This is a genomic window from Streptomyces sp. YIM 130001 (genome assembly GCF_003574445.1).
Lineage (GTDB): Bacteria > Actinomycetota > Actinomycetes > Streptomycetales > Streptomycetaceae > Streptomyces.
In genome coordinates, this window is the sequence record NZ_KZ984573.1 from 1 (window position 1) to 86,457 (window position 86,457).

Sequence of the window (86,457 nt, forward strand, 5' to 3'; positions counted from 1 at the left end):
TAAGCGGACGGTCCTTTTCGGAGCGATCCGGGCTCACGAATCTTGGGTGATCGTTTCAAGCCTGAGGGACGGTTCGTCCCGGTCGGGCTGGGTGGGGCTATTACGACCTTGATCGTGGAGTGGAACGACCTCGCGCAGGGCCACACGACAGAGGGGCTCCGGTCGATCCAACCGGGGCCCCTCGCCGCGTGCTGTGCGGTCTCCCGCCGCCCACGTCACTTCTTGACGCGGACCTCCTTGCGGACCTTCGCCGTGGTCTCGGCAACGTCCGCCGGGTCGGCGATCTTCTCGGCGGCCAGGTCGGCGAAGTCGAGCGGGAGGACGAGGCCCACGGTGCTCTTGTCGCCCCAGGCGCAGAAGCTCATCGTCATCGACTTCGGTTCACCCGTGGAAGCCTGGGGGTTTTCCATCTTTGCCTGCTGGCACTTGAGTACGGCTCCATCGAGAGAAGCAGGCTCGTATGCCTTGGGCTCACCGACCAGATTGATGTCCTGCCCCGTAGTGCTCTTCTGCGACTCCGACTTCATGCTGGCGAACAGCGCGTCGACCGTCTTCTCCGGGTTATCGACCTTGCCGTAGACACCGCCGACGCTCAGCAGGCGCTGTGTCATCGGATTGTTCTTGTCGCCAGCCTTGTAGGTGGCGCTGACACTTGTGGGGTCGGTGACGCCCCACTCGTCAGCCTTCCTCATGTCGTTCGTGTCCGCCGGGCCGCCACTGCTGTTCCCCGATTCGTCCTTCTTGTACTCGCCGAGCAGGGTCGTAGGCATCGTCAACTTGTGCGGGCCGTCGTCCTTGATGCCGCCGCCGTCGCCACCGCTGCCGCTGCTGACGTTCTTGCCGTCGTCGTCACCGCCGGACGTCGCGAAGTAGACGCCGCCGCCGATCAGGGCGACGGCGACCACCGCGGCCGCCACGATGAGGCCGGTCTTCTTGCCGCCGCCACCGCCCTGCGGGGGCGGCTGGACCTGGCCGTAGGGGTCTTGGCCGTAGGGCTGCTGGGGCTGTTGGCCGTACGGACCAGGCTGCTGAGGCTGGGCGTAGCCGCCCTGCTGCGGGGCACCCTGCGGCGGCTGCTGCGGGTAACCGTAGCCGGGCTGGGGTGCCTGCGGCTGCTGGCCGTAGGGGCCCGGCTGGCCGTAGGGGCCGGGCTGCTGGGGCTGGCCGCCGTACGGGCCCGGCTGGTTGTAACTCATTGCGTGGGTTCCCCTCCGAACGCTTATGTCGTCCGAACATCCTGGCGGAAGAAGACGCGGCACGGAGCAGCGGGGGTCACACCGTTACCGAAGAATCTGGTTTCGGTACGGGACCGTGACGCCTCTAAACTGTCCTGCGTGACCGAGAACTCAGCGTTTCAGCCAGCGTCCGACCCCGAACTGCCGAAGACTTATGCTCCGGCCGATGTAGAGGGGCCGCTCTACGAGCGCTGGGTAGAACGCGGGTACTTCGAGGCCGACGCGAAGAGCGACAAGCCGCCGTACACCATCGTCATTCCGCCGCCGAACGTCACCGGCAGCCTGCACCTGGGCCACGCCTTCGAGCACACGCTGATCGACGCCCTGACCCGCCGCAAGCGCATGCAGGGCTACGAGACGCTGTGGCAGCCGGGCATGGACCACGCGGGCATCGCCACGCAGAACGTCGTGGAGCGCGAGCTCGCCAAGGAGGGCAAGTCCCGCCACGACCTCGGCCGTGAGGCTTTCGTCGAGCGTGTGTGGCAGTGGAAGGCCGAGTCCGGTGGCCAGATCGCCGGCCAGATGCGGCGCCTGGGTACCGGCGTCGCCTGGAGCCGTGACCGGTTCACGATGGACGAGGGCCTGTCCAGGGCGGTCCAGACCGTCTTCAAGAGGATGTTCGACGACGGTCTGATCTACCAGGCCGAGCGCATCATCAACTGGTGCCCGCGCTGCCTGACCGCGATCTCGGACATCGAGGTCGACTACCAGGACGACGACGGCGAGCTCGTCTCGATCAAGTACGGCGAGGGTGACGAGACGCTCGTCGTCGCGACCACGCGAGCCGAGACGATGCTCGGTGACACCGCCGTCGCCGTCCACCCGGACGACGAGCGGTACGCCCACCTCCTCGGCAAGCGGATCAAGCTGCCGCTCACCGGCCGCACGATCCCGGTCGTCGCGGACAAGCACGTCGACCCGGAGTTCGGCACGGGCGCGGTCAAGGTGACGCCTGCGCACGACCCGAACGACTTCGCGATCGGCCGGCGCCACGACCTGGAATCGATCGAGGTGCTCGACGAGCGCGGCGTCATCACGGTCCACGGCCCCTTCGAGGGACTCGACCGTTTCGAGGCCCGGTCCGCGATCGTCGCCGCCCTGCGCGCGGACGGCCGGATCGTCGCCGAGAAGCGGCCGTACGTCCACTCCGTCGGCCACTGCTCCCGCTGCAAGACCACGCTGGAGCCGCGTCTGTCCCTGCAGTGGTGGGTCAAGGTCGAGACCGTCGCCAAGGCCGCCGGTGACGCGGTCCGCGACGGCCGCGTCGAGATCCACCCCGGCGACATGGCGCAGCGGTACTTCGACTGGGTCGACAACCTCAACGACTGGTGCATCTCGCGTCAGCTCTGGTGGGGCCACCGCATCCCGGTCTGGCACGGGCCGAACGGCGAGAAGGTGTGCGTCGGCCCGGACGAGCAGCCGCCGAGTGGCGAGGGCTGGTCGCAGGACACCGACGTCCTCGACACCTGGTTCTCCTCCGGCCTGTGGCCGTTCTCCACGCTCGGCTGGCCCGAGCGGACCGAGAGCCTCGAGAAGTTCTATCCGAACTCCGTCCTCGTCACCGGCTACGACCTGATGTTCTTCTGGATCGCCCGGATGATGATGTTCGGCCTGTACGCGATGGACGATGCCCCGCCGTTCCGCACCATCGTCCTGCACGGCATGGTGCGCGACGAGCACGGCAAGAAGATGTCCAAGACCTTCGGGAACGTGATCAACCCGCTGGACTGGATGGACAAGTACGGCTCCGACGCCCTGCGCTTCACCCTCGCGCGCGGCGCCAACCCGGGCACCGACGTCCCGGTCGGCGAGGACTGGGTCCAGGCCTCGCGCAACTTCGCCAACAAGATCTGGAACGCCACCCGCTTCGCCCTGATGAACGGCGCCACGGCCGAGGGTGAACTCCCGCCCGCCGAGCGCCTGTCGGCGACGAACCGGTGGATCCTGTCCCGGCTCGGCGAGGTCGTCGAGGAGGTCGACCGGCTCTACGAGGACTACCAGTTCGCGAAGCTCAGCGAGGCGCTGTACCACTTCGCCTGGGACGAGGTCTTCGACTGGTACGTCGAACTGACCAAGACGACGTTCCAGGCGGGCGGTCAGGAGGCCGAGGACACCAAGCGCGTCCTCGGCGAGGTCCTGGACGTCACGCTCAAGCTCCTGCACCCGATCGTCCCGTTCGTCACCGAGACACTGTGGACGACGCTCACCGGCAACGAATCCTTGGTCGTCGCCGAGTGGCCGAAGGACAGCGGCTTCCGCGACGAAGCGGCCGAGCGCGAGATCGAGACGCTGCAGCAGGTCATCACCGAGGTCCGGCGGTTCCGCTCCGACCAGGGCCTGCAGCCCGGCCAGAAGGTCCCGGCCCGACTCGACCTGAGTGGCACCGCGCTCGCCGCGCACGAGGCCGCCATCCGCCAGCTGCTGCGGCTGCAGCCCGAGGGCGAGGGCTTCCACGCCACGGCCACCCTGCCCGTCTCGGGCGCCACGGTCTCCCTCGACCTGTCCGGCACGATCGACGTGGACGCCGAGCGCAAGCGTCTGACGAAGGACCTGGGCGCCGCCGAGAAGGAGAAGGCGCAGGCCACCGCGAAGCTGGGGAACGAGGCCTTCCTGGCCAAGGCCCCCGACCACGTCGTCGACAAGATCAAGGGCCGCCTCGCAAAGGCCGACGAGGACATCGAGCGGATCGCCCGCCAGCTGGAGAGTCTCCCGGGAGCCTGACCGCACACCGGCACGACGATCGGGCGCCCTGCCGTCTCCACCGGGAGACGGCAGGGCGCCCGATCTTGTCCGCTCAGGTCCGGGCGGGTGCGGGTGCGGGGGTGATCGGGCCGGACGGCGCGGGCACCTGGGTCAGCGGACTCCCGGGCGCCACCGGCCGCAGGTCGAGCCCGAGCCGCGCCAACTCCGCCTCGGCGAGCGCGTCCAGGGTGTCCGGATCGCCCTCCCGCCAGCCCTCGGCGAGGCTGCCCGGCGTGCTGTCGGGCAGCGCGGTGGCGGCACGGGCCACCTCGTCGAGCGGGCGCATCAGGGAGCGCAGGGCGAGCAGTTCACGTCCGTCCTCGCAGCCGGCCAGCTCGTACGCGGCCGCCGCCTGACGGATCCAGCGCAGCCGCCTCGGCAGCCAGACGGCGAGCAGGAGCCCGGCCGGCACGAGGAACACGAGCCCGGCACTCGCCGCCGCCGCGACATCGACGAGGAGCCCGTCGCCGCGTCCCACGAGCCGTCCGCCCGCCGCGGCCGCGCCGCGCAGCGCGTCCTGGAGCCGCTCACCGAAGAACGGCACGTTCGACGCCGCCTCCACGGCCCGGCCCGGCCACGAGTCGCCGACGGCCGCACCTCCGCCCGGCCGGGCGAGCAGATGGACGAGACGGTGGGCGCCGACCGCGAGTGCGGCCCACAGGGCCACCCACAGCAGCATGGAGGTGTCGCCGACGAGCTGCCGCGTGCGTCGGCCGGGGTGCTGGGCGTACCACATGCCCGCATTGGACCGCCGGGAGAGGCCTGTTCACCGGCCTGCCTCGCCGACAAGGGCCGTTGATCACTCAAGAATCACTCAATAAGGTCAGATACTCCGGTCCCTCTGCCTGACCGGCGGCGAGGGAGGCGGGCGGGCAGCGGGAGATCGGACGCCGTACGTCCGTAGACTGGCCGACGTGAGTGACCTCCCCCCGCACGACAGCCCGCACGACGGCGGATCCGACGACCACGACGGCCCCGGCGGCGCGTCTCCCGACGAGTTCGACGAGATCGTCGGCGAGGCCACCGACCGCGACCCCGACCTTGCGGTGATCGAGGCAGGCAGCCGCACCCTGCGCACCCAGGGCGGCCGGCCCTCCGGGGACATCCCGGCCCGCCCCGAGGACCCGGAGGTGGACGCGGCCCTGCGCGCCGTGGAGGCCGACCTCGCCACCCGCTGGGGCGAGACCAAGCTCGAGCCCTCGGTGACCCGTATCGCCGCGTTGATGGACGTCCTCGGCGACCCCCAGCGCACGTACCCGTCGATCCACATCACCGGGACCAACGGCAAGACGAGCACGGCCCGCATGATCGAGGCGCTGCTCGGCGCCTTCGAGCTGCGCACCGGCCGGTACACCTCGCCGCACGTCCAGTCGATCACCGAGCGGATCAGCCTGGACGGCGAACCGATCAGCGCCGAGCGCTTCATCGAGGCGTACGAGGACATCAGGCCGTACGTGGAGATGGTGGACGGACAGCAGCCGTACCGTCTGTCGTTCTTCGAGGTCCTCACGGGCATGGCGTACGCGGCCTTCGCCGACGCCCCGGCCGATGTGGCGGTCGTCGAGGTCGGCATGGGCGGCAGCTGGGACGCGACCAATGTGATCGACGGCGACGTCGCCGTGGTCACCCCCATCGACCTCGACCACACCGACCGGCTCGGCGACACCCCCGCCGCGATCGCCGAGGAGAAGGGCGGTGTCATCAAGCAGGACGCCACGGTGATCCTGGCCCAGCAGCCGGTCGACGCGGCCCAGGTCCTGCTCAAGAAGGCCGTCGAGGTCAACGCCACGGTGGCCCGCGAGGGCATGGAGTTCGGCGTCGTCTCCCGACAGGTCGCCGTCGGCGGCCAGTTGATGACGCTGCGCGGACTCGGCGGAGAGTACGAAGGCGTCTTCCTCCCCCTGCACGGCGCCTACCAGGCGCACAACGCGGCGGTGGCGCTCGCCGCCGTCGAGGCGTTCTTCGGCGTCGGGGAGCAGCGCCCCGAGCCGCTCGACATCGACACCGTCCGGCAGGCCTTCGCGGCGGTCGTCTCACCAGGCCGCCTCGAGGTGGTGCGCCGCTCGCCGACCGTGGTCCTGGACGCCGCGCACAACCCGGCCGGCGCACGCGCCACCGCGGCGGCCATCGGCGAGGTCTTCGACTTCAGCCGGCTCATCGGCGTGGTGGGTGCCAGTGACGGCAAGGACGTACGCGGACTGCTCGAGGCGTTCGAGCCGATCCTCACGGAGGTCGTCGTCACGCAGAACTCGAGCGGCCGCGCGATGGACGTGGACGCCTTGGCCGCACTCGCCGTCGAGGTGTTCGGCGACGACCGGGTACAGGTCGAGCCGAGGCTCGACGACGCTCTCGAGGCTGCCGTTACCCTGTCCGAGGAAGAAGGCGAATACGCGGGCGGCGGCGTACTGGTCACCGGTTCCGTCATCACGGTCGGCGAGGCCCGGCTGCTCCTGGGGAGGGGCTGAATTTCATGCGTACGCTCTGTGCGGCCACCCTGATCGGCGAATTCTTCGTGATCGGGTTCGCGGGTCTTGTGGCCATGAAGGATCCGGACCTCTCCATGGCCACGGTGTGGACGGTCTCCGGCGTAGCGATGTTCCTCTGCATCCTGCTCTGCGGAATGATCACCCGGCCCGGCGGGATTCATCTCGGCTGGGCACTGCAGGCCGGACTCGTGGTCAGTGGATTCGTGGTGCCGACGATGTTCTTCCTGGGCGCCTGCTTTGCCGCCCTGTGGTGGGCCTCGGTGTATTTCGGCCGCAAGGTGGACGAGGCCAAGGCCCGCTTCGCGGAGCGGGCGGAGGCGGCGGCGGAACCCGAAGGTAACGCGGCGTAGCCGTCCCGGGTATCGTCACAGGGCGTGTCTCCGGGGGAGACACGCCCTGTTCCCACGAGTCCCACGCACCACGCTTTGGAGTCGCACATGAGCCAGCGCACCCTCGTCCTGCTGAAGCCCGATGCCGTACGCCGCGGTCTGATCGGCGAGATCGTCGGCCGTATCGAGCGCAAGGCCGAATGGACGATTCAAGCGCTGGAACTGCGCACCCTGAGCCAGGAGACCCTGGAGCAGCACTACGGCGAGCACCAGGGCAAGCCGTTCTACGAGCCGCTCATGGAGTTCATGGCCTCCGGTCCGGTCGTCGCACTCGTCGTCGACGGCGAGCGGGTCATCGAGGGTGTCCGCGCGCTCGCCGGTCCGACCGACCCGATCGCCGCCGCGCCCGGTTCGATCCGCGGTGACTTCGGCACCATCGTGCGGGAGAACCTGATCCACGCCTCGGACTCCGAGGAGTCCGCCGCGCGCGAGCTGAAGATTTTCTTCCCCGGGCTTTCCTGATCTCCGGCGAACTGTCGTGCAGGCGCGAGCTCTCCGCTGAGCCGCCTTCTTGAGGCATCGTCAGAAATGCCTGGCCCGTGACCTGGGGTGGCCGTGGACTCCGCGGCACCCCCAGGCCACGCGCATATGCAGGCCGATCGGGGGAACGCATCCTTCCGTCGGCTCGTCCCCATTAGCGGGGCGGCGAATCATCTGCTGACAATGGCGGAGACCCTCGCGCCGTGTCCGTGCAGGCGAGACTACGATGTACACCTCACGCCACTGTGCTCGAACTCGCCGACCTAACCAGCCATCAAACGCTCCACTTGGGAAGGCCAGACGCTCCTGATGGGAACCAACATGTCGTTCATCGGCCGTGACATGGCTGTCGACCTCGGGACCGCGAACACGCTCGTGTACGTCAGAGGGCGAGGCATCGTACTCAACGAGCCGTCGGTCGTGGCAGTGAACACGAACACGGGTGGGATCCTCGCGGTCGGCGCCGAGGCCAAGAAGATGATCGGCCGCACCCCTGGCAACATCGTGGCGGTCCGCCCGCTGAAGGACGGCGTCATCGCCGACTTCGAGATCACCGAGCGGATGCTCCGCTACTTCATCCTCAAGGTCCACAAGCGCCGTTACCTCGCGCGCCCCCGCGTCGTCGTCTGCGTACCGTCCGGCATCACGGGTGTCGAGCGCCGCGCGGTCATCGAGGCCACCACGCAGGCAGGCGCCCGCCAGGTCCACATCATCGAGGAGCCCATGGCGGCCGCCATCGGTTCCGGTCTCCCGGTCCACGAGGCCACCGGCAACATGGTCGTGGACATCGGCGGCGGTACCACCGAGGTCGCCGTGATCTCCCTCGGAGGAATCGTCACGGCACAGTCGATCCGCGTCGCCGGCGACGAGCTGGACAACGCGATCATCCAGCACATCAAGAAGGAGTACTCGCTCCTCCTCGGCGAGCGCACCTCCGAGCAGATCAAGATCACCATCGGTTCCGCTTACGACATGGACGCCGACGAGCACACCGAGATCCGCGGCCGCGACCTGGTCAGCGGACTGCCCAAGACCGTGGTCATCTCCGCCGCCGAGGTGCGCAAGGCCATCGAGGAGCCGGTCAACGCGATCGTCGATGCGGTCAAGACCACCCTCGACAAGTGCCCGCCCGAGCTCTCCGGTGACGTGATGGACCGCGGCATCGTTCTCACGGGTGGCGGCGCCCTGTTGCGCGGCCTCGACGAGCGGCTGCGCCGCGAGACCGGCATGCCGATCCACATCGCCGAGGACCCGCTCGACTCCGTGGCGCTCGGATCAGGCAAGTGCGTGGAGGAGTTCGAGGCGCTGCAGCAGGTGCTCGACGCCTCGCCGCGCAGATGACGGGGGACCGTCCCGGGTCCGCCGTACGGATGCCTTTCCCCGCTTCGGCGGCCCTCGGGCCGCGGACCGGGGCGGAGGCTGCACCTCCGTACGGCGGATCGTTGATATAGAGACAACTCAACTGCAACACAGGCAAGAACACCATTCCGACGAGGAAGGCACGGCCGCCGCACGTGAGGGACACACGAGAGAGCCGGCTGCTCCTGGTGCTGCTGGTCGCCATCGCGTTCGCACTGATCACGGTGGACATCCGGGGCGGCGAGGAGTCTCCGGTCGACGGTGCCCGACAGGCCGCCGCCACCGTCTTCGGCCCCGTGGAGAACGGCGTCTCCGCCGCGGTGGACCCGATCGGCAACGCCATCTCCGCCGTACGTGACTCCGGCGACCGGCACGACCGCATCGCCGAACTCGAGCGGGACAACGCCTCGCTCAAGGCGAAGCTCGGCAGCGACGACCGCAACCGCAGCAAGGTCCGGCAGCTCGACAAGATGCTCAAGACCGCCGGAGCCGGCCAGTACGGCATCAAGGGCGCCCAGGTCATCGCGATAGGAGCAGCCCAGGGCTTCTCCTGGACCGTCACCATCGACGCCGGTGCCAACGACGGCCTCGAGCGCGACATGACGGTACTCAACGGCGACGGCCTGGTCGGCCGCGTCACGACCGTCGGCCCCAACACCTCGACCGTCCTGCTCGCCAACGACCCCGACTTCACCGTCGGCACGCGTATGGAGGGCAGCGACGAGCTGGGCTTCGCCACCGGTCAGGGCGACCGCAACATCTCGGTGCAGCTGCTCAACGGCAAGGCGAAGGTCAAGAAGGGCGAACGGCTCGTCACCTTCGGCTCCCAGGCCGACAAGCCGTTCGTGCCCGGCGTGCCCGTGGGCACGATCGCCCGGGTCGATCCGTCCGGGGGCGACCTGACCCGCACCGTCTCCGTGAAGCCGTACGTCGCCTTCAGCAAGCTCGACATCGTCGGCGTCGTCGTCCAGGCCCCCCGCACCGACCCGCGCGACAAGGTCCTGCCCGAGCCCACGAAGCCGAAGCCCACGCCAACCGTGACCGTCACCGTCACCCCGGGCGCGAAGCCGCCCGGCGACGGGGAAGCGCCCGAGGACGGCGCGGACGCCCAGCCGCAGGACGGGGCCGGCGTCCAGCAGCAGGACGGTGCGGACGCACAACCGCAGGACGAAGCCGGCGCACCGCCGCAGGACGACCAGGAGTGACCTGATGCGCTTGAACCGGATGCTCCTGTCCACCGTCCTGGTGATCGTCTCCCTGGTGATCCAGGTCAGCGTGCTCTCCCGGCTCCATCTGCCCGGCGCCACACCCGACTTGATGCTGCTGACCGTGCTCGGTCTCGCGATGGTCTACGGCCACGTCGGCGGCGCGTTCATCGGCTTCGGCGCCGGACTGCTCGCCGACCTGGCCCCGCCCGCCGACCACGCGGCCGGCCGCTACGCGCTGGTCCTGTGCGTCATCGGCTACGTCGCCGGACTCGTCAAGCCGGAGTCCGGGCAGGTGCGTACCGCCACCGGCCCGATGGCCGTGGTCGTCGGCGCGGCGATCGGCTCGACCCTGCTCTACGCGGGCGTGGGCGCCCTCGTCGGCGACACCGCCGCACGCCATGTCGGCCTCGGCAGCCTGCTGTTCACCGCCACTTTGTACGACCTGCTGCTCGCGCCCTTCGTCGTACCCGCCGTGATGGCCCTGGCCAGACGCGTGGAGAACGATCCGCTCGGCGAGACCAGCGGTGGCGGCTCCAAGGCCGGCGGCGTCTCCAGCAGCTGGCTCACGGCCGGCTCCTCGCTGCGGATCGGCAGCCAGCGCGGCGGCGGCCTGCGCGGCAGCGCCCTGCGCTCCGGCGGCGGGCTCCGCGGTGGCGGACTGCGCGGCAAGACGGTCAAGGCCCGCATGGCCCGCGCCGGACGCATCAAGGGGGTCAAGCGCCTGTGAACGCCCCGACCGACACCCACGCCTGAGGGGGCGGACGTGACCAACTCCCACCCGGCGTCGCCTGCGACGAATGGGCCGCGCCCATGACCAATATCCCTGAGACCGGGCGCACCCCGCGGGTCCAGATCCGGCTCATCATTCTGCAGATCCTCGTCCTGTCCCTGCTGCTCACCCTCGGCGGCCGCCTCTGGTACCTCCAGGTGCGCAACGGCGACGAGTACGCCGACGAGGCGAACGGCAACCACGTGCAGCGCGTCGTCGAACCCGCCGTACGCGGCTCGATCCTCGACGCCCGCGGCGTCCCGCTCGCCGACAACCAGACCCGCCTCGTCGTCTCCGCCTCCCGCACCGAGCTGATGAAGATGAAGGACGACGGCGACGCCGTCCTCACCCGGCTCGCCGACGTCCTCGGCATGAAGCCGAAGGAGGTCGGCGACAAGGTCCGGCTCTGCGACGCCAAGACCCCGCAGCCGTGCTGGAACGGTTCGCCCTACCAGCCCATCCCGATCACGGACGAGGCCACGCCCAAGCAGGCGCTGCAGATCCGCGAGCGGGCCGAGGACTTCCCCGGCATCACCGCCGAGCCCACCGCCGTCCGCCGCTACACCGCGCCCGGCAAGGCCAACACCGCCCAGGTCCTCGGCTACCTCTCGCCCGTCACCGACGAGGAGATCACCGCCGCCCAGGACAGTTCGTCGCCCTACCTGCGCTCCGACCAGGTCGGCCGCTCCGGACTCGAGCGGACCTACGACAAGCAGCTCCGCGGCAAGGCCGGCGTCACCGCGTACGAGGTCGACAAGCTGGGGCGCGTGATGGGCAAGACGCAGAGCGACCAGTCGCGGCCCGGCTCCAACGTGGTCACCAGCGTCGACGCCGAGGTCCAGCGGGTCGCCGAGTTCGAGCTCAACGAGGCGATGAAGAACGCGCGCAAGGAGTTCGACGACAACACCGGCGAGAACTACAAGGCGGACGCCGGGTCCGTCGTCGTCATGGAGTCGAAGACCGGCCGCGTCGTCGCGATGGCCTCCAACCCGGACTACGACCCGAACGCCTGGGTCGGCGGCATCTCCGGCAAGGACTACGACAAGCTCACCGGCAAGGGCTCCAACAACCCGCTCCTGAACCGCGCCATCCAGGCCCAGGCGGCCCCCGGCTCGATCTTCAAGGTCATCCCGACCACCGCCGCGGTCAACGCGGGGTACGAGTTCAACGGCCGCTACCCGTGCCCGAGTTCGTACTCCATCGGCGGGCAGACCTTCAAGAACTTCGAGTCCGAGGGCCACGGCAGCATCACCCTCGGCCAGGCCCTCGAGGTCTCCTGCGACACCGTCTACTACCGCCTCTCGCACGACCAGTGGAAGAAGGACGGCGGCAACACCCCGAAGAAGGGCGCCCAGGACTGGTTCTACAAGACGGCCCACCAGTTCGGCCTCGGCAAGGAGACGGGCATCGACCTGCCCAACGAGGTCAAGGGCCGCGTCCCCGACCGCCAGTGGAAGAAGGACTACTGGGAGGCCAACAAGGACTCCTGGTGCAAGCAGGGCAAGAAGGGCGGCGACTACGTCGAGCAGATCGCCTACGAGAACTGCCTCGAGGGCATGAAGATGCGCGCCGGTGACTCCGTCAACTACTCCATCGGCCAGGGCGACACCCTCGTCACGCCGATCCAGATGGCCACCATCTACGCCGCCATCGCCAACGGCGGCACCATGCACGACCCCAGCATCGGCAAGGCGATCGTCAGCCCCGACGGCAAGTCCGTCGAGGAGATCAAGCCCAAGTCCCACGGCAAGCTGCCGATGAACGCCAAGACCCGCGACTTGATAGACGGTGCGCTCGAAGGCGTCGCCACCCGCGGTACCGCCGCCTGGCGCTTCGGCGGCTGGCCCCAGGACAAGATCCCGATGCACGCGAAGACCGGTACCGCCGAGGTCTACGGCAAGCAGACCACCTCGTGGTTCGCCACGTACACCAAGGACTTCACCGTCATCATGACCATCGCCCAGGGTGGTACGGGCTCCGGCGCCTCCGGCCCCGCCGTGCGCAAGATCTACGACGCCATGTACGGCCTCGACGAGAACGGCAAGCAGGACCCGAAGAAGGCCCTCCTGCCCAAGCCCGAGTCCGCGCTGCCGAAGATCCAGTCCGACGGCTCGATCGATCCGCCGAAGGTCAAGCCGTACGAACCGACCGAGGAGGAAGCGCCCCCCGAGGAGGGCGTGGCGGCCGGTCCTCCGGCCACGGCAGCGGGAAGGCGGGACTGATGGGCGGCTTCTCCGTCTCGGGCTACGGACCCGAACGCGGCACCTGGGCCAAGCTCCTGGCCCGCGACTCCCTGGCCCGGCGCCTCGACTGGCCGATACTGCTCGCCGGGATCGCCCTGTCCACGATCGGTACCGCCCTGATCTACTCGGCCACGCGCAACCGCAGCGAGCTGAACCAGGGCGACCCGTACTACTTCCTGCTGCGCCACATCATGAACACCGGCATCGGGCTCGCCCTGATGATCGGCACCATCTGGCTCGGCCATCGCACCCTGCGGACCGTCGTACCGATCCTCTACGGGGTGTCCGTCTTCCTGATTCTGCTGGTGCTGACACCGCTCGGCACCACGATCAACGGCGCCCACGCATGGATCAAGCTGCCCGGCGGATTCTCGCTGCAGCCCTCCGAGTTCGTGAAGATCACGATCATTCTGGGCATGGCGATGCTGCTCGCCGCACGGGTCGACGCCGGCGACCGTGCCCATCCCGACCACCGCACCGTGATGCAGGCACTCGGCCTCGCCGTCGTCCCGATACTGGTCGTGCTGCTCATGCCCGACCTGGGGTCGGTCATGGTCATGGCCGTCATCGTGCTCGGCGTGCTGCTCGCCTCCGGAGCCTCCAACCGTTGGGTGTTCGGCCTGCTCGGCGCGGGCACCGCCGGCGCGCTCGCGGTCTGGCAGCTCGGGCTGCTCGACGACTACCAGATCGCCCGGTTCGCGGCCTTCGCCAACCCCGCGCTCGACCCCGCCGGCGTCGGCTACAACACGAACCAGGCCCGTATCGCCATCGGCTCCGGCGGTCTCACCGGTACCGGGCTCTTCGAGGGCAGTCAGACCACCGGCCAGTTCGTGCCCGAGCAGCAGACCGACTTCGTCTTCACCGTGGCCGGCGAGGAACTGGGCTTCGTCGGCGCCGCGTTGATCCTCGTCCTGCTCGGTGTGGTGCTGTGGCGCGCGTGCAGCATCGCGCGGCACACCACCGAGCTCTACGGCACGATCGTCGCCGCCGGCATCATCGCCTGGTTCGCCTTCCAGACCTTCGAGAACATCGGCATGACGCTCGGCATCATGCCCGTCGCCGGTCTGCCGTTGCCCTTCGTCAGCTACGGAGGCACCTCGATGTTCGCGGTGTGGATCGCCGTGGGACTGCTGCAGTCGATCAAGGTGCAACGGCCGATGTCGGCCTGACGCGGTTCCCGGCGTCCGCCAGGGGCGGCGATCGGGGCCCGCAGCAGGGCTCCCACCGGCGGCGATTCGCGACTAAATTCACTTCATGGCGGAGACGAAGCGCGAGATCGAGCGGAAGTACGAAGCCGGGGCGGACGTCGGCCTGCCCGACCTGACCAGAATCGCCGCGGTGGCGGCGGTCGTCGACCGTGGTGTCGTCGAACTCGACGCCACCTACTACGACACCGCGGACCTGCGCCTCGCGCGCTCGGCCCGCACCCTGCGCCGGCGTACCGGCGGCGACGACGAGGGCTGGCACCTCAAACTCCCCGTCGCCGAGGGCGTACGCGACGAGATCCAGGCACCCTTGTCCGCCACCGTGCCGCGCGCACTCGCCGGTCTCGTACGGTCCCGGATCCGCACCGCCGAACTGCTGCCCGTCGTCGCGATGCGCTCCTCGCGCGACGTCCGGCATCTCGTGGACGGGGACGGCGCGCTGCTCGCCGAGGTCGCGGTGGACACCGTGCACGCCGAACGCCTCGCTCCGCAGGGAGCCGGCACGGCCACCTGGACCGAGATCGAGGTGGAGCTGGCCGACGGAGGTGATCCGGCCTTCCTGGACCGGGTCGACAAGCGGCTGCGCAAGGCCGGGATCGCACCGGCCGGTTCGGCGTCCAAGCTGGCCCGGGCGCTGGCGGAGACCGGGGGAGGGGCCGAGGACGGGACCGGGCCCGGGGCCACGAGCAAGGCGAACGGCGAGAAGCGGGCCGGCGGACACGAGACAGACACCGCCGCCGCCCCCGTCCTCGCCTACCTCCGCACCCAACGCGACGCCCTCGTCGCCCTCGACCCCGACGCACGCCGCGACCTGCCCGACGCCGTGCACCAGATGCGCGTAGCCACCCGCCGCCTGCGCAGCACCTTCCGCAGCTACGGCAGGATCCTCGACCGCCGGATCACGGACCCCATCGGCGACGAACTCAAGTGGCTGGCCGGCGAACTCGGCATCGACCGCGACCGCGAAGTCCTCACCGACCGCATCCGCGAGGGCCTCGCCGGCCTCCCGCGCGCCCTCGCCACCGGTCCCGTACGACGGCGTCTGCGCACCTGGTCCGCGGCCCGCCGGCACGGCTCCCGCCGCCACCTCATAGGCGTACTCGACTCCCGCAGGCACCTCGAACTGCTCGACACCCTCGACGCCCTGCTCGCCGACCCGCCGCTCACGGACGCATGGGCGCGGCCCGCCGTTCCGGCGCTCACCCGGGCCGTACGACGCGACTACCGGCGCCTGGCCGGCTTCGTCGAGGAAGCACTGGCGGCGACGCCCGCCACTGAGGAACGCGACATCGCCCTGCACGAGGCCCGCAAGAAGGCCAAACGCGCGCGCTACGCAGCGGAGGCCGCCGCCCCCGCACTCGGCAAACCGGCCCGCCGCCTGGTCCGCGACCTCAAATCCCTGCAGACCCTGCTCGGCGAGCACCAGGACAGCGTGATGAGCCGCCAGGCACTGCGCGAGCTGGCCGCCCAGGCGCACGCGGAAGGCGAGAGCTCGTTCGCCTACGGCGTCCTGTACGGGCGCGAAGAGCGGGCCGCCGCTGTCGCAGAGGCCGCACTGCCGCAGAAGTGGGCCGGAATCGGACGCTCGCTCGTGGTCTGACGGTCACCGAAGCCGGTAAGGGGAGGTCCCTCGGCCACGTTAGGCTTGAGGGTCACCCCAGCCCGCTGACGAAGGTTCGAGATGTCTGTCGAGTCGGTCTTCCCACAGCTAGAGGCTCTGCTCCCGCATGTGCAGAAGCCGATCCAGTACGTCGGGGGAGAACTCAACTCCACCGTCAAGCCGTGGGACGAGTGCGACGTGCACTGGGCTCTCATGTACCCGGACGCGTACGAGGTCGGACTGCCCAACCAGGGCGTCATGATCCTCTACGAGGTGCTCAACGAGCGCGAGGGCGTCCTCGCCGAGCGCACCTACAGCGTCTGGCCGGACCTCGAGGAACTGATGCGCGAGCACCGGGTCCCGCAGTTCACCGTGGACAGCCACCGCCCGGTCAAGGCCTTCGACGTGTTCGGCCTGAGCTTCTCCACCGAGCTCGGCTACACCAACATGCTCGCCGCCCTCGAGCTGGCCGACATCCCGCTCGAGTCGAAGGACCGCACGCTCGACGACCCGATCGTCCTCGCCGGCGGCCACGCGGCCTTCAACCCCGAGCCGATCGCCGACTTCATCGACGCCGCGGTCATCGGCGACGGCGAGCAGGCCGTCCTCGACATGACGGAGATCATCCGCACCTGGAAGGCGGAGGGCCGGCCCGGCGGACGCGACGAGGTCCTCTTCCGCCTCGCGAGGACCGGGAACGTCTACATCCCGCGCTTCTACGACGTCGAGTACCTGCCCGACGGCCGCATCGGCCGAGTCGTGCCCAACAGGTCCGGCGTCCCGTGGCGCGTCTCCAAGCACACCGTCATGGACCTCGACGAGTGGCCGTACCCCAAGCAGCCGCTCGTCCCGCTCGCCGAGACCGTGCACGAGCGGATGTCCGTGGAGATCTTCCGCGGCTGCACCCGGGGCTGCCGTTTCTGCCAGGCCGGCATGATCACGCGCCCCGTGCGGGAGCGCAGCATCACCGGCATCGGTGACATGGTCGACAAGGGACTCAAGGCCACCGGCTTCGAAGAGGTCGGCCTGCTGTCGCTGTCCTCCGCGGACCACAGCGAGATCGGCGACATCGCCAAGGGCCTCGCCGACCGGTACGAAGAGGACAAGGTCGGCCTCTCCCTGCCGTCCACGCGCGTCGACGCCTTCAACGTCGACCTGGCCAACGAACTCACCCGCAACGGCCGCCGCTCCGGCCTCACCTTCGCCCCCGAAGGCGGCTCGGAGCGCATGCGCAAGGTCATCAACAAGATGGTCTCCGAAGAGGACCTGATCCGGACCGTCGCGACCGCCTACGGCAACGGCTGGCGCCAGGTGAAGCTCTACTTCATGTGCGGCCTGCCCACCGAGACCGACGAGGACGTCCTGCAGATCGCCGACATGGCGACCAGCGTCATCGCCAAGGGCCGCGAGGTCTCCGGCAAGAGCGACATCCGCGCCACGGTCTCCATCGGCGGCTTCGTGCCCAAGCCGCACACGCCGTTCCAGTGGGCCCCGCAGCTCTCCGCCGAGGACACCGACATCCGCCTCGGCAAGCTCCGCGACAAGATCCGCGGCGACAAGAAGTACGGCCGTTCCATCGGCTTCCGCTACCACGACGGCAAGCCCGGCATCGTCGAAGGCCTGCTCTCCCGCGGCGACCGCCGTATCGGCGCGGTCATCCGGGCCGTGTACGAGGACGGCGGCCGCTTCGACGGCTGGCGCGAGCACTTCAGCTACGACCGCTGGATGGCCTGTGCCGACAAGGCGCTGCCGTCCTACGGCGTCGACGTCGACTGGTACACGACCCGCGAGCGCACCTACGAGGAGGTCCTGCCCTGGGACCACCTCGACTCGGGCCTCGACAAGGACTGGCTCTGGGAGGACTGGCAGGACTCCCTCGACGAGACCGAGGTCGAGGACTGCCGCTGGACCCCGTGCTTCGACTGCGGGGTCTGCCCGCAGATGGACACCAGCATCCAGATCGGCCCCACGGGCAAGAAGCTGCTCCCGCTGACCGTGGTCAAGTAGCCCCGGCCGCCGGGGCGTTGACCCGCCCCGGCACCATGGGCCGATGCCTCGTCTCGTCGCCCCGGACACCCGCTTCCGCCACTCCTTCGTCGAAGCGATGGGGGAGTTCGCCGCCGAGGGCGAGTTCTTCGGTGACACCCTGCGGCGCGAGCTGGCGCTGTACGGCGACGACTGGCACACCCCGTCCGGCTTCGCGCGCTATGTGGCGGCGATCGGAAACGAGTCCCGTGAAGAGGGCGTCCGCCCGGAGGGCTTCGTGCCCGCCACTTGGTACTGGTACGTCGACGGCCCGACGTTCCTCGGCCGTATCCAGATCCGGCACCGCCTCACGCCCCTTCTGCGCGACTACGGCGGGCACGTCGGCTACGGAGTGCGTCCCACTGCCCGCCGCCTCGGCCACGCCCGGGCCATGCTGCGCGAGGTCCTGTCGTACGCGCAGGCGCTCGGGCTCGACGAGGTCCTGCTGACCTGCGAGGTCACCAACACCGGCTCCCGCAAGGTGATCGAGGGCTGCGGCGGCGTTCTGGAGGACGTGCGCGGCAGTAAGGCGCGGTACTGGGTGAGCGCCGGGCGCATCCAGGCCGAGGTGTGAAGCGTCCTCGTACGTATGGCACTTGAGGGGAGCGCAGCCGGGGAGCAGGCCGACCGGGGTGAAGGATGCCTGCTGGTGGCCGTCCGGCTGCCGGTGCGGATCATCGTCCTCGTGCTCGTCGTGCCGGTCCGGATGGTCTGGGACCTGGTGGTGTCCGGTGGGCGGTTCGTGGGGCGTGCGGTGCTGCTGCCGTTCGGACGGGGGCTCGCGTGGCTGGGGCGGGTGCTGTTCGCGCTGCCCGCGGTGTTTCTGTGGCAGCGGGCACTGAAGCCCTTCGGCCAGGGCTTCGCGTGGCTGGCCCGGGCGGTCGCGAGCGGCTTCGCGTGGCTGTGCCGGGCGTTGTTCGTTCGGCCGTGGGTGTGGTTGTGGCGGTGTGTGGTGGTGCCGGTGGGGTGTGGTTTCGCCTGGCTGGGGCGGGTGTTGATCGTGGTGCCGGTGGTGTGGGTCCACGCGCGCGTGCTCACCCCGTTCGGGCACGTACTGGGCTGGTTCGGAGGTCACTTGGCGAGAGGGGCGGGCCTGGCACTCCGAGGGCTCGGTACCGGCCTCTCGTACCTGGGCATGGCGTTGTTCGTCTGCCCGTGGGTGTGGTTGTGGCGGTGTGTGGTGGTGCCGGTGGGGTGTGGTTTCGCCTGGCTGGGGCGGGTGTTGATCGTGGTGCCGGTGGTGTGGGTCCACGCGCGCGTGCTCACCCCGTTCGGGCACGGTTGCCGGTGGCTCGGCACGGGGGCGCTCGCGGTGGTGGGGGCGGTCCTGTACTGGACGCTCCGGATTCTTATCGTGCTGCCCGCCCTCTTCCTGTGGCGCTGGATTCTCGTACCGCTCGGCAGGGCGCTGGCGGTCGTGGCGCGGGAGACCGGTGACGCGCTGGGACATGCCTGGCGCGCCGCCGGCCGGGTTTCTCGCGCGGTGGGCAGGTTCTTCGCGCGCCTGCTGCGCCGGACGTTCGTCGAACCCGCCCGATGGGTCTACCGGGCCGTGCTCACCCCGGTCGGGCACCTGGTCAGGGATGCCGTCTGGCGTCCGGCCGCCCGGGCGGCGCGGAGCGTCGGCCGTGCCGCACGGCAGGCCGCGGCCACCGCCGCCGAGCACGCGCGGCAGGCACGGGCCGAGGTGCGGCGCATGCTCTTCGGCAAACCGGTACCTGCGCAGGTGCCGATCGCCGGCTCCGAGCCCCGGCGGGAACCTGGGGACGGCGAGCCGCGTACTCTGGAAAAGAGGTCCGCGCCCGTACCTTCCCCGTCCGTGCGGGGGTGACCGGGCCCGGCCGTGGAAAGCCCCGCCGACGCGGGGGGCGGTCCCCGGACCGCCGTACACAAGGAGACTTGACCCTGGGCAAGCGACAGCCCGAAGGCCCGCCGCCCGCACCCGCGGTGCAGCGCATCCGACTGCGATACACCAAGCGCGGCCGCCTCCGGTTCACCAGCCACCGCGACTTCCAGCGCGCCTTCGAGCGCGCCCTGCGTCGTGCCGAGGTGCCGATGGCGTACTCGGCAGGTTTCACACCGCACCCCAAGGTGTCGTACGCCAATGCCGCCCCCACCGGCACGGGCAGTGAGGCCGAGTACCTGGAGGTCGCGCTCACCGAGCACCGCGACCCGGACCCGCTGAGGCACCTGCTCGACGCCTCGCTGCCGGACGGGATCGACATCACCGACGCGGTCGAGGCCCGGACCTCGGGCCTGGCGGACCGCCTGCAGGCCTCCGTGTGGGAGCTCCGGCTCGACGGGGTCGGCGACGAGGAGGCGGAGCGTGCTGCCACCGCCTTCCTGGCCGCCGAGACCGTCGAGGTGGAGCGCCGCACGAAGAACGGCATGCGGAGCTTCGACGCGCGCGCCGCCGTCGCGGAACTCGAGGTGGTTCGTCCGGATCCGGACGGTGGTGCTGGTGAGGCCGGTGATGCGGCAGCCGTTGACGCCGGGCGTATCAATAGGCCGGGGCACGGACGCTGTGCGATACTGCGCCTGGTTGTTCGGCACGTGACGCCTGCCGTTCGACCCGACGACGTCCTGTCCGGTCTCCGAGCTGTGGCCGACCTGGCGCCGCCAGTCGCCGCAGCGGTGACCAGGCTGGCGCAGGGGCTTTTCGATGAGGAGTCCGGCACGGTGACCGACCCGCTCGCGCCCGACCGCGAGGCAGTCAAGACCGATCCACCCGGTGACCGGGCGGACGGCGAGCTGACCGCCGCGGCGGCGCAGGTGCCGGAAGGCTCCGCGTAGGGACGTACGTCGTAGCGCAGCCCTTGTACTCGGGAGCCACCAGGGTCGGGCAGCGCACTGACCACAAGACTTTCGCCAGGCCGTACGTACATCGCGTGGGGAACCGGCGAGACTAGACAACTGAGAGCTTCCGTGCGGCGCCCACGCCCATCGGACGGCGGCCCCGCGCAATCCGCGGCGGCCGCGGACGTCACCCGACAGGGCGCGGCGCCCGGGAGCCTGACGGGAGAACCGCCCGCATGCTCGAGTCCAACGACCCCGGACTGACCGGGGACGCCGAAGAACAGAACGACGCTCCTGGCGACAAGCTGCCGCCGCGCCGCAGGCGCCGCGCCGCTTCCCGCCCCGCGGGCCCGCCCGTGGCGGCCGATACCGGCACCGCAGCCGCACCGCAGGCCGACGAGGAGCTTCAGGAGACCCCGGAAGAGACCGAGGACGTCTCCACCGACGGCGGCGACTCCGCCCCGGCCGCCGCCGAACCCGTGGTGGAGCCCGCGCGTACGCGCCGCCGTGCCACCCGCAGGGCCAGCGCCCCGGCCGGTGCGCCGCGCGCGGCGGACAACGCGCCCGCCGAGCCCGTCCCGTCCGTACCGGACGAGCCCGTGGCCGTGGCGAGCGCCCCCCAGGACACCGAACCCGCGGACGACGCGGCGCCTAAGCGCAGCCGTCGCCGTGCCACCCGGAAGGTGACGGCGCCCGCCGGTACGCCGACCGCTTCCGGCGAGGACGAAAACGCGCCGAGTGCCGCCGAGCCGGTCCGCGCCGAGGCCCCGACCGCGCCCGCCGAGCCGGCGTCGGCCGCCGCCGACGAGGACCCCGCCCCCCGAGGCCGTTCGCGCCGCCGTTCCGGCCGTCGGGCCGAATCGCCCGCCGGAGCGCCGGAGGCCGTCGAGACCGCCGCTGAGCCCGAGGCTGCCGCCAAGTCCGAGACCGCCGCCCAGGCAGAAGCGCCCGCCGCCGAGCAGGACGCGGAGGCCGAGACCGGTGGCCGCCGCGGCCGCCGCCGTTCGTCCCGCAAGTCCGCGTCGATGTTCACCGCGCCCGAGCCGGGCAGCCGCGCGGCCGAGACCGGCGGCAACGGCGAGACCGCCGAGGCCGAGGAGAAGTCCGGGGGCCGCGGCAAGCAGAAGCGGCCCGCCGTGGCCGTGTTCCAGGCGCCCGTGTTCACCGAGCCGATGTTCCAGACCCCCGAGCGCGCGGCCGCTGCCGCTGCCGCCGAGGCCGCTCAGGAACCGGCCGAGGAGCCCGCCGAGGAGGAGACGACCCCGCGCCGTCGCCGCCGTCGCCGCGCCGAGCAGGCCGAGAGCCCCGCGCCGAGCCGGCCGGAGCCGCAGGAGACCACGGAAGAGCGCGCCGACGAGGCGCAGGCCGAGGACGAGCCCGAGGCCGCCGAGCAGCACGACGGCGAGGACGGCGACGAGCAGGGCGGCCGACAGGGCCGTCGCCGTCGCCGCGGTGGCCGTCGCCGTCGTCGTGGTGAGGCAGGGGACGGCGAGGGCGGAGAGGCGCAGGACGAGAGCGACGACGCCGAGGCCTCCGACGAGCAGACCGAGTCCGAGGATGACGCCAAGGGGCAGTCCGAGGCCGGGGACGAGGACCGTTCCGAGTCGAGCGGCTCCAGCAGCAGCCGTCGTCGCAGGCGGCGTCGCCGCCGGGCCGGCGACTCGGGTCAGGACAGCGAGCCGGGCGACGGCGACCCCGAGCGTACGGTCGTCAAGGTCCGTGAGCCGCGGCCCAAGTCCGAGGCGTCCGACGAGGTGCAGTCCATCAAGGGCTCGACCCGCCTCGAGGCCAAGAAGCAGCGTCGCCGCGAAGGCCGCGAGCAGGGCCGCCGCAGGGTGCCGATCATCACCGAGGCCGAGTTCCTGGCCCGCCGCGAGGCCGTCGAGCGCGTGATGGTCGTGCGCGAGAACGGCGAGCGCACCCAGATCGGTGTCCTCGAGGACGACGTCCTGGTCGAGCACTACGTCAACAAGGAGCAGTCGACCTCGTACGTCGGCAACGTCTACCTGGGCAAGGTGCAGAACGTCCTGCCGTCGATGGAGGCCGCCTTCATCGACATCGGCAAGGGCCGCAACGCCGTGCTCTACGCCGGCGAGGTCAACTTCGAGGCGCTCGGCATGGCCAACGGGCCGCGCCGCATCGAGACCGCCCTCAAGTCCGGCCAGTCCGTGCTGGTGCAGGTCACCAAGGACCCGATCGGCCACAAGGGCGCCCGCCTGACCAGTCAGGTCTCGCTGCCCGGCCGGTACCTGGTCTACGTGCCCGAGGGCTCGATGACCGGCATCAGCCGCAAGCTGCCGGACACCGAGCGGGCGCGCCTGAAGACCATCCTCAAGAAGATCGTCCCCGAGGACGCGGGTGTCATCGTGCGCACCGCCGCCGAGGGTGCGAGCGAGGACGAGCTGCGCCGCGACGTCGAGCGACTGCAGGCGCAGTGGGAGGAGATCCGGAAGAAGTCGAAGACCGGCAACGCGCCGACTCTGCTGTACGGCGAGCCGGACATGACGGTCCGCGTCGTACGCGACATCTTCAACGAGGACTTCACCAAGGTCATCGTCAGCGGCGAGACCGCCTGGGAGACCATCCACGGATACGTCTCGCACGTGGCACCGGACCTGGTGGACCGGCTGCAGAAGTGGACCTCCGAGGTCGACGTCTTCGCCACGTACCGCATCGACGAGCAGCTGATGAAGGCGCTGGACCGCAAGGTCTGGCTGCCGAGCGGTGGCTCTCTGGTCATCGACAAGACCGAAGCGATGATCGTGATCGACGTCAACACCGGCAAGTTCACCGGTCAGGGCGGCAACCTCGAGGAGACCGTCACCAGGAACAACCTGGAGGCGGCCGAGGAGATCGTCAGGCAGCTGCGTCTGCGCGACCTCGGCGGCATCGTCGTCATCGACTTCATCGACATGGTCCTGGAGTCGAACCGGGACCTGGTGATGCGGCGGCTGCTCGAGTGCCTGGGCCGCGACCGGACCAAGCACCAGGTCGCCGAGGTGACCTCGCTCGGTCTGATCCAGATGACCCGTAAGCGGGTCGGCCAGGGTCTGCTCGAGTCGTTCTCCGAGACCTGCGTGCACTGCAACGGCCGCGGCGTCATCGTGCACATGGAGCAGCCGACCTCTTCCGGGAACGGGAGCGGGAACGGCGGCAAGCGGTCCAAGAAGCGCGGCCGCGGCGGCGACCAGGCGCAGGAGCACACGCACGAGCACACCAAGGACGACGCCGCGAAGTCCAAGGCCGAGCCCGAGCCGGAGACCGAGGCGGAGGTCGCGGCCGAGGCCGCGGCGCCGGTGAAGCTCGCCGAGCCGGACTTCAAGCCGGACGAGGAGCTGTACGGCAGTGCCGCCGAGGCGGAGGCCGCAGCCGGCCGGGGCGGTCGTTCGCGCCGTCGTGCCTCGCGGAAGGCCTCGGCTCCGGCCGGGTCCCCGAAGCAGGCGGAGGAAGCGCCTGCCGCGGTGGTCGAGGCGCCGGCCGATGAGCCGGAGGCGGTCCAGGAAGCGGCGCCTGCCGTCCCGGAGACCGTCGAGGCCGCGCCGGCGCCCCGTACGCGGCGTCGTGCCTCGCGGAAGGCCTCGGCTCCCGCCGGGTCCCCGAAGGCGGCAGACGAGGCCCCCGCGACCGTGACCGTCGAGGCGCCCGCGCCCGAGGCTCCGGTGGCCGAGCCCGCGGCCGCAGCTCCGGTGGAGGCCCCCGTGGCCGAGCCCGCCGCTGTGAAGGAGCCCGCCGCGCGTCCGCGTCGCCGTGCCGTACGCAAGGCCGCCGCGCCCACCTCGGCGGAGGACGCGGCCGTGGTGGTCGTCGCCTCCGGTCCGGGCGACGAGGCGGAAGGCGACGCTGCCGACGAGGCCGCTCCGGCCAAGAAGGCGGCCCGCAAGACCGTCAAGAAGGCCACCGCCAAGAAGGCCGCGACAAAGAAGACCGCGGCCAAGAAGACGACGACGGCAGCCAAGAAGACGACGACGGCGAAGAAGGCGACCAAGGCGAAGAAGACCGCTGCGGCCGAGCAGCCGCCGGCGTCGGGCGTTTCCGCCCCGGCCGAGAACGCCTGACCCGTACGTCACGAGGACGCCCTCCGCCCGGCGATGCCGCCGGGCGGAGGGCGTCCTGGTGTGCGGGGCCCGTCCCCCGCGGACGAGCCCGCGGGGGCTGGTTTGACCCTTTCGGCCGAGGCCCCGTAATCTTGGGCGTCGGTGTGTGATTACGCCGCGCCCCTGAGCACCTCCCTCCCGCTCCGCCGGGAGAGGCCGCTCGTCCAATCCGGATCGTCGGTTCCCCCGGGGACCGCGTGAGCGGCTGGCATCAGGGGTTCCGTTCCGAGCGAAAGAGAGTCCGCGTGTACGCCATCGTGCGCAGCGGTGGTCGCCAGCACAAGGTAGCTGTCGGCGACATCGTTGAGGTTGACAAGATTTCCACCGCCCAGGTTGGCGACACGGTAGAGCTCTCTACCCTGCTCGTTGTCGACGGCGAGTCCGTGACCAGCGACCCGTGGGTGCTGGCCGGCATCAAGGTCGCGGCCGAGGTCGTCGACCACCACAAGGGCGCGAAGATCGACATCCTTCGCTACAAGAACAAGACCGGCTACCGCCGTCGTCAGGGCCACCGCCAGCAGTACACGGCGATCAAGGTCACTGAGATCCCCACGGCTGCGAAGTAAGGGACTGAGGAGACATGGCACACAAGAAGGGCGCATCGTCCACTCGGAACGGTCGCGATTCCAATGCTCAGCGGCTCGGAGTGAAGCGCTTCGGCGGTCAGCTCGTCAACGCCGGTGAGATCATCGTCCGCCAGCGTGGCACCCACTTCCACCCGGGCGACGCCGTCGGCCGTGGCAAGGACGACACGCTGTTCGCGCTTGCCGCCGGCGCCGTGGAGTTCGGTACCCACCGCGGCCGCAAGGTCGTCAACATCGTTCCGGTCGCCGAATAATCTCGGTCCCGTAGAGCGGTTCTCTCCGAGGGCGGACCTCGCTTCCCGTACGGACTCCGTACGGGAAGCGGGTCCGCCCTCGGCGTGTTACGAGTAAGACCATTCCGTACACCTCGGGCCGTCGGCCGGAGGGACCCCCAGGAGGCACCCCACCATGACCACCTTCGTGGACCGCGTCGAGCTGCATATCGCCGCGGGTAACGGAGGCCACGGCTGTGCCTCCGTACACCGGGAGAAGTTCAAGCCGCTCGGCGGCCCGGACGGCGGGAACGGCGGCCGTGGCGGTGACGTCATGCTGGTCGTCGACCAGTCCGTGACGACTCTGCTCGACTATCACCACAGCCCGCACCGCAAGGCCACCAACGGCAAGCCGGGCGAGGGCGGCAACCGCTCGGGCAAGGACGGCGAGGACCTCGTCCTCGCGGTCCCTGACGGCACCGTCGTCCTGGACAAGGACGGGAACGTCCTCGCGGACCTGATCGGCGAGGGCACCAGCTACGTCGCCGCCCAGGGAGGCCGCGGCGGGCTCGGCAACGCCGCGCTCGCCTCGGCCCGCCGCAAGGCCCCCGGCTTCGCGCTGCTCGGTGAGCCCGGCCGAGGCGGGGACGTGGTCCTCGAGCTGAAGACCGTCGCCGACGTGGCACTGGTGGGATACCCGAGCGCGGGCAAGTCCTCGCTGATCTCGGTGCTCAGTGCAGCCAAGCCGAAGATCGCCGACTATCCCTTCACGACGCTGGTGCCCAACCTCGGTGTGGTGACGGGCGGTTCGACCGTCTTCACCGTTGCCGACGTGCCCGGTCTCATCCCCGGCGCCAGCCAGGGCAGGGGGCTCGGCCTCGAGTTCCTGCGGCACGTCGAGCGCTGCAGTGTCCTCGTGCACGTCCTGGACACCGCGACGCTGGAGTCCGACCGCGACCCGCTGTCCGACCTCGACGCGATCGAGGACGAGCTGAACGAGTACGGCGGTCTCGGCGACCGCCCGCGTCTGGTCGTCCTCAACAAGATCGACGTACCCGACGGCAAGGACCTCGCCGAGATGGTCCGGCCGGACCTGGAGGCCCGGGGGTACAAGGTGTTCGCGGCGTCCGCCGTGGCGCACACCGGTCTCAAGGAACTCTCCTTCGCACTCGCGGAGTTGGTCGCCAAGGCGCGGGCCGCCAAGCCCAAGGAGGAGGCGACCCGCATCGTCATCCGCCCGAAGGCCGTGGACGACGCCGGATACACGGTGACCCGCGAGGAGGACGGCCTCTACCGCGTGCGCGGTGAGAAGCCGGAGCGCTGGGTCCACCAGACCGACTTCAACAACGACGAGGCCGTCGGCTACCTCGCCGACCGTCTGAGCCGCCTCGGCGTCGAGGACGACCTGCTGAAGGCGGGCGCCCGCTCCGGCGACGGCGTCGCCATCGGCCCCGAGGACAACGCGGTGGTCTTCGACTGGGAGCCCACCGTGCTCGCCGGCGCCGAGATGCTCGGCCGCCGCGGCGAGGACCACCGCCTCGAGGCCCCGCGGCCGGCCGCCACGCGCCGCCGCGACAAGCAGGCGGAGCGGGACGAGGCGGACCAGGAGTACGACGGCTTCGAGCCGTTCTGAGCGGTGGCGGCGCCGCGCTGACACACGTCGGGGCGGGCGTCGCCCGGCAGCGACAGCAAAGCGCTGGGTCCCGAGGAGAATCTCCCCGGGACCCAGCGCTTTGTCGTGCGGAGCGTTCTAGACGTTGACCGAGTCCTCCGCCGGGTCCGTGCGCTCGCCGTCGAGATCCGCGGCCGCGTCGTCGGCCTCCGCCTCGCGCTGCGTCGGAATGCCCGCCGCGGCCTTGGACTCCATCCGTGCCCGGCGTTCGTCCGCCCGCGCGCACAGGGCGCGTACGGCGTCGTTGAAGCGGACCAGGGACGGCGGGTCCGCGGGGCCGAGGAGGTGTTCCTTCAGCTCGGCGCGGGCCGCCGCGTGGCGGTCCTTCTCCGGGTTGCGCACGGTGTCGAGCAGTCCGGGCATCTCGGTGGCGGCCGGGCTCAGGATCGTCGCGGCGCTCACCGTCGGGAAACTGCTGCGGAACTCGGCCTCGGTCATGCCCGAGGTGTTTGCGACCGCGTACGGCTTCTCGCTGGTCAGGTAGTCCGAGACCACGCTCGACACATCGCTGATCAGCAGGTCCGCCTGGTTGAAGCAGGTGAAGATGCCGGGCCGGGCGTCGGTGATGATCTGGTGCTCCCACTCGGGGAACGACGCCCAGTACGCGGCCTCCCAGGCCTCGGTGGCGACGGCCACGGCGGCCTCCCGGCTGCCGTCCGGAACGCCCTGGAGCAGCATCCGCTCCATCTCGTCCGCGCCGGTACGGAAGTTCGTGGAGGTCAGACTGTCGAGCTCGGCGGCGCGCCGGACGAGCTCCTGCGCGGCCGCGGGACCCGGGCGCTCACCGGACCGCTTCGCGGCCGCCTCACGGATCATGGCCCGGATGCGCTCGTCGGCCTCGCCCGCGCGGGGGTCGACCGAGCCGGTCATCGGGTGCGGCTTGTACAGCAGCCGGACGTGGTCGTCGGCGAGCAGGTGGCGGACGATGTTCTCGCCGGCGAGAACGACCGAGGTGTTGCCCGGGTTCCCGTCCCAGCCCTCCCAGGTGGGGGCGTAGAGCACGGTCGTGTACGTGCTCTTCGGGGCGCCCGTGTACGGCAGGATCGGCGACAACTGGGGGCGGCCGACCTCGACCACGTCCCGGTCGTCGACGCCGATGTCGGCCTGCTGGTAGCGGTCGCGCGCCGCGGGGCCCGCCACCCAGACCTCGTCGTAGGCCTTGGCGTACGGGTTGCAGGAGGAGAGCTTGTCGCTCTCGCCGTGGTTGGTGAACGCGTGCTTGATGGACGGTATGCGCAGGACCTGCGAGGTCTTACCCGAGTTGGCCGGGTGCAGCATCATCTTCAGCGTCGAGTTCTCGAGCGCGAACATGTTGGCGACCTTGGGGATGCAGACGATCGGCACGTCGGTGGCGTCGATCTTCTGCACCATGAACCGCTCACGGAGCACGATCAGCGGCTTGCCGTCCAGCTGGGAGAGCGTGGAGAGCCACATGTTGGCCTGGTACGCGGAGGTGGTGCCGCCGGAGAAGTACATGGCGACCGTCGGGCGGTACTCGGCCAGCCACTGGTCGAACCACTCCATGACCACCTTGTCGCTCGCCGCGCGCTTGCCGGGGAGCAGCCAGGTGGCCAGGTGGACGGTGCCGACCAGCATCGCGGCGAGCGAGATGCCGACGCCGACCGCACCGCCGTGCACGGTCTTGGTGAGCGCCGAGACGAGCAGACCGACGGTCGCGGGCGCCGAGAACAGCAGCAGCCGGTGCGCCTGGCGGCGGGCCAGGATGCGCGGCGGTGACTGGGTGAGGTGCAGCTCGGATGCGTCGATGTTCCGCGTCACGAGCGGCAGCTGGCGGCTGCGGCGGACGAGGACCGCCAGCGCCTGGCAGATGAAGTGCAGCAGGAAGAAGGCGAGCAGCGAGATGGTGAGCGGCGCCTGCTCGTGCAGCGGATTGATGCCGGGCAGTCGCAGCAGGCCGACCAGAATCAGCATGTCGCGCAGGAGCTGGCGGACCGTGACGTCGAAACGGATCTTGCCCAGGAGTGCGAGCAGACCGGGCTGCCGGTACTGCAGGTAGGTGTCGAGGGCGAGCCCGCCGGCGGAGGCGATCACGAAGACCGGCAGATTCGGCAGCAGGGCGCCTGCGAGCTGTGCCGTGAAGAGCACGAACATCGAGAACAGGGCAAGCAGCTGCACGATGCGGCGGGGGGCGAGTCCGGCTGAGGGCACGGGCTGGGCTCCTGGCAAGTTGGCTGGGGGGCGGGTCTTACTCGGGGGTGCTGCGGGGGCCGACGGCGTGGGGGCGCGGTCGGGACCTTCGAAACATCCTCGGGCCTTGGTGGGGAAGGCCGACCCCTGACCGTATGGCTATCGCGGTCTCTGTAGCAATCTTCAGTCAGCGGAATCATGAGATAAAGGGGCAAACGCTATGAACCTCAACACGTCCTGGCCGACGGCTGGTTGATGCGTGAGGTGTGCCACATTCCGGATCGTACGCCGGGGAGCCTCCGACCTGCGCACCCGCGCGCTGCGGCCCTGGCGTTCCGCCCCTCGGAATGCGGGAGCGGTCGCGCGCGGTGCTCGCGTAGATTGCTGACACCGCTCCGCAAGCGGACATCGCTGCGGATTCCAGCAGGTCGTGACCATGGGGGACGTACGTGTCGGGCGCAGGGCAGAACGAGGCAGTCATCGGATCGGACGCGGTCGAGGCCGCCCGACCGTGCGACCGCCAGGCCGTGCGCGAGGCCCGTCGCATCGTCGTCAAGGTCGGCTCCTCGTCGCTGACCACCGCCGCGGGCGGCCTGGACGCGGACCGCGTGGACGCCCTGGTCGACGTCCTCGCCAAGGCGCGCGATCGGACCGCGGCAGGGGCGCCCGACGACGGCAGCCGGGAGATCCTGCTCGTCTCCTCCGGGGCCATCGCCGCCGGACTCGCGCCGCTCGGGCTGATCCGGCGCCCCCGCGACCTGGCCCGCCAGCAGGCCGCGGCCAGCGTCGGCCAGGGGCTGCTCGTCGCCCGCTACACCGCCTCCTTCGCGCGGTACGGCGTACGGGTCGGCCAGGTCCTGCTCACCAGCGACGACATGGCCAGACGCGCCCACCACCGCAACGCCTCGCGCACCTTCGACCAGCTCCTGGCCATGGGCGCCCTGCCGGTGGTCAACGAGAACGACACCGTGGCCACCGACGAGATCCGCTTCGGCGACAACGACCGGCTCGCCGCCCTCGTCGCCCACCTGGTCCGCGCCGACCTCCTGGTGCTCCTGTCCGATGTGGACGGTCTCTACGACGGAGACCCCTCGCTGCCGGGCAGCAGCCGAATCGAGGAGGTGCGCAGCCCGGCCGACCTGGACGGCGTGCAGATCGGCAGCTCGGGGCGGGCCGGTGTCGGCACCGGCGGCATGGTGACCAAGGTCGAGGCGGCCGGGATCGCGGCCGCGGCAGGCATCTCCGTGGTGCTGACCTCGGCCGTGCACGCCGCGGACGCGCTCGCGGGCCGCGCCACCGGTACGCACTTCCACCCCACCGGGCGCCGCTCCGCCGACCGGCTGCTCTGGCTGCAGCACGCCTCGACCCCGCAGGGCGCGCTCACGCTCGACGACGGCGCGGTGCACGCGGTCACCGAGCGCCGCACCTCGCTGCTGCCCGCCGGGATCAGGGCGGTGGAGGGCGAGTTCTCCGCCGGGGATCCCGTGGAGCTGCGGGATCTGGCCGGGCGGGCGGTCGCGCGGGGGCTCGTCAACTTCGACGCCAAGGAGATCCCCCAGCTGATCGGCCGTTCCACGCGCGATCTGGCCCGGGAGCTGGGTCCCGCGTACGAGCGTGAGGTCGTGCACCGGGACGATCTGGTCGTCCTGACGAAGTGAAGGCGATGTGACGGCGACGGCGGTGGTCGGGGCCCCCGCGAGCCGCTGGTCGCCGCGCGCCGTCGGCCTCACGGTTTCCGGAATGAGCCGATCCGCAAGAAGCGTCCGCGGGTTGCCCCGACCGTGTCGTAAAGCGGCCGAAACAACAGCCCCCGGCGAGGGACCTTCCGCAAAACCGTCACGCGCGCCCTCGTCGCCTGGTCAACTTTGTCTCGGGGGTAACTTTCGCACGACCAGAGCTTGACAGGAGGCCGCCGTGAGACGAGTGCGCCCTGGGGCGGCAGCCCGAGGTGTGCCCGCCGAACGAGCGCTGACCAGCGTGACGGCGGGCCAGGAGTTCGCGGACGACGAGCGGCTCGAGCCGGTGGACCTGCCCCGGCTCTGGCACGTCACGCTGAGCGTCTCGGGTCCCGCCGCGCCGCTGCCCGACATCCGGCGCGGCCTCGAGCAGCTGGCGCATGACCACCCGTTCCTGCTGACCAGCCGTTACGCGGCCGACCACGCGGAGATCCGCTACTGGGAAGAGGCCAGGGACCTGCACGACGCGGCGGCCGTCGCGCTGCGCCTGTGGGGCGAGCACCGGCTCAGCGCCGGGCTCCCGCCCTGGGAGATCGTCGGCCTCGAGGTCATCGACCGCGACACGTATCACCAGCGCATCGCGGAAGGCTACGGTCCGCCGCCGGCGGCCCCGGTCGGCGTGCACCCCTTTTGAGCCGAGTCGCCCACCACATGGCCTCCGTACACCCCGGGCCCGTGCCGATGTCTCGGAGTGCGGAACACCCTCTGGACGCCCCCGGCAGCCCGGCTACCCTGCGGTCATGACGTCGCCCATCCCGGTCTCCCCGTACGACAACATGACGCCGGTCGCCCAGGCCGCCTACCGGGCCAGGTCCGCCGCCGCCGACCTCGCCCCGATGCCGCGGTCCGTCAAGGACGACGCGCTCCTGGCCATCGCCGACGCCCTCGAGGTGCGGACCAGGGAGATCGTCGAGGCCAATGCGAAAGACGTGGCCAGGGCCAAGGAGGCCGGCACCAGCGACACCGTCGTCGACCGCCTCACGCTCACCCCCGAGCGGGTCCGCGCCATCGCCGCCGACGTACGCGACGTCGTCGCCCTGCCCGACCCCGTCGGCGAGGTGGTCCGCGGCTCGACCCTGCCCAACGGCATCGACCTGCGCCAGGTCCGGGTCCCGCTCGGTGTGGTCGGCATCATCTACGAGGCCCGGCCCAACGTCACGGTGGACGCCGCCGCCCTGTGCCTGAAGTCGGGCAACGCGGTGCTGCTGCGCGGCTCGTCCTCCGCCTACGACTCGAACACCGCCCTGGTCCGCGTGGTCCGCGACGCGGTGGGCGGCGCGGGCCTGCCCGCCGACGTCGTGCAACTGGTGCCGGGGGAGTCCCGCGACTCCGTGACCGAGCTGATGCGCGCCCGCGGCCTCGTGGACGTCCTCATCCCGCGCGGCGGCGCCTCCCTGATCCGCACTGTCGTCGAGCAGTCGACCGTGCCGGTGATCGAGACCGGCACCGGCAACTGCCACGTGTACGTCGACGCCCAGGCCGACCTCGACATGGCCGTCGAGATCCTCGTCAACTCCAAGGCCCAGCGGCCCAGCGTGTGCAACGCGGCCGAGACCCTCCTCGTCCACCAGGACATCGCCGACGCCTTCCTGCCGCGCGCCCTCGAGGCGCTCGCCGAGGCCGGCGTCACCGTGCACGGCGACGAGCGGGTCGTCGCGGCCGCGGAGGGGAGCAAGGCCACCGTGGTCCCGGCGACTCCCGACGACTGGGAGACCGAGTACCTCTCGTACGACATCGCGGCCGGGGTCGTCGACTCGCTCGACCGGGCCGTGGAGCACATCCGGCTGTGGACCTCCGGTCACACCGAGGCGATCGTGACGACCTCGCAGCAGGCGGCCCGCCGCTTCACCCAGCTCGTCGACTCCACCACGGTCGCCGTGAACGCCTCGACGCGGTTCACCGACGGCGGCCAGTTCGGCTTCGGCGCCGAGATCGGGATCTCCACGCAGAAGCTGCACGCCCGCGGACCGATGGGACTGCCCGAACTCACTTCCACGAAGTACATCGTCACCGGCGACGGACACGTGCGCTGACCCGCACACCGCGCCGCCTGCCACCGTCTCCACGAACCGGCGGCGCGGAACCGTTCCGGGGTGAATTCCCATACGGTCTGCCCAAATTGCCCCATCCGGTCTAGGCTGGAGCCGTGCCGGAGGACGTGGGGGGCACGCCGTTTCCGGACGGCCGGGAGCCCGACGACGACCACGACCGCGGAGGTGCGGACGACGCGTTCGCCTCCGTGGTCTTCGACGAGGCCTTCGTCCGCTCGGCCGCCTTCCACGAACCCACCGCGGTGGAGCGACTGCTCGCCGCTGCCGAGGCCCGCAGGGCCCGCCGTCACGGCTCTCCGGGGGACGACGACCCGGAGGCGTACGACGGTCCGGCGGCCTACGGAGACCGGGCCGGATACGGCACGCGCTACGTCTTCGGCACCGGAGCCTTCGGCCGGTCCGCTCCCGGCCGCGACGAGGTGGACGAGCCGGAGTACCCCGAGGAGAACCACGCCCGCCGCGGCAGTTCCCGCTGGCACCGCCCCGTGGCCTGGCTCCTCGCCCTCGCGATGGGCATCGGCATGGTCGCCCTCGCCTTCGCCGCCGTCTACCGGGGCAGCAGCTCAGGCCGCCAGGACCCCACGCCGCCGCCCGCCACCACAGGCGTCGACCTGGGACCCTCCGTATCGGCCGACTACTCGCAGCAACCGATCCCGGTCGAGCCCGGACTGCCCTGACGCCACCGATCGGCCACCCGCTCGTACGCAGTGGGAATCCGGCACAACTTGTCGCCCACCGAGGCGTTTACGCATGGCCGTGACGACCTACTCTGAAAGTATGGCCGGGTCTGGAGAGCCACCTGAGGGCGCACCCGATTCAGTCCCGGGTGGCGAGGAGGAGTACCGCTCCGTCGTCTTCGACGAATCCTTCGTCCGTGCTGCCAAGATCCAGGAATTCTCCGCCCACGAGCGCGTCGACGAGCACACGCCGGCCGTGCGCAGCAGCCCGCCGGTGCCGGCCGTGGTCAAGAACTTCTCGCGGCAGGCCCTGATCCTCATGGTCCTCATCGCGATCGCCTTCGGCACCGCCATCTACATGGGCGTCCGCCACCCCTACGAGCAGCCGTCCGCGGGGCGCCCCGCGGAGCCGCTGCGGACGACCGTCATCCCGCTCGTGCCCGGCGGCGCCGTGCCGGGCGCGAAGGACCCCGAGAAGCTCTTCGCGAACAGCCCGGCCGCCCAGTTCAAGCAGGGCGCGGCGGGTATCTCGCTGCCCGCGGTCAGAGCCACCTCGCACTTCTCCGAGAGCCAGGTCCTGACCGCCCTGACCACGGCCAAGGACTACCTCGTCGAGTCGTCGCTCGATCCCGACGTGCTGACCGGCCACACGGTGCGACCGGTGCGGATACTGATCGACCCGGACCAGCTCGACCAGTTCGACGACAGCTTCGCCCGGCCGGTGGCGGACGGACGGCACGCTGCCACCGGCTGGCTGGTGCGCTTCGACCCCGGGCAGTCCGCGCTCGCCGACAGCGGGATCCGGGTCCGCGGTTCGATGCACGTCGGCGAGGCGAACGACCGGACGCTCGAGGTCAGTTCGGAGCACACCTTCGTCTACGCGCTGCGCGAGCCCGGCGTCGAGGACGGCCGCACCTCCCTCTTCACGGTCCGTCGGGAGCTGCACTTCCGCTTCGACCAGACCGACCTGCGGATGCACCGCACCGAGCTGCTCGTCTCGTATCTGCAGGCCGGACCGCTGGCCTGTGCCACGGACTCGGTGGGGCGGCTCAGGCCGCTGCTCGCCGGCCAGAAGGCCGAGGTGGGCGGGCCCGCCGGCACCGACCCGTACGCGCCGGACAGCGCCACGGCTCTGTGCGGGGCGCTCGACCCCTCGGCGCAGCCCAAGCCGCCCCGTTCGTCGTAGGCCCGGGCTCAGGCCTTGTCGTCCGGGCCCTCGCCGTTCTCCGTCGACGTGCCTGCGTCCTTGCCGGTGCCCGTGCCGGCGCTGCCCGAACTGCCGCCCTGGCTGCCGGTGAAGCGGTCGCGCAGCTTGCCGCCCAGATCGCCGGCGCCGCCCGCCAGATCCGAGACCAGCTTCATCAGCGGGTCCTTGCTGCCGCGCACGTCCTGTGCGTACGCGCCCGCGGACTGGCGGAACGAGTCGGTGACCGAGGCTTCCTTGTCCTCGTCGCGCTGCGGGTAGTGGCCGTCCATGATCCGCTGGAAGTCGCGGGACTCGGCCCAGCGCTTCAGCTCGGCGGCCCGCACGGTGGTGAAGGGGTGCGTGCGCGGCAGGACGTTCATGATCTTCAGGACGGAGTCGCGCAGGTCGCCGCCCGCCTCGTACTCCTCGGCCTGGGCCAGGAACGCGTCGACGTTCATCTCGTGCAGGTGATTGCCGCCCGCGATCTTCATCAGACCGCGCATCGAGGCCTGAAGGTCCTGGCCCACCAGGAGGCCGGCGCGGTCGGCCGACAGCTCCGACTTGCGGAACCACTCGCGCAGGGCGGTGATGATCGCCATGATCGCGACGTTCCCCAGCGGGATCCAGGCGACCTTGAGGGCCAGATTCGTCAGGAACAGCAGAATCGTCCGGTACACCGAGTGGCCCGACAGTGCGTGGCCCACCTCGTGCCCGACGACCGCCCGCATCTCCTCCTCGTCGAGCAGCTCCACCAGGCCCGTGGTGACCACGATGATCGGCTCGTCCAGACCGATGCACATCGCGTTCGGCTTCGGGTCCTGGGAGACGTACATCGGCGGGACCTTCTCCAGGTCCAGGATGTAACAGGCGTCCCGCAGCATGGTGTTGAGGTGGCTGAACTGGGTGTCGCCGACCCGCACCGAGTCCGACAGGAACAGCAGCCGCAGGCTCCGCTCGGGCAGCAGACCGCTCAGTGCCTTGAATACGGTGTCGAAACCGCTCAGCTTGCGCAGGGCCACCAAGGCCGAGCGGTCCGCCGGATGCTCGTAGGCCCGGGTCGAGATCCCCGGAAAGCGCCGGCGGTTCCGCTCCGGCAGCTGGTCGTGGCTTTCGGTCATTTCACGGCCCCCAAAGATCTGCGAGTGGTCTCGCCCCCCGTACGGGAATCCAGCCTACGGGCTCGGCCCGCGCTACGAGAGGGACGAGCCGGTGCTTTCCGGGCCCACGGCGGAGCGCGGGACGGGGCGGGTGCCGGCCGGGGCCGAGTCCCCGTGAGCGCTGCGGAGCGTCCCGATTACGATGTGGCAGAACCCGCTCCCACCCGGATAGGTCCACTCCACGATGAGTCTGCACAGCACCGCGACCCAGCTGGTCACCCTCGCCGCCGAAGGCGAGCACAGCGGCAACCACCAGAGCCTCAATCCCTACTTCGTCGGCGGCATGGCGTTTTTCGCGCTCATGCTGCTTCTGTGGATCACCACGCGGTTCAACCGCGACCGCTGACACCGGCGGCCACTGAGCAGTCCTCGGGGACGGGCGCGACCGTCGTCACCCGAACGGGCCGGTAGGGTCTGCACGCATGGGAGAGCAGGACACGCCTACCGGCCCGAAGACGGAGCCCGGCGCCACCAAACGTCGTCTCGGCGTCATGGGTGGCACGTTCGACCCGATCCACCACGGACACCTGGTGGCCGCCAGTGAGGTCGCCGCGCGGTTCCAGTTGGACGAGGTCATGTTCGTCCCGACCGGGCAGCCCTGGCAGAAGAGCCACAGGAAGGTCTCGCCGGCCGAGGACCGCTATCTGATGACGGTCATCGCCACCGCCGAGAACCCGCAGTTCTCGGTCAGCCGTATCGACATCGACCGCGGCGGCAAGACCTACACGATCCACACCCTGCGCGATCTGCGCGGCATGCACCCCGACGCGGATCTGTTCTTCATCACCGGGGCGGACGCCCTCGGCCAGATCCTCACCTGGCGGGATGCCGAGGAACTGTTCTCTCTCGCCCATTTCATCGGCGTGACGCGCCCCGGGCACACGCTGGCGGACCCCGGCCTTCCGGAAGGTGGGGTCTCCCTGGTGGAGGTCCCGGCGTTGGCCATCTCCTCGACGGACTGCCGTGCGAGGGTCGGGTCCGGTGACCCCGTCTGGTACCTGGTGCCGGACGGCGTGGTGCGTTATATCGACAAGCGCGAGCTGTACCGCGGCGAGTGAGCCGAGAGGGGCACCCGGTGAACGACCGACAGTACGACCCGTACGCGGGCGGGCAGGACCCGTACGCGGAGCCCGTCTACGACATCGTCGGCTACGACGAGTACGGCCGGCCGGTGTACCAGCAGGTCCCGCAGCAGCCGCCCGGGGCGCCCCAGCAGCCAGGACAGAGCGGGCACACCCAGCAGTTCGACCCGTACGCCTCGGATCAGGGCTACGGCTACGACCCGTACGGTGCCGCGGCGAACACCGGCCCGCAGGCGCCCGTACCGGACCAGGGATACGGCGGTCAGGGATACGGCGCGCAGGGCTACGACCAGCAGCACACCGGGCAGAACCCGCAGTACACCGGACACAGCCCCCAGTACACCGGTCAGCACCCGCAGCAGTCCGGCTACGACCCCTACGGCCAGGCCGGCGGCACCGGACAGCAGCCCAGGGTCGACGACCGGACCGCCTGGGTCCCGCAGCAGCACCATCCCGAGGCGCCGGGGCAGCAGCCGGGACTCCCGCCGCAGCGCGGTCCGCAGCAAGGCCCCGACGGCGGCGCCGAACGTGACTACCGCACCGAGCAGTTCTCGTTCATCGAGGAGCCGGACGAGGAGTCCGAGGACGTCATCGACTGGCTCAAGTTCACCGAGAGCCGCACCGAACGCCGCGAGGAGGCCAAGCGCCGCGGCCGCAATCGCCTCGTCGCCCTCGTCGTCGTCCTGGCCCTCGCCCTCACCGGCGGCGTCGGCTACCTCTGGTACGCGGGCAAACTGCCCGGCGTCTCCGAGCCGGACGGTGACAAGGCCGCCGCCTCCGGACCGCAGAAGCGCGACGTGATCGTCGTCCATCTGCACAACACCAAGAAGGGCGGCACCTCCACGGCGCTGCTCGTCGACAACTCCACCACCGGCCGCGGCAGCACCGTCCTGCTGCCCAACTCGCTGTCGGTGACCGACGACGACGGCGCGGCGACCACGCTCGGCAAGTCCGTCGATGACGACGGCACGGGCGGCACCCGGGACTCCATCAACTCGCTGCTCGGCACCAGGGTCGAGGGCACCTGGCGCCTGGACACCCCCTACCTCGAGAACCTCGTCGAACTGGTCGGCAACATCGACATCGACACCGACGCCGACGTCCCGGACCCGTCCGCGAAGAAGAAGGGCCAGGCTCCGCTGGTCGAGAAGGGCGAGCAGCAGACCCTCAGCGGAGCGATGGCCGTCGCGTACGCCACCCACCGGGCGAAGGGCGAGCCGGAGTCGGCGCAGCTCAAGCGGTTCGGTCAGGTCATGCAGGGCGTACTGCGCAAGATGTCGACCGATCCGCAGGCCGCGACCACGACCGTGGAGACGCTCACCCTGATCCTCGACCCGCCGCTCGACGAGAAGGGCCTCGGCGCCTTCCTCGCCAAACTCGCCGGCCGCGCCAAGGGCGGCGACTACCAGTCCACGGTGCTGCCCGTGCAGCGCGACGGAACCCTGACCCGGGCGACCTCGCAGAGCGTCGTCAAGGACCTGCTCGGCGGCAAGGTCAAGTCGCCCGAGCAGGGCGAGGCGGTCCGGGTCAGCCTGTCCGGCGGCAAGAAGGCCGTGCAGCGGGCCAGGGTCGACCTGGTCAACGGCGGCTGGTCGATCGTCGCCGGCAGCTCGTCCGGGGGCTCCGCCTCCCGGGTCACCTACGGCGACACCGCGCAGCAGAAGGAGGCGTCCGAGGTCGCCAAGACCCTGGGCCTGCCCTCCGGTGCCGTACGCAAGGGCAAGACCGCGGCCAACGCGGACATCACCGTGGTCCTCGGCTCCGACTACAGCGGTTCCTGAGCGGTCGCGCGGCCCGTCCTCCCGGGAGCCGAGGGGGCGGGCCCGATATCGGCTCGGGGGCCCCTGCGGTCCGTGAGACCCTGGAGGTCCACCCGATATCGACGGAAAGCCTTGCAGTGACCGCGACAGACCGCTCCATCGAGCTCATCGAAGCCGCCGCGCAGGCAGCCGCCGACAAGCTCGCGCACGACATCATCGCCTACGACGTCAGCGACGTGCTGTCGATCACGGACGCCTTCCTCCTCGCCTCCGCGCCGAACGACCGGCAGGTCAAGTCGATCGTCGACGGGATCGAGGAGCGACTGTCCAAGGAACTCGGCGCCAAGCCCGTCCGCCGCGAGGGCGACCGCGAGGCCCGCTGGGTACTGCTCGACTACGTCGACATCGTGGTGCACGTCCAGCACAGCGAGGAGCGCGTCTTCTACGCGCTCGAGCGGCTCTGGAAGGACTGCCCCGAGCTCGACCTGCCCGAGGAAGCCAAGGCGACCCGTGGCAAGGGGGCGGAGCACGCCGAGCAGACGGACCGGGACGCCGACCTGTCGGCGGGTGACGCCTGGTGACGTCTGGCTCCTTCTCGAACGCCTCGTCCGGCCGTGGCCGCCGCGTCATCCTGTGGCGGCACGGCCAGACTGCCTGGAACCTGGAGCGCCGCTTCCAGGGCACCACGGACATCCCGTTGACCGACGAGGGTCTCGCCCAGGCTCGCCGGGCGGCCCGGCTGCTCGCCTCCCTGAAGCCGGATGCGATCGTCGCCTCCGACTTGGCGAGGGCGGCCGCGACCGCCACTGAGCTCGCCACCCTGACCGGGCTCGATGTCACCCACGACGAAGGCCTGCGCGAGACCTACGCCGGGGCCTGGCAGGGACTGACGCACGACGAGATCATGGCGTCGTACGGCGAGCAGTACGCGGCGTGGAAGCGCGGCGAGGCCGTCCGCAGGGGCGGTGGCGAACTGGAGACCGAGGTCGCCGACCGCGCCGCCCCGGTCGTCCTGCGGCATGCCGACAAGCTGCCCGACGGAGGCACCCTCGTGGTCACCAGTCACGGAGGCACCATCCGCACCACCATCGGGCGGCTGCTCGGCCTGGAGTCGCGCAACTGGGAGGGGCTCGGCGGCCTTTCCAACTGCTGCTGGTCGGTCCTCGGCGAAGGCGCCCGCGGCTGGCGGCTCCTCGAGCACAACGCGGGTACGTTGCCCGAGCCGGTGCTCGGCGACGACGACTGAACGGCGCCGGGCGGCGGTCTGGCAAGGCCTTCCGTCCGGTCGGGCCTGGGACCGAACCCGGATTTCACTTTCCGGCTTGTCCCGGGCTAAAGTTCTTCTTGTTCGCCCGCCGAGCGGGGGGAACGCAAGGGGCTATAGCTCAGTTGGTAGAGCGCCTGCATGGCATGCAGGAGGTCAGGAGTTCGATTCTCCTTAGCTCCACACACAGTACGTTCGTCCCGTCCCCGTCAGGGGGCGGGATTTTTGCTGTCTCCGGCTCCGTGTCGGTCTCCGGTTCCGTGTTGGTCTCCGACTTGGTGTCGGTCTCCGATAACGGGCCCGGGCATCTCGCGGGGCCTGCGCGCCCGTAGGACGTCCAGGCGCCGGCGGCTCTCCTCGTCCTCCGGGGTGTAGGCCACGATCCGGCATTCCGGCATGCCGTTGATCGCGAGCGAGACCGACGTCATGCGCAGCTCGCCGACCAGGCCGTGCCGGAAGTGCTTCACGCGGGGCCCCGGTGGCACCACATCGCCACCCGCCCACAGTTCGGCGAAGTGGTCACTGGCCTTGGACAGGCCCGAGATGAAGCACTCCCAGGCGGGCTCGCCGACATGAGTGCCGTAGTTGCCACGCAACTGGGCGACCATCACCGGCAGTTCGGCGTCCCGGAAGACCAGCGGGCAGGCGTCGTCCGGGATCGTGAACAGCGCCCACAGGACATTGGCCATCGCGGTGTCGGCCATCAGCGGGACGAAGAACAGGGCGCGGTAGGCGGAGTTGGTGGCGAGGATGTCGTAACGGGCGTTGTAGACCACCGCCGGGCGCGGGTCGAGAGCGTCCAGGATGCCTTGGATCTCGGGGCCGACCTCCTGCGCGAGTGCGGTGCCGGGCATCTCGGGGGTGAACGGCACCTCGGCCAGGTGGTACAGATGCTCGCGTCCTGAGCGGTCGAGGCGCAGGGTGCGGGCGACCGCGTCGAGCACCTGCGGCGAGGCGTTGATCGGGCGGCCCTGCTCCAGCCAGGTGTACCAGGTCACGCCGACACCGGAGAGCTGGGCGACCTCCTCGCGCCGCAACCCCGGAGTGCGCCGTCGCAGGCCCGGCGGCATGCCGACGTCCGCCGGGGTCACCCGGGCCCGGCGGCCACGCAGGAAGGCCGCGAGCTCCGTCCTGCGGCGCTGTGTGGTGCCCATCGTCGTCACGTCCCCCATCGTCCTGCTGCCGCCGATGCCTTGCCAGGTGCTGTCACTACCCGTATCGGCGGGCTCTCGGTACTGGCACCGCGGCGAGGTCAGGCTCGGCGCATGACCACCACCGTCGTCACCAGTAGAACTCGCGGCACTGACAATGCCCGCGGATCCCGGCCCGTCCGGGTGCTCGCGCTCGTACTCGCCGCCCAATTCATGGCCCTGCTCGACGCGTTCATCGTGAACGTCGCCGCTCCCACCATCCAGCGCGACCTGTCCGCCTCGGGCGGCGGCCTGCAGCTCGTGGTCGCCGGATACACCATCGCGTACGCCGTCCTCCTCATCGCCGGAGCGCGGCTCGGTGAACGCTTCGGGCACCGGCGCATGTACCTCGTCGGACTGCTCGTCTTCACCGGCGCCTCGCTCGCCTGCGGGCTCAGCACGGACACCGGTCAACTGATCGGCTTCCGCCTGCTGCAGGGTGCGGGCGCGGCCGTACTGATCCCGCAGGTGCTGAGCCTGATCCAGCGGACGTACCAGGGGGAGGCGCGGGTGCGGGCCCTCGGGGCGTACTCCGCGGTGCTCGCCACCGGGGCGGCGGCCGGGCAGGTGCTGGGCGGAGTGCTGGTCAGTGCCGATCTGTTCGGCGCGGGCTGGCGGCCGGTCTTCCTGGTGAACGTCCCGATCGGAGTGGTCCTGCTGATCCTCGGTGCGCGACTGCTGCCGCCGGACGACGCCGTCGGGCCCGACCGACGGCGCGGGCTCGATCTGCCCGGTCTGATCCTGCTGGCCGCGGCGGTGTCCCTGTTCACCGTGCCGCTGGTCCTCGGCCAGGAGCAGGACTGGCCGCTGTGGTCCTGGCTGTCGATCGGCTCAAGTGCTCTGCTGCTCGGGGTCTTTGTGGTCCTCGAGTCACGGCTCGCGGCGCGCGGGGGTGCCCCGATCATCGCTCCGCGGGTGCTGCGACTGCCCGGCATGCGCCTGGCGGTCGCGCGCATCCTGCTGGTGATGGCGGTCAACTCCGGTTTCCTGTTCGTACTTGCCCTGCATTTCCAGGGTGGGCTCGGACACAGCGCGCTGCGCGCGGGGCTGACGTTCGCGCCGGCCGCGATCGTCTTCGGTGCGGTGGGGCTCACCTGGCGGAAGCTGCCGGCATCGCTCCAGGGGATGCTGGTTCCCGCCGGATGCACGCTGGTCGCCGTATGCACCCTCGCGTTCGGAATGCTGCTGCGGGGCGGCGGTGACGGCGGGCCGCTGCTGTACGTGGCGTTCACGGGCGTCGGTGCGGGGCTCTCGCTCGGATTCAGTCCGGCGCTCACGGGTGCGCTCGCACGGGTCGGCTCGGCCGATGTCGCGGACGCCAGCGGGATCCTGGCGACCGTGACGCAGCTGGGGCAGCTGATCGGGGTGGCCGTTTTCGGGGCCCTGTTCCTCAACCGGGTGGAGGCCGCGGCGGCGGGTGGGGCGGACCGGGCGCAGGCTTCCGCCGACGGGCTCCTGGTGTGCGCGATCGCACTGGCCGCGGCCGCCCTCGTCGGCGCTTTGTCCGCACTGGTACGCGCACGTCGCTGACCCATGAGTGCGGCCGTGGCAGAATCGGGCGGGGCTGGAAGGGGGCCGCCTCACCACGCGAGGAAGCCGGGTCGACGGGAGGGAGAGGCGATGCCTGCGAGCATCCTCGAGGAGGTCAACGACCTGCTCGAAGTCGCAGAGGCCCAGGGCTACGACTGGCTCCCGGAATACGCCCTCCGGTTCACCTGTCCCGCGTGCGAGGACCCCGTCGACTCCGCCGACCTCAACTGTCCGTCCTGCGGTTCCGGCCATGTCGCCCAAGTACTCGGCGACAACGGCGGAACCTCCTTCGTGTGCACGGCCTGCGGCCACTCCTGGAGCTGATGGATGGGAGCGCACAGGAGGAAATGCGACTGGTGCGGCAGTGGTACGCCGATCGTCCGTGACATGGAGCCGCTGAACGCCGAGTTCCAGTACTGGTGCGAAGAATGTGCGCGCGCGCTGATCATAAAAGGCGACCCCATCGAGACCTACCGGGAGCTCGAGGGGGAGCCCATCTACGGCCGCCTCCTGGACGAGCACTGCACCCTCAAGCGCTTCTATTCGTTCGCCACCGCCTGACCGGCGCTCTTTGCCTCCGTGACGTCCGATTCCGCCCGGTCGGGCCGTGCCGATCGGGGCCGGACAAACGATTTGGTGATCGGCCGGGGGGACCGTGTAATGTTGTCGACGTCGCCGCGGCCGGGGGTCGCAAGGCAGACAGCGAGGGGCTATAGCTCAGTTGGTAGAGCGCCTGCATGGCATGCAGGAGGTCAGGAGTTCGATTCTCCTTAGCTCCACAGTGACGCCGATCGGCGATCGTCCTTCGGGACGGTCGCCGATCGGTTTTTGTGTGCGTGATCCGAACCTGTAGGGCGCGTTTCGGAGCCTTTGGGCGGGCGAGTTTCGGTGTCCGCGCCGTGCACCGGTGTGTGTGCTCGACCTGGGTGTCCGTGCTCGACCGGGGCTCGGGTGATGCTCAACTCCGGCCGCTGTCCAGGGCCTTGCGGCCGGGCAGGCCCGGTAGCGCGGGGCGGGTTGGCTGTGCGGGCGGCGCCGCTGAGCGCTCCAGGCGCAGCGCGAGCGCGGGGCACCGGCGTACCGCCCGCTGCGCATGCCCTCGCAGAGCCAGCGGAACGGCAGCGTCCGCCACGGCTGGGAACCCGTCGGGTCCGAGCCTGATCAGTTCCGGAACGATGTCCGCGCACAGCCCGTGGCCCTGGCACAGCGTCCAGTCCACCGCCAGCTTCTCGCCGCTGCTGCTGCCGAGCGATTGCTCGCCGGTGGCAGGCAGCGGCAGTACGGCACTCGTCGCGCGCCCGCAGCCCCCACCGAGCACATGCGCCGCCAGATCGTCGGGGAACGCCGACAGGGTCGAGGCGAGGAAGCGTGCGGAACCGTCCGGATGCTTGCAGGCACCGCGTCCCTTCACCGCCTGGGTGACCTCGCGCAGTGCCGCGAGTGCGGCAGGTCCGCCGCCGTTCAGGAGGTCGGCGAGTCCGCCGGCCGCCGCGGGCAGTCCGAGGCGGCACGGGCCGCACTGACCGGAGCTCTCGTCGGCCAGCCACTGGGCGACCCGTAGTGCCTCACCGAGCGGACAGGTCTCCGGGCCGATCGGCAGGATCGCGCCCGCACCGAGCGTGCCGCCGAGCCCTTCGAGCGAGGCACGGGAGACCACCGCGTCGTGCGCCGAGAGGCCGTCCAGCCAACTGCCGTGGTAGCCGCCGGTGAGCACGCCCTGCGGCAGCGGAGGGGCTCCCGCGAGCTGCAGTACGTAGCGCAGCGGTACGCCGGTCGGCGCCTCCACGACCATCGGCCGGGCCACGGCTCCGGAGAGGGTGAGCAGAACGGTGCCCGGCTCGTCGAAGAGGCCGGTGTTGCGGTAGCGGGCCGGACCGATCCGGGCGGCGACGGCCAGCTGGGCGAACGTCTCCGCGTTCGACAGCAGGGTCGGGGCCCCGCCGACACCGGATTCGGCCGCCCGGACCCGGCGTCCCGGCGGAAGGGCGGGGCCGCCGTCCGCGGACCGAACCAGCGCCGAGGCCTCGCCGGTCACCATCCGCTGGGGATTGCGCTGCACGCGCGCGCGTAGAGCCGCTCCTCGCCGGTTGGTGAGGCCCCGTTCGGCGAGTGCTGCCGTCATCGATGCCTCGGTGGAGTCACGGGTGACACCGACCACCAGACTGCGGGCACCGAGCGCCTCGGCGGCGAGTAGAGCGCCGTCCAGGATGAGGTGCGGTGAGCGGTTGATCAGGACGGTGTCCTTGCGGCACGCGGGTTCGTCCTCGCTGCCGTTGATGACGACCACGGGGCGTACGCCGCGCTCGATGGCCGACTGCGCCACGGCCCTGAGCTTTCTGGCGAACGGGAAACCGGCGCCGCCGCGGCCGCGCAGGGTGATCTCGTCGGCGAGGGCGGCGAGGCGCTCGCCCACCACCGGTTCGAGCGGGCCGTGCACCTTGAGGTGCATCGACAGGTCGAGCCGTTCGACCAGGTCGAAGCCGGAGGTCAGTTGGGGCAGTCCGACGACCCGTACTTCGGGGACGTCGGGCAGGGGGGCGTTCAACGCAGGCCTCCGGTGGGGGCGTTCCAGGGTTCGCCGGCGGCGGGCGGCTGGAAGGGGGCGGTCGGTGGTGCGGTGATCGGGCCGGTGTCGTACGCGTCACGTGCGGGGTCGCCGGCGGGCTCTGGTGGTGTGCCGGCGTGCGGGGCAGGCCCGTGGTGTGCGGGGAAGACCTCGGTCGGTGGGGGTGGCGACGGGGAGGGCCAGCGGGTGGCCGGGTCCGGTGCCGGGGCGGGCTCCGGGGCCTGCAGCGGCGGCAGGATCTCGGTGACGGTCGCGTCCGGCGCCAAGGGGCGGTGCGGTGGCGGGGGGCGGTGCGCGGTCTGTGGGCCGGGCTCGAAGCCGTACGGGGCTCCGGGGGTGTCGAGGTCGGCCCAGGCGGTGTCCGACCGAGGAACTCGCTCCGCAGTGGAGGACATCGCACGGTAGGCGGCTGCCATGCCACCGGGCGCGTACGGCTCTGGAGCGGGGTCCGGCAGGGCGTACGGGGCCTCGTACAGCTGCGGGGCGGGCGGGGCCATCCGCGGGCGTGGCGGCGGCAGTTGGGCGTCGGTGAAGCCGCGGGAGGCGCGTCGGGCAGTGAAGTCCTCGGGGGCGGCGCGCTCGGCAAAGCCGTCCGGGGTGGTGGGGCGTACTTCGGTGTCCATGCCCGGCAGCGGCGCGGCGCGGTGAGCCCGCTCCTCGCCGGGCATCCGGGCGGCGCGTGCTTCCGGGTCGATGACTGCCAGGACACGGTCGGCGACCTTGCGTTTGACCGGCAGCGGGGCGGCCCGCAGCGCGATCGCCCCGGCCACGCCCGCCAGGCTCACGGCGTACAGGACCACGGTCCAGGGCTGCGGTGCACGCCCCGCGTAGAGACCGTGCAGCAGGCCCGCGCACCAGGCCGGATAGGCCAGCATGTGCAGCGACCGCCAGCGGGTGGCGATCCCGGCGGGCGCCGCGAACGAACTGCGCATCGCGCCCGTGATTCCGGCGGTCACCATCAGCAGGCCGGCCAGTGAACCCAGGCCGATCAGGCCGTTGGTACCGGTCACACCGAGGCTGAAGGGGAGCAGGGCGCCCACGGCGGACACATGCTCCAGGGCGACCTTCACGGCGCCGTGAAGCAGCAGGAAGCCGAGGGAAGCGACTGCGGTCACCCGGTGCACGGCCTGGGCGAGCAGCCGCTGACGCGACCTGAGGAACAACCGGTCGGATGCGACCAGGCCCCAGGCGACGCTTGCGGTCAGGGAGACGAGGCAGAGGACTCCCGTCGTGAAGTCCAGCATTTCCCGGAAGCCGTCGCTGCCGGCGAACACGGTCACCGGTATGAGCAGCAGAGCAGCGAGGCTCAGCAATCCCCGGACGGAACGGCTCAGTTCGGGGACGGAACGAATCTTGCGATGAGGGGTCGAGTGAGGGTTCATGGGGGCATCTCCGAATGGTTTCGGCGCAGCGGTCCCGCAGCCGCAGCCTAGGTCGAGCCATACCGGCCAGTACGAGGTTTGAGTTATTGCGTTGTTATCAACTGGCAATGCGGTCTTGGCCTTGCCCCGATAGGGGCCGGTACGCCGAGTAACTCGTCGTGTAAATGCACCTCCACGCGCGCGTGCCACTCACTACGGCGCCGGAGACCGGATCTCTCACGCGCGCGTGGAGACCGCCGACCGGGCCCCGCGCCCACCCCGTGGAAGCTCGATGCGGCCCGTGGGACGGCTGCGGTACTCTGACGCCATGCGTGCCGTACGCCTTCTGCTTAGCGAGCCGCGCTGATCAGTCCCCGCCACTGAGGACTCGTGGCGGGAATCAGCGCGGCGTCCCCTCCTGTGCGAGGGGTTTTTTCGTTTCGGCTGAACTGTCGCGGCCGAATCCGCAGGCAGAGACATCGATGGAGCCTTAAGGATCATGAGCGAGACGAATTCCGCCCCCACGGCCGCGCCCGCGGGCAATGCCCCCACCGAGGTGGCAGCGCCGCACCGCTACACGGCGGCCATGGCTGCCGACATCGAGGCGCGCTGGCAGGACTTCTGGGACGCCGACGGCACGTACGAAGCACCCAACCCCAGCGGTGACCTGGCAGGCGACGAGGCGATCGCCGAACTGCCCAAGAAGTTCATCATGGACATGTTCCCGTACCCCTCGGGTTCGGGACTGCACGTCGGCCACCCCCTCGGGTACATCGCCACCGACGTGTTCGCCCGCTATCACCGCATGACCGGACACAACGTCCTGCACACGCTCGGCTTCGACGCCTTCGGCCTGCCGGCCGAGCAGCACGCGGTGCAGACCGGCCAGCACCCGCGGATCACCACCGAAGCAGCCATGACCAACATGACGTCGCAGCTGCGCCGACTGGGCCTGGGCCACGACAAGCGCCGCTCGTTCGCGACGATCGACCCGTCGTACTACCGCTGGACGCAGTGGATCTTCCTGCAGATCTTCAACTCCTGGTACGACGAAGAGGCGAAGAAGGCACGCCCCATCGCCGAACTGGTCGCCCAGTTCGAGAGCGGCGAGCGTCAAACGTCCTCCACGCGCGCGTGGAGCGAGCTCACCCCGCTGGAGCGCTCCGAGGTCCTGTCGGACTACCGGCTGGCCTACGCGTCCGACGCCCCGGTCAACTGGTGCCCCGGACTGGGCACCGTCCTCGCGAACGAGGAAGTGACCGCCGACGGCCGCTCCGAGCGCGGCAACTTCCCGGTCTTCAAGTCCAAGCTCCGCCAGTGGAACATGCGCATCACGGCCTACGCGGACCGGCTGATCGACGACCTGGAGCCGCTGGCGTGGCCCGAGGCGATCAAGCTGCAGCAGCGCAACTGGATCGGCCGCAGTGAGGGCGCGCGCGTGCACTTCGCCGTGGACGGCCACGGCGGCGGAGCGAGCGAACCGATCACTGTCTTCACCACACGCCCGGACACCGTGTTCGGCGCCACCTACATGGTCCTGGCGCCCGAGCACGGCCTGGTCGACTCGATCCTGCCCGCCGCCTGGCCCGAGGGCGTCAAGGAGGCCTGGACCGGCGGCGCCGCGAATCCGGCCGACGCCGTCGCCGCGTACCGCAAGCAGGCGCAGAGCAAGAGCGACGTCGAGCGCCAGACCGAGCACAAGGACAAGACCGGCGTCTTCACCGGCGCCTACGCGCTGAACCCGGTCACCGGCGCCCGTATCCCGGTCTTCGTCGCCGACTACGTCCTGATGGGCTACGGCACCGGCGCGATCATGGCCGTGCCCGGACAGGACGAGCGCGACTGGGAGTTCGCGGAGGCCTTCGAACTGCCCATCGTGCGCACCGTGCAGCCGCCCGAGGGCTGGGAGGGCGAGGCGTTCACCGGTCAGGGCCCGGCGATCAACTCCGCCAACGACGGGATCTCGCTGAACGGCCTGGAGATCGACGAGGCCAAGAGCCGCATCATCGAGTGGCTGGTCGGCAAGGGGCTGGGCGAGAGCACCATCAACTTCCGCCTGCGCGACTGGCTGTTCAGCCGTCAGCGCTACTGGGGCGAGCCCTTCCCGATCGTCTACGACCAGGACGGCGTCGCTCACGCGCTGCCCGACTCGATGCTGCCCCTGGAGCTGCCCGAGGTCGACGACTACTCGCCTCGCACCTTCGAACCGGACGACGCCGACACTCAGCCCGAGACGCCGCTGTCGCGCAACGCGGACTGGGTCGACGTCACCCTGGACCTGGGCGACGGACCCCAGCAATATCGCCGCGAGACCAACACCATGCCGAACTGGGCCGGTTCGTGCTGGTACGAACTGCGCTATCTGGACCCGCACAACAGCGAGCAACTGGTCGCCCCCGACATCGAGCGCTACTGGATGGGGCCGCGCGAGGGGCAGCCGCACGGCGGCGTCGACCTGTATGTGGGCGGTCAGGAGCACGCCGTCCTGCACCTGCTGTACGCCCGCTTCTGGTCCAAGGTGCTGTTCGACCTGGGGCACATCGCGTCGTCCGAGCCGTTCCACAAGCTGTACAACCAGGGCATGATCCAGGCCTATGTGTACCGCGACAGCCGCGGATTCCCGGTGCCGGCCGCCGAGGTCGAGGAGCGGGACGGCAAGTACTTCTTCGCCGGCGAGCAGGTCAAGCGCGAGCTGGGCAAGATGGGCAAGTCCCTGAAGAACGCGGTCACTCCGGACGAGATCTGCGCGGAGTACGGCGCCGACACGCTGCGCCTGTACGAGATGGCGATGGGCCCCCTGGACGTCTCGCGCCCGTGGGACACGCGCGCGGTGGTGGGTCAGTACCGGCTGCTGCAGCGCCTGTGGCGCAACGTCGTGGACGAGGCCTCCGGCGAGGTGACCGTCTCGGACGCCGAACCCGGCGAGGACACGCTGCGTGCCCTGCACAAGGCCATCGACGGCGTGCGCCAGGACCTGGCCGGTCTGCGGTTCAACACCGCCATCGCCAAGATCACCGAGCTGAACAACCACCTGACCAAGGCGGGCGGCGCCGTACCGCGTCCGGTCGCCGAGGGCCTGGTCCTGATGGTCGCGCCGCTCGCCCCGCACATCGCCGAGGAGCTGTGGCGCAAGCTCGGCCACACGACGTCCGTCGTGCACGCGGACTTCCCCGTCGCCGACCCGCAGTACGCGGTGGACGAGGCGGTGACCTGCGTCGTCCAGATCAAGGGCAAGGTCAAGGCGCGCCTGGAGGTGTCGCCGTCGATCTCCGGCGAGGAACTGGAGCGGATCGCCCTCGGTGACGAGAAGGTGGTCGCCGCACTGGACGGCGCCGGGATCCGGAAGGTCATCGTCCGGGAACCCAAGCTGGTGAACATCGTGACGACCTGAGGGTTTTCCCTTACGGGCAGGTTGGGGGTTCTGCGGAACCTTCTGCCTGCCCGTTTGCGTTTACGGTGGGAGTACGCCCGGGCAGCATCCGGCCCGGGAGCGCCGGAGCGTGGCATCGTGCGCCACGGGCCGGGGCGATGCGCACGAACCGGACACCCGGCCGGATACAGGAAGAGGGGCCCTCCATGGACGCGGGCGAGGTGATTCTGACCGTCGTGGCGCTGATCATGGTGCTGCTTTTCACGCTGGGCGTCGTGGTGACGGTCAAGGCCGTCAGAGCGGCCAAGCGCAGCGTGGACCGCACGGTGCACCAGGCTCGGCGGACGTTCGAGGACACCAGCCTGCGGGCGAAGTCGCTGGCGCAGCCCGGCCCTCAGGGCGAGGCGGCGCAGTTGCGGCTGAAGCTGCGTACCTCCATGCGAGCCACGCAGGACGCCCTCGAGGCCGGAGTCGGCGAGGACGCCTCTCTCCAGGAATCCCTCGTCCTCTTCGAGCGGCTCAGCCGGCACGGTCACGAGCTGGAGGCCGAACTCCAGCGCGTCCAGCGCGACCCGGACCGCACCCGCCTCGCCGCGCACATCCCCGAACTCACCGAGCGCACCGACCGGATCACCGAGGCGGCCGACTCGTTGCGCTGGGCGGCGCACGACCGTGCCAGCAGGTTCGCCCACGACGAGCTGGCCCGCCTCGACGAGGAGATCCGGATGGAGTCCGGGGCCCTGCGGCACTGGACCGCGGCCGAGCCCGCGGAGGGGCAGCCGGGGGCGGCGTCGGCCGCGCCCGGGTCCACGTCCAGCCCTACGCCTCCACCCGTCTCGTGGCCGGAACCCACGCTGGTCGACGGGCCCGGCACCGCGGAGCAGAGCTGGCCGCAGCCGACTGCGGCCGAACAGGCGGCCCAGCAGGCGGCCGAGGGCGAGGAGCCCAAGGCCATCGCGCCGAGCCGGCCGCCCGTGCAGTACCCGTGGCAGAAGAGCCCTCGGCCGGAGAGCACGACCTGATACGTCCTGCACGCTGCGACAGCGCCGCGCCGGCCCTGGTCGGGCAGAAGGCGTGAAGGTCGCGGTGACGGCGGATGAATTCAGGTTGGTCGGGCAGCAGCGCCCGAGTGCCGAGGAGAACAGGGCCGGGCTGCCGCCATGCGGACCCGGCGGGTAATGTCCAGCTCATGTCCCGCCATGTCGCGATCGTCACGGATTCAACGGCCTACCTGCCGCAACGGGCGACTGAGCAGCACGGCATCCACTCCGTCCCGCTGACCGTCGTACTCGGGGACCGGGCGCTGGAGGAAGGCACCGAGATCTCGGCGCGTTCCCTCGCACTCGCCCTGCAGAAACGGCAGCCGGTGACGACTTCGCGCCCGGGACCGGAGACGTTCGCCGAGACCTACCGGGCGGCGGCTCGCGACGGCGCCACGGCCATCGTGTCGCTCCATCTGTCCTCGGAGTTCTCCGGGACCTACGACGCGGCGGTCCTCGCGGCGAAGGCCGCGCCGATTCCGGTGCGGGTGGTCGACACCGGGATGGTCGCGATGGCACTCGGGTTCTGCGCCCTGTCCGCGGCGGAGACCGCCGAAGCGGGCGGGAGCGTGGACGAGGCGGTCGCGGCCGCGGAGAAGCGAGCCGCGTCGACCTCCGCCTATTTCTATGTCGACACTCTCGACTACCTGCGCCGCGGCGGCAGGATCGGCGCCGCCCAGGCGCTGCTGGGTTCGGCGCTTGCCGTGAAGCCGCTGCTGCAGCTCGACGGCGGACGGATCGAACTGCTCGAGAAGGTACGCACAGCTTCCCGCGCCATCGCCCGCCTCGAGGAGATGGTCGTCGAACGGGCCGGTGCCGTGTCCGTCGACATCGCCGTGCACCATCTTGCCGCGCCCGAGCGGGCCGACGCTCTGGCCGAGCGCCTGCGGGACAAGATGCCGGGTCTCGCCGAGCTCCACGTCAGCGAGGTGGGTGCGGTGATCGGCGCACACACCGGGCCGGGGTTGCTCGGTGCGGTGGTCTCGCCGCGCTGATCGTCCGGCCGACGCTGCGCGCGGCCGGAATTCACTCGACAGGGTGGCGGAGTTATCCACAACTGCCGAGTAATCCACGGAAATTGAGCAAGATCAGCAAGCTGTGCTCGAGGCGTCTAGCTTCGCCCGCATGGCGATTCGATCTTCTACTCGTTCCTCTGTCCCTTCATCCGAGCGGCCCGCTCCGCGGTCCTCCGCACGGCCTCTTGCGCGATCCTCGGGCCGGTCCTTGGCGGCGGGCCGTGAGGCGGGAGGCGGCGCGGGGTCGGACGGGCCGGCCGAGCACCGGAATCACTGGCTGCGGGACCGTACACGGCACCGCCGGTCTGTGGACCGGGAGACCGTACGCCTGCGCGCGGAGGCTCTGTTCGACCAGGCGCCGCGCGGGCCCGCGGGCGATGGGGCGGGTCGAGTCAGCGGGTCGGATCAGGGCGACCGGTCGCGTACGGGGCGGACGGAGGAGCCGGGGCGGCCGCAGGTCAGGGTGCGGCCGCTGTGGGCTGCGGACGTGGATCTTCAGAGTGTGCGCGGTGACGGTACGCGGAGTGGCTCGGCGGGAGGCGGACGAGGAGAGCGGATGCGGCCGGGGGAGCCGGGGCCCGACGGTGGGGCCACCGATGTCCGGAGGGGCCGGCGGCCCTCGTGGGCGTACGCGGTGTCGGTTCGGGGTGGTGCTGCGCCGTCGCCCTCACAGGCTCGGGTGGCGCGGGGAGACGGCCCGGGCGAGGCAGAATCCTCCGCCGGGGCCGGTCGGTTGGCCGATGCGGGCACGGTCAAACTCCGGGCGGGCAGGCGGCGCCGTCCGGCGGCTGACGGGGCGCGTGGAGAACGTCGTACGGCAGCGGCGGACGGCGGCCCGGCCGGCGCGGGGAGCCGCCCGAGGGCGGTTGCGCGGCCGGACCTCGAGGCCCTGCGGCAACGGGCGTTGGAAGGTGGAGGCCCCCCGAGCGGAGTTCGTGGCGACGGGGATGTGCGCTCGAACGACACCGTTCGGCTTCGACCGCGACGGCTGAAGGCTGGTGCGGCGGTGGACCTGGGGGTGAGCCGGAGCCGGGTGGAGGGCGTGGGGCCGCACGGCACGTTGGCCATGTCTCGGGGGGTGCGGCGGCCGGGGGAGCGGGTGGGTCCGGACGAGGCGCGGGCTGCTTCGGGACGCGCACCAGCTTCGGGACACGCACCCGACCGCCCGTGGTCCGCCGTGCCGGAGCGTCGTCGTCTGCCCGCGCGCGAGCCTCGGTCGGTCACATCCGAGCCAGGGGCGATGGCGCCCGGTCGGCCACCGGTGCCGACCTCGCAGGCCGCGGGCCCGGAGGTGGATCCGGGGTTGGCGCCGGAACCGCGCGGCGCGCGTGGGAGGCGGGTGGCTGCCGCCCGTGAACGGCTGCCGCTCTGGCTGCAGTTGAGGTGCGGATTCGATCGACGCAGCCTCCTGGCGTTGGGTGTGGTGCTGATCGCTGTGCTGGCGTTCGGGATCCATCACTTCTGGACCGGCCGGCCGGAGGCCGTACATCCGCCGGAAGCCGTCGGAGGCCGGGCGGGCGACGACGCGAAGTCGTCCGCGGTCGGTGTGCGAGGAGGTGGACCGGCGTCGACGAGGGGCGCTGCCACACCGGGTGGCCGGGTGGTCGTGGACGTCGGGGGCAAGGTCCGCAAGCCCGGAGTCCGGCGCCTCCCGCAGGGGTCGCGCGTGGAGGACGCGTTGCGGGCCGCTGGAGGTGTACGCAAAGGCGCGGACACAACAGGACTCAACCGCGCGCGGGTTCTGGTCGACGGGGAGCAGGTGATCGTGGGCGCACCGCCGAACGCGGCTCCGACCGCCCCCGGTTCGGGTGGCTCCCCGGGCGTGCAGCCGGGTGGCGTCGTCAGCCTCAATTCGGCGACTCCCGAGCAACTGGAGACACTGCCCGGCGTCGGTCCGGTCCTGGCCCAGCACATCGTCGCGTACCGGACCGAGCACGGGGGCTTCCGCTCCGTGGACGAACTCCGCGAGGTGAACGGCATCGGGGAACGGCGCTTCGAGGACATGCGCGATGCGGTCGGGCCGTGAACCGGACCGACGCGGACCGGTCTGCTGTGCAAAGGGCGTGGGTGCCTACCGCGGCCCTGCGCCGGGACGGTTCGATGGGTCCGGGAGGGGAGGGGCCGACGGATCTTCGACTCGTCCCGCCCGCGGCGGCGGCCTGGGCAACGGCCGCGATCACCGTCGGTACCTCCACCGCCTGGGCGGCGGTGGTGGGGGCGGTCGCTCTCGCCGCGGCTGTGCTCCTTGCGGCGGTCTCCCTGCTTCGGCGCCGCGCCCGATCCGAAAGTGCCGAACACCGACCGGGGCACCTCAGCCCCGCGCCGCGCCGCGCGCCGAATCTCCGGACCGCGACTGTGGTCGCCGTGCTGCTCGGCACGGCCGCGGCCGGAGCGTCCGCCGCGTTGCATCGGGCGGAGGTGGAACAGGGGCCGCTGCCGGATCTGGCGAGCCGGTACGCCACGGTGACCGCGGAGTTGGAGGTCGTGGCGGACCCGCGCCGGAGCAGGCCGCGGACTCCGGGACCGGGGGCGTTGCCGCCGAGCGTTCTCGTCGAGGCCGAAGTCACCAGGCTCACCGGCCCGGACGGCAGCGTGACGGCGACCCGCACCCCGGTCCTGGTCGTCGTCCGGGGCGAGCCCACGGCAGCGGACTCGCCGGCTGCGGCACGGAAGGCTCCGAGCACCGCTCCGGATGCGCAGGCCGCGGCACCGCACGCCCGGAGTTCGCCGTCCTGGACCGACCTGCTGCCCTCGACTCGTCTGCGAGTGCGTGCCGGGACGGCTCCGCCCTTCACCGGCAGCGAGCGTTCCGCCGCGGTGCTGCGTGTGTCCGGCGAGGAGCCGCCGATCGTCGTCGGTGAGCCGAGTGGGGTGCAGCGACTGGCCGGACGCCTGCGGGCCGGCCTGAAGGAAGCGACCGACGGTCTGCCGGCAGACGCGCGGGCGCTGCTGCCCGGTCTTGTCGTCGGGGACACCTCGCGGCTCCCGCCGGATCTCGACGCCGCTTTCCGGGCGACGGATCTCACGCATCTGCTGGCTGTCTCGGGAAGCAACCTGACCATCGTGCTGGTGCTGCTCATCGGCCCGCCGGGTCTCGCGATGCGGGCCGAGCGGCGCGGAATTGCGGCACGTGTCGGATTGTCCCTGCGGACGACGGCGCTGCTCGGCGGGGCACTCACGATCGGCTTCGTGATCGTGTGCAGACCGGATCCGAGTGTGGTCAGAGCGGCCGCATGCGGGGCGGTCGTACTGCTGGCGATCGCCACGGGGCGCCGTCGCGCGCTGCTGCCGGCACTGGCCGCGGTCGTGCTCGTCCTGGTGCTCTACGACCCGTGGTTGTCGCGGAGCTACGGATTCCTGCTCTCCGTTTTGGCCACGGGTGCCCTGCTCACGCTGGCGCCGCGGTGGGCTGCGGCGTTGCGCAGGCGCGGCGTGCCGGCGCGCCTGGCCGAGGCGTTGGCGGCGGCGACGGCCGCGCAGGCGGTCTGCGCTCCGGTGGTGGCGGTGCTGGCCGCGCGGGTGAGCCTGGTGGCCGTGCCGTGCAATCTGCTGGCCGAATTGGCCGTCGCGCCCGCCACGGTGCTCGGATTCGCTGCCCTCGCGGCCGCGCCCCTGGTGATGCCGGTGGCGAAGGGCCTTGCCTGGTGCGCGAGTTGGCCGGTCGGCTGGATCGCGGAGGTGGCGCGTACCGGTGCGGCGCTGCCCGGGGCGGAGGTGGACTGGCCGGGTGGCTGGCGGGGCGGGCTGCTGCTCGCCGTGGGCACGGTGCTGGTCCTGTGGGTGGGCCGGAGGCTGCTGCGACATCCCGCGCTGGTCCTGGTCTGTGTGCTGCTGCTGGCGTTGACAGTGGTCCGGCCGCCGCCGCTCTCCCGGATCATCGCGGGATGGCCGCCGCCCGGCTGGCGGTTCGTGATGTGTGACGTCGGCCAGGGCGATGCGACCGTGCTGCGGGCCGGGACCGGGACGGCCGTGGTGGTGGACGCGGGCCCGGATCCGCTGCTCGTCGACCGTTGTCTGCGCACGCTGGGCATCACGCGGATCCCGATGGTGCTGCTCACCCATTTCCACGCCGACCACGTGGCGGGCCTGCCCGGGGTGCTGCGTGGTCGCGAGGTGGGGGTGATCCAGACGACGGGACTGCGCGAGCCGGCCGGTCAGGCGGCGTTCGTACGCCGCCGTGCAGCCGAGTTCCGGGTCCCGGTGAGCGAGGCCGTGGCGGGCGAGCGGCGTCGTACCGGCGAGCTGAGCTGGGAGGTGCTCTGGACCGGATCCGGACTCGGAACGCCACATGATCATGTGGACGCCGTCGGCTCGGGGGGTGATGTTCCCGGCGGCTCGGGGAGCGCTACGTCCGACGCATCGGGAGGCGGCTCGGACGGCGAATCCGGCAGTGGGGCGAACGATGCCAGTGTCACGCTGCTCGCCCGGATCGCGGGAGTGACGCTCTTCCTGCCCGGCGATCTCGAACCACCTGCGCAGCGTGCCCTGTTGAGGTCGCAGCCGGGCCTGCCGAGGGCCGATGTCCTCAAAGTCGCCCACCACGGCTCGGCCCATCAGGATCCCGGGCTCCTGGCCAGGGTGAGTCCGCGTCTCGCCCTGATCAGTTGCGGTGCGGACAACAGTTATGGACATCCGGCGCCCCGTACGTTGTCCGTTCTCCGAGAGTCGGGCGCGGCCGTCCTGCGCACGGATCGCGATGGCGCGGTGGCGGTTACGGGGGAGGGGGACGAGCTGCAGGCGCTTCACGAGGGGAGCGGAGCGGCGGGGGAGGTGCAGCGTTCTTGAAGAGGCACTGCTTCCAGGTACTTGGAAAGGCTGCGCTTCTAAAGAAACGTTTACAAAGAAACCCTTCTAAAGATATCTTTAGAAACATGGCCAGTCAGCGAAAAGACCATCTCCCCTCCGAGACGCACCTCACCGACCCGCGCGCCCTGCGGGCCTACACGCACCCCACACGGATGACACTGGTGGGACTGCTCCGGGCCCGAGGTCCGTTCACGGCCACCCAGGCGGCGGAACTGACCGGGGAGTCCGTGGCGAGCTGCTCGTACCACCTGCGGATGCTCGCGAAGTACGGCCTCGTGGAGCAGGCGGGCGGGGGTCAGGGCAGGGAGAAGCCCTGGCGTGCCACCGCCGCCTACACCGTCTGGCCCGACCACTCGGACGACCCTGACGTGGCCGCGGCGTCCGCCGCCCTGAGCACCGCCGTCGCCGAGCACTACTTCGAGCGCGTGACTCGTGCCATCGAGACCCGGCACACGCTGCCGCTCGAGTGGCAGGAGGCAGAGCAGTTCGGGGACAGCCTGGTGTACCTCACGGCCGAGGAACTCACCGAACTCCGCGAGCAGATGCTCGAGTTGGTGTCCCGCTTCGAGGTGCGCAACGCGGATCCGGCGCTACGGCCCGAGGGGGCACGCCTCGTGGAGGTCCTGCGCATCGCCTTCGCGGCGCGGAGCGGACCGGGCTCAGCGGCCGACACCACCGACTCCCACGACACCACCACCTCGGACGACACCAGCTCCCCGGCCGACACCACCGCCTCGGCCGACACCACCGCCTCGGCCGACACCACCGCCTCGGACGACACCAGCTCCCCGGGCGGCACCAGCTCCCCGGCCGACGCCGGCGGCGGGACATGACCGCGCCCCGAGTCCCCGAGCTGCTCAGGCGGCGACCGTTCCGGAGGTACTGGACCGGGCAGACCGTCTCCCTGATCGGTGACCAGATCTCACTGATCGCGATTCCCCTGGCCGCGGTACTGATCCTCGGTGCGGACGCCGCCGAGATGGGCTTCCTCAAGACGGCCGAGCTGCTGCCCGCCCTGCTGCTCAACCTGCCCGCCGGAGCCTGGGCCGACCGAAGACCGCGCCGCCGGTACGTCATGATCGCGACGGACTTGGCGCGGGCGGCCCTGCTGATCTCCCTGCCGGTGGCGTACGCCTTCGACTCGCTCACCCTGGTCCAGCTGTACGCCGTCGCCTTCTCGATCGGCGCGCTCACCGTCCTTTTCGACGTCTGCAACGTCACGCTGCTGGTCTCACTGCTCCCCGTCGACCGCTACGTGCAGGGGAACGCGTTGGTCAACGGCAGCCGTTCGATGTCGGGGCTCGCGGGACCCGGCGCAGGCGGTCTCCTCGTGCAGCTGCTCGGAGCTCCGCTCGCGCTGCTCGCCGACGCGTTCACGTACCTGATATCGGCCGACCGACTGCGCCGGATAGACCCGGTGGAACCGCCGCCCGCCCCTCGCGCGAAAGGGGATTTCACGGCGGGCATCACATGGGTGGTGCGGGACCCGTCGATGCGTGCGCTGTTCGGGGCCTCGGCGACCGTGCAGTACTTCAACTTCATCTTCCACACGCTCTTCCTGCTCTACGCGACGCAGGAACTGGGCCTGTCGGCAGGGCTGTTCGGGGCGCTGCTGAGTGCGGCCGCGGTCGGGGGACTGATCGGTGCCTTGTGCAGCGGGACCGTGGTGCGGCGCATCGGTATCGGTCCGTCGATCGCGCTCGGGTTCGCGGTGTTCACCCTGCCGTTGTTGCTGGTGCCGCTCGCTTCGGGGCCGTTGCCGGTGGTCGTCGGGGTGCTGTTCGTCGCGGAGTTCGTGTCGAACTTCGGGGTGATGGTCGTCGACGTATCCGCGGGCTCGCTGCAACTCGCCCTGGTTCCAGACCGGTTGCGCTCGCGGGTGCTCGGTGCCCTGCGTACGTTGACGCACGGCTTCAGGCCGCTCGGGGCCATCACGGCGGGGTATCTGGGCAGCACGATCGGCCTGCGTCCGACGCTGTGGATCGGTACGGCCGGCGCGGTGCTGAGCGTGCTCTGGATCGTCCTCTCGCCGGTCTCCCGTATGCGCGAGCTGCCTGCGGCCCAGCACGTCGGACTCTCCCGGGAGGCCACCGACGAGACGGCGGACGAGGCGGTCGGATGAACACGGCGCGCTGCCGGGGGCCAGACTGGTGCCATGGATGCCAAGCAAGCCGGGGATGCCACAGCCGCCACCGATACAGCTGCTGCCACAACCGCCACCGGCACAGCCACTGCCACAACCGCCACCGGCACAGTCGCTGACACGGCCCCCGCCGACGCCACCCCTGCTCCCGGTGTCACCGCCGATGTCCTCGAGCCCGGCCGCGTGGACGCCTACCTGCGCCACATCGGCGCCGAACGCCCGATGGAACCCACGGCCCAGGCCCTGCGCTCGCTGCACCGCAGGCACCTGCTCAGCGTCCCGTTCGAGAACCTCTCCATCCATCTCGGCGAGGACATCGTGCTGACCGACGAGGCGCTGGTCGCCAAGATCGTCGACCGCCACCGCGGCGGATTCTGCTACGAACTGAACGGCGCCTTCGCCGCGTTGCTCCGCTCCCTGGGCTACCGCGTGACCTTGCTCCAGGCCCGGGTCTACGACGAGCACGGCGAGCTCGGCATCCCGTACGACCATCTGGCGCTGCGCGTGGACACCGCCGACGGGGTATGGCTGGCCGATGTCGGATTCGGTGCGCACAGCCTGTATCCGCTGGCGTTCGACGAGCCCGGGGATCAGAAGGACCCCGGCGGGGTCTTCCGGATCGCGCAGGCGTCGAACGGCGACCTCGACATCATCCAGAACGGCAGGCCGGAGTACCGGCTCGACCAACGACCCCGCGAACTGGCCGAGTTCAGGGTCGGCGCCTGGTACCACCGCAGCTCACCGGATTCTCACTTCACCCGCTCGCTGGTCTGCTCGCGGAGCACCGAGGACGGACGCGTCACGCTGAGTGGCAGAAAACTCAAGATCGCTGCAGGCGGTGAACGTCGATCAGTCGTGCTCGAGACGGAGGACGAGCGGCGTGCCGCGTACCGGGAGCACTTCGGGATCGTCCTCGACCGTCTCCCGGACCTGCCGAAGCGCTGAACGGAGCGGCGAATTCGGACGTACCGGTCAGTCCCTGCGTAGGTGCAGGTTTCCCGCAATGTGAGCCTGTGTTGCCTCGAATGCCTCAACGGTGGTCGAATACGAATCCGTCATCGGAGAAAACAAGCCACGCAGGGGTGTTCCAGTTGTTCGGCCGTCTCGTAGGAACGCGCAGAAGTCGGGCAGGCAACCCCCATCGCGGCAATCACCCCTCGCCGCTCCTTTCCGTACCTCCGCACGGCGGAGTCCTCAGCTGCCGTGCCGTCGACCAGGTCGGCGAGCCGGTGCGGAACGCCGAGTTCACGGTCAGCGACGCGCAGGGACGCAAGGTCGTGCGCGGAGAGGCCGACCCCTTCGGTTCGTTCATGGCGAGCGTCCCGGTCGGTGAGTACCGCCTCGCGGTCTCCGCGGACGGCTACACCCCCTTTCGGGGCAGTGCCGTCGCGACCGAGGGCGAGCACACCGCGCTCGGCGACGTCCTGCTCCAGGTCGCCCAGCCGCCCACGCTGCCCGAGCCCGGCGAGTGGGAGATCGAGCCCGCACATTCCACGGTCGCGTTCACCGCCCGGCACATCGGAATGGCGCGCGTCCACGGACGGTTCACCACCTTCGCCGGTGCGATCCGGGTGGCCGACCGGATGGACGAGTCCGCCATGCACGTAGTGATCGACGCCGCGTCGATCGACACCAACGTCAAGATGCGCGACGACCACCTGCGCTCGGCCGACTTCCTCGACGTCGGCCGGTACCCCACGCTCGAGTTCTACAGCGACCGGTTCGTGCACCGCGGCGGTACCCGCTGGGGTGTCACCGGAGCCCTGTCCCTGCACGGTGTGACCCGCACCGTCACGCTCGACACCGAGTACCTGGGCACCGGCAACGGCATGGAGGGCGAGAGCCGCGCCGCCTGTCGCGCCACGACGGAACTCCACCGCGACGACTTCACGATCACCTGGCAGACGATGCTGGCGCGCGGCATCGCCGTCGTCGGCCCGAGCATCAAGATCGACCTGGACATCCAGATCGTCCCCAAGTCCTGAGGCCCGCCAGAGGAATTGACCTACGGCTCCTCCCGCCAGCCCTCGTACTCCGCGGCGAAGTCGTCCAGGGCGGCCGGGTCGAGCCGTTCGTCCTCGTCCGCGAGGAGCACCAGCCACTGGGCGTCCTCGGCGTCGTCCTCGCCCGCCAGGGCCTCGCGCAGGATCCGCGCCTGCTCGTCCGTCCCGAACCGCTCGCCCAGCTCCCGGGCCGCCTCCTCGGCGGCGTCGCGGTCGGGCAGTACCAGGACATGCCGTACGTCGCTCACGTGCACCTTCTCCCGTTTCTCGGGCTCCAGTGTCCCGCACGAACGGTGGCGCCGGCGTTGTCGGTGGGCTGTGGGATCCTTGGCCGCGATGGCCAGGAAACCCGGAAACGACGACCCGCTCACCCCCGTCACGATCGCGGTGGGCCAGGAGGACCTGCTCCTCGACCGTGCCGTGCAGGAGGTGGTGGCGGCGGCCCGCGCGGCCGACTCCGACACGGATGTGCGCGACCTCACCTCGGACCAGCTGCAGCCCGGCACGTTGGCCGAGTTGACCAGTCCGTCGCTGTTCGCCGAGCGCAAGGTCGTGGTGGTGCGCAGCGCCCAGGACCTGTCGGCCGACTCGGTCAAGGACGTCAAGGCGTATCTCGGCTCACCCTTCGAGGAGATCACGCTCGTCCTGCTGCACGCGGGCGGGGCCAAGGGCAAGGGGCTCCTCGACGCCGCGCGCAAGGCCGGGGCCCGCGAGGTCTCCTGCCCGAAGATGACGAAGCCCGCGGACCGACTGTCGTTCGTACGCGGGGAGTTCCGGACGCTCGGGCGCTCCGCTACCCCGGAGGCCTGCCAGGCCCTGGTGGACTCGATCGGCAGCGACCTGCGCGAGCTGGCGAGTGCGGCCTCGCAGCTGGCGGCCGATGTCGAGGGCACGATCGACGACGCCGTCGTCGGGCGCTACTACACGGGGCGCGCCGAGGCCTCGAGCTTCACGGTCGCCGACCGGGCGGTCGAGGGGCGTGCGGCGGAGGCCCTCGAGGCGCTGCGCTGGTCGCTCGCGACGGGGGTGGCGCCCGTGATGATCACCAGCGCGATGGCGCAGGGGGTGCGCGCCATCGGCAAGCTCTCCGCCGCGCGCGGTGGCCGGCCCGCGGATCTGGCCCGCGAGCTCGGCATGCCGCCCTGGAAGATCGACCGGGTACGACAGCAGATGCGGGGCTGGACGCCGGACGGGGTCGCGGCGGCACTGCGGGCCGTGGCGGATGCGGATGCGGGGGTCAAGGGCGGCGGAGACGATTCCGCGTACGCGCTGGAGAAGGCGGTGGTCGCGGTGGCACGGGCGAAGGGATTGCGCAGCGCCCGCGGGTGAGGGTTCGCCGCGCGGGCTGCCGGCCAGGCGCCCCCGGCGGCCTCGCCCCCGTCGCCGGACGCGCTGAACGGCTGCCCTCCACCGAACGGCCCGTGAGGTGACACCTCGCACGCGAAAGCCCCGCCCGAGTCCTGGGGAAGGACGGAGGCGGGGCCTTCGTGATGCGCTGGATGGATCCGCACCCGCGTGGCGAACGCAGGCCGCGTGCGGATCCGAGGTGCCGGTCGGGAGCGGATGAGAGGGCCCGCTGGGTCCCTTCCGGCGATCAAGTCACCGGCGTCGCCCACACTGGGGTTCGGCCGGGGGTCGGGCGCCATGGCACCCGGGAAGAAATGCTCAGCCCTTGAGGGAGGCAACCTGGGAAGCAAGCGCCGACTTCTTGTTGGCGGCCTGGTTCTTGTGGATGGCGCCCTTGGAGACGGCCTTGTCGAGCTTGCGGTTGGCGTCGCGCAGGGCCGCAGTGGCCTTGTCGACGTCGCCCGCGGAGGCGGCCTCACGGGTCTTGCGGATCGCGGTGCGGAGCGACGACTTGACGGCCTTGTTGCGCAGGCGCGCCTTCTCGTTCGTCTTGTTCCGCTTGATCTGGGACTTGATGTTCGCCACGAAAGAGCCTTTTCAGGTTCGATGATCTTCTGGGTGCGTCCCGTCACCGTGCAGGTCACGAGACACAGCTGACAACGCTACCAGCAGGTCCGTCGACGACCCAATCCGCACCCGGTCGGCCTCCCGGGCCGGGCCGCTCCACGACCTCGCACGCCTGCTCCGCACCCGCCCCGCCACTGCGCGACGGCCCAGCGCCCGGCCGGAGTCCCCACTCATGGGACGATGGAAGCTACGTGACGATCCGACCCGAGGCTGCAGTGCGCTGCAGACGTCTCAAGAATCAGGACCCTGCGTGCCCGCGACCCCTATCCATGTGCCCGAGCCGAGCCGCACCGACCCGGCGCTGATCCGCAATTTCTGCATCATCGCGCACATCGACCACGGCAAGTCCACCCTCGCCGACCGGATGCTCCAGCTGACCGGGGTGGTCGAGCAACGGCAGATGCGCGCTCAGTACCTCGACCGTATGGACATCGAGCGCGAGCGCGGCATCACCATCAAGTCCCAGGCGGTCCGGCTGCCCTGGGCGCCCACCGAGGGCGAGGGTCAAGGTTCGACCCACATCCTCAACATGATCGACACCCCGGGCCACGTGGACTTCACGTACGAGGTCTCGCGCTCGCTCGCCGCCTGCGAGGGCACCATCCTCCTGGTGGACGCCGCCCAGGGCATCGAGGCCCAGACGCTGGCCAACCTCTACCTGGCGATGGAGAACGACCTCACGATCGTTCCCGTACTCAACAAGATCGACCTGCCGGCCGCCCAGCCGGAGAAGTTCTCCGAGGAGCTCGCCAACCTCATCGGCTGCGACCCCGACGACGTGCTGAAGGTCTCGGCGAAGACCGGCGTCGGCGTGGACGCGCTGCTCGACCGTGTGGTGCGCGACGTGCCCGCCCCGGTCGGCGTGAAGGACGCGCCCGCCCGCGCGATGATCTTCGACTCGGTCTACGACTCGTACCGCGGCGTCGTGACGTACGTCCGAGTCGTCGACGGGAATCTCGGCAAGCGCGAGCGGATCCGGATGATGTCCACCGGCGCCACCCACGAGCTGCTCGAGATCGGCACCAACTCCCCGGAGATGCGCCCGGCCGACGGCCTCGGCGTCGGTGAGGTCGGCTATCTGATCACCGGTGTGAAGGACGTACGGCAGTCCAAGGTCGGTGACACGATCACGTTCCTGAACAAGGGCGCCGAGGAGCCGCTCGGCGGCTACAAGGAACCCAAGCCGATGGTGTTCTCCGGCCTGTATCCGCTGGACGGCTCCGAGTACCCCGTGCTGCGCGAGGCGCTCGACAAGCTGCAGTTGAACGACGCGGCGCTCGTCTACGAGCCCGAGACCTCCGCGGCACTCGGCTTCGGTTTCCGGGTCGGCTTCCTCGGCCTGCTGCACCTCGACGTGATCCGCGAGCGGCTCGAGCGCGAGTTCAACCTCGACCTGATCGCCACCGCACCCAACGTGGTGTACCGGGTGATCATGGAGGACGGCACCGAGCACACGGTGACCAACCCGAGCGAGTTCCCGGTGGGCAAGATCGACCAGGTCTTCGAGCCGATGGTGCGGGCCACCATCCTCGCGCCGAGTGAGTTCGTCGGTTCCATCATGGAGCTCTGCCAGACCCGCCGCGGCACGCTCCTCGGCATGGACTACCTCTCCGAGGACCGCGTCGAGATCCGCTACACGCTGCCGCTCGCCGAGATCGTCTTCGACTTCTTCGACCAGCTGAAGTCCAAGACCCGCGGCTACGCCTCGCTGGACTACGAGCCCACCGGCGAGCAGTCCGCCCAGCTCGTCAAGGTCGACATCCTGCTGCACGGCGACAAGGTCGACGCCTTCTCGGCCGTCACGCACAAGGACCAGGCGTACTCCTACGGGGTCCGCCTCGTCGCCAAGCTGCGCGAGCTGATCCCGCGGCAGGCCTTCGAGATCCCCGTACAGGCGGCCATCGGCTCGCGGGTGATCGCCCGCGAGACCATCCGTGCCATCCGCAAGGACGTCCTCGCCAAGTGCTACGGCGGTGACATCTCCCGTAAGCGCAAGCTGCTCGAGAAGCAGAAGGAGGGCAAGAAGCGGATGAAGATGGTGGGTGCCGTGGAGGTCCCGCAGGAGGCCTTCATCGCGGTTCTGTCCAGCGACGAGGGTGCGAGCAAGAAGAAGTAGCGCCCGCCCTCCGGTTTCTCGGAGCGCCTCAAGTCGGAAGCCCGCCGTGCCCTGCGCGGCGGGCTTCCGCTTTCTGTGGGGGCCGTTCCGGCGCCGTCGTCGGCGTGCACCCATGGCCCGTCGAACACGGCCTGTGAAAGTGACAGGTCGCAGGCCCTTACGCGGCGGGCGCGGGCCATCTAGTCTGATCCCGATCGGAAGTTACTCGCTAGTTAAACAACCACCCAGTCGCACGCACTGTCGCGGGCCCCGGAGGATGTCGTGAGCGACACACAGACCTTGATCGAGAACCGTCCGCCTTCCGTGGCGACGCTCTTCCTTGAGCGCGTGGCGGCCACCCCGGACGGAGAGGCCTACCGCTATCCCGTACCCCCCGCTGCCGGCCAGGGCCCCGACGACTGGAAGTCGCTGAGCTGGGCGCAGTCCGCCGAGCGCGTCTACGGCATCGCGGCAGGCCTGATCGATCTCGGTGTACAGCCGGAGGAACGCGTCGCGCTCGCCGCCAACACCCGCGTCGAATGGATCCTCGCCGACCTCGGCATCCTGTGCGCCGGCGCGGCCACGACCACGGTGTACCCGTCGACCAACGTCGAGGAATCCGCCTACATCCTGGCCGACTCGCAGAGCCAGGTCATGATCGCCGAGAACGCGGAGCAGCTGGCCAAGGCCCGTGAGCGCCGCGCCGAACTGCCCGGTCTGCGGCACGTCGTGGTCATCGACACCGAGGGCGTGGAGCCGGCCGCCGACGACCCCGAGGGCTGGGTGCTCTCGCTCGCCGACCTCGAGGCGCGCGGTACGGCCTACCTGGAGAAGAACCCGGAGGCGGTCACCGACCGGGTCGCCGCGATCACCAAGGACCAGCTGGCCACGCTGATCTACACCTCGGGCACCACCGGCCGCCCGAAGGGTGTCCGCCTTCCGCACGACAACTGGTCGTACATGGCGAAGGCCATCGCGGCCACCGGGCTCCTCGGGCCCGAGGACGTGCAGTACCTCTGGCTGCCGCTCGCGCACGTCTTCGGCAAGGTGCTGACCTCCGGGCACATCGAGATCGGCCACGTCACCGCGGTGGACGGGCGGATCGACAAGATCATCGTGAACCTGCCGGTCGTCCAGCCCACCTACATGGCGGCCGTCCCGCGCATCTTCGAGAAGGTCTACAACGGTGTCGCCGCCAAGGCCCGCGAGGGCGGCGGGGCCAAGTACAAGATCTTCCAGTGGGCGGCGGGGGTGTCCCGCGAATACGCCAAGGTCACCCAGGACAACTTCAAGCACACCGGCGTCGCTTCGGCGCCCTTCGGGCTGAACGCCAAGCACAAGGTGGCCGACGCCCTCGTCTACAAGAAGCTGCGCGAGGCGTTCGGCGGCCGGCTGCGCGCCGCCGTCTCCGGATCGGTCGCGCTCGCGCCCGAGATCGGCTACTTCTTCGCCGGCGCCGGCATCCACATCCTGGAGGGCTACGGCCTGACCGAGTCCAGCGCGGCGAGCTTCGTGAACCCCGGTGAGGCGTACCGCACCGGCACGGTCGGCAAGCCGCTGCCCGGTACCGAGGTGCGTATCGCCGACGACGGCGAGATCCTGCTGCGCGGGCCCGGCATCATGCAGGGCTATCACGGCCTGCCCGAGAAGACCGCCGAAGTCCTCGAGGCGGACGGCTGGTTCCACACGGTCGACATCGGTGAACTGTCCGCCGACGGCTATCTGCGGATCACGGACCGCAAGAAGGACCTGTTCAAGTCCTCCAACGGCAAGTACATCGCGCCGACCGAGGTCGAGGGCAGCTTCAAGGCCGTCTGCCCGTTCGTCTCCAACATCGTGGTCATCGGCGCCGACCGCAACTACTGCAGCGCGCTGATCGCACTCGACGAGCCGTCGATCCTCGGCTGGGCGGCGGAGAACGGCCTCGGCGGCAAGTCGTACGCCGAAGTCGTCGCCGCGCCGCAGACCCTGGAGCTGGTCCAGGGCTACGTCGACCGTCTCAACAAGGGCCTGCAGCGCTGGCAGACCCTCAAGAAGTTCCGGCTCCTGCCGCGCGATCTCGACATCGAGCACGGCGAGTTGACGCCCAGCCTCAAGCTGAAGCGTCCGGTCGTCGAGCGCGAGTACAAGGGGCTCATCGAGGACATGTACGCGGGCGCTCGGGAGGCCTGAGCCGGCCGGAGACCGGCGCGGGCGGGCGTGGTCCGGGGGTTTCCCTCGGCTACGTCCGTTCGCGCCGGATCCGTTCCAGGAGCTCTGTCATGTACTGGAGCTGGGCGCCGAGCGTGCCGGCGGACTCGAGGTGGTGGCTCGCCAACTGCCGCTCCACGGCCGCCAGTCGGGTGGTCAGCTCGTCGAACTCGGCGCGTTCACGGGCCAGTAGCCGACCCAGTTCCCGGCCCCTGCGGTGCAGTTCGAGGAAGACCGTCACCTTGGCGCGCAGCACCCAGGGGTCGAACGGCTTCGTCAGATAGTCCGCCGCCCCGGTCGTGTAGCCACGGAAGGCATAGCCGGCGCCGGAGTCCGCCCCGGTCAGGAAGACGATCGGCACTTCCTTCGCCCGGTCGAGCCGCCTGATGCGGGTCGCCGTATCGAATCCGTCCATGCCCGGCATGGTCACGTCGAGCAGGACCACGGCGCACGGGTGGAGCCGCAGCGCCTGCAGGGCCTCCTCGCCCGAACGGGCCCTGAACAGCGGCTCGTCGAGCGGTGCGAGTACGGCCTCCAGGGCGAGGAGGTTGTCCTCCATGTCATCGACCAGGAGGATGCCGGCCCGGTCGTCGGACGGTATGTCAGCGCTCATCTCGGCCACGCCTTCTCGTTCTTCGGCCCGGAGTGGATCGCGGTCCGCGGTGCCGTGAGCTCCTTCGGGTCGGCGCGACGGACGGCGGGGAGCCGTGGGCGGCGGTGCTGGGCGTGGCCGGACGAGGACGTCCGGGGCGTACCACTGATGTCACTCATCGAGGCCCACTTCGGCAACTACGTGCTTGTGAGGGGCGACAGTCTGACACTCTGGGCATGTTGCCCGAGAGGCATTTGCCCGAACTGCCAGGAGTCGCACCGTGGCGACGATTCCCACGCGGCGGGAGACCGAGCCGGCTTCCGTTCCACCGCCTGCCCGCCCGCCTGTACGCCCCGACCGGCCGGTGTCCGTCCGTACCGCCCTGCCGGGCACCTCGCGCGCCCCGGCGGCCGCGCGCCGCTTCGTGCGCGCCGCGCTCACCGAATGGACCGCGACCGCCGGCCCCGTCCCCGGCGGTCGCGCCGATCGGCTCGACGGCCCCGTCGCGGAGTCGCTCGCCGACGACGCGGACGTCGTCGTCAGCGAACTCGTCACCAACGCGGTCGTGCACGCGGGCACGCCGGTGGACCTCGTCTGCCGCATCGCTCCGTGCGCGGCCCAGGAGGCCGCCGGTGTTCCGGACGACGCCCCCGCCCTCGTCGTCGAGGTCACCGACCACCATCCGGCCCGTCCCGTGCACGACGCGCACGGCGGTCAACGCGCCGACCGAGAGGCGGAGTTCGGGCGCGGACTGCAGCTCGTCGCCACCCTCTGCGAATCCTGGGGCGTCACCTACCGCACGGGTTCCAAGACCGTCTGGGCCAGACTCCCCGTCCACGCACCGCCCGCCGCCCGCGAGGCGCGCGCCGACACAGAGGAAGCACCCGAACCCACCCGGCACGCCACCGCACCCGACGCGTCGCGCCCCGCCCGGACCGACGACGACGGCTGGGACAGCCGCGGCGCTCTCGGCTTCCTCGCCGAGGCCTCCGACCTGCTCGCCGGACAGCTCGACGAGGACATGGTCGCGGGCCTCGCCGGCCAGCTCCTGGTGCCCCGGCTCGCCGACTGGTGCGCCGTGTGGCTGCACGGCGACGACGGACGCGGCGCCGCCCCGCGCCTCGCCCGCGTCTGGCACAGCAGCGAGGACAGACGCGACGAACTGCGGCGCGCCCTCGAGAAGGACCCGCCGCGCCGCGCCGTCCTGCCGGCCGAGGCCCCGGTACCGGTCGCCTGGCCGGACGACGGCTCCGGCGAGGCCCCCGGTTCGGCGCTGTGCTGCCGGCTCGTCGCGGGCGGCCGCGAGCTGGGCACGCTGGTCCTCGGCCGTGCGGGCACGGGTGGCTTCCCGGCCGAGGCGGTCGCCCTGCTGCGGGACTTCTCCCGGCGGGTCGCGCTCGCCGTCGGCGCGGCCCGTCAGTACACCCGGCAGGCCACCATCAGCCGCATCCTGCAGCGCGGCCTGCTGCCCTCCTCGGTCGCCGAGGTGCCCGGAGTCGAGACCGCGCTCATCTACGAACCACGGGACAACTCCCTGGCCGGCGGCGACTTCTACGACGTGTTCCCGGCGGGCGACAGCCGTTGGTGCTTCGCGCTCGGTGACGTCTGCGGCAAGGGCCCCGAGGCTGCGGTGGTCACCGGCCTCGCCCGCCCCTGGCTGCGCCTGCTGGCCCGCGAGGGACGTCCTGTCGCCGAGGTGCTCGACCGGCTCAACCGCGCCCTCATCGAGGACGCCCTAGAAGCCGCCGACTCCGCGGCCCGCGCGGTCGCGGCCTCCGGCGTGCCCGGCCTCGCCGAGGCGTCCGACGCCTCGCCCGCACGGTTCCTGTCCCTGCTGTACGGCGAGCTGGTGCCCTGCGCCGACGGCATCCGCTGCACCCTGGCCTGCGCCGGGCACCCGCTCCCGCTGCTTCTCGACACCGAGGGCGGGGTCCGGCCCGCGGCCGGTTCGCAGGTGCTGCTCGGGATCGTCGACGACGCGGCGTACCGCAGCGAGTCCTTCGTGCTCGGCGCGGGCGAGACCCTGCTGTGCGTCACGGACGGGGTGACGGAGCGACGTTCCGGCAGCCGCCAGTTCGACGACGCCGACGGTCTCTCCCGTGCGCTCGCCGACTGCGCGGGGCTCGACGCCCACATGATCGCCGACCGCATCCGCCGCCAGGTACACGCGTACGCCGACCTCCCCCCGGACGACGACCTGGCCCTCCTGGTGCTCCGGGCGACGTGACGCCGCCCGCCCGGCGTCTCGGGCCGGCCCCCGGGGAGACGCCGGTGCGGGGCAAGGCCGCGAGTGCAGGACAATGGGGTCATGCCCTCCGTACTCCCCGACGGCGAACCCGTGCCCGACGACGGCTCGCTGCCCGCATCGGCCCTGGCCGGCGCCGCCGGGCGACCCCTCGGCTTCTACCTGCACGTGCCGTACTGCGCGACCCGCTGCGGCTACTGCGACTTCAACACGTACACGGCGAGCGAGCTGCGCGGCCCCGGCGGCGCGCTCGCCTCCCGCGACACCTACGCCGCGCACCTGATCGAGGAGATCAGGCTGGCCCGCAAGGTCCTGGGCGACGACCCGCGCGCGGTGCGCACCGTCTTCGTCGGCGGCGGCACACCGACCCTGCTGCCCGCCGCCGACCTGGTGCGGGTGCTCGGCGCTCTGCGGGACGAGTTCGGGCTCGCACCGGACGCCGAGATCACCACCGAGGCCAATCCGGAGTCCGTCGATCCGCGTTATCTGGCCGAGCTCCGCGAGGGCGGCTTCAACCGCGTCTCGTTCGGCATGCAGAGCGCCCGGCAGCACGTTCTGAAGATCCTCGACCGTACGCACACCCCGGGCCGCCCGGAGGCCTGCGTCGCGGAGGCCCGCGCCGCCGGCTTCGAGCACGTCAACCTGGACCTGATCTACGGCACCCCGGGGGAGAGTGACGACGACTGGCGGGCCTCGCTGGAAGCCGCACTCGGCGCCGGCCCCGACCACGTCTCGGCGTACGCCCTGATCGTCGAGGAGGGCACCCAGCTGGCCCGCCGGATCCGCCGCGGCGAGATCCCCGCGACCGACGACGACGTGCACGCCGACCGGTACCTCATCGCCGACGAGGCATTCCGCGCGGCGGGCCTGACCTGGTACGAGGTGTCCAACTGGGCCACCACCGAAGCCGCCCGCTGCCTGCACAACGAGATGTACTGGCGCGGCGCCGACTGGTGGGGCGCGGGCCCCGGCGCGCACAGCCATGTCGGCGGGGTCCGCTGGTGGAACGTCAAGCATCCGGGCGCGTACGCCCAGGCGCTGGTCGAAGGGCGCTCCCCGGGCGCGGGTCGCGAACTGCTCACCGACGAGGACCGCCGGGTCGAGCGGATCCTCCTCGAGCTGCGGCTGCGTGAGGGCGCCCCGCTGGCCCTGCTCCGTCCCGACGGGCTCGCTGCCGCGGACCGGGCGCTCGGAGAGGGGCTCCTGGAGGCGGCTCCGTTCGAGGACGGGCGGGCCGTACTGACGTTGCGCGGGCGGTTGTTGGCGGACGGCGTGGTGCGGGACCTGGTCGACTGAGCCCCTTTTCCGCCACGCGGAGCGGCCGGATCAGGTGCCGGAGTGCGGGGCCGTCACGAAGTCGATGAGGTGCTCGACGCGGCCCAGCAGTTCCGGCTCCAGATCGCGGTAGCTGTGCACCCGGCTCAGGATGTGCTGCCAGGCCGCCCCGGTGTTCTCGGGCCAGCCGAGTGCCCGGCACACGCCGGTCTTCCAGTCCTGGCCGCGCGGTACCCGGGGCCAGGCGCGGATACCGACGGAGGACGGCTTCACGGCCTCCCAGATGTCGATGTACGGGTGGCCGACGACGAGAGTGTGCTCGTCGGTGATCGAGGCGGCGATCCGCGATTCCTTGCTGCCGGACACCAGATGGTCGACGAGGACTCCGAGCCGGGCGTCGGGGGCCGGGCCGAACTCCTCGACGATCGCGGGCAGATCGTCCACGCCCTCCAGGTACTCGACGACGACGCCCTCGATGCGCAGGTCGTCACCCCAGACCCGTTCCACGAGTTCCGCGTCGTGCCGGCCCTCCACGTAGATCCGGCCGGCCCGCGCGACACGCGCCCGCGCCCCGGGCACGGCGACCGAGCCGGATGCCGTACGGGTGGGACGGGCCGGCCCCTGCGAGGGGCGCACGAGCGTCACCACGCGGCCCTCGAGCAGGAAGCCGGACGGCTCGAGCGGGAAGACCCGGTGCTTGCCGAAGCGGTCCTCGAGGGTCACGGTGCCGGCCTCGCAGCCGATCACCGCTCCGCAGAAGCCGGTCGCCGCCTCCTCGACCACGAGGTCGCGGTCGGCGGGGACCTCGGGCACCTGGGCAGGCTTCTTCCAGGGCGGGGTCAGATCGGGGGAGTACTGGCGAGAGCGGCCCGAAGGGCGTTCACCGGAAGCATGGGGGCGGGAGGCGGGTGGGCGCATTCGGCAGACGATAGGAAGAAGCCGCCGACCAGTGTTTACGACACGCCGAACTGGGCGGCGAGCCGGTCGCGTTGGGCCCGGACAAAAGCCGCATCAACCATCGATCCGTGCCCCGGGACGTAGCGCGCCCGAGGCCCGCCGAGGGCGAGGAGCCGGTCGAGGGCGTCCGGCCAGCGCGACGGAACCGCGTCGTCCCCCGCCTGCGGCTCGCCGGACTCCTCCACCAGGTCCCCGCAGAACACGGTCGCCGGCGAGCCGGGCACGACGACGGCCAGATCATGACGGGTGTGCCCGGGCCCGACGTTCGCGAGGACGACCCGCAGGCCGCCGCCGAGGTCGACCGCCCGGCGTTCCGCGACCTCCTGCCGGGGCCGCACCACGAGATCGGCCGCCTCGGCCGCCGCGCCTCGATCCGCCCCGTTCCGTACGGCGTCGGCGGCCAGCGCCTCGTGCCGCCCGTCGGCGAGCACCTCACCCACCCCGAGCGCGCCGAAGACCTCGACGCCGGCGAACGCCGCGCCGCCGAGCACGTGGTCGAAGTGCGGGTGGGTGAGTGCGAGATGTGTCACCCGACGCCCGCCGAGCAGCGACTCGGCCTGCCGGCGCAGCTGTGCGCCCTCACGCAGTGAGGACCCCGCGTCGATCAGCAGCGCCGCACCGTCACCCACCACGAGGCCGGCCGTGCAGTCCCAGACCGGCAGCCTGCGCCGGCCCACCGAGACCTCGGCCGAGGGCGGCGCCGGACGTGCCGGCCCCGCGACCCGCTCCCAGCCGGCCTCTTCCCAAGTCATGCCCATGGGCAGACGTTAGACCGCGTCCGATCCCGCCGCCCGGCCACGGCGCGGCACCACCCTTGCCGGGCCCGCACCTCACCGCCGTACACTGGGCGCGGCAAGGCTGGCACTCACGCCCGGTGAGTGCCAGGAGGGCGGCAGTGGGGGCGACAGGGAGGTGCGCGGATGCTCAACGAACGCAGGCTCGAGGTGCTGCGCGCCATCGTCCAGGACTATGTGGGGACGGAGGAGCCCGTCGGCTCCAAGGCCCTCACCGAGCGGCACCACCTCGGCGTCTCGCCCGCCACCGTGCGCAATGACATGGCGGCGCTCGAGGAGGAGGGCTTCATCGCCCAGCCGCACACGAGCGCCGGGCGCATCCCCACGGACAAGGGGTACCGGCTCTTCGTCGACAAGCTGGCCGGGGTCAAGCCCCTGTCCTCGCCGGAGCGCCGCGCCATCCAGAACTTCCTCGACAGCGCCGTCGACCTCGACGACGTGGTCGCGCGTACGGTGCGGCTGCTCGCGCAGCTGACCCGGCAGGTCGCTGTCGTGCAGTACCCGTCGCTGACCCGCTCGACGGTGCGTCATGTCGAGCTGCTCTCGCTCGCGCCGGCCCGGCTGATGCTCGTGGTGATCACGGACACGGGCCGTGTCGAGCAGCGGCACGTCGACTGCCCGGCGCCGTTCGGTGAGACCTCGCTCGCCGACCTGCGGGCCCGGCTCAACAGCCGGGTCGGGGGACGTCGGTTCTCGGACGTCCCGCTGCTCGTGCAGGACCTCCCGGAGTCCTTCGAGCAGGAGGACCGCGGTACGGTCGCCACCGTCGTCTCCACACTCCTCGAAACCCTCGTCGAGGAGACGGAGGAGCGGCTCATGATCGGCGGAACCGCCAATCTGACCCGCTTCGGACATGACTTCCCGCTGGTGATCAGGCCAGTGCTCGAGGCACTCGAGGAGCAGGTCGTGCTTCTCAAGCTGCTCGGCGAGGCGAAGGATTCGGGCATGACCGTACGCATCGGTCACGAGAACGCCCACGAGGGCCTCAACTCCACGTCCGTCGTCTCGGTCGGCTACGGTTCGGGCGGCGAGGCAGTCGCCAAGCTCGGCGTGGTCGGACCGACCCGCATGGATTACCCCGGAACGATGGGAGCGGTACGCGCAGTGGCACGTTACGTCGGACAGATCCTGGCGGAGTCGTAAGTGGCCACGGACTACTACGCCGTACTCGGCGTGCGCCGCGACGCATCACAGGACGAGATCAAGAAGGCCTTCCGCCGCCTGGCGCGTGAACTCCACCCGGATGTGAATCCGGACCCGAAGACGCAGGAGCGCTTCAAGGAGATCAACGCCGCGTACGAGGTGCTCTCCGATCCGCAGAAGAAGCAGGTCTACGACCTCGGTGGCGATCCGCTGTCGCAGGCCGGCGGCGGCGCCGGAGGCTTCGGAGCAGGCGGTTTCGGGAACTTCTCGGACATCATGGACGCGTTCTTCGGTTCGGCGTCCCAGCGCGGCCCGCGCTCGCGCACCCGCCGCGGCCAGGACGCGATGATCCGGCTCGAGATCGAGCTGGACGAGGCCGCGTTCGGCACCACCAAGGACATCCAGGTGGACACGGCCATCGTGTGCACCACCTGTTCCGGCGAGGGTGCGGCGCCCGGCACCTCCGCGCAGACCTGTGACATGTGCCGCGGTCGCGGCGAGGTCTCGCAGGTCACGCGCTCCTTCCTCGGCCAGGTCATGACGTCGAGGCCCTGCCCGCAGTGCCAGGGCTTCGGCACCGTGGTGCCCACCCCGTGCCACGAGTGCGCGGGCGACGGCCGGATCCGGTCCCGCCGCACGCTCACCGTCAAGATCCCCGCCGGTGTGGACAACGGCACCCGGATCCAGCTGGCCGGCGAGGGCGAGGTGGGCCCCGGCGGCGGCCCGGCCGGCGACCTCTACGTGGAGATCCACGAACTGCCGCACACCGTCTTCCAGCGGCGCGGCGACGACCTGCACTGCACGGTGACCATCCCGATGACGGCGGGCTCGCTCGGCACCCAGGTGCCGCTCGAGACGCTCGACGGCATGGAGGAGGTCGACATCAGGCCCGGCACCCAGTCCGGCCAGTCGATCCCGCTGCACCAGCGCGGCATCACGCATCTGCGCGGCGGCGGCCGCGGCGACCTCATCGTGCACGTCGAGGTGCTCACTCCGTCCAAGCTCGACGCCGAGCAGGAGCGACTGCTGCGCGAGCTGGCCAAGCTGCGCGGCGAGGAGCGTCCCACCGGACAGTTCCAGCCCGGCCAGCAGGGCCTGTTCTCCCGCCTGAAGGACGCCTTCAACGGCCGCTGAGGCGCGCCCCGCGGCCCGCCCGGACCCGCGTGCGTCGTAGCGACCCACGCGGGCCCGTGGCCTGGCACATGCCCCCGGAATCACCAATTCGGCGGACCCTCGCGGACGTGGCACGATGCGTTCATGCCCACCGTGTTGACGGATCTCTGCCCCTATCCGATCGTGCAGGCCCCCATGGCCGGCGGCGCGTCCTGCCCGGCACTCGCGGCCGCGGTCAGTGAAGCGGGTGGCCTCGGCTTTCTCGCCGCGGGGTACAAAACCGTCGACGGGATGTACGAGGAGCTGAAGCAGCTGCGCGGGCTCACCGCACAGCCCTTCGGGGTCAACCTGTTCATGCCGCAGCCGGCCTGCGCCGACCCCGCCGCCGTCGCCGTCTACGCCGACCAGCTGGCCGGCGAGTCCGCCTGGTACGAGACACCGCTCGGCGACCCCGACACGGGACTCGACGACGGCTACGAGGCGAAGCTGGCGATCCTGCTCGAACACCCCGTCCCGGTGGTCTCGTTCACCTTCGGCTGCCCCACCCGCAACGTCCTCGACTCGTTCGCCCGGGTCGGCACGGTCACCATCGTCACCGTCACGACGCCCGACGAGGCGCGGGCCGCCGAGCGGGCCGGCGCGGACGCCGTCTGCGTCCAGGGCGTCGAGGCGGGCGGGCACCAGGCCACCTTCCGCGACAACCCGGAGAGCGACGGGTCCGGCATCGGCCTGCTCACCCTCGTCACCCGGGTCAGGGAGACCGTGTCGGTGCCGGTCGTCGCGGCCGGCGGGCTGATGCGCGGCGGGCAGCTGGCCGCCGTACTCGCCGCGGGCGCCGACGCGGGCCAGTTCGGAACCGCCTTCCTGCCCTGCCCCGAGTCCGGGGCGCACGCGCTGCACAAGGCGGCCCTGACCGACCCGCTGTTCAACCGCACCGAGCTGACCCGAGCCTTCTCCGGCCGCCCCGCCCGCGGCCTGGTGAACCGCTTCCTGCGCGAGCACGGTCCCTACGCCCCTCCCGGATACCCGCAGATCCACCACCTCACCAGCGGGCTGCGCAAGGCCGCCGCGAAGGTCGGCGACGCGCAGGGCATGGCGCTGTGGGCCGGCCAGGGATACCGGCTCACCCGCGAACTGCCCGCCGGACAGCTCGTCGAGGTGATCGCGGCCGAACTCGACGCCACCCGCGCCGCGTTGGCGCCCGGAGGTGTCGTGTGACCGCACCCGTCTTCGTCGTCGACGAGGTGCCCGCCGCGGAAACCTACGTCCTGGACGGCGCCGAGGGACGGCACGCCGTCACCGTGAAACGGCTGCGGCCCGGCGAGGAGCTCGTCCTCACCGACGGGCGCGGACAGTGGACCGCGGGCACCGTCCATGCCTCCGAGGGCAAGGACCGGCTCCACGTCACGGGCCTCGGCGGGGTCCAGCGGGAACCCGAACCCGAGCCGCACATCACCGTGGTGCAGGCACTGCCCAAGGGCGACCGCGGTGAACTCGCCGTGGAGACCATGACGGAGACCGGCGTCGACCGCATCGTCCCCTGGCCGGCGGCCCGTTGCGTCACCCAGTGGCGCGGCGAACGCGGCCTCAAGTCGCTCGGCAAATGGCGGGCCACGGCCCGCGAAGCGGGCAAGCAGTCGCGACGGCCACGCTTCCCCGAGGTCGCCGAGGCGGCGACCACGAAACAGGTGGCCGCGCTGCTGGCCGAGGCCGACTTCGCCGCCGTACTGCACGAGGAGGGCAGTACCCCGCTCGCCTCGGCGAAGCTTCCCGGGCGAGGCTCCATCGTTCTCGTCGTGGGTCCCGAAGGGGGCGTGTCCCCCGAGGAGTTGGCGGCCTTCGAGGCGTCGGGCGCCGGGCCGTTCCGCCTCGGCCCATCGGTGCTGCGCACCTCCACGGCCGGGACGGCGGCGGTGGCGCTGCTGCTAGGGCGTACGGGGCGCTGGGGCTGAGGCGCGTCGCGCCGGCCGCCCGCACGGTGGGATCAAGTGATCGAAAGCGCTGTGCGTGTGCGGCAGTTGAGCCTAGGGTGACGGGGTGACGCAGACTGCCTATCTCCGGTTTCCGCATCCGAGGGGCGAGTTGATCGCCTTCACCGCCGAGGACGACGTCTGGGTCGCCCCGCTCGACGGCGGGCGCGCCTGGCGCGTCAGCGCCGACAACATGCCGGTGGCCCACCCCCGGATCTCGCCCGACGGCACCCACGTGGCCTGGACGTCCACCCGAGACGGTGCCCCCGAGGTGCATGTCGCGCCGGTCGACGGCGGTCCCTCCCGACGACTCACCCACTGGGGCAGCAACAAGACCTCCGTACGCGGCTGGACCCCGGACGGGTCGGTTCTCGCGATCACCACCCACGGTCAGGCGTCGCTGCGCCGCAGCTGGGCCCACGCGGTACCGCTCGACGGCGGCCCCGCAGCTGTCCTGCCGTACGGCCCGGTCGGCGACGTGGCGTACGGACCGGCCGGCGAAGTACTGCTGCAGTCGGTCACCATGGGCCGCGAGGCCGCGTACTGGAAGCGCTACCGGGGCGGTACGGCCGGGAAACTGTGGATCGCCACGGAGACGCCGCCACCGCCGGCTGCCGGCGCGGATGATTCCCGACAAGGCGTCGCAGCAGCCGAGTTCGGCCGCCTGCACGCCGACCTCGACGGGAACATCGAGTACCCGCTGTGGGTCGGCGAGCGCATCGCCTTCCTCAGCGACCACGAGGGCACCGGAGCCCTGTACTCCTCCACCCCGGACGGCGGCGACCTGCGCCGCCACACCCCGCTCGCCGAGGGCGACACCCACCCCGGCTTCTACGCACGCCACGCGGCCACCGACGGCACCCGTGTCGTCTACGCCCGCGTCGGCGAACTCTGGATCCTCGACGACCTGGACGGCGCCGAACCACGCCGCCTCGACGTCCGCCTCGGCGGCCAGCGCACCGACCTGCAGCCGCACCCGGTGCGCGCCGACCGGCACCTCTCCGCCGCGGTCCCCGACCACACCGGCCGAGCCGGAGCCGTCGGCGTACGCGGATCGGTCCACTGGGTCACCCACCGCGACGGCCCGGTCCGCGCCCTCGCCGCCGAACAGGGCGTACGCGCCCGGCTGCCGCGCACCTTCCGCGTCGACGGCGAGGAACACGTCGTCTGGGTCACCGACTCCGAGGGTGACGACGCCCTCGAGTTCGCGCCGGCCGCCGGCGTCGCCCCGGGCGGATCGGTGCGCCGCGTCGGCGCCGGCCGGCTCGGCCGCGTCCTCGCCCTCGCGATGGCACCGGACGGCAGCCGCGCCGCGGTCGCCTCGCACGACGGACGGGTCCTGCTCGTCGAGCGCGACTCGGGCGAGGTCCGCGAGGTGGACCGCAGCGAGCACGGCGACGCCTCGGGCCTGGTCTTCTCCCCGGACTCCGGGTGGCTGGCCTGGTCGCACCCGGGCCCCGAACCGCTGTCGCAGATCAAGCTCGCCAACACCGCCGACCTGACGGTGTCCGAGGCCACCCCGCTGCGCTTCCGCGACTTCTCGCCCGCCTTCACCCTGGACGGCAAGCACCTCGGCTTCCTCTCCGAGCGCTCCTTCGATCCGGTCTACGACGTGCACGTCTTCGATCTGGCCTTCGTCGGTGCGTGCCGGCCGCACCTGATCACCCTCGCGGCCACCACCCCGTCGCCGTTCGGACCGCAGCGGCACGGCCGGCCGTTCGAGGCCTCCGAGAAGTCCTCCGAGGTGTCCGGCGACGACGCACCCGTCACCCGGATCGACCTGGACGGCCTCGCCGACCGGATACTCGCCTTCCCCGTCGAGGCCGCCCGCTACTCGACGCTGCGCGCCGCCAAGGACGGACTGCTCTGGCTGCGCCACCCGGTGCGCGGCGCCCTCGGTGTCTCCCGCGCCACCCCCGACGACCCGGGCCCCGGCACACCGCTCGAGCGCTACGACCTGGTACAGCAGCGCATCGAGGAACTCGCCCCCGACGCCTCCGGGTTCGCCGTCAGCGGCGACGGCAAGCGGGTGCTCCTGCGCACCGACGGCACCCTCAAGGTGGTCCCCAGCGACCGCCGCCCCGCACACGACGACGACAGCGACACCAACATCACCGTCGACCTCACCCGCATCCGGCAGACCGTCGAACCCGCCGCGGAATGGCGGCAGATGTACGACGAGACCGGCCGCGTCATGCGCGACTGCTTCTGGCGCGCCGACATGTCGGGCGTCGACTGGGCCGGCGTACTGGACCGCTACCGTCCGGTCCTCGACCGCGTCGCCACCCACGACGACCTGGTCGACCTGCTCTGGGAGGTGCAGGGCGAACTCGGCACCTCGCACGCCTACGTCACCCCCCGTGGCGGCGGCGCCTCCGACACCCGGCAGGGCTTCCTCGGCGCCGACCTGTCCCGCCACTGCGACGGCCTGTGGCACATCGACCGGATCCTGCCCTCGGAGACCTCCGACCCGCACGCCCGCTCACCGCTCGCCGCACCCGGCGTCGCGGTGCGCCCCGGGGACGCCGTGCTCGCCGTCGACGGCCGACCCGTCGACCCCGTCACCGGACCCGCACCGCTGCTGGCCGGCTCCGCGGACAAGCCCGTCGAACTCGCCATCTCGCCCGCGGGCGGCGGCGATCCGCGGCACGCGGTGGTCGTCCCCGTCGACGACGAGGAACCGCTGCGCTACCACGCCTGGGTCGCCGACCGGCGCGCCTACGTCCACGAGCGCACCGGCGGCCGCCTCGGCTACCTCCACGTCCCCGACATGCAGGCACCCGGCTGGGCGCAGATCCACCGCGACCTGCGCGTCGAGGTCGCCCGCGAGGGCCTCGTCGTCGACGTACGGGAGAACCGCGGCGGCCACACCTCGCAGCTCGTCGTAGAGAAGCTGGCCCGCCGCATCGTCGGCTGGGTCTCGCCGCGCGGCGAGCGGCCCACCAGCTATCCGGAGGACGCGCCCCGAGGCCCGGTCGTCTCCGTCGCCAACGAGTTCTCCGGATCCGACGGCGACATCGTCAACGCGGCCATCAAGGCGCTCGGCATCGGCCCGGTCGTCGGCACCCGCACCTGGGGCGGCGTCATCGGCATCGACAGCCGCTACCGGCTCGTCGACGGCACCCTGGTCACCCAGCCCAAGTACGCCTTCTGGCTGGAGGGACCCGGCTGGGGCGTGGAGAACCACGGCGTCGACCCGGACGTCGAGGTCGTCACCACACCGCAGGACTACGCGACGGGACGGGACCCGCAGCTCGACGAGGCCTGCCGGATCGCACTCGCCGCGCTCGAGGAGAACCCGGCCAGGACCGCGCCCGAACTGCCCGGCCTTCACTGACCGGAGGCATCGCGTCCGCGCGCGGCCCGGCCGCGTGGGCCGTCCCGGATACGATGCCCACGTACTGATCTTCGCGAGGTGCCGTCCCGTTCCCGGCGGGTGCGGGACGGCACCTCGCAGGCTGTGAGGGAGGCCGCCGTATGGCAGGCGAACCGCAGGCGGACTGCCTGTTCTGCAAGATTGCCTCGGGGGAGGTGCCGGCCACCGTCGTACGCGAGAGCGACACCACCGTCGCCTTCCGCGACATCAACCCCCAGGCACCCACCCACGTCCTGGTCATCCCCAAGGCCCACTACCCGGACGCGGCCTCGCTCTCCGCCGCCGAGCCCCAGATCGCCGCGGACGTGCTGCGCGAGGCCGGCGAGGTGGCGGCCGGCGAACAGGTCGACGGCAACGGCTACCGCATCGTCTTCAACACCGGCGCCGGCGCGGGCCAGACCGTCTTCCACGCCCACGCCCATGTGCTCGGCGGCCGCGGCCTGCAGTGGCCTCCCGGATAACGAGCCTTGTCCGTACGCGAATTGGTGGTGCTCGGCACCGCGAGCCAGGTGCCGACCCGCCACCGCAACCACAACGGCTATCTGCTGCGCTGGGACGGCGAGGGCATCCTCTTCGACCCCGGTGAGGGCACCCAGCGGCAGATGCTGCGGGCCGGCGTGGCCGCCCACGACATCAACCGCATCTGCGTCACCCACTTCCACGGGGACCACAGCCTCGGCCTCGCCGGGGTGATCCAGCGGATCAACCTCGACCGGGTGCCGCACCCCGTCACCGCCCACTACCCGGCGAGCGGACAGCGCTTCTTCGACCGGCTGCGGTACGCCACCGCCTACCGGGAGAACGTCCGGCTCACCGAGGCCCCGGTCGCCGCCGACGGCCCCTTCGTCACCACCGGCCCGTACACGCTGCGCACCGCCAAGCTCTCGCACCCCGTCGAGTCCTACGGCTACCGGCTGGAGGAGCCCGACGGCCGCCGTATCCTGCCCGAGCGGCTGCGCGAGCACGGCATCAGCGGCCCCGACGTCGGCCGGCTCCAGCGCGAGGGCGTCCTCGACGGCGTCACCCTCGACGAGGTCAGCGCACCGAAGCCCGGACAGCGCTTCGCGTTCGTCATGGACACCCGCCTCTGCGACGGCGTGCACACCCTCGCCGAGGGCTGCGATCTCCTCGTCATCGAGTCCACCTTCCTCGACGCCGACGCGCAACTAGCCGCCGATCACGGCCACTTGACGGCTACTCAGGCCGCCACGGTGGCCCGCGACGCCGGTGTGCGCCACCTCGTACTCACCCACTTCTCGCAGCGCTACCCGGACCCCGAGGCCTTCGGACGCGAGGCCCGCGCGGCCGGCTTCACGGGCGAACTGACCGTCGCCGCCGACCTGTCGCGCATCCCCGTACCCTCCCGCACCCCCTGAGTGAGCCCTCATGAACCTCCCGTACGACCTCCCCAAGGCCGAACTCCACCTGCACATCGAAGGCACCCTCGAACCCGAACTCGCCTTCACCCTCGCCGCCCGCAACGGCGTCCGACTTCCCTACGCCGACACCGAGGAACTGCACCGCGCCTACCTCTTCACGGACCTGCAGTCGTTCCTCGACCTGTACTACGGCCTGATGGCAGTCCTGCACACCGAGCAGGACTTCGAGGAACTGGCCGACGCCTACCTGGAACGGGCCGCGGCACAGGGCGTACGGCACGCCGAGATCTTCTTCGACCCGCAGGCCCACACCGCCCGCGGCATCCCCCTCGCCACCGTCGTCGAAGGCCTCTCCCGCGCCCTGGAACGCAGCGAGGAACGACACGGCATCTCGACCCGGCTCATCATGTGCTTCCTGCGCGACCAGTCCGCCGAATCCGCCCTCGCCACCCTCGAAGCCGCCCGGCCCCACCTGCACCGGATCACCGCCGTCGGCCTCGACTCCGCCGAAGTCGGCCACCCGCCCGCCAAGTTCCGTGAGGTGTACGAGGCGGCCGCCGCCCTCGGGCTGCGCCGCGTCGCGCACGCCGGCGAGGAGGGTCCGCCCGAGTACATCGCCGAGGCCCTGGACGTACTCGGCGTCGAGCGCATCGACCACGGCCTGACCTGCATGCGCGATCCGGAGCTCGTCGAACGCCTGGTCCGCGGGCGGATCCCGCTCACCCTCTGCCCGCTGTCCAACGTACGGCTGCGCGCCATCGACGTGCTCGAGGACCACCCGCTGCCGCAGATGATGGCGGCCGGGCTCCTGTGCACCGTCAACTCCGACGACCCGGCCTACTTCGGCGGCTACGTCGGCGACACGTACCACGCCGTGCACGAGGCGCTCGGGCTCGGCGAGGAGCAGTTGCGCGAACTCGCCCGCAACTCCTTCGAGGCCGCCTTCCTCGACGACGACGAGGAGCGGCGCCGGCGCTACCTGGCCGAGGTGGATGCGTACAGCTTCGATCAGTGAGCGGCGGGCCCGCATCGGGTCACCGCCGGCCGCTCACAGCCAGTCGTTCTCCGGGGTCGCCGCCCGCAGTACCTCGCGTGCGCCGCTGTGCACCGGCTCGCCGTGCGGGACGCACAGCGCGTCCACGTCGAGCGAGGCGAGGCGTCGGAAGGAGGCGACGGCCCCTTCTCTGTCCACGTTGAACGGACCGAGGATCGCCCGGCCGTCCGCGGTGGCGATGTTGTCGCCGGGGAACAGCACGCCGCTGGACGCGAGGTGCAGCGCGATGCTTCCCGGGGTGTGACCGGGTACGTGCAGGACGTGGACGGGCTCGCCCCAGCCGTCGATCGTGTCGCCGTCGTGCAGTTCCCGGTCCACGCGTACCCGCGGCGGGGGCTGCACGTCCGCCTCGGAGAAGCCCGCCATGACCTGCTCGTGAAGCGCGCGTTCCGAGGCGGTGTGCACGGCTGGGGACTCGGGCGCCGTGCCGCGTACGACCGGGGCGTCGGCGGCCCCGGCCAGGACGAGCGCGCCGGTGGCCTCGACCAGATCGGCGGCCGAGCCCATGTGGTCGATGTGCGGGTGCGTCAGCACGATCTGCCGCAGGTCCTGCGCGCGTCCGCCGAGCTGCGTCAGAGCGTCGAGGACCGCCGGCGCACACCCCGGCATCCCGGTGTCGATCAGGGCGAAGCCGTCCGGCAGGCGTACGACGTGGACGTGCCCGACCGGAAAGGGCAACTGCCAGACGGCAGAGGTGATCTGGATGAGGTTCATGGCTCGACCGTAGTGACGCGTCGGCGCCGATCCACGCGCCTCTGCCGACGGCGAAGCCGGTGCCGGGTCCCGCTCGCTCAACCGCTCTCTCGTGCGACGAGAGCGCGGAAGGTACGCGCGGGCCGGCCCGTGAGGCGCGGGACGGTGTCGGTGACGCGGTCCTCCGCCCCCTCGGCGATGGCACGGTCCAGGCCGGCGAGGAGCGAGGCGAACTCCGGCGGCAGGTGCGCCGCGAGGCGGTCACGCAGCTGCTCGTAGGTCTGGTGGCGGTGGTCCACCGGCCGCCCGGTGACCTGGGTGATGGTGGCGGCGATCGCGTCGTGGCTGAGCGCCTCCGGCCCGGTGAGTACGAGATCGGTGTTGGGCGCATGCGCGTCGGTCAGGGCGCGGACGGCGACGGCCGCGATGTCCTCGGCGTCGACGAAGCCGACCCGGCCGTTCCCGGTCGCGGTCCAGATGGCGCCTTCCTCGCGGATGCTCGCGGCGTGTACGTGGGTGCCGGTGAAGTTCTGCATGAACCACGAGGGCCGCAGCACCGCCCACTGCTCGAACAGCCCGGGCAGGGCCTGGTGCACCGTTCCGACGGCCGGGCCGCCCTCGGGGATGGCCGAGGAGCTGAGGAGCACCGCACGGTGCACGCCGGCCGCGCGGGCCTGGCGGAGGAACGGGAGCATGACCGCCGCCGGGTCGGTGTCGCCCACGGGCGGGATCAGGTAGACGCGGTCGGCTCCGTCCAGGGCGGCGGCGTGGGTGGCGGGTTCGTACCAGTCGAAGGCGACCGGCTCCGCGCCGGGGACGTCGACGGCGCGACGACTGGCGGCCTTGACGTGGTGGCCGGCGGCGGTCAGCTGCGCCGCGGTCCGGCTGCCGGTGGTGCCGGTGGCGCCGATGACCAGGGTGGCCGGGGGAGGTGTCATCGGTTGCTCCCGGTGAAGTCGGTGCCGGGTTCGAGTGCGGTGAGGGGGTTCCAGTAGTCGCGGCAGGAGGTGATCCGTCCGTCCCTGACCGTCACGACGACGATGTAGTTCACGTCGAAGGGGCGGCCGGTCTCCACCAGGCGGCCGACGCCACGCATCTCGACCACGATGGTCTCCGGGTCGGTCGTCCGGTGGACCTGCAGCTCGGGGAAGTCGTGCAGGTCGATGTGATCCGGGTAGTCGCGCATGTACGCGCCGACGGCCTCCCGGCCCTCCAGCCGCCTCGGCCACCCGTCAGGCGCGAAGGGGAACTCCATGAGGGCGTCCTCGGCCCACAGGTCGGTCCAGGCGGGAATGTCCTTGTCGAGAAGCAGCTGCAGACCGTGACGGTAGAGGTCTGCCGGAGAAGTCGGTGCAGGCATGGGTATCCTCCCTCTCGTAGAATACGGACCGCGGGTCCGCTTCAACGAACGATACGGACCCGGGGTCCGCTTCGCAAATGAAGGATGCAGCATGACCGACCGCAAGCCCCGCAAGGACGCCGCCCGCAACCGGCAGGCCGTCCTCGCGGCCGCCGACGCCCTCTTCGCCCGCGGCGAGAACCCGGAGGCGGTGACCATGGCCTCCGTCGCAGCGGCGGCCGACGTCGGCAAGGGCACGCTCTTCAGGGCGTTCGGCGACCGCAACGGACTGCTGCGCGCCCTGTACGAAGCGCGGATGGAACCGGTCAGGGAGGCCGTCGAGAACGGACCGCCCCCCTTGGGCCCCGGCACCGCGCCGCAGCAACGCGTACCCGCCCTGCTCGACGCCGTCCTCTGCTTCAAACTCGACAATCGCGGCCTCGTCCTCGCCCTGGAGGAGAGCGGGAGCAGCAGCCCGTACCAGGCCGATCACTACGAGCACTGGCACGGCCTGCTCGCCGCGATGCTCAGCCGGCTCCCCGGACCGGCCGACAGCGACTTCACCGCCCACGCCCTGCTCGCCGCCACCCGGGCCGATCTCGTCGAGCACCTGGCCGGGCACGAGGGCGTGCCCCGCGAGACGATGCGGGCCCAGCTGGCGGCCTTCACCGCCAGAGTCCTGAACTCCGCCCCGGCGCGGGACGCGTCGAACGAGCACTGACCGAAGGCCGGCCCCGGGCCCAGCCCGTCGACGCTCGATCGCATTCCCTGCTCTTGTCCGGAAAGTCCTGCACGGCACGCACTATCGCCGCACCGCCCGAAGGCCCGAGTACGTCCGGTACGACGACTCCCGGCCGGCGCACCGAGAGCACGCACCGGACACCGCGAGCACCGCACACGACTCGCCGGACACGCCCTAGATGTGCTGTCCCGGCAGGTTGGTGACGCGGTTGGCTGGGGGTTGGCCGTCGATTCCGGTGTGGGGTCGGTGGTAGTTGTACCAGTCGAGCCAGTCGGGGAATGCTGCTTGTCGTTGGGCGTCTGAGGTGTAGGGGCGGTGGTAGGCCCATTCGTCGAGCAGGG

At 71.2% G+C, this 86,457-nt stretch carries 70 protein-coding genes and 2 tRNA genes; 56 read left to right on the plus strand and 16 right to left on the minus strand.

Translation table 11 applies throughout. The annotated features are described in order from the left end of the window. Positions 1-215: 215 nt before the first annotated feature. On the minus strand, positions 216-1,196 hold the full coding sequence (locus tag DSC45_RS32555) for a hypothetical protein (protein WP_119295625.1): 981 nt from the start codon (positions 1,194-1,196) through the stop codon (positions 216-218). Between the two features lie 138 nt (positions 1,197-1,334). Between DSC45_RS32555 and DSC45_RS32560 the strand changes: the two genes are divergently transcribed. Beyond that, the gene (locus tag DSC45_RS32560; RefSeq protein WP_119295626.1) at positions 1,335-3,956 is read left to right on the plus strand and encodes a valine--tRNA ligase; all 2,622 of its coding nucleotides are present in this window, start codon (positions 1,335-1,337) and stop codon (positions 3,954-3,956) included. Between the two features lie 73 nt (positions 3,957-4,029). On the opposite strand, the gene DSC45_RS32565 is transcribed toward DSC45_RS32560, so the two are convergent. Next, positions 4,030-4,713 carry a hypothetical protein gene (locus DSC45_RS32565; RefSeq protein WP_240434978.1) on the minus strand — a complete coding sequence of 228 codons (684 nt, stop codon included), beginning with the start codon at positions 4,711-4,713 and terminating at the stop codon, positions 4,030-4,032. Positions 4,714-4,984: 271 nt separating this feature from the next. Between DSC45_RS32565 and DSC45_RS32570 the strand changes: the two genes are divergently transcribed. From DSC45_RS32570 to obgE, 17 genes are all read left to right on the plus strand, one after another. After that, positions 4,985-6,442 (plus strand): bifunctional tetrahydrofolate synthase/dihydrofolate synthase, encoded by a 1,458-nt coding sequence (locus DSC45_RS32570; protein ID WP_240434981.1) that lies wholly within the window; start codon positions 4,985-4,987, stop codon positions 6,440-6,442. A gap of 5 nt (positions 6,443-6,447) precedes the next feature. Then, positions 6,448-6,813 carry a DUF4233 domain-containing protein gene (locus DSC45_RS32575; protein ID WP_119295628.1) on the plus strand — a complete coding sequence of 122 codons (366 nt, stop codon included), beginning with the start codon at positions 6,448-6,450 and terminating at the stop codon, positions 6,811-6,813. 87 nt (positions 6,814-6,900) lie between these two features. Then, complete coding sequence (gene ndk, locus DSC45_RS32580; protein WP_119295629.1) at positions 6,901-7,314, plus strand: nucleoside-diphosphate kinase; 414 nt, start codon at positions 6,901-6,903, stop codon at positions 7,312-7,314. 339 nt (positions 7,315-7,653) lie between these two features. Next, the gene (locus DSC45_RS32585) at positions 7,654-8,673 is read left to right on the plus strand and encodes a rod shape-determining protein (RefSeq protein WP_119295685.1); all 1,020 of its coding nucleotides are present in this window, start codon (positions 7,654-7,656) and stop codon (positions 8,671-8,673) included. A gap of 173 nt (positions 8,674-8,846) precedes the next feature. After that, the gene (gene mreC / locus DSC45_RS32590) at positions 8,847-9,896 is read left to right on the plus strand and encodes a rod shape-determining protein MreC (RefSeq protein ID WP_119295630.1); all 1,050 of its coding nucleotides are present in this window, start codon (positions 8,847-8,849) and stop codon (positions 9,894-9,896) included. A 4-nt stretch (positions 9,897-9,900) separates the two neighbouring features. Next, complete coding sequence (gene mreD, locus DSC45_RS32595) at positions 9,901-10,626, plus strand: rod shape-determining protein MreD (protein ID WP_119295631.1); 726 nt, start codon at positions 9,901-9,903, stop codon at positions 10,624-10,626. An 83-nt stretch (positions 10,627-10,709) separates the two neighbouring features. Further along, on the plus strand, positions 10,710-12,890 hold the full coding sequence (gene mrdA, locus DSC45_RS32600; RefSeq protein ID WP_119295632.1) for a penicillin-binding protein 2: 2,181 nt from the start codon (positions 10,710-10,712) through the stop codon (positions 12,888-12,890). Further along, positions 12,890-14,080 (plus strand): rod shape-determining protein RodA, encoded by a 1,191-nt coding sequence (gene rodA, locus DSC45_RS32605; protein ID WP_119295633.1) that lies wholly within the window; start codon positions 12,890-12,892, stop codon positions 14,078-14,080. The genes mrdA and rodA overlap by 1 nt, the downstream gene beginning before the upstream one ends. An 85-nt stretch (positions 14,081-14,165) precedes the next feature. Then, complete coding sequence (locus DSC45_RS32610; protein WP_119295634.1) at positions 14,166-15,716, plus strand: CYTH and CHAD domain-containing protein; 1,551 nt, start codon at positions 14,166-14,168, stop codon at positions 15,714-15,716. 81 nt (positions 15,717-15,797) lie between these two features. Continuing rightward, complete coding sequence (locus tag DSC45_RS32615) at positions 15,798-17,723, plus strand: TIGR03960 family B12-binding radical SAM protein (protein ID WP_119295635.1); 1,926 nt, start codon at positions 15,798-15,800, stop codon at positions 17,721-17,723. A gap of 43 nt (positions 17,724-17,766) precedes the next feature. Then, the gene (locus DSC45_RS32620; RefSeq protein WP_119295636.1) at positions 17,767-18,315 is read left to right on the plus strand and encodes a GNAT family N-acetyltransferase; all 549 of its coding nucleotides are present in this window, start codon (positions 17,767-17,769) and stop codon (positions 18,313-18,315) included. A gap of 75 nt (positions 18,316-18,390) precedes the next feature. Continuing rightward, on the plus strand, positions 18,391-19,572 hold the full coding sequence (locus DSC45_RS32625) for a hypothetical protein (RefSeq protein ID WP_346426696.1): 1,182 nt from the start codon (positions 18,391-18,393) through the stop codon (positions 19,570-19,572). 116 nt (positions 19,573-19,688) lie between these two features. Then, a complete protein-coding gene (locus tag DSC45_RS32630) occupies positions 19,689-20,534 on the plus strand; it encodes a TIGR03936 family radical SAM-associated protein (protein ID WP_119295686.1) in 846 nt (281 codons plus the stop codon). Between the two features lie 239 nt (positions 20,535-20,773). Further along, positions 20,774-24,592 (plus strand): ribonuclease E/G, encoded by a 3,819-nt coding sequence (locus DSC45_RS32635; RefSeq protein WP_119295638.1) that lies wholly within the window; start codon positions 20,774-20,776, stop codon positions 24,590-24,592. 284 nt (positions 24,593-24,876) lie between these two features. Then, on the plus strand, positions 24,877-25,197 hold the full coding sequence (gene rplU / locus DSC45_RS32640) for a 50S ribosomal protein L21 (RefSeq protein ID WP_119295639.1): 321 nt from the start codon (positions 24,877-24,879) through the stop codon (positions 25,195-25,197). A gap of 14 nt (positions 25,198-25,211) precedes the next feature. Beyond that, positions 25,212-25,469, plus strand: coding sequence for a 50S ribosomal protein L27 (gene rpmA, locus DSC45_RS32645; protein WP_119295640.1), 258 nt, complete (start codon positions 25,212-25,214; stop codon positions 25,467-25,469). 154 nt (positions 25,470-25,623) lie between these two features. After that, positions 25,624-27,060 carry a GTPase ObgE gene (obgE, locus tag DSC45_RS32650; RefSeq protein ID WP_119295641.1) on the plus strand — a complete coding sequence of 479 codons (1,437 nt, stop codon included), beginning with the start codon at positions 25,624-25,626 and terminating at the stop codon, positions 27,058-27,060. A 117-nt stretch (positions 27,061-27,177) separates the two neighbouring features. On the opposite strand, the gene DSC45_RS32655 is transcribed toward obgE, so the two are convergent. Then, positions 27,178-29,268, minus strand: a complete 2,091-nt coding sequence (locus DSC45_RS32655; protein ID WP_119295642.1) for a hypothetical protein — start codon at positions 29,266-29,268, stop codon at positions 27,178-27,180. Positions 29,269-29,774: 506 nt separating this feature from the next. Between DSC45_RS32655 and proB the strand changes: the two genes are divergently transcribed. The 5 genes from proB (at position 29,775) to DSC45_RS32680 (ending at position 34,897) form a co-directional block, all read left to right on the plus strand. Then, positions 29,775-30,905 (plus strand): glutamate 5-kinase, encoded by a 1,131-nt coding sequence (gene proB / locus DSC45_RS32660; protein ID WP_119295687.1) that lies wholly within the window; start codon positions 29,775-29,777, stop codon positions 30,903-30,905. Positions 30,906-31,161: 256 nt separating this feature from the next. Further along, the gene (locus DSC45_RS32665; RefSeq protein WP_119295643.1) at positions 31,162-31,617 is read left to right on the plus strand and encodes a hypothetical protein; all 456 of its coding nucleotides are present in this window, start codon (positions 31,162-31,164) and stop codon (positions 31,615-31,617) included. A 106-nt stretch (positions 31,618-31,723) separates the two neighbouring features. Then, positions 31,724-33,016 (plus strand): glutamate-5-semialdehyde dehydrogenase, encoded by a 1,293-nt coding sequence (locus tag DSC45_RS32670; protein ID WP_119295644.1) that lies wholly within the window; start codon positions 31,724-31,726, stop codon positions 33,014-33,016. 113 nt (positions 33,017-33,129) lie between these two features. After that, a complete protein-coding gene (locus DSC45_RS32675) occupies positions 33,130-33,711 on the plus strand; it encodes an SCO2584 family spore wall biosynthesis protein (RefSeq protein WP_119295645.1) in 582 nt (193 codons plus the stop codon). 100 nt (positions 33,712-33,811) lie between these two features. Further along, a complete protein-coding gene (locus DSC45_RS32680; protein WP_119295646.1) occupies positions 33,812-34,897 on the plus strand; it encodes an SCO2583 family membrane protein in 1,086 nt (361 codons plus the stop codon). A gap of 8 nt (positions 34,898-34,905) precedes the next feature. Here the strand turns inward: DSC45_RS32680 and DSC45_RS32685 are convergent, their stop codons facing one another. Further along, positions 34,906-36,015 (minus strand): M48 family metallopeptidase, encoded by a 1,110-nt coding sequence (locus DSC45_RS32685; protein WP_119295647.1) that lies wholly within the window; start codon positions 36,013-36,015, stop codon positions 34,906-34,908. Between the two features lie 223 nt (positions 36,016-36,238). Between DSC45_RS32685 and DSC45_RS35955 the strand changes: the two genes are divergently transcribed. From DSC45_RS35955 to DSC45_RS32710, 6 genes are all read left to right on the plus strand, one after another. Further along, on the plus strand, positions 36,239-36,400 hold the full coding sequence (locus DSC45_RS35955) for a hypothetical protein (protein ID WP_162929411.1): 162 nt from the start codon (positions 36,239-36,241) through the stop codon (positions 36,398-36,400). Positions 36,401-36,476: 76 nt separating this feature from the next. Continuing rightward, entirely contained in the window at positions 36,477-37,112 is a 636-nt protein-coding gene (nadD, locus tag DSC45_RS32690; RefSeq protein WP_119295648.1) for a nicotinate-nucleotide adenylyltransferase, read from the plus strand. A 17-nt stretch (positions 37,113-37,129) separates the two neighbouring features. After that, positions 37,130-38,917 (plus strand): LCP family protein, encoded by a 1,788-nt coding sequence (locus DSC45_RS32695; RefSeq protein WP_119295649.1) that lies wholly within the window; start codon positions 37,130-37,132, stop codon positions 38,915-38,917. Between the two features lie 116 nt (positions 38,918-39,033). Next, positions 39,034-39,477 (plus strand): ribosome silencing factor, encoded by a 444-nt coding sequence (gene rsfS / locus DSC45_RS32700; protein WP_119295650.1) that lies wholly within the window; start codon positions 39,034-39,036, stop codon positions 39,475-39,477. After that, entirely contained in the window at positions 39,474-40,142 is a 669-nt protein-coding gene (locus DSC45_RS32705; RefSeq protein WP_119295651.1) for a histidine phosphatase family protein, read from the plus strand. The genes rsfS and DSC45_RS32705 overlap by 4 nt, the downstream gene beginning before the upstream one ends. 128 nt (positions 40,143-40,270) lie before the next feature. Then, positions 40,271-40,343 (plus strand) — tRNA-Ala (locus DSC45_RS32710). A 26-nt stretch (positions 40,344-40,369) separates the two neighbouring features. Here the strand turns inward: DSC45_RS32710 and DSC45_RS32715 are convergent. Continuing rightward, positions 40,370-41,332, minus strand: coding sequence for a helix-turn-helix transcriptional regulator (locus DSC45_RS32715; RefSeq protein ID WP_119295652.1), 963 nt, complete (start codon positions 41,330-41,332; stop codon positions 40,370-40,372). 93 nt (positions 41,333-41,425) lie between these two features. On the opposite strand from DSC45_RS32715, the gene DSC45_RS32720 reads away from it, so the two are divergent. From DSC45_RS32720 to DSC45_RS32735, 4 genes are all read left to right on the plus strand, one after another. Then, positions 41,426-42,880 carry an MFS transporter gene (locus DSC45_RS32720; RefSeq protein ID WP_205571481.1) on the plus strand — a complete coding sequence of 485 codons (1,455 nt, stop codon included), beginning with the start codon at positions 41,426-41,428 and terminating at the stop codon, positions 42,878-42,880. Between the two features lie 90 nt (positions 42,881-42,970). Then, complete coding sequence (locus DSC45_RS32725) at positions 42,971-43,204, plus strand: hypothetical protein (protein WP_119295654.1); 234 nt, start codon at positions 42,971-42,973, stop codon at positions 43,202-43,204. Positions 43,205-43,207: 3 nt separating this feature from the next. Further along, on the plus strand, positions 43,208-43,441 hold the full coding sequence (locus tag DSC45_RS32730; protein WP_119295655.1) for a hypothetical protein: 234 nt from the start codon (positions 43,208-43,210) through the stop codon (positions 43,439-43,441). A gap of 145 nt (positions 43,442-43,586) precedes the next feature. Next, positions 43,587-43,659: transfer RNA gene (locus tag DSC45_RS32735), tRNA-Ala, on the plus strand. Between the two features lie 179 nt (positions 43,660-43,838). On the opposite strand, the gene DSC45_RS32740 is transcribed toward DSC45_RS32735, so the two are convergent. Both DSC45_RS32740 and DSC45_RS32745 read right to left on the minus strand, forming a co-directional pair. After that, positions 43,839-45,425: an NADH-quinone oxidoreductase subunit NuoF family protein gene (locus DSC45_RS32740; protein ID WP_119295656.1), complete on the minus strand. Its 1,587-nt coding sequence runs from the start codon at positions 45,423-45,425 to the stop codon at positions 43,839-43,841. Further along, entirely contained in the window at positions 45,422-46,759 is a 1,338-nt protein-coding gene (locus DSC45_RS32745) for a hypothetical protein (RefSeq protein ID WP_240434979.1), read from the minus strand. The genes DSC45_RS32740 and DSC45_RS32745 overlap by 4 nt, the downstream gene beginning before the upstream one ends. A gap of 547 nt (positions 46,760-47,306) precedes the next feature. Between DSC45_RS32745 and leuS the strand changes: the two genes are divergently transcribed. From leuS to DSC45_RS32790, 9 genes are all read left to right on the plus strand, one after another. After that, positions 47,307-50,198, plus strand: a complete 2,892-nt coding sequence (gene leuS, locus DSC45_RS32750; protein ID WP_119295658.1) for a leucine--tRNA ligase — start codon at positions 47,307-47,309, stop codon at positions 50,196-50,198. A gap of 185 nt (positions 50,199-50,383) precedes the next feature. Next, a complete protein-coding gene (locus DSC45_RS32755; protein WP_119295659.1) occupies positions 50,384-51,199 on the plus strand; it encodes a hypothetical protein in 816 nt (271 codons plus the stop codon). Positions 51,200-51,366: 167 nt separating this feature from the next. Continuing rightward, positions 51,367-52,212, plus strand: coding sequence for a DegV family protein (locus tag DSC45_RS32760; protein ID WP_119295660.1), 846 nt, complete (start codon positions 51,367-51,369; stop codon positions 52,210-52,212). Between the two features lie 1,360 nt (positions 52,213-53,572). Then, positions 53,573-54,259, plus strand: a complete 687-nt coding sequence (locus DSC45_RS32765) for a ComEA family DNA-binding protein (protein ID WP_240434980.1) — start codon at positions 53,573-53,575, stop codon at positions 54,257-54,259. 74 nt (positions 54,260-54,333) lie between these two features. Continuing rightward, positions 54,334-57,018, plus strand: coding sequence for a ComEC/Rec2 family competence protein (locus tag DSC45_RS32770; RefSeq protein ID WP_119295662.1), 2,685 nt, complete (start codon positions 54,334-54,336; stop codon positions 57,016-57,018). A gap of 86 nt (positions 57,019-57,104) precedes the next feature. Beyond that, positions 57,105-57,872, plus strand: coding sequence for a winged helix-turn-helix domain-containing protein (locus tag DSC45_RS32775; RefSeq protein WP_119295663.1), 768 nt, complete (start codon positions 57,105-57,107; stop codon positions 57,870-57,872). Continuing rightward, positions 57,869-59,161 carry an MFS transporter gene (locus DSC45_RS32780; RefSeq protein ID WP_119295664.1) on the plus strand — a complete coding sequence of 431 codons (1,293 nt, stop codon included), beginning with the start codon at positions 57,869-57,871 and terminating at the stop codon, positions 59,159-59,161. Before DSC45_RS32775 ends, DSC45_RS32780 begins: the two co-directional genes overlap by 4 nt. A gap of 243 nt (positions 59,162-59,404) precedes the next feature. Next, positions 59,405-60,127, plus strand: a complete 723-nt coding sequence (locus DSC45_RS32785; protein ID WP_240434982.1) for an arylamine N-acetyltransferase family protein — start codon at positions 59,405-59,407, stop codon at positions 60,125-60,127. A 146-nt stretch (positions 60,128-60,273) separates the two neighbouring features. Further along, positions 60,274-61,167: a YceI family protein gene (locus DSC45_RS32790; RefSeq protein ID WP_276145485.1), complete on the plus strand. Its 894-nt coding sequence runs from the start codon at positions 60,274-60,276 to the stop codon at positions 61,165-61,167. A 20-nt stretch (positions 61,168-61,187) separates the two neighbouring features. Here DSC45_RS32790 and DSC45_RS32795 read toward each other — a convergent pair whose 3' ends face one another. Next, on the minus strand, positions 61,188-61,433 hold the full coding sequence (locus tag DSC45_RS32795; protein WP_119295688.1) for a hypothetical protein: 246 nt from the start codon (positions 61,431-61,433) through the stop codon (positions 61,188-61,190). A gap of 88 nt (positions 61,434-61,521) precedes the next feature. On the opposite strand from DSC45_RS32795, the gene holA reads away from it, so the two are divergent. Further along, positions 61,522-62,514, plus strand: a complete 993-nt coding sequence (gene holA / locus DSC45_RS32800; protein ID WP_119295689.1) for a DNA polymerase III subunit delta — start codon at positions 61,522-61,524, stop codon at positions 62,512-62,514. A 336-nt stretch (positions 62,515-62,850) separates the two neighbouring features. Here the strand turns inward: holA and rpsT are convergent, their stop codons facing one another. Further along, a complete protein-coding gene (rpsT, locus tag DSC45_RS32805) occupies positions 62,851-63,117 on the minus strand; it encodes a 30S ribosomal protein S20 (protein ID WP_119295667.1) in 267 nt (88 codons plus the stop codon). Between the two features lie 292 nt (positions 63,118-63,409). Between rpsT and lepA the strand changes: the two genes are divergently transcribed. Next, positions 63,410-65,275, plus strand: coding sequence for a translation elongation factor 4 (lepA, locus tag DSC45_RS32810; protein WP_119295668.1), 1,866 nt, complete (start codon positions 63,410-63,412; stop codon positions 65,273-65,275). A gap of 261 nt (positions 65,276-65,536) precedes the next feature. Next, positions 65,537-67,426, plus strand: a complete 1,890-nt coding sequence (locus DSC45_RS32815; RefSeq protein ID WP_119295669.1) for an AMP-dependent synthetase/ligase — start codon at positions 65,537-65,539, stop codon at positions 67,424-67,426. A 49-nt stretch (positions 67,427-67,475) separates the two neighbouring features. Here DSC45_RS32815 and DSC45_RS32820 read toward each other — a convergent pair whose 3' ends face one another. After that, a complete protein-coding gene (locus DSC45_RS32820; RefSeq protein ID WP_119295690.1) occupies positions 67,476-68,057 on the minus strand; it encodes a response regulator in 582 nt (193 codons plus the stop codon). 343 nt (positions 68,058-68,400) lie between these two features. Here DSC45_RS32820 and DSC45_RS32825 point away from each other — a divergent pair, with 343 nt between their 5' ends. Both DSC45_RS32825 and hemW read left to right on the plus strand, forming a co-directional pair. Next, positions 68,401-70,263 carry a SpoIIE family protein phosphatase gene (locus DSC45_RS32825; RefSeq protein ID WP_240434984.1) on the plus strand — a complete coding sequence of 621 codons (1,863 nt, stop codon included), beginning with the start codon at positions 68,401-68,403 and terminating at the stop codon, positions 70,261-70,263. Between the two features lie 81 nt (positions 70,264-70,344). Beyond that, positions 70,345-71,577, plus strand: a complete 1,233-nt coding sequence (gene hemW, locus DSC45_RS32830; RefSeq protein WP_119295670.1) for a radical SAM family heme chaperone HemW — start codon at positions 70,345-70,347, stop codon at positions 71,575-71,577. A gap of 30 nt (positions 71,578-71,607) precedes the next feature. Here the strand turns inward: hemW and DSC45_RS32835 are convergent, their stop codons facing one another. After that, positions 71,608-72,474 carry a DUF3097 domain-containing protein gene (locus tag DSC45_RS32835; RefSeq protein WP_119295671.1) on the minus strand — a complete coding sequence of 289 codons (867 nt, stop codon included), beginning with the start codon at positions 72,472-72,474 and terminating at the stop codon, positions 71,608-71,610. 35 nt (positions 72,475-72,509) lie between these two features. Next, positions 72,510-73,271, minus strand: coding sequence for an MBL fold metallo-hydrolase (locus DSC45_RS32840; protein ID WP_119295672.1), 762 nt, complete (start codon positions 73,269-73,271; stop codon positions 72,510-72,512). A gap of 162 nt (positions 73,272-73,433) precedes the next feature. On the opposite strand from DSC45_RS32840, the gene hrcA reads away from it, so the two are divergent. The 8 genes from hrcA (at position 73,434) to DSC45_RS32880 (ending at position 83,303) form a co-directional block, all read left to right on the plus strand. Then, positions 73,434-74,450, plus strand: a complete 1,017-nt coding sequence (hrcA, locus tag DSC45_RS32845; RefSeq protein ID WP_119295673.1) for a heat-inducible transcriptional repressor HrcA — start codon at positions 73,434-73,436, stop codon at positions 74,448-74,450. Further along, positions 74,451-75,584, plus strand: coding sequence for a molecular chaperone DnaJ (dnaJ, locus tag DSC45_RS32850; protein ID WP_119295674.1), 1,134 nt, complete (start codon positions 74,451-74,453; stop codon positions 75,582-75,584). A 123-nt stretch (positions 75,585-75,707) separates the two neighbouring features. Beyond that, positions 75,708-76,781 (plus strand): nitronate monooxygenase, encoded by a 1,074-nt coding sequence (locus DSC45_RS32855; protein WP_119295675.1) that lies wholly within the window; start codon positions 75,708-75,710, stop codon positions 76,779-76,781. Further along, positions 76,778-77,515: a 16S rRNA (uracil(1498)-N(3))-methyltransferase gene (locus tag DSC45_RS32860; RefSeq protein ID WP_119295676.1), complete on the plus strand. Its 738-nt coding sequence runs from the start codon at positions 76,778-76,780 to the stop codon at positions 77,513-77,515. The genes DSC45_RS32855 and DSC45_RS32860 overlap by 4 nt, the downstream gene beginning before the upstream one ends. An 85-nt stretch (positions 77,516-77,600) precedes the next feature. Next, complete coding sequence (locus DSC45_RS32865; protein ID WP_119295677.1) at positions 77,601-80,870, plus strand: S41 family peptidase; 3,270 nt, start codon at positions 77,601-77,603, stop codon at positions 80,868-80,870. Positions 80,871-81,010: 140 nt separating this feature from the next. After that, positions 81,011-81,370: a histidine triad nucleotide-binding protein gene (locus tag DSC45_RS32870; RefSeq protein ID WP_119295678.1), complete on the plus strand. Its 360-nt coding sequence runs from the start codon at positions 81,011-81,013 to the stop codon at positions 81,368-81,370. A 6-nt stretch (positions 81,371-81,376) separates the two neighbouring features. Continuing rightward, on the plus strand, positions 81,377-82,285 hold the full coding sequence (locus tag DSC45_RS32875; protein ID WP_119295679.1) for a ribonuclease Z: 909 nt from the start codon (positions 81,377-81,379) through the stop codon (positions 82,283-82,285). A gap of 10 nt (positions 82,286-82,295) precedes the next feature. Then, complete coding sequence (locus tag DSC45_RS32880) at positions 82,296-83,303, plus strand: adenosine deaminase (RefSeq protein ID WP_119295680.1); 1,008 nt, start codon at positions 82,296-82,298, stop codon at positions 83,301-83,303. Between the two features lie 33 nt (positions 83,304-83,336). Here the strand turns inward: DSC45_RS32880 and DSC45_RS32885 are convergent, their stop codons facing one another. The 3 genes from DSC45_RS32885 to DSC45_RS32895 all read right to left on the minus strand — a co-directional run bounded on the left by DSC45_RS32885 (position 83,337) and on the right by DSC45_RS32895 (position 85,395). After that, positions 83,337-84,056, minus strand: a complete 720-nt coding sequence (locus DSC45_RS32885; RefSeq protein WP_119295681.1) for an MBL fold metallo-hydrolase — start codon at positions 84,054-84,056, stop codon at positions 83,337-83,339. Positions 84,057-84,133: 77 nt separating this feature from the next. Further along, entirely contained in the window at positions 84,134-84,973 is an 840-nt protein-coding gene (locus DSC45_RS32890; RefSeq protein ID WP_119295682.1) for an NAD(P)H-binding protein, read from the minus strand. Continuing rightward, positions 84,970-85,395, minus strand: a complete 426-nt coding sequence (locus DSC45_RS32895) for a nuclear transport factor 2 family protein (RefSeq protein ID WP_119295683.1) — start codon at positions 85,393-85,395, stop codon at positions 84,970-84,972. Before DSC45_RS32895 ends, DSC45_RS32890 begins: the two co-directional genes overlap by 4 nt. 91 nt (positions 85,396-85,486) lie before the next feature. On the opposite strand from DSC45_RS32895, the gene DSC45_RS32900 reads away from it, so the two are divergent. Next, on the plus strand, positions 85,487-86,095 hold the full coding sequence (locus DSC45_RS32900; protein WP_119295684.1) for a TetR/AcrR family transcriptional regulator: 609 nt from the start codon (positions 85,487-85,489) through the stop codon (positions 86,093-86,095). 195 nt (positions 86,096-86,290) lie between these two features. On the opposite strand, the gene DSC45_RS32910 is transcribed toward DSC45_RS32900, so the two are convergent. Continuing rightward, a partial coding sequence (locus DSC45_RS32910) for an integrase core domain-containing protein (protein ID WP_162929412.1) occupies positions 86,291-86,457 on the minus strand: 167 nt, incomplete at its 5' end.

Coding starts and splice junctions, on each gene's coding strand:
- DSC45_RS32555 (WP_119295625.1), bottom strand. CDS start 1,196: ATGAGTTACAACCAGCCGGGCCCGTACGGCGGCCAGCCCCAGCAGCCC.
- DSC45_RS32565 (WP_240434978.1), bottom strand. CDS start 4,713: ATGTGGTACGCCCAGCACCCCGGCCGACGCACGCGGCAGCTCGTCGGC.
- DSC45_RS32575 (WP_119295628.1), top strand. CDS start 6,448: ATGCGTACGCTCTGTGCGGCCACCCTGATCGGCGAATTCTTCGTGATC.
- ndk (WP_119295629.1), top strand. CDS start 6,901: ATGAGCCAGCGCACCCTCGTCCTGCTGAAGCCCGATGCCGTACGCCGC.
- DSC45_RS32585 (WP_119295685.1), top strand. CDS start 7,654: ATGTCGTTCATCGGCCGTGACATGGCTGTCGACCTCGGGACCGCGAAC.
- mreD (WP_119295631.1), top strand. CDS start 9,901: ATGCGCTTGAACCGGATGCTCCTGTCCACCGTCCTGGTGATCGTCTCC.
- mrdA (WP_119295632.1), top strand. CDS start 10,710: ATGACCAATATCCCTGAGACCGGGCGCACCCCGCGGGTCCAGATCCGG.
- rodA (WP_119295633.1), top strand. CDS start 12,890: ATGGGCGGCTTCTCCGTCTCGGGCTACGGACCCGAACGCGGCACCTGG.
- DSC45_RS32610 (WP_119295634.1), top strand. CDS start 14,166: ATGGCGGAGACGAAGCGCGAGATCGAGCGGAAGTACGAAGCCGGGGCG.
- DSC45_RS32615 (WP_119295635.1), top strand. CDS start 15,798: ATGTCTGTCGAGTCGGTCTTCCCACAGCTAGAGGCTCTGCTCCCGCAT.
- DSC45_RS32620 (WP_119295636.1), top strand. CDS start 17,767: ATGCCTCGTCTCGTCGCCCCGGACACCCGCTTCCGCCACTCCTTCGTC.
- DSC45_RS32635 (WP_119295638.1), top strand. CDS start 20,774: ATGCTCGAGTCCAACGACCCCGGACTGACCGGGGACGCCGAAGAACAG.
- rpmA (WP_119295640.1), top strand. CDS start 25,212: ATGGCACACAAGAAGGGCGCATCGTCCACTCGGAACGGTCGCGATTCC.
- obgE (WP_119295641.1), top strand. CDS start 25,624: ATGACCACCTTCGTGGACCGCGTCGAGCTGCATATCGCCGCGGGTAAC.
- DSC45_RS32670 (WP_119295644.1), top strand. CDS start 31,724: ATGACGTCGCCCATCCCGGTCTCCCCGTACGACAACATGACGCCGGTC.
- DSC45_RS32680 (WP_119295646.1), top strand. CDS start 33,812: ATGGCCGGGTCTGGAGAGCCACCTGAGGGCGCACCCGATTCAGTCCCG.
- DSC45_RS32685 (WP_119295647.1), bottom strand. CDS start 36,015: ATGACCGAAAGCCACGACCAGCTGCCGGAGCGGAACCGCCGGCGCTTT.
- DSC45_RS35955 (WP_162929411.1), top strand. CDS start 36,239: ATGAGTCTGCACAGCACCGCGACCCAGCTGGTCACCCTCGCCGCCGAA.
- nadD (WP_119295648.1), top strand. CDS start 36,477: ATGGGAGAGCAGGACACGCCTACCGGCCCGAAGACGGAGCCCGGCGCC.
- DSC45_RS32715 (WP_119295652.1), bottom strand. CDS start 41,332: ATGGGGGACGTGACGACGATGGGCACCACACAGCGCCGCAGGACGGAG.
- DSC45_RS32720 (WP_205571481.1), top strand. CDS start 41,426: ATGACCACCACCGTCGTCACCAGTAGAACTCGCGGCACTGACAATGCC.
- DSC45_RS32725 (WP_119295654.1), top strand. CDS start 42,971: ATGCCTGCGAGCATCCTCGAGGAGGTCAACGACCTGCTCGAAGTCGCA.
- DSC45_RS32730 (WP_119295655.1), top strand. CDS start 43,208: ATGGGAGCGCACAGGAGGAAATGCGACTGGTGCGGCAGTGGTACGCCG.
- leuS (WP_119295658.1), top strand. CDS start 47,307: ATGAGCGAGACGAATTCCGCCCCCACGGCCGCGCCCGCGGGCAATGCC.
- DSC45_RS32755 (WP_119295659.1), top strand. CDS start 50,384: ATGGACGCGGGCGAGGTGATTCTGACCGTCGTGGCGCTGATCATGGTG.
- DSC45_RS32760 (WP_119295660.1), top strand. CDS start 51,367: ATGTCCCGCCATGTCGCGATCGTCACGGATTCAACGGCCTACCTGCCG.
- DSC45_RS32770 (WP_119295662.1), top strand. CDS start 54,334: ATGGGTCCGGGAGGGGAGGGGCCGACGGATCTTCGACTCGTCCCGCCC.
- DSC45_RS32775 (WP_119295663.1), top strand. CDS start 57,105: ATGGCCAGTCAGCGAAAAGACCATCTCCCCTCCGAGACGCACCTCACC.
- DSC45_RS32780 (WP_119295664.1), top strand. CDS start 57,869: ATGACCGCGCCCCGAGTCCCCGAGCTGCTCAGGCGGCGACCGTTCCGG.
- DSC45_RS32785 (WP_240434982.1), top strand. CDS start 59,405: ATGGAACCCACGGCCCAGGCCCTGCGCTCGCTGCACCGCAGGCACCTG.
- holA (WP_119295689.1), top strand. CDS start 61,522: ATGGCCAGGAAACCCGGAAACGACGACCCGCTCACCCCCGTCACGATC.
- DSC45_RS32820 (WP_119295690.1), bottom strand. CDS start 68,057: ATGAGCGCTGACATACCGTCCGACGACCGGGCCGGCATCCTCCTGGTC.
- hemW (WP_119295670.1), top strand. CDS start 70,345: ATGCCCTCCGTACTCCCCGACGGCGAACCCGTGCCCGACGACGGCTCG.
- DSC45_RS32835 (WP_119295671.1), bottom strand. CDS start 72,474: ATGCGCCCACCCGCCTCCCGCCCCCATGCTTCCGGTGAACGCCCTTCG.
- DSC45_RS32840 (WP_119295672.1), bottom strand. CDS start 73,271: ATGGGCATGACTTGGGAAGAGGCCGGCTGGGAGCGGGTCGCGGGGCCG.
- hrcA (WP_119295673.1), top strand. CDS start 73,434: ATGCTCAACGAACGCAGGCTCGAGGTGCTGCGCGCCATCGTCCAGGAC.
- DSC45_RS32855 (WP_119295675.1), top strand. CDS start 75,708: ATGCCCACCGTGTTGACGGATCTCTGCCCCTATCCGATCGTGCAGGCC.
- DSC45_RS32870 (WP_119295678.1), top strand. CDS start 81,011: ATGGCAGGCGAACCGCAGGCGGACTGCCTGTTCTGCAAGATTGCCTCG.
- DSC45_RS32880 (WP_119295680.1), top strand. CDS start 82,296: ATGAACCTCCCGTACGACCTCCCCAAGGCCGAACTCCACCTGCACATC.
- DSC45_RS32885 (WP_119295681.1), bottom strand. CDS start 84,056: ATGAACCTCATCCAGATCACCTCTGCCGTCTGGCAGTTGCCCTTTCCG.
- DSC45_RS32890 (WP_119295682.1), bottom strand. CDS start 84,973: ATGACACCTCCCCCGGCCACCCTGGTCATCGGCGCCACCGGCACCACC.
- DSC45_RS32895 (WP_119295683.1), bottom strand. CDS start 85,395: ATGCCTGCACCGACTTCTCCGGCAGACCTCTACCGTCACGGTCTGCAG.
- DSC45_RS32900 (WP_119295684.1), top strand. CDS start 85,487: ATGACCGACCGCAAGCCCCGCAAGGACGCCGCCCGCAACCGGCAGGCC.